Origin of the sequence: Novosphingobium sp. SG754 (assembly GCF_013149315.1) — a bacterium.
In the GTDB taxonomy this organism is placed as follows: domain Bacteria; phylum Pseudomonadota; class Alphaproteobacteria; order Sphingomonadales; family Sphingomonadaceae; genus Novosphingobium; species Novosphingobium capsulatum.
The window spans coordinates 56,138-169,012 of sequence record NZ_JABGCC010000006.1 but is presented as its reverse complement, the minus strand read 5'-3'; the positions used below and the strand labels follow the sequence as shown (position 1 = coordinate 169,012).

Annotated in this window: 108 protein-coding genes and 2 tRNA genes (2 of these 110 only partly in view); 68 read left to right on the top strand and 42 right to left on the bottom strand. The window is 67.5% G+C overall.

The window, feature by feature from the left end; genetic code table 11:
- Positions 1-39: the 3' end of a L,D-transpeptidase family protein gene (locus FHW97_RS16395; protein WP_253941835.1), read on the top strand. 1,449 nt of this gene lie to the left of the window's left edge; only the last 39 of its 1,488 coding nucleotides appear in the window; its start codon lies off the left edge, out of view; it ends in the stop codon at positions 37-39.
- A gap of 83 nt (positions 40-122) precedes the next feature.
- Here FHW97_RS16395 and FHW97_RS16390 read toward each other — a convergent pair whose 3' ends face one another.
- The 3 genes from FHW97_RS16390 to FHW97_RS16380 are packed head-to-tail and all read right to left on the bottom strand — an operon-like array spanning position 123 to position 2,880.
- Positions 123-1,568 carry an SPOR domain-containing protein gene (locus FHW97_RS16390; protein ID WP_168352492.1) on the bottom strand — a complete coding sequence of 482 codons (1,446 nt, stop codon included), beginning with the start codon at positions 1,566-1,568 and terminating at the stop codon, positions 123-125.
- Positions 1,569-1,588: 20 nt separating this feature from the next.
- Positions 1,589-2,119, bottom strand: a complete 531-nt coding sequence (locus tag FHW97_RS16385; protein ID WP_168352491.1) for a hypothetical protein — start codon at positions 2,117-2,119, stop codon at positions 1,589-1,591.
- A 17-nt stretch (positions 2,120-2,136) separates the two neighbouring features.
- Positions 2,137-2,880 carry a ParA family protein gene (locus FHW97_RS16380; protein WP_168352490.1) on the bottom strand — a complete coding sequence of 248 codons (744 nt, stop codon included), beginning with the start codon at positions 2,878-2,880 and terminating at the stop codon, positions 2,137-2,139.
- 252 nt (positions 2,881-3,132) lie between these two features.
- Here FHW97_RS16380 and FHW97_RS16375 point away from each other — a divergent pair, with 252 nt between their 5' ends.
- Both FHW97_RS16375 and FHW97_RS16370 read left to right on the top strand, forming a co-directional pair.
- Positions 3,133-4,305, top strand: a complete 1,173-nt coding sequence (locus FHW97_RS16375; RefSeq protein WP_168352489.1) for an SPOR domain-containing protein — start codon at positions 3,133-3,135, stop codon at positions 4,303-4,305.
- A 45-nt stretch (positions 4,306-4,350) separates the two neighbouring features.
- Positions 4,351-5,631 carry a DUF418 domain-containing protein gene (locus FHW97_RS16370; protein ID WP_168352488.1) on the top strand — a complete coding sequence of 427 codons (1,281 nt, stop codon included), beginning with the start codon at positions 4,351-4,353 and terminating at the stop codon, positions 5,629-5,631.
- Here FHW97_RS16370 and FHW97_RS16365 read toward each other — a convergent pair.
- Positions 5,603-6,250, bottom strand: coding sequence for a TIGR02281 family clan AA aspartic protease (locus tag FHW97_RS16365; protein ID WP_168352487.1), 648 nt, complete (start codon positions 6,248-6,250; stop codon positions 5,603-5,605). The genes FHW97_RS16370 and FHW97_RS16365 overlap by 29 nt on opposite strands.
- A gap of 192 nt (positions 6,251-6,442) precedes the next feature.
- On the opposite strand from FHW97_RS16365, the gene FHW97_RS16360 reads away from it, so the two are divergent.
- Entirely contained in the window at positions 6,443-7,222 is a 780-nt protein-coding gene (locus FHW97_RS16360) for a L,D-transpeptidase family protein (protein ID WP_253941834.1), read from the top strand.
- Positions 7,223-7,756: 534 nt separating this feature from the next.
- Here FHW97_RS16360 and FHW97_RS16355 read toward each other — a convergent pair.
- From FHW97_RS16355 to FHW97_RS16320, 8 genes are all read right to left on the bottom strand, one after another.
- Positions 7,757-8,488 carry a sigma-70 family RNA polymerase sigma factor gene (locus FHW97_RS16355; protein WP_168352486.1) on the bottom strand — a complete coding sequence of 244 codons (732 nt, stop codon included), beginning with the start codon at positions 8,486-8,488 and terminating at the stop codon, positions 7,757-7,759.
- A gap of 54 nt (positions 8,489-8,542) precedes the next feature.
- On the bottom strand, positions 8,543-10,651 hold the full coding sequence (locus FHW97_RS16350; RefSeq protein ID WP_168352485.1) for a flagellar biosynthesis protein FlhA: 2,109 nt from the start codon (positions 10,649-10,651) through the stop codon (positions 8,543-8,545).
- Positions 10,652-10,657: 6 nt separating this feature from the next.
- On the bottom strand, positions 10,658-11,602 hold the full coding sequence (locus tag FHW97_RS16345) for a lytic transglycosylase domain-containing protein (protein ID WP_370525451.1): 945 nt from the start codon (positions 11,600-11,602) through the stop codon (positions 10,658-10,660).
- A gap of 207 nt (positions 11,603-11,809) precedes the next feature.
- A complete protein-coding gene (locus FHW97_RS16340; RefSeq protein ID WP_022677654.1) occupies positions 11,810-12,178 on the bottom strand; it encodes a hypothetical protein in 369 nt (122 codons plus the stop codon).
- On the bottom strand, positions 12,175-12,495 hold the full coding sequence (flgM, locus tag FHW97_RS16335; protein ID WP_168352484.1) for a flagellar biosynthesis anti-sigma factor FlgM: 321 nt from the start codon (positions 12,493-12,495) through the stop codon (positions 12,175-12,177). The genes FHW97_RS16340 and flgM overlap by 4 nt, the downstream gene beginning before the upstream one ends.
- A gap of 120 nt (positions 12,496-12,615) precedes the next feature.
- Complete coding sequence (locus FHW97_RS16330; RefSeq protein ID WP_168352483.1) at positions 12,616-13,173, bottom strand: flagella basal body P-ring formation protein FlgA; 558 nt, start codon at positions 13,171-13,173, stop codon at positions 12,616-12,618.
- Positions 13,174-13,228: 55 nt separating this feature from the next.
- Complete coding sequence (locus tag FHW97_RS16325) at positions 13,229-13,684, bottom strand: hypothetical protein (RefSeq protein ID WP_168352482.1); 456 nt, start codon at positions 13,682-13,684, stop codon at positions 13,229-13,231.
- Positions 13,681-14,424: a MotA/TolQ/ExbB proton channel family protein gene (locus FHW97_RS16320; RefSeq protein WP_168352481.1), complete on the bottom strand. Its 744-nt coding sequence runs from the start codon at positions 14,422-14,424 to the stop codon at positions 13,681-13,683. The genes FHW97_RS16325 and FHW97_RS16320 overlap by 4 nt, the downstream gene beginning before the upstream one ends.
- Before the next feature lie 223 nt (positions 14,425-14,647).
- Here FHW97_RS16320 and flgB point away from each other — a divergent pair, with 223 nt between their 5' ends.
- From flgB to FHW97_RS16255, 13 genes are all read left to right on the top strand, one after another.
- Complete coding sequence (gene flgB / locus FHW97_RS16315) at positions 14,648-15,010, top strand: flagellar basal body rod protein FlgB (protein ID WP_022676873.1); 363 nt, start codon at positions 14,648-14,650, stop codon at positions 15,008-15,010.
- Positions 15,007-15,429: a flagellar basal body rod protein FlgC gene (flgC, locus tag FHW97_RS16310; RefSeq protein WP_370525443.1), complete on the top strand. Its 423-nt coding sequence runs from the start codon at positions 15,007-15,009 to the stop codon at positions 15,427-15,429. Before flgB ends, flgC begins: the two co-directional genes overlap by 4 nt.
- 1 nt (position 15,430) lies before the next feature.
- Positions 15,431-15,838 carry a flagellar hook assembly protein FlgD gene (locus FHW97_RS16305; protein WP_168352479.1) on the top strand — a complete coding sequence of 136 codons (408 nt, stop codon included), beginning with the start codon at positions 15,431-15,433 and terminating at the stop codon, positions 15,836-15,838.
- A gap of 31 nt (positions 15,839-15,869) precedes the next feature.
- On the top strand, positions 15,870-16,682 hold the full coding sequence (locus FHW97_RS16300) for a flagellar hook-basal body protein (protein WP_168352478.1): 813 nt from the start codon (positions 15,870-15,872) through the stop codon (positions 16,680-16,682).
- Between the two features lie 22 nt (positions 16,683-16,704).
- Positions 16,705-17,460: a flagellar basal body rod protein FlgF gene (locus tag FHW97_RS16295; RefSeq protein WP_168352477.1), complete on the top strand. Its 756-nt coding sequence runs from the start codon at positions 16,705-16,707 to the stop codon at positions 17,458-17,460.
- A 25-nt stretch (positions 17,461-17,485) separates the two neighbouring features.
- Positions 17,486-18,274: a flagellar basal-body rod protein FlgG gene (gene flgG, locus FHW97_RS16290; protein WP_168352476.1), complete on the top strand. Its 789-nt coding sequence runs from the start codon at positions 17,486-17,488 to the stop codon at positions 18,272-18,274.
- Positions 18,275-18,296: 22 nt separating this feature from the next.
- Positions 18,297-19,073 carry a flagellar basal body L-ring protein FlgH gene (locus FHW97_RS16285; protein ID WP_253941832.1) on the top strand — a complete coding sequence of 259 codons (777 nt, stop codon included), beginning with the start codon at positions 18,297-18,299 and terminating at the stop codon, positions 19,071-19,073.
- Positions 19,074-19,200: 127 nt separating this feature from the next.
- Entirely contained in the window at positions 19,201-20,286 is a 1,086-nt protein-coding gene (locus FHW97_RS16280) for a flagellar basal body P-ring protein FlgI (protein ID WP_043609634.1), read from the top strand.
- Positions 20,286-20,630 (top strand): rod-binding protein, encoded by a 345-nt coding sequence (locus tag FHW97_RS16275; RefSeq protein ID WP_107717016.1) that lies wholly within the window; start codon positions 20,286-20,288, stop codon positions 20,628-20,630. Before FHW97_RS16280 ends, FHW97_RS16275 begins: the two co-directional genes overlap by 1 nt.
- Positions 20,631-20,635: 5 nt before the next feature.
- Positions 20,636-21,973 carry a flagellar hook-associated protein FlgK gene (gene flgK, locus FHW97_RS16270; RefSeq protein WP_107717017.1) on the top strand — a complete coding sequence of 446 codons (1,338 nt, stop codon included), beginning with the start codon at positions 20,636-20,638 and terminating at the stop codon, positions 21,971-21,973.
- Positions 21,974-21,980: 7 nt separating this feature from the next.
- On the top strand, positions 21,981-22,907 hold the full coding sequence (locus tag FHW97_RS16265; RefSeq protein WP_168352475.1) for a flagellar biosynthesis protein FlgL: 927 nt from the start codon (positions 21,981-21,983) through the stop codon (positions 22,905-22,907).
- 88 nt (positions 22,908-22,995) lie between these two features.
- Positions 22,996-23,859 carry a flagellar motor stator protein MotA gene (gene motA / locus FHW97_RS16260; protein WP_022676884.1) on the top strand — a complete coding sequence of 288 codons (864 nt, stop codon included), beginning with the start codon at positions 22,996-22,998 and terminating at the stop codon, positions 23,857-23,859.
- 15 nt (positions 23,860-23,874) lie between these two features.
- A complete protein-coding gene (locus tag FHW97_RS16255) occupies positions 23,875-24,711 on the top strand; it encodes a flagellar motor protein MotB (RefSeq protein ID WP_054132421.1) in 837 nt (278 codons plus the stop codon).
- 411 nt (positions 24,712-25,122) lie between these two features.
- Here the strand turns inward: FHW97_RS16255 and FHW97_RS16250 are convergent, their stop codons facing one another.
- The 4 genes from FHW97_RS16250 to FHW97_RS16235 all read right to left on the bottom strand — a co-directional run bounded on the left by FHW97_RS16250 (position 25,123) and on the right by FHW97_RS16235 (position 30,306).
- Positions 25,123-25,674 carry a VOC family protein gene (locus FHW97_RS16250; RefSeq protein ID WP_062787648.1) on the bottom strand — a complete coding sequence of 184 codons (552 nt, stop codon included), beginning with the start codon at positions 25,672-25,674 and terminating at the stop codon, positions 25,123-25,125.
- 365 nt (positions 25,675-26,039) lie between these two features.
- Positions 26,040-27,551, bottom strand: coding sequence for a DHA2 family efflux MFS transporter permease subunit (locus tag FHW97_RS16245; protein ID WP_043609628.1), 1,512 nt, complete (start codon positions 27,549-27,551; stop codon positions 26,040-26,042).
- A gap of 1 nt (position 27,552) precedes the next feature.
- A complete protein-coding gene (locus tag FHW97_RS16240) occupies positions 27,553-28,731 on the bottom strand; it encodes an HlyD family efflux transporter periplasmic adaptor subunit (RefSeq protein ID WP_168352473.1) in 1,179 nt (392 codons plus the stop codon).
- Positions 28,732-28,791: 60 nt separating this feature from the next.
- The gene (locus FHW97_RS16235; RefSeq protein WP_370525442.1) at positions 28,792-30,306 is read right to left on the bottom strand and encodes an efflux transporter outer membrane subunit; all 1,515 of its coding nucleotides are present in this window, start codon (positions 30,304-30,306) and stop codon (positions 28,792-28,794) included.
- A gap of 103 nt (positions 30,307-30,409) precedes the next feature.
- Between FHW97_RS16235 and FHW97_RS16230 the strand changes: the two genes are divergently transcribed.
- Entirely contained in the window at positions 30,410-31,057 is a 648-nt protein-coding gene (locus FHW97_RS16230; RefSeq protein ID WP_168352472.1) for a TetR/AcrR family transcriptional regulator, read from the top strand.
- Between the two features lie 78 nt (positions 31,058-31,135).
- Here the strand turns inward: FHW97_RS16230 and FHW97_RS16225 are convergent, their stop codons facing one another.
- Complete coding sequence (locus tag FHW97_RS16225; RefSeq protein WP_022675424.1) at positions 31,136-32,017, bottom strand: flagellin; 882 nt, start codon at positions 32,015-32,017, stop codon at positions 31,136-31,138.
- A gap of 177 nt (positions 32,018-32,194) precedes the next feature.
- Positions 32,195-32,332, bottom strand: a complete 138-nt coding sequence (locus FHW97_RS16220) for a hypothetical protein (RefSeq protein WP_157089018.1) — start codon at positions 32,330-32,332, stop codon at positions 32,195-32,197.
- Between FHW97_RS16220 and FHW97_RS16215 the strand changes: the two genes are divergently transcribed.
- From FHW97_RS16215 to fliS, 18 genes are all read left to right on the top strand, one after another.
- A complete protein-coding gene (locus FHW97_RS16215; RefSeq protein ID WP_168352579.1) occupies positions 32,331-33,539 on the top strand; it encodes a sigma-54-dependent Fis family transcriptional regulator in 1,209 nt (402 codons plus the stop codon). The two genes, FHW97_RS16220 and FHW97_RS16215, sit on opposite strands and share 2 nt — an antisense overlap.
- Positions 33,536-33,898 carry a flagellar hook-basal body complex protein FliE gene (gene fliE / locus FHW97_RS16210; RefSeq protein WP_022675422.1) on the top strand — a complete coding sequence of 121 codons (363 nt, stop codon included), beginning with the start codon at positions 33,536-33,538 and terminating at the stop codon, positions 33,896-33,898. Before FHW97_RS16215 ends, fliE begins: the two co-directional genes overlap by 4 nt.
- 3 nt (positions 33,899-33,901) lie before the next feature.
- On the top strand, positions 33,902-35,671 hold the full coding sequence (gene fliF / locus FHW97_RS16205; RefSeq protein ID WP_168352471.1) for a flagellar basal-body MS-ring/collar protein FliF: 1,770 nt from the start codon (positions 33,902-33,904) through the stop codon (positions 35,669-35,671).
- 1 nt (position 35,672) lies between these two features.
- Complete coding sequence (gene fliG / locus FHW97_RS16200; protein WP_022675420.1) at positions 35,673-36,698, top strand: flagellar motor switch protein FliG; 1,026 nt, start codon at positions 35,673-35,675, stop codon at positions 36,696-36,698.
- Positions 36,685-37,317: a FliH/SctL family protein gene (locus FHW97_RS16195; RefSeq protein WP_233251078.1), complete on the top strand. Its 633-nt coding sequence runs from the start codon at positions 36,685-36,687 to the stop codon at positions 37,315-37,317. The genes fliG and FHW97_RS16195 overlap by 14 nt, the downstream gene beginning before the upstream one ends.
- Complete coding sequence (locus FHW97_RS16190) at positions 37,317-38,681, top strand: FliI/YscN family ATPase (RefSeq protein WP_168352578.1); 1,365 nt, start codon at positions 37,317-37,319, stop codon at positions 38,679-38,681. Before FHW97_RS16195 ends, FHW97_RS16190 begins: the two co-directional genes overlap by 1 nt.
- 7 nt (positions 38,682-38,688) lie before the next feature.
- Positions 38,689-39,168: a hypothetical protein gene (locus FHW97_RS16185; protein ID WP_062787663.1), complete on the top strand. Its 480-nt coding sequence runs from the start codon at positions 38,689-38,691 to the stop codon at positions 39,166-39,168.
- A gap of 38 nt (positions 39,169-39,206) precedes the next feature.
- Positions 39,207-40,970: a hypothetical protein gene (locus tag FHW97_RS16180; RefSeq protein ID WP_168352470.1), complete on the top strand. Its 1,764-nt coding sequence runs from the start codon at positions 39,207-39,209 to the stop codon at positions 40,968-40,970.
- 58 nt (positions 40,971-41,028) lie between these two features.
- Positions 41,029-41,628, top strand: a complete 600-nt coding sequence (locus FHW97_RS16175; protein ID WP_062787667.1) for a flagellar basal body-associated FliL family protein — start codon at positions 41,029-41,031, stop codon at positions 41,626-41,628.
- Positions 41,629-41,681: 53 nt separating this feature from the next.
- Entirely contained in the window at positions 41,682-42,587 is a 906-nt protein-coding gene (locus FHW97_RS16170; RefSeq protein WP_022678604.1) for a FliM/FliN family flagellar motor switch protein, read from the top strand.
- 23 nt (positions 42,588-42,610) lie between these two features.
- Entirely contained in the window at positions 42,611-42,886 is a 276-nt protein-coding gene (gene fliN, locus FHW97_RS16165; protein ID WP_062787670.1) for a flagellar motor switch protein FliN, read from the top strand.
- Positions 42,886-43,158, top strand: coding sequence for a flagellar biosynthetic protein FliO (locus FHW97_RS16160; protein WP_054132429.1), 273 nt, complete (start codon positions 42,886-42,888; stop codon positions 43,156-43,158). The genes fliN and FHW97_RS16160 overlap by 1 nt, the downstream gene beginning before the upstream one ends.
- 107 nt (positions 43,159-43,265) lie before the next feature.
- The gene (gene fliP, locus FHW97_RS16155; protein WP_054132430.1) at positions 43,266-44,027 is read left to right on the top strand and encodes a flagellar type III secretion system pore protein FliP; all 762 of its coding nucleotides are present in this window, start codon (positions 43,266-43,268) and stop codon (positions 44,025-44,027) included.
- A 14-nt stretch (positions 44,028-44,041) separates the two neighbouring features.
- Positions 44,042-44,314 (top strand): flagellar biosynthetic protein FliQ, encoded by a 273-nt coding sequence (locus tag FHW97_RS16150; RefSeq protein ID WP_168352469.1) that lies wholly within the window; start codon positions 44,042-44,044, stop codon positions 44,312-44,314.
- Between the two features lie 2 nt (positions 44,315-44,316).
- Entirely contained in the window at positions 44,317-45,099 is a 783-nt protein-coding gene (gene fliR / locus FHW97_RS16145) for a flagellar biosynthetic protein FliR (RefSeq protein ID WP_168352468.1), read from the top strand.
- Between the two features lie 14 nt (positions 45,100-45,113).
- Positions 45,114-46,268: a flagellar biosynthesis protein FlhB gene (locus FHW97_RS16140; RefSeq protein ID WP_168352467.1), complete on the top strand. Its 1,155-nt coding sequence runs from the start codon at positions 45,114-45,116 to the stop codon at positions 46,266-46,268.
- A 64-nt stretch (positions 46,269-46,332) separates the two neighbouring features.
- A complete protein-coding gene (gene fliD, locus FHW97_RS16135) occupies positions 46,333-47,805 on the top strand; it encodes a flagellar filament capping protein FliD (RefSeq protein ID WP_168352466.1) in 1,473 nt (490 codons plus the stop codon).
- Positions 47,806-47,871: 66 nt separating this feature from the next.
- The gene (fliS, locus tag FHW97_RS16130) at positions 47,872-48,243 is read left to right on the top strand and encodes a flagellar export chaperone FliS (protein WP_107719057.1); all 372 of its coding nucleotides are present in this window, start codon (positions 47,872-47,874) and stop codon (positions 48,241-48,243) included.
- Positions 48,244-48,319: 76 nt separating this feature from the next.
- On the opposite strand, the gene FHW97_RS16125 is transcribed toward fliS, so the two are convergent.
- Complete coding sequence (locus FHW97_RS16125) at positions 48,320-49,360, bottom strand: chemotaxis protein CheB (RefSeq protein ID WP_022678595.1); 1,041 nt, start codon at positions 49,358-49,360, stop codon at positions 48,320-48,322.
- 281 nt (positions 49,361-49,641) lie between these two features.
- Here FHW97_RS16125 and FHW97_RS16120 point away from each other — a divergent pair, with 281 nt between their 5' ends.
- From FHW97_RS16120 to FHW97_RS16080, 9 genes are all read left to right on the top strand, one after another.
- Positions 49,642-49,902, top strand: coding sequence for an STAS domain-containing protein (locus FHW97_RS16120; protein WP_022678594.1), 261 nt, complete (start codon positions 49,642-49,644; stop codon positions 49,900-49,902).
- Positions 49,899-52,184: a chemotaxis protein CheA gene (locus tag FHW97_RS16115; protein WP_171799283.1), complete on the top strand. Its 2,286-nt coding sequence runs from the start codon at positions 49,899-49,901 to the stop codon at positions 52,182-52,184. Before FHW97_RS16120 ends, FHW97_RS16115 begins: the two co-directional genes overlap by 4 nt.
- Positions 52,181-53,050: a protein-glutamate O-methyltransferase CheR gene (locus tag FHW97_RS16110; RefSeq protein WP_022677529.1), complete on the top strand. Its 870-nt coding sequence runs from the start codon at positions 52,181-52,183 to the stop codon at positions 53,048-53,050. Before FHW97_RS16115 ends, FHW97_RS16110 begins: the two co-directional genes overlap by 4 nt.
- Positions 53,047-54,087, top strand: coding sequence for a chemotaxis-specific protein-glutamate methyltransferase CheB (cheB, locus tag FHW97_RS16105; RefSeq protein ID WP_062788791.1), 1,041 nt, complete (start codon positions 53,047-53,049; stop codon positions 54,085-54,087). Before FHW97_RS16110 ends, cheB begins: the two co-directional genes overlap by 4 nt.
- A 3-nt stretch (positions 54,088-54,090) precedes the next feature.
- Positions 54,091-54,645, top strand: coding sequence for a chemotaxis protein CheD (locus FHW97_RS16100; protein ID WP_054132886.1), 555 nt, complete (start codon positions 54,091-54,093; stop codon positions 54,643-54,645).
- A 20-nt stretch (positions 54,646-54,665) separates the two neighbouring features.
- Positions 54,666-55,037, top strand: a complete 372-nt coding sequence (locus tag FHW97_RS16095; protein WP_022677527.1) for a response regulator — start codon at positions 54,666-54,668, stop codon at positions 55,035-55,037.
- A 35-nt stretch (positions 55,038-55,072) separates the two neighbouring features.
- Positions 55,073-55,516, top strand: a complete 444-nt coding sequence (locus FHW97_RS16090) for a chemotaxis protein CheW (protein ID WP_054132887.1) — start codon at positions 55,073-55,075, stop codon at positions 55,514-55,516.
- Between the two features lie 40 nt (positions 55,517-55,556).
- Positions 55,557-56,006 (top strand): hypothetical protein, encoded by a 450-nt coding sequence (locus FHW97_RS22120; RefSeq protein ID WP_231627881.1) that lies wholly within the window; start codon positions 55,557-55,559, stop codon positions 56,004-56,006.
- Between the two features lie 81 nt (positions 56,007-56,087).
- A complete protein-coding gene (locus FHW97_RS16080) occupies positions 56,088-56,759 on the top strand; it encodes a glutathione S-transferase family protein (RefSeq protein ID WP_028658198.1) in 672 nt (223 codons plus the stop codon).
- A gap of 112 nt (positions 56,760-56,871) precedes the next feature.
- Here FHW97_RS16080 and FHW97_RS16075 read toward each other — a convergent pair whose 3' ends face one another.
- Entirely contained in the window at positions 56,872-57,816 is a 945-nt protein-coding gene (locus FHW97_RS16075) for a complex I NDUFA9 subunit family protein (protein WP_168352577.1), read from the bottom strand.
- A gap of 267 nt (positions 57,817-58,083) precedes the next feature.
- Between FHW97_RS16075 and FHW97_RS16070 the strand changes: the two genes are divergently transcribed.
- The 8 genes from FHW97_RS16070 to FHW97_RS16035 all read left to right on the top strand — a co-directional run bounded on the left by FHW97_RS16070 (position 58,084) and on the right by FHW97_RS16035 (position 68,670).
- Positions 58,084-58,170 (top strand) — tRNA-Leu (locus FHW97_RS16070).
- A gap of 323 nt (positions 58,171-58,493) precedes the next feature.
- Positions 58,494-58,925 carry a lysozyme inhibitor LprI family protein gene (locus FHW97_RS16065; protein ID WP_168352464.1) on the top strand — a complete coding sequence of 144 codons (432 nt, stop codon included), beginning with the start codon at positions 58,494-58,496 and terminating at the stop codon, positions 58,923-58,925.
- Positions 58,926-59,262: 337 nt separating this feature from the next.
- Positions 59,263-60,459 (top strand): pyridoxal phosphate-dependent aminotransferase, encoded by a 1,197-nt coding sequence (locus FHW97_RS16060; protein WP_253941831.1) that lies wholly within the window; start codon positions 59,263-59,265, stop codon positions 60,457-60,459.
- 24 nt (positions 60,460-60,483) lie between these two features.
- Positions 60,484-62,241, top strand: coding sequence for a peptidase M61 (locus FHW97_RS16055; RefSeq protein WP_168352463.1), 1,758 nt, complete (start codon positions 60,484-60,486; stop codon positions 62,239-62,241).
- A gap of 28 nt (positions 62,242-62,269) precedes the next feature.
- Positions 62,270-63,778, top strand: coding sequence for a S10 family peptidase (locus FHW97_RS16050; protein ID WP_168352462.1), 1,509 nt, complete (start codon positions 62,270-62,272; stop codon positions 63,776-63,778).
- Complete coding sequence (locus tag FHW97_RS16045; protein WP_168352461.1) at positions 63,775-65,883, top strand: amidohydrolase family protein; 2,109 nt, start codon at positions 63,775-63,777, stop codon at positions 65,881-65,883. Before FHW97_RS16050 ends, FHW97_RS16045 begins: the two co-directional genes overlap by 4 nt.
- Positions 65,873-67,369, top strand: a complete 1,497-nt coding sequence (locus FHW97_RS16040) for a S10 family peptidase (protein WP_168352460.1) — start codon at positions 65,873-65,875, stop codon at positions 67,367-67,369. Before FHW97_RS16045 ends, FHW97_RS16040 begins: the two co-directional genes overlap by 11 nt.
- Entirely contained in the window at positions 67,366-68,670 is a 1,305-nt protein-coding gene (locus tag FHW97_RS16035; protein ID WP_168352459.1) for an APC family permease, read from the top strand. Before FHW97_RS16040 ends, FHW97_RS16035 begins: the two co-directional genes overlap by 4 nt.
- Here FHW97_RS16035 and FHW97_RS16030 read toward each other — a convergent pair.
- Positions 68,601-70,145 (bottom strand): peptidase S10, encoded by a 1,545-nt coding sequence (locus tag FHW97_RS16030; RefSeq protein WP_168352458.1) that lies wholly within the window; start codon positions 70,143-70,145, stop codon positions 68,601-68,603. The genes FHW97_RS16035 and FHW97_RS16030 overlap by 70 nt on opposite strands.
- Positions 70,085-71,623 (bottom strand): hypothetical protein, encoded by a 1,539-nt coding sequence (locus tag FHW97_RS16025; protein WP_168352457.1) that lies wholly within the window; start codon positions 71,621-71,623, stop codon positions 70,085-70,087. The genes FHW97_RS16030 and FHW97_RS16025 overlap by 61 nt, the downstream gene beginning before the upstream one ends.
- Positions 71,624-71,907: 284 nt before the next feature.
- On the opposite strand from FHW97_RS16025, the gene FHW97_RS16020 reads away from it, so the two are divergent.
- Positions 71,908-74,175 (top strand): TonB-dependent receptor, encoded by a 2,268-nt coding sequence (locus FHW97_RS16020; protein ID WP_168352456.1) that lies wholly within the window; start codon positions 71,908-71,910, stop codon positions 74,173-74,175.
- A gap of 119 nt (positions 74,176-74,294) precedes the next feature.
- Here the strand turns inward: FHW97_RS16020 and FHW97_RS16015 are convergent, their stop codons facing one another.
- Positions 74,295-75,266, bottom strand: coding sequence for an ornithine cyclodeaminase family protein (locus FHW97_RS16015; RefSeq protein WP_168352455.1), 972 nt, complete (start codon positions 75,264-75,266; stop codon positions 74,295-74,297).
- On the bottom strand, positions 75,263-76,570 hold the full coding sequence (locus tag FHW97_RS16010; protein ID WP_253941830.1) for an aminotransferase class V-fold PLP-dependent enzyme: 1,308 nt from the start codon (positions 76,568-76,570) through the stop codon (positions 75,263-75,265). The genes FHW97_RS16015 and FHW97_RS16010 overlap by 4 nt, the downstream gene beginning before the upstream one ends.
- Before the next feature lie 181 nt (positions 76,571-76,751).
- Here FHW97_RS16010 and FHW97_RS16005 point away from each other — a divergent pair, with 181 nt between their 5' ends.
- Entirely contained in the window at positions 76,752-77,234 is a 483-nt protein-coding gene (locus tag FHW97_RS16005) for an Lrp/AsnC family transcriptional regulator (RefSeq protein WP_022678075.1), read from the top strand.
- Between the two features lie 51 nt (positions 77,235-77,285).
- Here the strand turns inward: FHW97_RS16005 and FHW97_RS16000 are convergent, their stop codons facing one another.
- The 6 genes from FHW97_RS16000 to FHW97_RS15975 form a co-directional block, all read right to left on the bottom strand.
- Positions 77,286-77,954 carry a glutathione S-transferase family protein gene (locus FHW97_RS16000; protein ID WP_168352454.1) on the bottom strand — a complete coding sequence of 223 codons (669 nt, stop codon included), beginning with the start codon at positions 77,952-77,954 and terminating at the stop codon, positions 77,286-77,288.
- 1 nt (position 77,955) lies between these two features.
- The gene (locus FHW97_RS15995; RefSeq protein ID WP_168352453.1) at positions 77,956-78,384 is read right to left on the bottom strand and encodes a VOC family protein; all 429 of its coding nucleotides are present in this window, start codon (positions 78,382-78,384) and stop codon (positions 77,956-77,958) included.
- 22 nt (positions 78,385-78,406) lie between these two features.
- A complete protein-coding gene (locus FHW97_RS15990) occupies positions 78,407-78,850 on the bottom strand; it encodes an SRPBCC family protein (protein WP_168352452.1) in 444 nt (147 codons plus the stop codon).
- Between the two features lie 54 nt (positions 78,851-78,904).
- Positions 78,905-79,549: a TetR/AcrR family transcriptional regulator gene (locus FHW97_RS15985; protein ID WP_168352451.1), complete on the bottom strand. Its 645-nt coding sequence runs from the start codon at positions 79,547-79,549 to the stop codon at positions 78,905-78,907.
- A 135-nt stretch (positions 79,550-79,684) separates the two neighbouring features.
- Positions 79,685-81,679: an SPFH domain-containing protein gene (locus FHW97_RS15980; RefSeq protein WP_168352450.1), complete on the bottom strand. Its 1,995-nt coding sequence runs from the start codon at positions 81,677-81,679 to the stop codon at positions 79,685-79,687.
- A 417-nt stretch (positions 81,680-82,096) separates the two neighbouring features.
- Positions 82,097-82,747 carry a hypothetical protein gene (locus FHW97_RS15975; RefSeq protein ID WP_062787734.1) on the bottom strand — a complete coding sequence of 217 codons (651 nt, stop codon included), beginning with the start codon at positions 82,745-82,747 and terminating at the stop codon, positions 82,097-82,099.
- Between the two features lie 258 nt (positions 82,748-83,005).
- Between FHW97_RS15975 and FHW97_RS15970 the strand changes: the two genes are divergently transcribed.
- Positions 83,006-86,269 (top strand): DUF3857 domain-containing protein, encoded by a 3,264-nt coding sequence (locus FHW97_RS15970; RefSeq protein WP_370525438.1) that lies wholly within the window; start codon positions 83,006-83,008, stop codon positions 86,267-86,269.
- Positions 86,270-86,531: 262 nt separating this feature from the next.
- On the opposite strand, the gene FHW97_RS15965 is transcribed toward FHW97_RS15970, so the two are convergent.
- Both FHW97_RS15965 and FHW97_RS15960 read right to left on the bottom strand, forming a co-directional pair.
- Positions 86,532-87,074: a pseudouridine synthase gene (locus tag FHW97_RS15965; protein WP_171797017.1), complete on the bottom strand. Its 543-nt coding sequence runs from the start codon at positions 87,072-87,074 to the stop codon at positions 86,532-86,534.
- Between the two features lie 6 nt (positions 87,075-87,080).
- The gene (locus FHW97_RS15960; RefSeq protein WP_168352573.1) at positions 87,081-88,265 is read right to left on the bottom strand and encodes a cupin domain-containing protein; all 1,185 of its coding nucleotides are present in this window, start codon (positions 88,263-88,265) and stop codon (positions 87,081-87,083) included.
- 113 nt (positions 88,266-88,378) lie between these two features.
- On the opposite strand from FHW97_RS15960, the gene FHW97_RS15955 reads away from it, so the two are divergent.
- Entirely contained in the window at positions 88,379-89,050 is a 672-nt protein-coding gene (locus tag FHW97_RS15955) for an XRE family transcriptional regulator (RefSeq protein WP_022675447.1), read from the top strand.
- A gap of 36 nt (positions 89,051-89,086) precedes the next feature.
- Here the strand turns inward: FHW97_RS15955 and FHW97_RS15950 are convergent, their stop codons facing one another.
- Together FHW97_RS15950 and FHW97_RS15945 are read right to left on the bottom strand one after the other, a co-directional pair.
- The gene (locus FHW97_RS15950; protein ID WP_171799282.1) at positions 89,087-89,971 is read right to left on the bottom strand and encodes a homocysteine S-methyltransferase family protein; all 885 of its coding nucleotides are present in this window, start codon (positions 89,969-89,971) and stop codon (positions 89,087-89,089) included.
- A complete protein-coding gene (locus FHW97_RS15945) occupies positions 89,968-92,361 on the bottom strand; it encodes a TonB-dependent receptor (protein WP_210426923.1) in 2,394 nt (797 codons plus the stop codon). The genes FHW97_RS15950 and FHW97_RS15945 overlap by 4 nt, the downstream gene beginning before the upstream one ends.
- Positions 92,362-92,520: 159 nt before the next feature.
- On the opposite strand from FHW97_RS15945, the gene FHW97_RS15940 reads away from it, so the two are divergent.
- The 3 genes from FHW97_RS15940 to FHW97_RS15930 all read left to right on the top strand — a co-directional run bounded on the left by FHW97_RS15940 (position 92,521) and on the right by FHW97_RS15930 (position 95,969).
- Positions 92,521-93,885: an APC family permease gene (locus tag FHW97_RS15940; RefSeq protein ID WP_253941829.1), complete on the top strand. Its 1,365-nt coding sequence runs from the start codon at positions 92,521-92,523 to the stop codon at positions 93,883-93,885.
- 96 nt (positions 93,886-93,981) lie between these two features.
- Positions 93,982-94,878 carry a pirin family protein gene (locus FHW97_RS15935; protein WP_168352394.1) on the top strand — a complete coding sequence of 299 codons (897 nt, stop codon included), beginning with the start codon at positions 93,982-93,984 and terminating at the stop codon, positions 94,876-94,878.
- Between the two features lie 212 nt (positions 94,879-95,090).
- Positions 95,091-95,969 carry a TorF family putative porin gene (locus FHW97_RS15930; protein ID WP_062787745.1) on the top strand — a complete coding sequence of 293 codons (879 nt, stop codon included), beginning with the start codon at positions 95,091-95,093 and terminating at the stop codon, positions 95,967-95,969.
- Between the two features lie 201 nt (positions 95,970-96,170).
- On the opposite strand, the gene FHW97_RS15925 is transcribed toward FHW97_RS15930, so the two are convergent.
- The 7 genes from FHW97_RS15925 to der form a co-directional block, all read right to left on the bottom strand.
- Positions 96,171-97,712 (bottom strand): SulP family inorganic anion transporter, encoded by a 1,542-nt coding sequence (locus tag FHW97_RS15925; RefSeq protein WP_168352393.1) that lies wholly within the window; start codon positions 97,710-97,712, stop codon positions 96,171-96,173.
- A complete protein-coding gene (locus FHW97_RS15920) occupies positions 97,709-98,404 on the bottom strand; it encodes a carbonic anhydrase (RefSeq protein WP_062787749.1) in 696 nt (231 codons plus the stop codon). The genes FHW97_RS15925 and FHW97_RS15920 overlap by 4 nt, the downstream gene beginning before the upstream one ends.
- Positions 98,405-98,511: 107 nt before the next feature.
- The gene (locus FHW97_RS15915; protein WP_107718004.1) at positions 98,512-99,897 is read right to left on the bottom strand and encodes an ATP-binding protein; all 1,386 of its coding nucleotides are present in this window, start codon (positions 99,895-99,897) and stop codon (positions 98,512-98,514) included.
- 13 nt (positions 99,898-99,910) lie between these two features.
- On the bottom strand, positions 99,911-100,648 hold the full coding sequence (locus FHW97_RS15910) for a response regulator transcription factor (RefSeq protein WP_054132086.1): 738 nt from the start codon (positions 100,646-100,648) through the stop codon (positions 99,911-99,913).
- Between the two features lie 54 nt (positions 100,649-100,702).
- The gene (locus FHW97_RS15905; RefSeq protein ID WP_168352392.1) at positions 100,703-101,008 is read right to left on the bottom strand and encodes a hypothetical protein; all 306 of its coding nucleotides are present in this window, start codon (positions 101,006-101,008) and stop codon (positions 100,703-100,705) included.
- A 203-nt stretch (positions 101,009-101,211) separates the two neighbouring features.
- Complete coding sequence (locus tag FHW97_RS15900) at positions 101,212-101,664, bottom strand: DUF983 domain-containing protein (protein ID WP_168352391.1); 453 nt, start codon at positions 101,662-101,664, stop codon at positions 101,212-101,214.
- The gene (gene der / locus FHW97_RS15895) at positions 101,661-103,040 is read right to left on the bottom strand and encodes a ribosome biogenesis GTPase Der (protein ID WP_107718001.1); all 1,380 of its coding nucleotides are present in this window, start codon (positions 103,038-103,040) and stop codon (positions 101,661-101,663) included. The genes FHW97_RS15900 and der overlap by 4 nt, the downstream gene beginning before the upstream one ends.
- A 218-nt stretch (positions 103,041-103,258) precedes the next feature.
- Here der and FHW97_RS15890 point away from each other — a divergent pair, with 218 nt between their 5' ends.
- Entirely contained in the window at positions 103,259-104,107 is an 849-nt protein-coding gene (locus tag FHW97_RS15890; RefSeq protein ID WP_171799281.1) for a CHAP domain-containing protein, read from the top strand.
- Between the two features lie 26 nt (positions 104,108-104,133).
- Here FHW97_RS15890 and FHW97_RS15885 read toward each other — a convergent pair whose 3' ends face one another.
- A complete protein-coding gene (locus FHW97_RS15885) occupies positions 104,134-104,472 on the bottom strand; it encodes a DUF3297 family protein (protein WP_022675621.1) in 339 nt (112 codons plus the stop codon).
- Between the two features lie 112 nt (positions 104,473-104,584).
- Between FHW97_RS15885 and FHW97_RS15880 the strand changes: the two genes are divergently transcribed.
- The 7 genes from FHW97_RS15880 to FHW97_RS15850 all read left to right on the top strand — a co-directional run.
- Positions 104,585-104,659: transfer RNA gene (locus FHW97_RS15880), tRNA-Val, on the top strand.
- Between the two features lie 238 nt (positions 104,660-104,897).
- Complete coding sequence (locus FHW97_RS15875; protein ID WP_168352390.1) at positions 104,898-105,572, top strand: response regulator transcription factor; 675 nt, start codon at positions 104,898-104,900, stop codon at positions 105,570-105,572.
- Positions 105,569-106,933 (top strand): HAMP domain-containing sensor histidine kinase, encoded by a 1,365-nt coding sequence (locus FHW97_RS15870; protein WP_168352389.1) that lies wholly within the window; start codon positions 105,569-105,571, stop codon positions 106,931-106,933. Before FHW97_RS15875 ends, FHW97_RS15870 begins: the two co-directional genes overlap by 4 nt.
- A 56-nt stretch (positions 106,934-106,989) precedes the next feature.
- Complete coding sequence (locus tag FHW97_RS15865) at positions 106,990-108,177, top strand: efflux RND transporter periplasmic adaptor subunit (protein ID WP_168352388.1); 1,188 nt, start codon at positions 106,990-106,992, stop codon at positions 108,175-108,177.
- A gap of 13 nt (positions 108,178-108,190) precedes the next feature.
- Positions 108,191-111,355: an efflux RND transporter permease subunit gene (locus FHW97_RS15860; protein ID WP_168352387.1), complete on the top strand. Its 3,165-nt coding sequence runs from the start codon at positions 108,191-108,193 to the stop codon at positions 111,353-111,355.
- On the top strand, positions 111,352-112,800 hold the full coding sequence (locus tag FHW97_RS15855) for an efflux transporter outer membrane subunit (protein WP_168352386.1): 1,449 nt from the start codon (positions 111,352-111,354) through the stop codon (positions 112,798-112,800). Before FHW97_RS15860 ends, FHW97_RS15855 begins: the two co-directional genes overlap by 4 nt.
- Before the next feature lie 14 nt (positions 112,801-112,814).
- Positions 112,815-112,875, top strand: the 5' portion of a protein-coding gene (locus tag FHW97_RS15850) for an MgtC/SapB family protein (protein ID WP_168352385.1). The gene runs 695 nt beyond the window's last position; 61 of the gene's 756 nt are visible here — the first part of the coding sequence; it begins with the start codon at positions 112,815-112,817; its stop codon lies beyond the right edge, outside the window.

Genomic DNA, 112,875 nt, shown 5'->3' with positions numbered 1-112,875 from the left:
AGCAACGAAGCCGTGATCAAGCTGGACAACCCGCTCTAAGCAGCGGGCAGGCCAGACGGCACCAAACGAAACGGCGGCGAATCATTGCTGATTCGCCGCCGTTTTGCGTGTGTGGGGTGTGATCAGCGGCGGTTGCTGGCAAAGCGGATAGTGGGGGCCATGCCGGGCTGGTTGGCCACGGGATTGGCCAGCACGATGCACACGCCGCCCTTGGCCTTGACCGAGCCGCACAGCGAGCGCGCCGGGCTGGCGCTGGCAAAGCCGGCGGCCTGGGTGCGCCAGAACTGCTTGCCGTTGACGACTGCGGCGGTGATCACCGGGCGATAGCCCTTGAGCGCGGGATTGATCGCCAGGTAATGGCGCCAGGCGCGGTGCGCACCTTCCTGCGTGGAAAAGGCGCCCAGCTGCACCAGGTGGGTGCCAGCCGGCACAGCCGGCGTGCGCGCGGCGAGCGTGGCCACGCGGGCCTGGGCCGCCTTGGCCACCAGGGCAGGCGCACGATCGGCGCGGTCGGCGGGGCGCAGCCGGCCGGTGATGACTGGGGCAGCAGCGTGGGTACGCGGGGCGATGGCCCAGGCTGGAACGTTGGCGCTGGTGACGGCCGTGGCGGAGGCCGACGCAGCCGAGGGCGGCATGTCGATCGCGGCGAGCTTTTCCGCCGTGGGCGCGGCGCTGGCATCGGCGACCTGGGGCTGGGCCGCGCCATTGTCGACCGCCGGCAGTTCCTGCGCGGCAAAGCTGGCGAGCACGGGAGCCTGTGTCGCGGCGGGCGGGCTGGCCGGCGTGGTGCCGATCGCCGCCTGTGCCGTGGCGGCCTGGGCGGCTTGCGCCACGGCCTGTCCGGCGCCGGCAGCGGGGAAATTGGCCAGCGCCAGCGCGGTGGGCTGGCCTTCGTCTTCGATCTGGCCGGGCACGCCGAGCACGCCGGCCACGCGCAGGCGCATGTTGCCCGGATCGTTGAGCTGGGCCCACTGCGCCATGCGTGCGGTGAGCTGATCGGCGGGCACGTCCTGGGCGGCCATGTCACGCGCCTCGCGCCAGTGGCCGGCCATGGCCATGGCATAGGCCAGGTTCTGGCGGGTCTTGGGCGTATCATCGCCGCCGCGCACCGCGCCGGTCAGCACCTCCACCGCCTGATCGGCATGGCCGGCCAGCGCCAGGGCCAGGCCGTAATCGGCCACTGGAATCTGCTGGCGATGGGTGCCGAGCGTATCGACCGCGACATCGGGATGGCCCAGCGCGATATCGGTCAGCGCCAGGCTGAGCGCGACTTTGCCGTCATCCTGGCCCAGTTCCATCGCATCGTCATAGGCCTGGCGCGCCGCCACGAAGCGGCCGGCGCGCAGATAGGCGCTGCCCAGCAGCATGCGATAGCCCGGGTTGCGCGGATCGGCCAGGACCGCCTGCTCGGCCAGGGCCACGGCCTTGACCGCTTCCCCGCCAGTGAGCGCCGATTGCGCGCGGGCGGCGGACTGCCCCGGATGGACCGAGCCCTGGGCACAGCCGGCCACGAGGCCGGCGGCAAGGGCCGTGGTGGCGAGCGAGAGGATCATGCGATGGGACATCATGGGCGTTTCCCGCAAAAGCATCAGCGCGGCCGCCGCAACGGAGCGGCGCGCGTGGAGGGCAAGGGTTCGGATTGAGGCAACTGGGCCAGCACGTCTTCAAGGCCGGGCGTGGCATCGACCAGGCGATCAAGCGCCTCGATCAACAGCGCCTGGGCACTGCGCCGCTCGGCCGTGCAGCAGGCGCGCAGCAGGGCATGGCGGCGCGGATCGAGCCGCAGCGTGAAGGCGACCTTCTTGCCGGGCAATTGTTCAACATCGAGCGCGGCGCGGCGGTTGGCCGCCACCTTGCGGTCAAGCACCGCCGAAAGCTGGGCGATCTGGCGCAGCACTTCGGGGCGGCTGTCATCCTCGCCGGCCTCTTCCAGGGCGATGACTTCGGCCAATGGCAGCGCGGTGGCGAGCGGCTCAGCGTCAGGCACGACGACCGCTTCCGGTTCGATGCCCGCCCAATCGAGCGAGACATGGCTGCGCATCGCCGGGCGTGCGGCGCCCTTGCGCGCCAGCAGCGATCCGGTGAGCGAGGCAAATGGCTTGGTTTCTGGCGTGCCCATGGTTGCGTCTCCCTCGCTCACGAGCCGGCCACGCGGCGCCCGAAGGTGCCGACCGGGCGCGGCGCGGCGCCGCCCAGCGCGCGCACCGGGGCCATGCCGGGCTGGCTCTGCTGCGGCACGGCAAACACGGTGCGGCGGAAATTCTTTTCGAGCCGTTCGGAAATATAGGCCCACAGCTGCGCCACTTCGGCGGCAGAGCGGCCGGTGGGATCAACCTCCATCACCGTGCGCCCATCGATCATCGAGGCGGCAAAATCGGTGCGATGGTGCAGGGTGATCGGCGCGACAGTGCCGTGTTGCGACAATGCGACGATCGCCTCGGCCGTGATGCGCGCCTTGGGCGTGGCGCCGTTGACGGCAAAGATCAGCGGCTTGCCCGCGCGTTCGCACAGGTCGACCGTGGCGCCCACGGCGCGTAGATCATGTGGCGAAGGGCGCGTGGGCACGACGATGAGTTCGGACAGCGCAATGACCGACTGGATCGCCATGGTGATCGCCGGAGGGGTATCGATCACGGCCAGCTTGAAACCCTGCTGGCGCAAGACCTGGAGATCCTGGGCCAGGCGGCCCACGGTGGTCTGGGCAAAGGCGGGAAAATCAGCCTCCCGCTCGTTCCACCAATCGGCCAGACTGCCCTGGGGATCGATATCGATCAGCACGACCGGCCCGGCACCGACGCGTTGCGCCTGCACGGCGAGGTGGCCGGACAAGGTGGTCTTGCCCGATCCCCCCTTTTGCGAAGCCAAGGCCAGTACGCGCAATGTGTCCCCCTGAGGCTGGCGTGCGATCAGGCCTGAGGGATTCGCAGATTGCGCTGAAATTTTGGTTAACACCCCCGGTGTTTCCGGGGCCTGGGGCAGCGCCCGGCCATGGTGTTGGCAAAATACCACGCAAGCGCGCGCGGGCGCATCGAGGCGATGACGGCGGGGGAAAACTTGTTTACCATTTTCCGCGCAAGAGGCCTGAGGGAAAGCCCGCAGACGACCTGCCCTGGCAAGAGATTCGCGTTCAACATGATCACGCCGCGCCCCAAGACCGCATCGCTTCGCGCCATGGCCACGCTGGCTGCCGTGGCCGCCCTGTTTCCCACGCTGGCCCAGGCCGATGTGCGCGACGGGGTAAACGCCTGGTCGCGCGGGGATTATGCCGGGGCGGTGCGGCAGTGGCAGGGGCCGGCCGCCAAGGGCGATGCAGATGCGCAGTTCAACATGGGCCAGGCGGCCAAGCTGGGCCGCGGCATGCCCAAGGACATGGCCAAGGCCGAGGACTGGTTCCACAAGGCCGCGCGCCAGGGCCATGCCCGCGCCGCCGACAACTATGGCATCCTGCTGTTCCAGACCGGCCGGCAGAGCGAGGCGCTGCCCTGGCTCACCGCCTCGGCCGATCGCGGCGAGCCGCGCGCGATGTATGTGCTGGGCGTGGCGGCGTTCAACGGCGATTTCCAGCCCAAGGACTGGGTGCGCGCCTATGCCCTGATGACGCGGGCGGCAGCCGTGGGGCTGCCCCAGGCGATCGAAAGCCTCAAGACGATGAACCAGGTGATCCCGCTGGAACAGCGCCAGATGGGTGCATCGCTGGCGAGCGACCTGGAAACCCGCACCAGCGACCAGCGCTCGCGCGAATTGGCCGCCGCCGAACTGGGCGTGAGCGCTCAAGCCACCGATGGCGCCCCCGCCGGCACGATGGCCGCTGCTGCGCCGGTGCCCGCCCGCGCCGCGCCCGCCGCGCTGACCCCGGTTGACCTGCCGCCGGCGCAGACCGGCGATGGCACCATGACGACAGCGCCCGGCCGCGTGATGGCCGGCGCCAGCTATGCCAATCCGGTAGAGGTGCCGCGCGCCGCGGTTGCCGCCCCCCCTGCGCCCCGGCCCAAGCCGGCGGCGGCGGCCGAACCAAAACCCGCGCCAAAGCCGGCACCAAAGCCGGCTGGCGCGCCACGGCCCACCGTTGCCGCCACCGGCGCCTGGCGCATCCAGCTGGGGGCCTTTTCGCAAAAGAGCAATGCCGATGGCCTGTGGGCGCGCGTGCGTGGCCGGGCCGAACTGGCCGGGCACCCGCGCATCGACCTGGCCGAGGGCAAGGTTACGCGGGTTCTGGCCGGCGGCTTTGCCAGCCAGGCCGAAGCCGCGCATGCCTGCGCCGCGCTGAAAGGCGCGGGCGTGGATTGCATCACCTTGAAGCCCTGACGGTTTGGTCTTTCCGGCAGGCCGCGCGCGGTGCATGGGCGCGGCATGACCACGCCTGATCCAGCTCCCTTGGCGCCCCTACCCCGCATCGCCGCGCTTGATTTTCTGCGCGGCTGCGCCGTGCTGGGTATCCTGGCGATCAACATCACCGGATTTTGGGGGCCGCAACTCGCCAGCCTGAGCCCCGCGCTCCCCCAACTGGATGGGCCGCGCCTGGATAGACCGGGCCTGATCTGGTTCGTGATCAGCTACCTGCTGTTCGATGGCAAGATGCGCGGCCTGTTCACCCTGCTGTTCGGGGCGAGCATGGTGCTGTTTGCGCAAAGCGTGGAGCGGCGCGGGTTGTCGCCCGATACCATGCAGGTACGCCGCCTGCTGTGGCTGCTGGTGTTTGGCTATCTGCACTATGCCCTGCTGTGGTGGGGCGATATCCTGTTTGCCTATGCGCTGTGCGGCATGCTGGCGCTGGCGCTGCGGCGGCTCGATCCGCTGCCGCTGCTGGCGATCGGCGTGCCGGTGCTGGTCTTGGCCCATGCGTTTGATGCGCTGGCCGCCCTGCCCGCGATTGCCGGGGAACAGCGCGTGCTCTCAGGGATCGGCACCCCGGCAGACCGCGCCGCCATGGCCGACATCGCCGCGCGCGTGGCGCAGTCGCTGGCGGCCGACGCGCGCGTGCTCCATGCCGGCTGGATCGAGAGCGTGGGCTTGCGCACCCTGGTAACGCCAGCCTTTCCGATCACCGCCACGCTCAACACTTTCAGCGAGACCTTTCCGCTGATGCTGATCGGCATGGCATTGTTCAAAAGCGGCTTTTTCACCGCGCGCTGGCCGCGCGCAGCGATGCTGGGCCTGGCCCTTGGCGGCGTGGTGCTGGGCGGCGCAGCCACCGTGGCGCTGGCGCTGTGGGCCGATCGCAGCGGCTGGCCAGCGCAGCTGACCTTTGCCGTGACCACCGACATGGCCGCCCTGCCCCGGCTGGCGATGACGCTGGGCTATGCCGCAGCGCTGCTGATGGTCTGGCCAGTGCTGGCGCGACGGGCGCCGGGTCGGGCGCTGGCGGCAGCGGGGCGCTGCGCCTTTACCAATTACCTCGGCACCAGCCTGATCATGAGCGCGCTGTTCTGCGGCTGGGGCGCGGGGCTGGGTTGGGGCAATGCCAATGCCGTGCCGCGCGGCAGCCTGCCGCTGTTCGTGATCCTGGGCTGGGCGATCATGCTGGCCTGGCCGCAAGCCTGGCTGGCCCGCTTTGGTCAGGGGCCGCTGGAGCGGCTGTGGCGCCGCCTGACCTTTGCCGGCGTTACACCGTCTGCGGATGGCGCGGGGTAAGGATCAGCACGCCTTCTTCCACCCGCCAGCCTTTGAGGCGGTTGAGGAAATTCATGCCCAGCACGTTGAGGCCACCGGTCGTCTCGCTGACAATCACGTCCATGTCGCGCGCGACGATCGAGCCGAACTTGAGGGTTTCCAGCCGCGCCGTCTGTGCCTCCACATCGCCGTTGGCGGTGTGCATCACCACCGGCAAGCGCAGGGGATCGGCCGTAATGCCCGCCTCGCTGGCGCCTTCGGCCGACAGCGTGGTGATCGTGGCGCCGGTATCGACCATGAAGCGGGTGCGGGTGCCGTTGACGTTGGCCTCGATCCAGTAGTGCCCGTCGGCCGCCAGCGGCACGCGCACTTCGCCGCCGGAAACCTGCGCTTCGGGCAGGCCGATGCTGGGCATGAAATGGGCGAACGAGGGATCGAGGTGAACGAAGCGCAGGCACGCAACCGCAAACACGCCCAACAGCACGAGATTGCCGAAAAAGCGCATGAGCCGCGCCAGGCCACCGCCGCCCAGCCCCGCCAGGGTGACCAGCACCATCGCCACCAGCGCTGCGGCAAGCAGCGGCGGCGGGCTGATAAGCCAGGGCGGCAGGGCGCCAAGCATGTGGCCGGGATCGATCATCACCCGCCTTTTGCCACGGCCAACCTTGCCCCAAGCTGAAAACGCATGCGCGCGGCCGCCATGCCGTAACGCTTGGGAAACCACGGTGATTTACGATAGAACCAAGGCTTGTCCCTGGGCGGGACAGGCAGCCCGGCGCGCTGGCCTTGATCGGCGTGAACGCTATTGTCCGGGGCGAAAGGAAAATCTGGCATGGCTGGCAAGCCGGCGTGGTGGCGCAAAGCGCTGTGGCCGAACGGAAAAGACGGGTTGAAGACGAGGCAGGGCCGCCAGGCCGCATGGCGGCGCCTGGCGGTGCTGGGCGCGGGCGCCTGTGCCACTGGCCTGGCTATGCTCCTGGCGTTTCACGTCGGCCAGGATCTGGCCCGCAGCCTGGCCGGCGGGGATGACGATGCGCCCCAAGCCCTGCCAACCGCGCTGGCCGAGGCGGCCCCTGCCCCGGCCGCGCAAGCCGCTACTCCGCCCGCCGTGGCGGCGCCCGCCGTGCAGACCCCGGCAGCCGACACGCCCTTCGTGGTCAAGTCCGTGCTCAAGATCGATGGGCCGATCCGCTTTGGCCAGTTCTATTGGGATGAAAGCCAAAGCCAGGCCGGCCCGGTGGTGATCACCGTGGACCTGACCGCCCGCGTGCTTTCGGTGTTCCGCGATGGCCACGAGATCGGCGCGACCGCGATCCTCAAGGGCTATGGCGACAAGCCCACCCCGCTCGGCGTGTTTCCGATCACCCAGAAGGACGCAACGCACGTGTCCAACCTCTATGACGCGCCGATGCCCTGGATGCTGCGCCTGACCAACGATGGCGTCTCGATCCACGGATCAAAGGTGGAAAAGGGCTATGCCACCAACGGCTGCGTGGGCGTGCCCGACGAATTCGCCAAGCGCCTGTTCAAGGTGGCGAGCCTGGGTGACAAGGTGATCATCACCGACGGCAAGCGCCTGGGCCTGGGCGGGTCGATCAATCCTGGAGCGTAGGCGCGGTGGGTTCGGTTGCGGACGTTTTCGCGCTAAGCACAACCATAGCAGCTGGACCCCGGATCAAGTCCGGGGTCCAGCTTGATAACGCGCGCCATGGCTTTCGTCACCGCGCAACGGCAACTTTCCACCGACTTGCATTCCATTCCATCGTCATTCCCGCGCAGGCGGGAATCCAGTGGCGACGCCGCGAGATGGATTCCCGCCTGCGCGGGAATGACGAAGTGGGAGGGAGCACCGGCAGCTTGCCATCCATGCAGGCTGCGCCATTTGCGCTTGGTTGGCTCAACCGCGCGCGCTGGTCCTTCTCCATGAAATCCACACGAAGGCACGAAGACACGAAGGAGGGATGAAAGCGTCTTTCTTCGTGTCTTCGTGGCTTCGTGTGAAATCATCTTGGTACCAGGTCGCGATTTGGCGGCAGCGTAAGGCTTGAAGAAGAAGCTGGACCCCGGATCAAGTCCGGGTTGACGAGGAATAGGACGGTCGTTTGTGGAATGACCGTCACTGGTGATCCCCCTGGCGGGGAGGCGATCACAGCACGTCGAACCCGCTGCCCAGGCCAGCGCGCAGTTTGTCGAGGGCCTGGGCCTTGAGCTGGTGCACGCGCGGGACGGATACTTCCAGCACCTGGGCGATTTCCGCGAGGTTAAGTTCCTCCACGAAGTAGAGCTGGATCACCAGTTGCAGCCGCTCGGGCAGTGCGGCGATGGCCTTGGCCACGAGTTGGCGGCTTTCACTGTCGGCCAGCTGGGCAAAGGCATCGGGGCGATCGTCGGCAAAGGCGCTGTCGCTGTCGGAATAGGCGTCGTCGATCGCCTCGATCCGTACCGGCTCGCTCGCCGCGCGCAGGTCGGCCAGTTCGGTGTCGGTCAGCCCCAGGGCGCGGGCCAGTTCGGGCTCGCTGGGCATGCGGCCCAGTTCCGTGGTCAGCTGGTTGGTCTTTTCGCGCAAGGTGCGCCGCCGATCGGACGAGGTGCGCGAAAGCGGCATGGTGCGCCGCACCAGATCCACCATCGCCCCGCGCACCCGCAGCTTGGCATAGGCGGCAAAGCCATCTTCAGTGGGGCCGGAATGCTTTTGCGCGCATTCGGTCAGCGCCACCAGGCCCGCCTGGACCAGATCATCGACATCCACCCCGGAATGGCCAGACCCGTGCACGTGCCAGGCCAGGCGGCGCACCATCGGCAGGAACCGGCGAATGCGATCGGCGGTGTCGTCACGATAGGCACGCGAGGCGGCAAAGCTGCGGTGATCGTGTTTCATGGAGTCTCGTTTTCTTTTTTGAAGACCAGGAAGAGGCAGGAACGGGCGCCGCGATCACGCCGCCAGGGCGGGTTGGAGCGGCGGCGGCAGCTGCGGCGGCCCGGTCGGCGTCTCCTCGCCGATCACGGCCACCACCTCGATCGGCTGGGTGGGTGGCAGTTCCGCGATCGACAGCACCACGCAACCCGGCGCCCGCTGGCGCATCAGCGCGGCCAGCGCCCGCCGCGCGCGCGGCTGCACGATCAGCGCCGGCGCAATCGCGCCGGGGCCGCGCTGGGTGACAATGGCGTTGACCCGTTCGCCGATAGTGCGCGCGAGGTCTGGCTCGATCACCGGCTGGCCGGTGACCGGATCGTGCATCCCGCCCACGATCATCCCTTCAAGCTGGCCCGAGAGGGTGAGCACGGGCAGCCGTTCGGTGGGGCCACAGACGCGCGCCACGATCAGCCCGCCCAGCTCGGCCCTCAGCAGATCGACCAGCTTGTCGTGATCGGTGGTCTGCAGCACCGCCTGGCTCAGCGCGGCCAGGATCGGCATGGGATGGGCGATGGTCACCCCGTCTTCGAGCAGGGCATGGAACAGGCGGGTGAGCGCGGCGAGCGAGAGCGGCTGCGGATGCAGCGTTTCGATAAGGCCAGGCGCGCGATCGCGCACCGCGTCGAGAATGGCGCGCACTTCATCGGGGCCGAGCAGCAGTTGTGGCCGTTCACCCAGCAACTGGTTGAGATGGGTGGCAATCACCGTGCTGGCGTCCACCGTGAGGAAGCCTTCGGCGATGGCCTGATCGCGCAAGTGGTTCTCGATCCACAGCGCCGGGCAGCCAAAGCTGGGGTCGCGCGTCGCCTCGCCAATGAGGCCATGATCGCCGCGCGCCTCGCCGGCATCGATCGCCAGCACGCGATCGGCGCGCACCGTGGCCCCGCCCAGCGGCACCCCGCCCAGCATGATGCGATAATCGTTGGGGCCAAGGTCCAGGCTGTCGCGCACGCGGAACTGCGGCACGACAAAGCCGAACGCCTGGCTCAACTGCTTGCGCACGCCGGTGATGCGGGTGACCAGCGGCGAACCGCGCCGCTCGTCCACCAGGTGGACCAGGCCATAGCCCAGCTCGATTGTGACCAGCGTGTGGTCGCTGACCTCTTCCAGGGTGATGCGGGCCGGATCGCTGGGCGGCGCTTCGGGTTCGAGCACGGGTTCGGGGCGGCGGGCACGCTGGCGCAGGGCCCACCACAGCCAGCCGGCACCGGCCGCAGCGGGCAGGAACACCGATTGCGGCATGGCGGGAATGGCGCCGATCGCGCCCAGGATCACCGCCACCGGCAGCCAGGTGGCGGGATTGGCGAACTGGTGGCCGATCTGGCCGGCCAGATCGCGCGTATCGGCCACGCGGGTGACGATCACTGCCGCCGCGATCGACAGCAGCAGCGAGGGCACCTGCGCCACCAGCGCATCGCCCACCGCCAGGGTAATATAGCGCTGCGCCGCCTCGCCAGCGCTCAACCCGTGGGTGATCATCCCCAGGCAGAAGCCGGCGATGATATTGACGCCCAGGATCAGCAGCGCGGCAATGGCATCGCCTTTGACGAACTTGCTGGCGCCGTCCATCGCGCCATAGAAATCGGCCTCGGTCGCCACTTCGCGGCGGCGGGACTTGGCTTCATCGGCGCTCATCAGCCCGGCGGCAAGATCGGCATCGATCGCCATCTGCTTGCCCGGCAAGGCATCGAGGGTGAAGCGCGCCGACACTTCTGACACACGGCCCGCGCCCTTGGTCACCACCACCAGGTTGATGATCATCAGGATCATGAACACGAACAGGCCAACGGCGAAATTGCCGCCGACCAGGAACGCGCCGAAGGCCTCGATCACGTGGCCAGCGGCGGCCTCGCCCTCGTGGCCGCGCACCAGCACGATGCGGGTGGACGCAACGTTGAGCGCCAGGCGCAGCAGCGTGGCAAACAGCAGGACCGAGGGGAACGAGCTGAAATCGAGGGGCTTTTCGGCATTCATCGCGGCCATCAGGATCGCCACCGACAGCGCGATGTTGACCACGAAAAACACGTCGAGCAGCACCGAAGGGAGCGGCACGATCATCAGCACGATAAGCATGAGGATGCCGGCCGGAAGGGCCATGGCACCGGGCGAGCCAAAACGCTTAAACATGATCGGTTAGAGCCCCATCGCCTTGAGCCGGCCATAGGCACGGGCCACATGATCGCCGCCCGCGCTGCCCGGCGAAGCCAGGGCAAAGGTATCGCGCAGGGTATCGGCCATCGAGGCGCGCGGCGTGGCCGCCTGCCCGCCGGGGCCGCCGGCATTGGCCGCCACCTGCTGAAATTCCTGCGCCATGGGGCCACCGGTTGGCGCCGGCTGCGAGACCGGCGCGCCGGGCAGATCGAGCGCGGAGGGATCGCCATAGGGCATGGCCGCCATCGCCCACGGTCCCGAAAGCGGCGGCAGCGCGCTGCCGCTACCGGCAGCCTCGAGCCGGCTGCGCAAAAGGTCCATCACGCCCGAAAGCGAGCGCGGCGCGCCGCTGGCGGAAAAGAAGATCGCGCGGTTGGCCGCTGCCGCCTTGGGCAGCAGGGCGGCCGCGCTGGCATCGGGATCGGCCGCCAGGCCCGCCAGGAAGCGCCCGGCGCCATCGGCACCAAGGAAATGAGCAAGATAGAGTTCGGCATTGTCGGGATCGCGGCCCAGCGTGGTGGAGAGCGCCACTCGGTTGTCGTTGGCCAGGTCTCCGGCCAGCAGGGCAGACAGCTGGGGGTCATGGCGCATGGCCAAGAGGCGGCTGCGCAGCGCGGGATCGCTGGCGGCACTGCCCACGGCATCGCCGGCCCAATCCAGCCCATGATCGGCGCCGTGGCGCGCCAGGGTACCGAGCCAGGTCTGCCCGGTAAACTGGTACAGCCCGGTCGCGCTGGAGGTGCGGGCGCGGGCATGGGGATCAAGCCCGGATTCGAGCCGCGCCTGCGCGAGCAGATAGCCAAAGTCCACGCCGGTGGCATTGGCGGCCCGCGCGATCGCCGCGTGCACCGCACCGCCCTGGGTGGCGCTGCCGCCCATGATCGCGCCGGTTGCCGGATCGGCAATGCTGCCGGCAGAGTTTTGCACTGAACTCAAGGCCCACATCCTTGTGCTTGCAGCGAAAGCCAGACGATGGCGCGCCGCGACAAGGAGAGTTCAGCAAGGGTTGTGCCATTTTTCGAAATTCTGAAAAAGGATGCCGGATTCAGCGCTTTGCTGCGCACAAAAAAGCGCTGCGGGCCGGCCCGGCAAGGGCAGCGGCACGCAGCGCCAGACAAAATTTGCCGGTGGGGATCAGCGCACGCGCGCGGTGCGGGCGTGGTGCGCGCGCACCTGGCCGGCATGGGCGCGATAGAGCGCGGGGGTTCCGGTCAGCGCATCGAGCCGTGCAGCAACATTGGCGGCGATCAGGTTGCGCACACGGCGGTTGGCTTCGTTGAGGCGGCGCGCGGCATCTACCATGCCCCGGCATTCCTCGTCGATCGCCTCGCTCGCCACCGTTTCCAGGCGGCTGCACAAATCCGCCTTGTCGACCGCGCACCCCATGATCGCATCCATGTCGAGGCCGGCCAATGCCTGGCGTTCTTCATTGAGCACGGCAATCATCTGGCCCAGCGCGCGGGCGAGATCGGTGGGATGGCAAATCGGTGCGTCAGCAGTCATTGGGGGGTCCTCAGCAGCATGCCGGCGGCAATCATGGCATCGGCGATCCGGGCGGGAATCACCGGGTAATGGCCCTCCGCGATGGCGCGGCGAATCTGGGCGACGCGATCGGCGCTCACCGGCACCTCGCCGGCGCGGGTGGCATCGCTGGTGGCAACAGTGGCAGCGGCGGTGGCCGCGCTGGCCTGGGCAGCAGGCGCGGCCTGGGCCACGGCTGCCGCCGTGGGGTCGGTCGCCTGGGGCGGCACATCGGATGCGGCAATCTTGACCTGGACCGCACCAACCGGCCGCGACGGTCCGATTTCGATGTTGGACATGGTCGAGCTCCTCGGGGGTGATGCCGGGAAGAACGGCATCGCGCCGCAGAGTTTAAGACCATGCGGCGGATTTTTGCCGGGTCAATCTGCCTTAGGGAAATTGCAGTGGTGCGCGCCGGTTCACTCGACCGGCACTTCGACCACGCCGGGGCGCACGATGCGCCCGCGCAGGGCATCGGCCTTGGCCCCGGTGCGCACGCGGATCCAGCCGCCCACCGGGCCAGGATCGAGCGCCTCGCCGGCCTGCTCCACCGAAAAGCCATCGCCCACCATGGCGATGGTCACGCCATCGCCGCGCAGCACCGCCGGCGCTGCGGCCGGGCCAGCCGGCGCTTCGGCAACCGTGGCCACTACCGGCACGAACAGGCGCCAGCCGCCGGCATCGGGGCAGCGCACCAGGATGCTGTCATGCGCCCCGGCGCGCCAGCCCAGGGCCAGCGGCGCCGTGCAAGCCACCAGGCGCAAGCGCCGATCGACCGGCTGCGCCGCGCCGCCGGGCACCCCGATCGACCGGCCGGTGAACTGCGCGACGGCCTGATCGATCGCGGTCATATCGGCAAAGCGCGTGGCCGGCGCCTGCGCCACCTGCGCCTGGGCCGCAGGGCCAGTGGCCAGCAGGGCGGCAAGCGCACCGGCAAAGCGGGCGGCAAAAATGGGCCGGGTGAAAGCAGCGAACATGGCAATTTCCTGAAGCGGGAGGCGTCTCTCCCGGTTTCAGCAAGAGCCATGCCATTCAACGCTCTTCGTCATAACCCAGCGTGACGCTGGCGCCTGGCAGCGCGCCAGGTTCCACCACCAGCCGCGCGCTGGCGGCACGTTGACCAGCGCTACGGGCCAGGCTGGCGGCCTGGTCCAAGGCTGCCTCTCGCCCGCCAGGCCCGGCGGCATAGCGCACCACGATCGACAGGCGCAGGCGCGGATCGGCCGCCTGTTCGGCCAACCATTGCGCCAGCGGCGGGGCGCCGGGCCCATCGCGCCACACGCCCACTGGCTCTGCCTGCAGCGACGGGGCAACGGGCTGAACCGCAGGCGGCGGCGGGGGGGCGCGCAGCGGGGCCGCCTGCGCCCTGATTGCGGGTGGGGCCGGCCCTTCGGCCACGGACAGGGCAGAGGCGCAGATCATGAACAGGATCAGCGCGAGATCGGCCAGGATGGTCTGCCATCCGGTCTGCCCGGGCCGGGTGATCATGCCGTTTCGCGCGGATCGAGGGGCCGCAGCCCCGTATCTGCCGCCATGCCATCGGCGTTTGCCGCCCTGCGTGGCAGGGTGACGCCGTGCGGTGACAGCGGCGTGGCGCGCTGGCGATCCGGGCAGGCCGGCCCCACCTGCTGGGTCAGCCAGGTCATCACGTCGGCGCGGGCTTCCTCTTCGGCCTGCGAGGCGCGCTCTACCGCGCGGCCCAGCGGCCCCATGACGATGTGGGCCAGCAGCAGGCCATAGAGCGTGGTCAGGACCGACATGGCAATGGCGCCGATGAAATTGCCATGGGCCAGGCTTTCCACCTTGAGCTGGCTGAGCGCGACGAGCGTGCCCGCCAGGCCGAACACCGGCGACAGATCGGCCGCCTGCGCCAGGGTGCGTGCGGCGGTGGTGGCGCGGCGCAGGCGCGCGCGGCGCCAGGTTTCATGCTGTTCGACCAGCCCGTCGAGCGAGCGAGTACGCACCAGCGCGCTGGTGGCGGAATCAAATTCGCGATCGGCCAGGCGGCGCGGGTTGGCCCGGATCACCCCATCGCGGCGGATCAGCGCCACCTCGTGCGCGAGTTCGGAACGCATCGCCGCGGCATTGAAGCCAGGGCGCAGCAGCCCCGCCACCGCGCGCACCGCTACAAGGCTGTCATGCCAACCACAGCGCAGCACGGTGCCGACCAGCGTGCCGCCAACAACGATCACGGCCGATTGGGCATCCAGCAGGTGGGTTAAATCCATGGGCCTTGGTCTTTCGCGAAATCCTGGCACGAAGAACGGCAGCGCGCGCGCGGGTTTCAGGGGGGCGGCAGCCCGGCTTGCCGCCTTTCGGCAAAGCCTTGCCGTGCCTGGCGGGGTGGCCTGCAACCGTGGTGCCAGATTCCGGGGCAACGGCGCACTTGGCACGTCCCTTGCTGAACCATCGGCATCATTCGTCTGCCCAAGGAAAGCGAGAGCACCGCCGATGAGCCAGAGTGCATCATCCGACAGCCTGTTCGGCATCCATGGCGCCGCGCTGGAACTGCGCGCCACGCGCCTGGGGCTGCTGTCCTCCAACATCGCCAATGCCGCAACGCCCGGCTACAAGGCGCGCGACATCGATTTCGGGGCCGCGCTCAAGGCGCGCCTGGCCGGTGCCAGCGAAAGCCAGGCCGAAGCCGGCGCGGCGCTCTATCGGGTGCCGGTGATGCCCAGCCTGGATGGCAATACGGTGGAAATGGCCACCGAACAGACCGCCTTTGCCGAAAACGCGGTGGGCTATTCCGCCACGCTGGAATTCATCCGCGGCCGCGTGGGCGAAGTGACCCGCGCGCTCAAGGGCGAATGACCATGGCGGGCAACGGCAACACCCCCCTCACCCTGTTTGGCGTGACCGGCCGCGCGATGTCGGCCCAGCTGGTGCGGATGAACGCAGCGGCATCGAACCTGGCCAATGCCGGCAACGTCGCCGGCAGCGAGGCGCAGGCCTATCGCCCACTGCGCCCGGTCTTTGCCGAGGAACTCGATGCGCGGTCCGGCCTCGCCACGGTCAAGGTCCAGGGGGTCTATCGCACCGATACCACCGCCGTGCGCACCCACGATCCCGACAATCCCCTGGCCAATGCCAATGGCGATGTCTGGGCCGCCCCGGTCGATGAAAATGCCGAGATGGTCGAGATGATGGAAGCCAGCCGCCAATACCAGAACGTGGTGGAGGCGATGCAGACCGCCAAGCAGCTGATGCTCGATACGATGAGGATGAAGTGACATGACCACCGTTACCTCCCAAAGCACCACGGGCACCAGCGCCACGGGCACCGCAGCGGCCCCGGCCAAGACCGGCTGGGCCAGCCTTGGCGCCACCGATTTCCTCAAGATGCTGACCGCGCAGCTGCAGAACCAGGACCCGACCTCGCCGGTGGACAACACCCAGATGGTCGCCCAGCTGGCGCAGTTTTCGTCGCTGTCGAACTCCACCGAGATGAACTCAACGCTGAGCGCCATTTCCGACAAGCTCGACAAGCTGAACACAGCCAGCGCGTCAAACGCCGATGTAGCCGCCACGCTCAAGACCATTTCGCAGCAGCTGGCCGCGATCAGCGCGGCCCAGGCCGCCGCCGGCACCACCGGCACCGGCACGGCGACGGCCACCACCGCCGCCACCACTGCCGCCTGATCCCTTTCCCCAACCGACAGGAAAACACGCCATGTCGTTCTATACCTCGCTCAACGGCATCAAGAATGCGCAGACCGATCTCAACGTGGTCAGCAACAACATCGCCAACTCGGAAACCAACGGCTTCAAGAAAAGCACGGTAAGCTTTGCCGACGTGGTTGCCGGCACGGCATTCACCAACCCGCGCCTGATCGAGGGCATTGGCGCCAAGGTCGAGGCGATCACCCAGAACTTCAAGCAGGGCGCGCTCGATTCCACCGGCTCCTCGCTGGATGTGGCGGTGAGCGGCGACGGGTTCTTCACCGTCAAGTCTCCCACCACCGGGCAGACGATGTACACCCGCAATGGCGCCTTCCAGATGGATGCCGGCGGTTATGTCACCGACGCGCAGGGCAACCGCGTGCAGATGTATCCCACCGACGCCACGGGCACTGCCACCAGCACGACGCTGCAGGACACGCTGGTGCCGATCACCAATGCCGCCGGATCGGAATTTGCCGGGATGACAGTTTCGGAAAACGGCAATGTCGCGGCGAGCTATGCCGACGGGTCCAACACCGTGATCGGCAAGATCGGCCTGGCCACGTTCCTCAATCCGCAGGGCCTGCGCCAGCAGGGCTCGGCCGATTGGACCGCCACCAACCTGTCGGGCACGGCCAACTATGGCGAGCCGACCAATGGCCAGTACGGCAAGCTGATGTCGGGCTATCTCGAACGCTCCAACGTCGAGGTGTCGGACGAGCTGGTGGGCCTGATCGTCGCCCAGCGCGCCTACCAGGCCAATGCCAAGGCGATCGATACCGCCACCCAGGCCACCCAGGCCATTCTCAACCTGCGCAGCTAAGGCTTAAGGGAGGCAAGCGGCCATGGACCGGCTGATCTATACCGCCTATTCCGGCATGACCGGATCGATGGTGCGCGAGCGCGTGATCGCCAGCAACATGGCCAATGCGCAGACCGTGGGCTTTCGCCAGGAAATGCTCAGCGCCACGCCGGTCACGCTCAAAGGCCCCGCGCTGGAAGCCCGCGCGATGACGCAGGGGTATGTCCAAGGTTCCAGCATGAAGCAGGGCGCCACCATGGCGACCAACAACCCGCTCGACGTGGCGTTGAGCGGGGACACCATGCTGGCCGTGCAGGCGCAGGATGGCAGCGAAGCCTATACCCGGCGCGGCGACCTGACGATCACCACCGATGGCGTGCTGCAGAACGGCGACGGGCGGCCGGTGATCGGCGATGGCGGGCCGATCACCGTGCCGACCGGCACGATCGTGACCATCGCGCCTGATGGCACCGTGCTGGCGGGCGATCCGCAGAACCCGTCCACCCCGCCCCAGGCGGTGGCGCGGATCAAGCTGGTTTCCACCCAGGGCAGCCAGATGGGCAAGGGGCTGGACGGGCTGTTCCGCGTGACGGGGCCGAACAACACCATCGGCACCCTGCCGCAGGACGAAGAGGCCCGCCTGACTCCCGGCGCGCTGGAGCAATCCAACGTCGATCCCACGCAAGTGCTGGTCGAAATGGTGGAGGCGCAGCGCCTGTTCGACATGCGCACCAAGGTCGCCTCCACCGCGCGCGAGGTCGACGAGAAATCCGCCTCGCTGATGCGCCTCAACACCTGACAATCCCTTTCGGAGAGATCCTGCCATGCCCAGTTCCGCCCTTCACGTTGCCCGCACCGGCCTGGAAGCCCAGGACACACGGATGCGGGTGATCGCCAACAACCTGGCGAACGTGAGCACCACCGGCTTCAAGCGCGACCGCGCCAACTTTTCCACGCTGGCCTATCAGGACACGCGCGTGGCCGGGCAGCAGTCTTCCAACGAGACCGCCTATGCCACCGGGCTCAACCTGGGCACCGGCGTGGCGCTGCAGGGCACCGCGCGGATGGAAAGCCAGGGCCAGCTGCAAAGCACCGGCAATGCGCTTGACCTGGCGCTCGACGGTGATGGTTTTTTCCAGGTGACGCTGCCGGGCGGCCAGCTCGCTTATACCCGCGCCGGCAATTTCAGCCGCTCGGCCGAAGGCACCCTGGTGACCTCGCAAGGCTATCCGCTGCAACCGGCGATCACCGTGCCCGAAGGCGCCAACGCGATCACCGTGGCGCAGGACGGCACCGTGACCGCCACCCTTCCCGGCGCGACCGAGGCCACCACGCTCGGCCAGATCACCATTGCCAGCTTTGCCAATCCGCAGGGCCTCAAGGCGATGGGCGACAACTTCCTGGTGGAAACCGGCGCCAGCGGCGCAGCGCAAGTGGGCAATGCCGGCGACGCCGGGCGCGGCCATATCCAGCAGGGTTACCTGGAAGCGTCCAACGTCAACGTGGTGGAAGAGCTGGTCGACATGATCGAGTGCCAGCGCGCCTACGAGATCAATTCCAAGATGATCTCGGCGATCGACGAGATGCTCAAGAACGCCAACCAGACGCTGTAAGGCCGGAAAGACGCTAAAGCCCATGGACTCTCCGTTCGATCCCCTGTTCGACAAGGCGCTGCATGCCGAGCGCGGGCGTGGGCTTGCCCCGCGCCATGGGCTTGCCCCGCGCCAGGGCCTGGGCCTGCGCCTGATGGCCATGCTGATGGTGCCGGCGATGATTACCGCCGGCATGCTGGTGGCGGCCCAGCCGGCCAAGGCGCGCAACCGCCCGGCGGCGGGGTTTGACCCGGCGCTGCCGGCCGAAAGCCCGGCCAAGCCCGCCGATGGCAGCATCCTCAACCTGGCCAATGGCTATGCCGGGCTGGTCGAGGGTGCGCGCGCCCATGCGGTGGGGGACAGCCTGGTGATCGTGCTGGCCGAACAGCTGACCACGTCGAAATCGGCGGCGAGCAAGACCGCCAAGTCATCCTCGTTCACGTTCACCCCGCCCAACAAGGGGCCGCTGTCGATCCTGTCGCAGAACGGCATCAACAATTCGGGCGCCAGCGCCTTTTCCGGCCAGGGCAATGCCTCGCAGACCAGCACGCTGGGTGGCGAGGTTTCGGTGACGATCGCCCAGGTACGGCCCAATGGCACCGCGCTGGTCAAAGGCGAAAAGCGCCTGACGCTGAGCCAGGGCCAGGAATGGGTGCAGCTTTCGGGCATCGTGCGCCTGGCTGATATCGACACGACCAACCGCATCCAATCGGGCCAGGTGGCCGATGCGCGGATCACCTATGCCGGCAACGGCGATGTCAGCCGCGCTGCCCACCAGGGCTGGCTGACCAAGTTCTTCAACCTTGTCAGCCCGTTCTAGGGAACCCTTGATGTCTATCGCTTCTCCCATCGCGTTCGATCTGGCCGCTGCGGCGCTGGCCGGGCTGGCCCTGCGCCCGCTGTGGCGGCGCGGCCTGCTGGCAGTGCGCCCCGGCCTGTGGCTGGTGATGGTGGCCGCAGCGCTGGCCGCGCTGCCGGTGTTGGGCACCGCCGCCCATGCCGAACGGGTGCGCGATCTGGGCGAGTTCCAGGGCGTGCGCTCGAACCAGCTGACCGGCTATGGCATCGTGGTGGGCCTGCCCGGCACGGGTGACGACAACCTGGAATACCTGACCCAGGCGATGCGCGGGGTTTCGGGCCGGCTGGGCGTGCAATTGCCCGCCGGCGTGGCGCCGGGCCTGAAGAATGCAGCGGCGGTGATGATTACGGCCGATCTGCCGGCCTTTTCCAAGCCCGGCCAGCGCATCGACGTGACCGTATCGACGATCGGCAAGGCCAAGTCCTTGCGCGGCGGGGCGCTGGTCTTGGCGCCGCTCTATGGTGCCGATGGGCAGATCTATGCCATGGCGCAGGGCAACCTTGCCGTCGGCGGCCTGGGCATTACCGCCAAGGATGGATCGCAGCTGACCGTCAACGTGCCCACGGTGGGCCGCATTGCCGAAGGCGCCACGGTGGAGCGCGCGGTCGATACCGGGTTTGATCGCAACGAGGTGTTGCGCTGGAACCTGTTCGACGCCGATTTCCTCAACGCCGCCCGCGTGCGCGATGCGATCAACACGCGTTTTCCCGGCACCGCCAGCGTGGAAGACGGCGTGACCGTGGCGCTGCGCCTGCCCAATGGCAGCGATGCCCGCGCCAGCGCCATGGCCGCGATCGAGGCGATCGAGGTGAGCCCGGCCGAGGCCGCCGCCAAGGTGATCGTCAACAGCCGCACCGGCACGGTGGTGATCAACAGCGCGGTGCGCCTGTCTCCCGCCGCGATCAGCCACGGCAAGCTGGTGATCAAGGTTGATGAAAAACCGCGCGTATCGCAGCCCGGCCCCTTTTCCAACGGCCAGACCGCCGTGGTGCCGAGCAGCCAGATCAGCGTGGAGGAACAGGGCAACCACGTGGCGCTGTTCAAGCCCGGTGCCTCGCTCTCTTCGCTGGTCAATGCCCTTAACAAATTGGGGGTTTCGCCGTCCGATCTGGTGGCGATCCTGGAAGCGCTCAAGCAGGCCGGCGCCCTCAAGGCCGAAATGGTGGTGATCTGATGACTTCTGCATCGACAAGCACCGGCGCCGTTTCGGGCGCCGCCGCAGCCGCCACGTCCCCGGCCAGCGGCCCCGATCGCGCCGCGCTGCGCAAGGCCGCGCAGGGTTTCGAGGCGATGTTCCTGCGCCAGATGTTGAGCACCGCGCGCAGCACCGACTTGGGCGGCGACGATCTGTTCGGCAAGAAGCAGGACGATACCTTTACCCAGATGCGCGACGAACGCTTTGCCGAGATCGCCGCCAAGGCCGGCACGCTGGGCCTGGCCACGCGGCTGGAAAGCCAGTTGGCCAGTGCGGCTGCCCAGGCCACTGGCGCCAAGCCTAAAACCGGTGGGGGAGCCTGAGCGCCATGACCACCGACCTGCTCTCGATCGCGCGCAGCGCCACCCGCGCCGCCCGCACCCAGTTGGACGTGACCGCCCAGAACATCGCCAATGCCGGCACCGATGGTTATGTGCGCCGCACGGTATCCACCGAAGAGGTGATGACGCCCGGCTATGTTGCCGGGAACCGCGACGTGTCGCTGTCGGGCGTGCGGGTGACCGGGGTTATCCGCAATGCCGATGCCTTTCGCCAGGCCGAGGTGCGGCGCACCGGCGCCGATACCGCGCGCGCCGATACCGAAGTGGGCGGCCTTACCGATATCCAGTCCGCGCTTGAGGCGCCGGGCGTCTATTCGGCGATCACCGGCTTTGAAACCGCCCTCACGCAACTGGCGCAAAGCCCCACCGACACGCCGTTGCGCGCCTCGGTGATCGCGGCGGCGCAGACCCTGTCCAACAGTTTCAACATCGCGTCAAACCAGCTCGATGCCGTGGCCAAGGGCCAGCAGGGCGGCGCCAGCGATGGCGTGAACCAGATCAACACGATGTCGGCCGAACTGGCCAAGGTCAACGGCCGGCTGGCGCGCATGGCCGATGCCAGCAGCGATCGCACCGGCCTGCTCGACCAGCGCGACATGCTGCTCGAAAAGCTGGCGGGCTATGCCGATATCGCCACCAGCTTTGCCAGCAATGGCGCGGTTGATGTGACGCTGGGCGGCGCATCGGGCGCGCCGCTGGTGACCGGTGCCACGGCGCAAGCGCTGGCGGTTACCACCGCTACCGATGGCACGATCGGCTTTACCGTCAACGGCGGCGCGGTCACTCTGTCGGGCGGCTCGCTGGCGGGGCAGCAACAAGTACTGGCCAACCTGGCCGATGTGCATGGCCAGCTCGACACCCTGGCCAAGAGCGTGATCGACACGGTCAACACCGTGCAGGGCAATGGCGCCGCGCTTGATGGATCGACCGGCCCTGCACTGTTTTCCGGCACGGGCGCGGGCAGCATGGCGCTTGCCACCACCCAGGGCAGCGCGATCGCCACGGCGGCCGCAGGCGCCGCCGCCGGCAGCCGCGATACCACCAACCTCACCGCGCTGCGCAATGCGCTGACCAGCGCCGATCCGGCCGGCACGATGGATACCCTGATCTACCAGGCCTCTGCCACGGTGCAGGCGCGCACCACCACGCGCGATGCGCTCAAGACCATTTCCGATGCGGCCAAGACCGCGCTTTCCGCCCAGGCCGGGGTCGATCTCGACACCGAAGCCATCAACCTGACCCGGTTTCAGCAGGCGTTCCAAGCCTCGGGCCGGGTGATGCAGGTTGCCGGCAACCTGTTCGACACCATCCTCTCGATCAAGTAGGTCGCCCATGTCATCCAGCGTCTCGACCACTACGTCCGCGTTCTACGATCGCTCCGCGCTCGATCTCAACGGCTTGCGCACCCAGATGGAGCAGGTGCAGACGCAGATTTCCAGCGGCAACCGGCTGACCGCCTCGTCAGACGATCCGCTCACCGCCTCGCGCCTGCGCAACCTGCAACGCCAGGATGCCATCGCCAAGGTCGATGCCGGCGCGGCCAACCGCGCCACGGCCGATCTCAACCTGACCGATTCGGCGATGACCGAGATGATCAACACGCTGCAGCGCACGCGCCAGCTGGCCAACCAGGCCGCTACCGGCACGCTGTCGAACGAGCAGCGCACCAGCATTGGCCAGGAACTGGCCGAATTGCGCAACAACCTGGTCTCGCTCGCCAATTCGCGTGACAGCGCGGGCAATGCGCTGTTCGGCGGCGATGCGGCGGGCGCGGCCTATAGCGTGGATGCCACCACCGGCGTGGTCAGCTATGTCGGCAGCGGCAGCGCCGGCACGCTGGAGCTAGGCGACGGGCAGAGCGTGAAGCGCAGCCTGACCGGGCCGGAGTTTCTCAATTTCTCGTCCGGCGGCACCAGCAGCGATGTATTTGCCGCGCTCAAGAGCCTGACCGACGCGATCAGCGCGGGCGGCAGCGGCGCGCAGTCTGCCGCCAACAGTGCGCTCACCACGCTCGATGATGCCATGACGGCGGTCTCCACCGGGCAGACCGTGGTGGGCGCGCGCCTGTCGTGGATCGATCTCAACACCGAGCGGCAGACCACGATGGGCGAGGCGCGCAGCCAGGACCAGAGCACGCTGGGCGCCACCGACATCCCCACTGCCTATACCCGGTTGCAGGAACTGGCCACGGTGCTGCAGGCCAGCCAGGCCAGCTTCACCAAGATCTCGGGCCTTTCGCTCTTTACCATGATGTCCTGAAAGTGCGCGCGCCCGTGCCGTTCTGCATTGCAGCAACGGCCGGGTGATAGCGCCGGCTTTCACGGTTTATCGACAGGGTCACCGCTTCATGTTTGCTGGTATCGGCATCGTCGTCCTGCTCGCCATGGTCTTTGGCGGCTTCATCATCACCGGTGGCGCAATCGGCCCGGTGGCCGAAGCCATACCCCACGAAATGCTCATCATCGGCGGCGCGGCGCTGGGCGCCACGATCACCGGCAATTCCATGCACGAACTGAAGGGCATCGGCGCGGGCCTAGGCAAAGTGTTCAAGGGCCCCAAGCACAACAAGCAGGACCATGTCGATGCCATCGTGCTGTGTGCCAAGCTGATGAAGATCCTGCGCAGCGATGGCCCGGTGGCGCTGGAAAGCCATGTGGCCGATCCCAAGAGTTCGGCCCTGTTTGCCGAATATCCGCGCATCCTGGCCCATACCGCGCTGGTCTCGCTGATCTGCGATACGCTGACCCTGATCGTCGTGTCTTCCGGCACGCTGGAAGTGCATGCCGTGGAAGACGTGATGGACCACGCGATGAAAACCCATTTCCACGAGCAGGAAGAGGCGCAGCATGCCCTGCAGGGCCTGGCCGATGCCCTGCCCGCGCTGGGCATCGTGGCCGCCGTGCTGGGCGTGGTCAAGACCATGGGCTCGATCGACAAGCCACCCACGGTGCTGGGCGCGATGATCGGTTCGGCCCTGGTCGGCACGTTCATGGGGGTGCTGCTGGCCTATGGCATCGTCGCGCCGCTGGCTGGCCGGCTCAAGCAGGTGCTCGATCAGGATGCGATGATCTACCAGGCGGTCAAGCAGGTGATCGTGTCATCGCTGCATGGCTGGCCGCAGCCGCTGGTGGTGGAAAGCGCGCGTTCGGGCTTGGGCCATGCGTTCCGTCCCGGCCTGTCGGAACTGCTCGACGCGCTGCGCGGCCGCTAAGCGAAAGGGATCGCCATGGCCAAGCCACCCAAAGGCAAGGACGCGCCCAAGCCGATCATCGTCAAGAAGATCACCGTGGTGGCCGGCGGCCATCACGGCGGGGCCTGGAAAGTGGCCTATGCCGATTTCGTGACCGCGATGATGGCGTTCTTCCTGCTGATGTGGCTGCTGGGCGCAACCACCGAAAAACAGCGCAAGGGCATCGCCGACTATTTTACCCCCACCCTGGTCAAGACGCGCAAGGGCAGCGCCGGGTCTGACGGGCTGCTGGGCGGCTCGTCGCTGACCGATGCCGACAACTATCCCCACCGCGCCGGGCAGACCGGCACGCGCACGATGACCATTCCGCGCGATGCCACCGGCGGCCCCAAGGATGGCGGATCGAAGATGAAGCGCACCCAGGTGATGCAGCAGCGGCTGAAGGAAAAGCTGGATGCCAATGAGAAGCTGCGCCAGCTGGCCAAGCAGGTGCACATGACGATGACGCCGGAGGGCATCCGCATCGACATGCTGGACGACGCGCACTTCTCGATGTTCCGCCTGGGCACCACGATCCTCACGCCCGATGCGCTGGAACTGATCCGGGCGATCGGCCAGGCCATCGCGCCCGAACCCGGCGGCCTGACCGTACGCGGCCATACCGACGCGCTGCAGTGGAAGCCTGGCGACCCGGCCAACAACTGGTCGCTATCGGCCGGCCGCGCCGAAGCCACGCGCCAGGCCCTGATGCGCAACGGCGTGGGCGAGGCCCGCTTCCAACGGATCGAGGGCGTGGCCGACCGCGAGCCCCTGGTGCCCGACAGCCCCAACGACCCGAGCAACCGCCGCATGTCGATCCTGCTGCTGGATTGAGCCGGTTGCGGTGCCAAGCACGAGACCGGGCGTGGTGCCTTGTCATGGAGTCACACGAAGCCACGAAGACACGAAGGAAAGACCCTTCTTCGTGTCTTCGTAGCTTCGTGTGGGATTTTCAGGCAGAGCGGTTGGGATCGCAGACTGACCGATCCGGATAGCCCGATGTCGAATGGCTGATGGTAGTGAAGAGTTGCCTTTGCCGCCTCCGACTTCGTCACTCCTGCGCAGGCCGGAATCCAGTGGCTTCCGGGCGATTGAGACCACGCCTAAACTGGATTCCCGCCTGCGCGGGAATGACGAAGAAATGGATTAAAAGTCGGTGGAAACGGACAGGCAGCTTTCGAAGGGCGCGGGCGATAGCTGCCTTCCCAAAAACGATTGTGGAACGGGAAACTTCGGCAGGCTACATCAGCGGGCTGGTGGCTGCATAAGCTCTATCGTGATATGATCAGGGCCTGAAACATAGGTCACCAAAGTTCCCTTGCGGGGACCACCTGCGATTGGCAGCGGGCTACCCTTCGCCTTCCATCCTGCTGCCTCGACGCGGGCCATGGCGGCATGGATATCCTTCACGGTCAGAGCTAGGTGCGCCGCACCGATCGCCCCCGCGCTATCGGGCACCGCCCCGTTCTGGCGTCCCTTTGAATATTGCAACAGTTCGACCACGTAACCGTTTGGCGCCCTGACGATCGCCGTTTTCACACTCGGATCATCGACACCTGTGACTTGATGCAGGAAGTCGCCCCCCATCTCGGCTTGTCGCTCAAGTGTGAAACCGAGCGCTTCCGTCCAAAACCGAATGGCTTCGTCCAAAGACGATACAGCAAAGCCCGTGTGGTCCACGGCGATCACGTTTGTTGCGTCGTTCATTGTTGCACTCTCACCGGGCCGCGCCTGCGCTGTCTGGGCCTGCGCCCCGGCGGCAACTGATGCCAACAGCATGACGAATATGATCCTCATAATGACGCCTTAACGCGTCGGCCTCCTCCCGAGAAGGAACCTTTTTTGAGAGATCGGTGCCCTCCCACGTTCGGGTTGGAAGCCGTTCGGTGCATTCGCTTTCCCAAAATATGTTCCCGATTCCTCTTTTCCAAATGTGCGTCTCAGGCATGAGAAATCGGGACTGATCCGGGCCAACAATCGGCAACTTTCGGGATCGCGAGTTCAAGACCTGATCGACGGGGATTGGGCGATTTCCGCCATTGCCGGGTATGCACATCCCCATCAAACCAGCTCGTGCAGAGGCCACTCTCTTCGCCTCTGCGCGAAATTTCATCATGCGCTCACAATGCCGGGTAATTTCCAGTCGAGCGGCTTGCGCAACGCTACCCCTTTTTCCGCCCCGGCTTGGGGGCCAGCCAGATCATCCCGGCCGAGACGAACAGGACGATGGTGCACACCATGAAGACCTGGCGCGTGGCGAGCGTTACCGCCTCGGTCTGCACCAGTTGGCTCAACATCATGCTCGCCTGCGCGGCCGGCAGGCCGGTGTGCGTGGGCGGATGGATCAGCCCGACCAGTTCGGCGCGGTTGTACTTGGTGAAATGTTCCCACAGCGTGGTGGACATCGAGGTGGCAAAGGCGCCGGCCATCGTGCGCATGAAGTTCTGGATGCCCGCGCCCGATGCGGTCTGGTCGGGCCGCACCGAAGCCATCGCCAGCGCGGTGGAGCCGACGAAGAAGAACGGCATGCCCAGCCCCTGGAGCATCTGCGGAAAGGCGATGGTCCAATAGCCCATGTCGGTTACCCAGCGCGTGCGCAGCCAGGCGACTACGGCCAGCCACAGGATGCCGAACGAGATCAGCCCGCGCGTATCGACCTTGCCCACGAACCGCGCCACGATCGGCGAAAAGACCACGGCCAGGACACCGACCCAGCCCACCGCCAGACCTGCCCAGGTGGCGGTGTAGTTGAGGTTGGTTTGCAGGAAGAGCGGGATCAGCACGATGAACGAGAAGAACGCCGCGTAGGCCACGCACTGCGTCACCACGGCCACGGTAAACCCGCGGTTGCGGAACACCGACAGGTCAATGATCGGGTGGTCTTCGGTCAATTCCCAGATCAGGAACGAGATGAAGCCAATGATCGCGACCACGGTGAGCGTGATGATGAAGCCACTGGAAAACCAGTCTTCCTCGCGCCCTTTGTCGAGCATGATCTGCAGCGAACCAACCCAAATCACCAACAGCGCAAGACCGACGAAATCGATCGGCGATTTCTGCGTGGGAGTTTCGTACGGCCGCACCAGCCGCCAGGCGACGATCAGCGAGAATGCGGCGAGCGGAATGTTGATGAAGAACAGCCAGTGCCACGACCAGTTGTCGGAAATGAACCCACCGCAGATCGGCCCGGCAATCGGCGCGACCACCACGGTCATCGCCCACAGGCCCAGCGCGGCGCCGCCCTTGTCCTTGGGGAATATGCGCAGCAGCAAGGTCTGCGTCATCGGCATGATCGGGCCGCCGCACAGCCCCTGGCACACGCGGAACGCGATCAGCAGGCTCAGGCTGCCGGCCATGCCGCACAGCATCGAAAACAGGCCAAAGCCCAGCAGCGCCATGATGAACACCCGCACTGCACCAAACGTGCGCGCGAGCCAGCCGGTCAACGGCACGCAGATCGCCTCGGCCACGGCATAGGACGTGAGCACCCAGGTGCCCTGCGTGGGCGACACCGCCAGGCTGCCGGCGATATGCGGCACCGACACGTTGGCGATGGTGATATCGAGCAGCACGACGAAGTTCGACAGCGCCAGCGCAAAGCCGCCCAGCGCCAGCTTGGCGCCCTTGAGCGGCGCCGGCCCATCGCCAAAGCCCATCGGCGGTCCGCCGGCCATGTCAGTTCTGCCCGGTCTGCGACCGGTCCTTTTCAGGGCGCGTATCGATCGTGGCATCCATCGACAGGCCGATGCGCAGCGGGTGCGCACCCAGTTCGTGCGGATCGAGCGCGACGCGCACCGGCAGGCGCTGCACCACCTTGATCCAGTTGCCCGTGGCATTCTGCGCCGGGATCACGGCCAGCGCCGAACCGGTGCCACCGGAAAAGCCCACGACGCGCCCGTGATAGACCACATCATCGCCATAGAGATCCGATGTCAGCGTCACCGGCTGGCCGGGACGCACATGGGCCAACTGGCTTTCCTTGTAATTGGCATCGACATAGGCCTGGCTGATCGGCACGATGGTCATCATCGGGCTGCCCACCGCCACGCTTTGCCCCACCTGCACCGTGCGCTGGGTGACAACGCCGCTGACCGGGGCCCGGATCACCGTGCGATCGAGATTGATGCGCGCCTGGTCAAGCCTGGCCTTGGCCGCCAGCACCTGCGGATTGGTTTCCGGCGTGGTGCCAGTGACCAATGCGGCATTGGCCGCCTGCTGGCCATTGGCGGTGCCACGCGCGGCCTGGGCGGCGGCCAGGTTGGCGCGAGCGGCAGCAAGCTGGCCTTGCGCAGAAGCATAGGCATTGCGTGCGGTGGTCAGTTCCTCGCCCGACACCGCCCCGTCGCCCACCAGCGACTGGCGCCGCTTGAGGTCAATCTCGGCGCGTTGGACATCGGCCATGGCCACCTGCACTTGCGCGGTCATGCGGGCGATATCGGCCTGCTTCTCGCCCACCTGGGCCGACAGCGCCGTGCCGGTGGCGATGGTCTGGCGCACCTTGCGCAGCGCGTCGGCATAGTCCGCCTCGGCCGCGGCCAGGGCGATTTTGGCGTCGGTGGGATCAAGCTCTACCAGCACGTCGCCCTTGCGGACGACTTGCGTGTTGTTGACCGCCACGCGCCGCACCGGGCCGGCGACCAGCGGCGTCACCTGTGCCACTTCGGCCGCGACATAGGCGTTGTCGGTTTCGACATAACGCCCGCCTTCGATCCATTCGTAGATGCCGACGCCGGCCGCGACCAGCGCCACGACACCGGCAAAGATCAGGAAACCACGCTTGCGCGCGGCCTTGCGCGCATCGGCCTTGCTGGAGGCCTGGTCCGTATCGGGAAAGTTGGGTTCAATGTCAGCCATGGGCGGGTCTCGGCATCAGAAAGAAGAACAGGGATCAGGCAAACGGCAGCGCGTCGGCGGTCAGCCGGCGCGGAAGCCGCCGCCCAGGGCGCGCACCAGCGCCACGTGGGCAGACAGGGTGCGCGCCTGCAGATCGGCAAGCAGGCGCCGGTTGGCGAGCAGGGCATCCTGCGCCGACAGCACCGACAGATAGGTGGACAGGCCGGCTTCGTAACGGCGGCGGGCAATGCGATAGGCATCGTCAGAGGCGGCCACCGCCTGTTGCAACTGGGCACGCTGGGCATCGATCGATTGCCGGGAGGCAGCGGCATCGGCCACATCGCGCAGCGCCTTGAGCAGGGTATCGTCGTAGCTCGCTACGGCTTCGTCATAGCTGGCGCGCGCCTGGCGATAGCCACCGGCGATGCGCCCGCCCGAAAACAGCGGCAGGCTGATCGCCGGGCCGATCGATCCGGCATCGGAACCGCTCGCCGTCAGGTTGCTGAGGCCAAGCGCCTGCACGCCGATGAAGCCCATCAGGTTGACGTTGGGATAGAACGCGGCATGCGCCACCTGCACCCGCGCCGCGGCAGCCTCTGCCCGCGCGCGGGCGGCGGCGACATCGGCACGGCGGCCGACCAGATCGAGCGCCAGGTTGGTGGGCAGGCCCTGCGGCGCCAGCGTGGCAAGCTGTGGCAGGGCAATCGCATCGCCGCGTGCGGGCGGCGCGCCGATCAGCACGGCCAGGGCATGGCGGGCCAGGGCAATCGCCTCGTCCGCCGCCACCAGATCGGCGCGGGCAACCGGAATGCCAGCCTCGGCCTGGCGCTGTTCGGCGCGGGTATCGAGGCCGTTGACCACGCGCTGGCGCACCAGCTTGGCGGTATCCTCGCGCAGTTGCAGCGCCTGGGCCCGCACATCCCGCGCGGCTGCGGCGCGGGCCAGGGTGGCATAGGCATCGGCAACGCCTGTGGCGATGGCGAGGCGGGCGGCCTGCACCTCATATTCGGCGGCCTGCGCCTCTGACGTGGCGGCGCGCAGGGCGGCGCGGTTCTTGCCAAAGAAATCGAGTTCGTAGCTGAGGCTGAGCGAGGCCGCGCCGGTATCGTTCCAGCCCTGCGGCACGAAGGCGGGGGGAATGCCGTTGTTGTAGCTCTGCTTGGCTTCGGCCGCGTTGGCGCTGGCGGAAATGCCGGGCAGCAAAGCCGCCCCGCTCTCCTGGGCGAGACCGCGCGCGGCGCGCAGGCGGGCATCGGCCTGGGCCAGCGTGGGAGAATTGGCCACGCCTTCCGCGATCAGCGCGGACAGCTGCGGATCGCGCAGCGCCTGCCACCAATCGGCCGCAGGCCAATCGGCCGGCGTCACCGCCTGCGCCGGCTCTGCCGCCGGCAGCGCCAGATCGCTGGCGGTTGCCTGGCGCAGCGCCGGTTTCTGGCCAAGATCGGGAACAGGGGCGCAGCCGGCCAGCAGGCCCGCCATGGCCAAGCCATTCACCAGCGGCGCGCGCCAGAACGGCCGAATCGCGGCGGCGGGAGACACCATGGCGGAAAACAGGGCTGACGCGCGGTTGGAAAGACCGGCGGGGGAGGCAATCATGCAAGGCCTTTGCGCAATCGGGAATGGGACGACCGTGTACGGATCGGTCACTAAACTGCAACTGCGCCCTTGCACTGCGCCTGTCAACAGCTATGTGTACGGAATGGTCACTAACCCGTCCAATTGCAGACTCAAACGCTGTTCGCCCGATGAGCGGCGGGAAAACATCCTGTCCGTGGCCACGCAAGTGTTCACGCAGACGGGCTATGGCGCCACCTCGATGTCAGCCATCGCGGCCGAGCTGGGCGGTTCCAAGGCCACGCTTTACAAGTATTTCCCGTCGAAGGAGCAGTTGTTTGAAGCGGTGCTGATGCGCGGCTGCGGCGCGGTCATGGCCTCGCTTCAGGAACTGGCGGAAACCGAATCGGATGACCTTGAGGGCATTCTTACCGATTTCGGCACGCGCTTCCTGTCCGGGCTGTGCAGCCAGCGCTCGATCGATGTCTATCGCATGGTCCATGCCGACGGGGTGCAATTCCACGAAGCGGCAGAGATGTTCTTTCGCTGCGGGCCGGAAATTGCCGGCACGACCCTGGCGGCCGTGCTGCAACGCGTGGCCGGCCAGCGCGGCCTGGCCCTGCCCGATCCGCGTTTGGCAGCAGACCAGTTCCTGGGCATGGTGCGGGGCAAGCTGCACATGCGCGTGGCGGTGGGCGTGATGCCGGCGCCCGACGCGGAAACGATTCGCTGCCACGCCGCGCACGCCGCGCGCATCTTTGCCCACGGGCTGTTGCACCAGCCGAAGACCTGATCCCCCAACAACGACGATGGCCGGCGATCCCCAGGGGAATCGCCGGCACCGTGGAGAACCGGGTATTGGCAGCAGGGATCAGCGCAGCAGCGTCAGCACGTTCTGCTGGTTCTGGTTGGCCTGCGAGATCATCGCGGTCGACGCCTGGGCCAGGATCTGCGCCTTGGCCATCTGGGTGGTTTCGGCCGAGTAGTCGGTATCCTGAATACGCGAACGGGCATCCGACAGGTTGGTGATGTTGTCGTTCAGGTTGTTGACCACCGAGCTGAGGCGGTTCTGGCCGGCACCGAGCGTGGCGCGCGTGGCGTTCACTTCCTTGAGCGCGGCATCGACGTTGTCCATCGTGGTCGACGCCTTGCCGGTGTCGGACACGTCGAGCGCCTGGGTGGTCGAGGTGGCGCTGTAGGACGTGTCGGTGCCGCCGAACAGGTTGACGCCCGAGAACGCCTTGCTGACGAGGTCGACCGTGTCGGTGGTGTTGGCACCGGTCTGGATCGAGCTTTTCACGTCATCGCTGCCGTCGGTGGCCGCCGTGCCGCCAGCAACCTTGAACACCTTGTTGCCGTTGAACTCGGTGTTGTTGAGCACGTCGGAAATCTGGGCATTCAGGTTCGAGACTTCCGACTGCATCGCGTCGCGGTCAGACTGCTGATAGGTGTCCGACTTCGACTGCACGGCCAGTTCGCGCACGCGCTGCAGCATGTTGGTCACTTCGCTGAGCGCGCCTTCGGCCGTCTGCGCCATCGAGATGCCGTCGTTGGCGTTGCGCACGCCCTGCGACATGCCGGTGATCTGCGCGGTCATGGTCGTGGAAATGGCCAGGCCCGCGGCATCGTCCTTGGCACTGTTGATTCGCTTGCCGGTCGACAGCCGTTCCATCGCGGTTGCAGCCAGCTTGCTTGCCGAGTTGGAAGCGTTGGCCGCCTTGATGGCGCTGACGTTGGTGTTGATTACCGCCATGATGTTTCTCCGATTTTCGGGACAGACCCCAATCGCTGCCAGTCCAGGGATTGACCGGCTGCACGGCAAAGACCGGCAGGATGGGCGGCAATTTAAGGGCAAAATCTTGCCGGTCAGCGGTTTTGCGGCGGCGCCGTATACGTGTTTCCCCTTAGCACGGTCGCTGATCTTAAAGTTTCACACCATTTGACGGTTTCGCGCGAAAAACAGCGTCGTGGATATGGTTAAGACGGGGGTCAAAGTGATGAACAGCGATTGCGGCGACAGATTGCCGATAAGCGGGCAGGCGCAGGCGCGCCACGGCGCGCTGATCATGCGCGCTGCAGCGGTGCTCAATACGCCGGGCATGGGCCCCCTGCCCGTGCTGGCCGATTCAACCGATGTGGGCGCGCTCGATCCGCGCCGCCCGGCGGTGGTGCTGGAACGCGGGGCGCAGCCGGCGCTGGCGCGCATGGCCAATGGCAAGCGCCACGTGGTGCGCTATGCCGATCCGCTGTCGGAAAGCGCGCTGGCCGCGATCATCGCCTGCGCCACCGCGCCCGGCATGCCGATTGCCGCCGATCCCGAAACCCTATCGATCCTGGCGCTGGCCGAGCGTCTGGCCGTCAGCGACATCCCCGTGCTGATCAACGGCCCTACCGGCACCGGCAAGGAAGTGTTGAGCCGGTTCATCCACGCCGCCAGCCCCCGCCACGACAAGCCGTTCATCGGCGTCAACTGCGCCGCCATGCCCGAAACCATGCTGGAAGCGCTGCTGTTCGGCCATCAGAAGGGCGCGTTCACCGGCGCCAGCGCGGCCGGCGAAGGCTTTTTCCGCGCGGCCCATGGCGGCACGCTGCTGCTGGATGAAATCGCCGAAATGCCGCTCTCGCTGCAAGCCAAGCTGCTGCGCGCGCTGCAGGAAGGCGAAGTGGTGCCACTGGGCGCAACCCAGCCGGTCAAGGTGGACGTGCGCATCATCGCCTGCGCCAACCGCGATCTGCCATCCGAAGTGGAAGAGGGGCGGTTCCGCGCCGATCTCTATTACCGGCTCAACGTCTTCCCGCTGACGCTGCGCGCGCTGGCCGAGCGGCCCGACGATATCGCGCCCTTGGCCTTTGCCCTGATGATGCGTCACGCGCCGGCCGATCGGCCGCTGCCCTGGCTGTCGGACGCGGCGCTGGCCATGCTGGGCTGTCACGGCTGGCCGGGCAACGTGCGCGAGCTGGAAAACGTGGTGCGCCGCGCCCTGCTGCTGGCCGGCGACCAGGCCGAGATCGGGCCGGAGCATATCGTGTTCGATCGCCCCGCGCGCAGCCCCGCCAGCGACGCAGCCCTGGCCGAAGTGCGCGCGCCCCAGGCAGGCAAGCTGTCCAACATTGTCCAGCTTTCCGAAGCGCGCGCGATCCTGGCGACGCTGGAAGCCTGCGGCGGCAGCCGCGTGGAAGCGGCGCGCCAGCTGGGCATTTCCGAACGCACCCTGCGCTATCGCCTGGCCAGCTTCCGTGAAGCCGGCATTGCCGTGGCAGGAGGCCGGCGATGAGCGCGATCAACGGCATAGGCGCCGGGGGCGGAATCCAGCAGATCATGGCCATGCGCCAGCAGATCATCGATCGCTCGCACCTGCTGCAACAGATCCGCACGCCCGAAAGCGGGTTACCGGCCGAAACCAATTCGCCGACCGGTGGCTTTACCGACGCGCTCAAGTCGGCGCTCGACACGGTCAATGCCAGCCAGACCAAGGCCGACGGCATCAGCGCTGCCTATGAAAAGGGCGAGACGGTCGATGTCGCCAAGGTGATGCTGGCGCGCCAGGAAGCCGGCGTTGCCTTTGAAGCCACGCTGCAGGTGCGCAACAAGCTGTTGACCGCCTACCAGGACATCATGCGGATGGGGGTCTGATAGATGGCCGATCTGGTTCCCGTGGGGGCCGGTGGCAGCCCGCCACCCTCGCTTCTGGCGCCCTTGACCGATCCCGCCGGCGGTGCCCTGCCCGCCCGGATGGGGGCGTTCCTGCGCCAGCCGCCGCTGCGCCGCATGCTGCCCTGGTTCGGCGGGATTACCGCCGCCGGGCTGACCGGGCTGCTGTGGCTGACCATGGCGCCCGCGCCGCAGCGCATGCTCTATTCCGATCTGTCGGATGCAGAGCGCGCGCAGGTGACGGCCGCGCTCGACAAGGCGGCGATCGCCTATCACATCGACAATTCCACCGGCGCGATCACCGTGGGGGAAAACGACCTCTACAAGGCGCGCATGGTGGCGGCATCCGATGGCGCGGTGGCCACACCCGAAACCGGCGAGCAGATGATCGACAAGCTGCCGATGGGGGCCAGCCGCACCCTGGAAGGGCAGCGGCTGCAAGCCGCGCGCGAGCGCGAGCTGGAACTGACCATCATGCAGATCGACGGGGTGGAGGCGGTGCGTGTGCACCTGGCCCAGCCGGAAAAATCGGTCTTCGTGCGCGATACCGCCGCGCCCTCTGCCTCGGTCATGGTGCGCCTGGCCAAGGGGCGGCAACTGGCCACCAGCCAGGTTTCGGCGATCGTCAACCTGGTGGCCGGATCGGTGCCGGAACTCTCGGTCGATGCGGTCAAGGTGATCGACCAGCACGGGCGCCTTCTGTCGGCCGACAAGCCGGGCGATGCTGATCGCCTGGAAATCCAGGGCCGGCTGGAAGACAAACTGCGCGAGCAGATTTCCCAGCTGCTGACCCCGATGCTGGGCGAAGGCAACTTTTCCAGCGAGGTGCAGGTCGATCTGGACATGGACCAGGTGACCTCGGCCCGCGAAAGCTATGACAAGCAGGGCGCGGTGCGCACCGAGCAGCAATCGGCCTCGCAGACCAGCGGGCCGGGCGCGGTGGGGGTGCCGGGTGTCTTGTCCAACACCCCGCCCGCGCCCACCACCGCCGCGGTTGGCGCGCCGCAGGGCACGCCCTCGCCCAGCCCATCGGGCGCGGCGCCCAGCAATGGCGAAAGCTCGTCCTCGAAAACCTATGAACTGGGCCGCGAAGTGGCGGTGACCAACAATACGCCGGGCAAGATCCGCCGCCTCACCGTGGCGGTGGCGCTGTCTTCGGCGGTGCTGGCCAAGGCCAAGCCCGCCGAGATCGACCAGATCAAGCAGCTGGTGAGCGCGGCCGTGGGCGCCGATCCCACGCGCGGGGACCAGGTGGCCGTGGCGGTGCGCGCGTTCAACCCGGCCGACATCACCCCGCCCAAGTTCTATGAACAGCCCTGGTTTGCCATGGCGGTGCGCAACGGCGTGGCGCTGGTGGCGGTGCTTTTGACGCTGCTGCTGGGCGTGCGCCCGCTGATCAAGGCGCTGCGCCGCGATGGCGGTGCATCGGCCAAGGGCAAGGACGCCCGCAAGAAGGGCAAGGCCGCCGCCAGCGAAGACGACGACGAGGACGCAGAGGAGGCCAACGCCGCACGCGCCGAGGGCGCTGCCGATCCCAACGCCCCGCGCCCCAGCCGCGAGATCGGCCCTGGGCCCACCACCGGCATGATCAAGCCGATGCTGGCGCCAGCGCAGGATGAAACCGGCGCGATCGATACCGAACTGCTCAGCCGCCAGGTGGGCCTGGCCCAGCGCCTGGTCCAGGAAAAGCCCGACAGCGCCGTGGCCGTGCTGCGCCAGATGCTGAAGGAACCGAGCGAAGAAGGCGCCTCATAACATGGACAGCGACATGGCAGAGGGTTTGGGCAGCATGACCGATCCCGAACTGGCCGCCGTCATGGTCATGCTGCTGGAAGACCAGCAGGCGGCCGATCTGCTGGCGCAGCTCGATCCCAAGGAACTGCGTCTGCTGGGCGAAAAGATGTGCGCGCTGGGCGAGATCGGCCCGGTGGCCATCGCCCAGTCGATCACCGGCTTTGTCGAGCGGACCGAGCGCCTGGGCCTGACCGCGCACGATCGCGTGGGCCAGGTGCGCGATCTGATGACGCGCGCGGTGGGCGAGGTGAAGGCCGTCAACCTGATGCACCGCATCGCGCCCGAAGCGGCGCAGGATACCTCGGCCCTGGAACTGGCACGCTGGCTCAACCCCGAAGTGCTGATCCCGCTGGTGCGCGGCGAGCACCCCCAGGCAATTGCCGTGCTGCTGGTGCAGATCGACCCGGAAGTGGCCGCCGCCGTGCTGCACGGCCTGCCCGAAACGATCCAGACCCAGGTGGTCCACCGCATTGCCACGCTGGGCAAGGTCTCGGCCGAGGCGCTGCGTATGCTGGAAGAGGTGCTGACCCGCCGCATCGTGGCGATCCACAGCCGCTCTGCCCTGACCATGGGTGGCCCGCGCGAGGCGGCCGAGATCATCAACGCGGCGGCCAAGGCGGTGGAGAAGCGGGTCATGCCCGAACTCACCAAGATGGACAAAGCCCTCGCCAAGGAAATCGAGAACGAGATGTTCAAGTTCGAGCATCTCTATGTGCTGGATGCGCAATCGATGGGCGCCATGCTGCGCGAGGTGGACAGCGACACGCTGATCGCCGCGCTCAAGGGCATCGAGGAACCGCAGCGCGAGGTGTTCTTCCGCGCCATGTCGAGCCGCGCCGCCGATGGCGTGCGCGACGAGATCGCCGCGCGCGGACGCCTCAAGCGCGCCGAAGTGACCGAGGCGCAAAAGGCCATGATTACCGCCGCTCGCCGCCTTTCGGCCGAAGGGGTGATCGTGTTCGGCTCGGGTGACGATGACTATGTCTGACCTGCTGCGCATTCCCGAACCCGGGCGCACCTTGCGCGCCTGGGGCGCGGTGCCGGCGCAATCGCAGGGCTTCACGCTCGACCCGCGCTTTGCCCGCATCCCCGTGGCGCCCCCGGCCGAATTTGCCGCGATGCCCGAGCCCGAACGCGAAGACCCGATCGAGCGCGCCCGCGCCGATGGTTTTGCCGCCGGCCAAGCCGCCGCACTGGCCCAGGCACAGGCCGATGCCGCCACCCAGGACGCCGCGCGCCACCGCATCGAAAGCGCCTTGCGCGCCATGGACGCCGCGCAGATCGATGCGCTGGAGCAGCGCCTGCGCCAGACGGTGCTGGCCCTGTGCGAGGCGGTGTTGGCCGATGCCGCGATCGATCCCGCCGCGCTGGAGCAGCGCGTGCGCCGCGCCGCGCAGATGCTCGCCCGCGCCGAAGATGCCCGCGTGATCCGCCTGCATCCCGAAGACCTGGCGCTGGTGGGCCAGCACTTGCCCGAAGACTGGCACTGCGAGCCCGATTCCAGCCTGGAACGCGGCGCGGTGCGCGTCGATGGCGCGCTGGGCGGGGTGGAAGATGGCCCGCTGCAATGGCGCCGCGCGGTGGAAGAGGCGCTGCGGCAATGCTGATGCCGCCAGCCGATGGCGGCAGCCTTGATCGCACCACCGGCGGCCTGCATCCCGCGCTGCCATTGCTGGCGCGCCTGGCCGGTGCCCATCCCGATCTTGCCCCGCGCCGCTATGGCCGGCTCAGCGCCTGCGATGGCGGGCTGCTGGAAGTGTCGGGCCTGTCGGTGCCGATCGGCACGCAATGCCGCATCGCCCACGGGCGCGGCGATCTGGCGGCCGAAGTGATCGGCTTTCGCAATGGCCGCAGCCTGATGATGCTGCTGGGCGATCCGGTGCTGTTGCGCCCGGGCGCCTATGTGCGGCCCGAAGGGCGGCCTGGCATGGTGCCGGTGGGCGAGGCGTTCCTGGGCCGCGCGGTGGATGGCGAAGGCCACCCCATCGATGGCGGACCGCCGCTCGCCACCCATGCCGAATGGCCGGCCGGCGGCGTGCGCGCCGGCGCGCTCGATCGCAGCCCGGTGCGGCAATCGTTCGATACCGGGGTGCGCGCGCTCAACGCCCTGACCACGTTCGGCGTGGGCCAGCGCATCGGCATCATGGCCGGATCGGGCGTGGGCAAATCGGTGCTGCTCGACATGGTCGCCCATGGCGCCCAGGCCGAAATCGTCATCGTTGGCCTGATCGGCGAGCGCGCGCGCGAAGTGTCGGACTTTGTCGAGCGGCACATGGCCGGCAACAAGCGCGCGCACAGCGCGGTGATCGCCGTGCCGGCCGACCATGCGCCCAACCTGCGCATTCGTGGGGCGATGATGGCCACGGCGCTGGCCGAATACTTCCGCGCCCAGGGGCGGCGCGTGCTGCTGATCATGGACAGCCTGACGCGCGTGGCCCACGCCGGGCGCGAAATCGCGCTGCTGCTGGGCGAACCCGGCGCGGCGCGCGGCTATCCCCCATCGGCGCTGGCGACGATCACCAAGCTGGTGGAGCGCGCCGGCAATTCGGCGGCCAGCGGCGGCTCGATCACCGGGCTCTACACCGTGCTGGCCGATGGCGACAACCAGGACGATCCGGTGGTCGATACCGCCCGCTCGATCCTGGATGGGCACATCGTGCTCTCGCGCGATCTGGCGCAGCGCGGGCACTATCCCGCGATCGACATTCCCGCCTCGCTCAGCCGTGTGATGACCGACATCACCAGCCCGCAGCACCAAGCCCTGGCCCGGCAGTTTCGCGCGCTGATCGCCGCCTATGAGGCCAACCGCGATCTGGTGCTGATGGGGGCCTATCGCCAGGGGGCCGACCCGCAGCTGGACCAGGCGATTGCCATGCACGGCGCGCTGGCCGATTTCCTGATGCAACCCGCGCAGGACATAGTGCCACTGGACAGCTGCATTAACCAATTGACCCAGTTGCTGGGCGGCTGAGCGCGCCATGACGATCAAGGCCCGCAACCAGCGGCTGGTGCGGCTGCGCCGGCTGGAAAAGCTGCGCGAGATCGGCCATCGCCAGGCGATGCTGGCCGCCGGTCAGGCCGAAAGCACGCTGACCCAGTTGCAACATCTGGCCGAGCGCACCGGCACCCTGGCAGACAGCTATGCCGCGCGCACCGATGCCGATGATGGTGCGGCATTGGCCCACCTTGGCGCATTTCGCGCGGGTCTCGAACGCATTGCCCGCAGCACTGCCGGCGAAATCGACACCGCCCGCCGCATTGCCGATGCCCGCGCCGCCGAAGTGGCCGCGGCCGAGCGCCGCCGCGCTGCCGTGGCCGATCGCATCGCGGCAGAGGCGCAGGCCCTGGCCCGAGTCCGCGCCCAGGCCGGCACCCCGCTGGGCGCCGCACGCAACCGCGAAGACCCCGCATCCGAAACCATCCCTATGCCGCATTCGCGCGATTGGCACGGCTCTTGAATTAACCGTGGGCATACCGCCCAGGAGCTTGTACCGCGATGGTATCGATTGCCACCCCCACTGCCGCTTCATCCGCCCCCGCCATCATGGCGGGCGTGACGGCAGCGATTGTCGTCGGACCGGCGCAACCGGGCGAAACCACCGGATTTGCTGCGCTTCTCGACACGGCAGAGACCCTGCCAGCGGCCCTGCCCGCCACCGCCGCCATTCCGGCCGAGCTGAGCGCGCCTGCCACCCCGGTGGAACTGCCGCTACCGGCCACGGCAAGCCTGCTGGCCGAAACCGGCAAGATCTTGCCGGCAAACGGCAAGGCCGCCACGCCTAAAGCGCCCGCTCCTGTCGCAGCTGTGGCTGTGGCGGCGGCTCCCGCCGTGGCGCCGAGCCCTGCGCCGGTTGTGGTCGCACCGGTTGCTGGGCCAGTTGTGGTCCCGCCGATAGCCGCCGCACCGATTGCCACCACGCCGGCGACAAGCCAGCCTGTCACCGGCACCGCGCCTGCACTTGCGCCAGCACTGGCGCCAGCACCGGCGCACGGCGCCGCACCGGCCGTCACGCCGGATCAGGCGCCCGCTGTGCCAGAGGCAACGCCGCCGGCCGCCATGCCGGTGGTGACGCATCGCGCCATGGCCAGCCTGCTGGCCCTGCGCCACGCCGCCAACGCTGATGCCGATGCCGATGCCGATGATCTGGCGGTAGACGAAACCGCCGCACCCGCGGCCCCGGCAACACCCGGTGATGCAACGCCCACTGCCCCTGCGCCAGCCCCGGCCGCAGCCAGCCTGGCCCTGGCCAGCATCCCCGCGCCGATCATGCTGCCTGCCGCCCCGGCGACGCCCGCGCCAGAGCAGGCCATCGCGCATGCCCCGGCACCGGCGCGAGCGATGCAGCCAGCGCTTGCGCAACCAACCGCGCCCGGGCCGATGGCCGTGCCCCAGGCTGGCCAGCCTCGCCCGGAAACGCCGACGAACCCCATGATGCCGGCCGGGCTGGCGACACCGCTGCCGCTTGCGCCAGCCGATAGCACCACGCCCGCCGCTACCGTGGCTGAACCGCTGGCACTGGTGCCGCAAGCCGCAGCGGCTGCCCCGGCGCCTGCCCCGGTCGCCACCACGATCGCGCACGCCCCCGCGCCCGCTGTGCCCACTGCGCCGATTGCGACGCAACAGGTGCTGGCGGCGCGCCAGCCGCAGCAGCCAGTTTCTGCAGAGCCAGCGTCACCGGCCGAAGCCGAACCGGCCGCAACGCCCCTGGCACCAGCCAGCGCCACTGCCGTGGCGCCGCTGCCCCTTTCCGCCCTCGCCGTGGCCGCGCCCCAGCCAGTGGCTACGCCAGCCATCACTGGTCCGGCGCCTGCCGCCACTATCCCCGGCGCGCAGGTTGCCGCGCTGGTCGATGCCGTGGCCCGTGCCCGCCAGGATGGCCAGGGCGCCACGGTGGCTGCCACGCTGGCCCACGGCACGTTCGGGCGGATCGATCTGCAGTTCCGGCAAAAGGACGATGGCCTGACCGTGACCATGGCCAGCGCCGATCCCGGCTTTGCCCCCGCTGTGCTGGCCGCCAGCCGTACAGACGCCGGCACTGCCGGAAACCAAAACTCGGCGAGCCAGAACACTTCGGGCCAGAACGGCGCGGGCCAGGCGTTTGCCGGCCAGTCGCAATCACAAACCCCTTCACAGGGCCAGGGTGGCGATCCGCGCCAGCCGCAACGCGCCGCGGCGCCGGACAGCGCGGGCCTTGCCGCCCGCCGCGGGCCGGACCGGGGCGAAGAGCCCGACACGGCCCAGGGCGGCGTCTACGCGTGAATCCCGCGCGTAAATCGACGCCTCAATCCCCTGGCCATCTGACGATCAAGGAACCGGCATGAGCGACAAGAAGGAAAAGGACAAGGACGCGCCCAAGAAGAAAAAGGGCGGTCTTGTGGTGCTCATCGGCGTGGTCGTGGCCACGCTGGTGATGGGTGGCGGCGGGGTCTATGCCCTGTTTGCCATGCACATCCTGGGTGGGCCGCAAGTGGTCATCCATGAAGACAACAAGCCCAAGCTGATCCGCAAGGGCGAGGAAGACCCCTATGCCCCCGTCGCCAAGGAAGGCGGCGAAGGCGAAGGCGGGGCCAAGGAAGTGGAAGGCGAAGGCGGCAGCGAATACCGCACCGTCTACTATTCGTTTTCCGACGATTTCACCTCGAACCTCAAGGACAGCGATCGCCTGGTCCAGGCCTCGATCGCGGCATCGACGCGCCGCGATTATCGCGTGGTGATGTGGATGAAGAAGCACGAGCTGGCGATCCGTTCGGCCCTGCTCACCGTCTTGGCCGATACGCCCGATACCGACGTGGAAACCACCCAGGGCAAGCAGCGCCTGCAGCAGCGCATGACCGCCGCGATCAACAAGGTGCTGACCGACACCGAAGGCTTTGGCGGGGTGGATGCGGTCTATTTCAAGCAATTCATCGTGCAGTGAGCCGCAGGTTTGCGGATTGACGGGCATTTTACGGGCAATGGGGAAGCAAGACGATGAAGCCTGAACGGGAATTCGTGGCAGAGCGGGTAGTGGCAAGCCACTGCCCGCAACTGCTGCGCCCCGGAGCGAGCCAGGCAGACCTGGTCACGGCGCTCAGCCGCACGGCCGAAAAGCTGGCGCGCGAATTGGGCAGCGCCCTGGCCGGGTTGCTGGGCGGCGATGAACCCCTGGTGGAATGCAGCCGTCCCGAACGCACCGTCTATTCCGATTATGCCACGATGCAGGTGATGGGCCACCGCAACCTGGGCGCCTATACCCTGTTTGGCGCGGGCGCGGCCAATGACCGCATCCTGGGCATGGTGGCGGGCGAAGTGGTGCTGCGGCTGGTCGACCGCGCGTTTGGCGGCGCCGGCGTGGCGCCCCAGCAATTGCCGCGCGAACTGCCGCTGTCGGCCGAACTGATGGTGCACCGCCTGGAAGCCATGCTGGCCGGCTGCCTGGCCAGCGCGCTGGGCGCCGAAACTGCCGACGTGATCCGCCCGCTGCGTCGCGAAGGCAACATCGATCACCTGGCGCCGTTCGGCAACGACGAGCATATCGTCGCGCTGGTCTTTTCGATTACCGAGCCCGGCCGCCCGGCCTGGGCGATCGAGATGGCCTTTCCCTATGACACGCTGGCCGCGCTGTTCGCCAATGGCGAGCGCCCGCCCGTCAGCGCCGAGCATGCCCCGGCCGATCCGCGCGCCGCGCCCTTTGCCGATGTGCCGCTGCCGCTCAGCGCCGTGCTGGTCGACATGCGCGTGCCGCTGGCGGCGATCTCCGCGCTGGAAGTGGGGCAGATCCTGCCCGTGCCGGTGGCGCGGGCGGTGCCCTTGCGCGTGGCTGGGCAGACCATCGGCCATGGCACGGTGGGCGCGGTGGACGATCGCCTGGCCGTGCAGCTTTCGCAGATTTTCTAAGATTTCAATTGGGGGGTTTCACAATGTCGTTTCAACCGCGCGGTTTCGATTTCCTCAAGGATGTCGATGTGCGCCTCACCGTCGAACTGGGCCGCACCGAGATGAAGCTCAAGGACGTGCTGGCACTGACCGAGGAAAGCGTGGTCATGCTCGACCGGCTGACCGATGAACTGCTCGACGTGATGGTCAACGGCAAGCTGATCGCGCGCGGCGAAGTGGTTGCCCAGGGCGATCGCTTTGGCCTGCGCATCGTCGAACTGGCCGGCAGCGAAAACGCCCCGCGCAAGGATGCGGCGTGATGCTGTGGTACATTCTCAAGCTGATGGTCGTGCTGCCGCTGATTGCCGGCATGGCCTGGGGCTCGCTGCGCCTGGCCAAGCGGTTTGAAGGCAAGTTCGGCACCTCTACCGGCAGCCGCGCGGTCAAGATCGTGGAAACGCAGATGCTTTCGCCCACGCTGCGCCTGGCGGTGATCGAATTCCACGATCGCGAGATCCTGGTGTCCACCTCGAAGAACGGCCTGGTGCGCCTGGCCGAAGCGCCGGCGCGCAAGCGGGAGGATGTGGCGTGAGGGGCAATGTTGTGGGCGGCATCCACCACCCCCCAACCCCCTCCTCTGAAGAGGAGGGGGCTTATCGGCCCTCTCTCCCCCTCCTCTTCAGAGGAGGGGGCCGGGGGGTGGTGGGCTACCTTGCACTGACACTGCTGCTGCTCCCCACTACAGCCCTCGCCCAGAGCGCGCCGGGCCAGACGGCCATTCCCGGCGCGCTGGACCGTGCGTTCAGCCAGATCGCCGGGGCGCAGTCGCAGGGCAGCCTGTCGCTGTCGTTGCAGCTCCTGCTCATCATGGGGCTGCTCACGATCCTGCCTTCGCTGATCCTGATGATGACCAGCTTTACCCGCATTCTGGTCGTGCTCTCGATCCTGCGCACGGCATTGGGCCTGCAGCAATCGCCGCCCAACCAGATCCTGATCGGGCTGTCGCTGTTTCTCTCGCTGTTCGTGATGGCGCCCACGCTCGACAAGGTGAATGCCAACGCGATCCAGCCCTATTCGACCGGGCAGATTAACGCCGAGCAGGCGATCGGCACGGCGGGCATGGAATTTCACGCCTTCATGGTGCGGCAGACGCGCCAGCGTGACCTGCTGATGTTCACTGACATGGCCAAGGCGCCGCATTACCAGGCGACGCGCGACATTCCCTTTTCGATCCTGCTGCCCGCGTTCGTGACCAGCGAGCTGAAAACGGCGTTCCAGATCGGCTTCATGCTGTTCCTGCCGTTCCTGGTGATCGACCTGGTGGTTTCCTCGGTGCTGATGAGCCTGGGCATGATGATGATGTCACCCACGGTGGTATCGCTGCCGTTCAAGATCCTGTTGTTCGTGCTGGTCGATGGCTGGGCGCTGCTGATGGGCAGCCTGGCGTCGAGCTTCGGCTAGGGGCGGGCACGATCATGGACGACATGTCTTCCCTGCTCGCGCTTGCCGATCGCATGCTGTGGACCACGGCGCTGGTGGCCGCGCCGGTGTTGCTTGCCAGCCTGGCGGTTGGCCTGGTGGTGGGCATCATCCAGGCGGCCACCTCGGTCAACGAACAGACCCTCACCTTCGTACCCAAGCTGGCAGTGACCGCGCTGATCCTGGTGCTGTTGGGCGGGGCGATGCTGGGCCTGATCGCCGATTTCATGACCGACGTGTTCGCCCAGATCGCGGCGACGGGGCAGTAACGATGATCGCGATGAATTTCGGGTTCGGCGCGCTGGAGACCGAATTCTGGCGGATGCTCTTCCTGATGACGCGGTGCGGCGCGGCGCTGTTTGCCGTGCCGCTGTTCGGCAGCCAGCAGGTGCCGATGCAGGTGCGCGTGGTGCTGGCCGGCGGCCTGGCGGTAATGCTGTGCAACTGGACCACGATCCCCGCACCTGCCGCGCTGTTTTCGCTGCCCGGCCTGCTGGCCACGGCGGGCGAGGTGGTGATCGGGCTGGCGCTGGGCTTCGTGCTGCAATTCGCCTTTGCCGCGCCGATGATCGCCGCCGAAATGATCGGGGCGAGCATGGGCATGAGCATTGCCACCGCCGCCGATCCGGTGTCGGGCGCGCATTCACCGGCGCTGGGGCAGTATTTCTCGGTGCTGCTCACGGTGATCTTCCTGGGCCTGGGCGCGCACCTGCAATGGTTTTCGCTGCTGGTGGAAAGCTATCGCGCGTTTCCGCCCGGTGGCGGTTGGTTCACGCCCGATCGCGTGGGGCTGATCGTGGGGTTCGGCACGCAGATGTTCGTGTCTGCCCTGGCCATCGCGCTGCCGGTAGTGCTGCTGCTCTTGCTGGTGCAGTTGACCTTTGGCGTGCTGGCGCGATCGGCGCCCAGCCTCAATATCTTTGCCCTGGGCCTGCCGATGGGCGTGCTCGGCGGCATTGCCGCGCTGATCGCCTCGGCCCCGCTGCTCGATGATGCGCTGACCGATCTGGTCGCCCTGGGCCTGGGCCAGGCCCAGGCGCTGCTGGTGAAATAGGGAGCGCAGCGGCCATGGCAGAGAGCGAAGGCAGCGGCGAAAAGACATTCGCCCCTACCGAAAAGCGCAAACGCGATGCCGCACAAAATGGCGACGTGCTGCGCTCGCGCGAGTTGGGCACGGCGGCGGGGATCTTTACCGGGATTGCCTGGCTATGGCTGGCCGGGCCCTGGCTGCTGGGCCAGTTGGGCCAGATAACGCGCAGCGGCTTTTCCTGGGATCGTGACAGCCTGGATCATTTCGATCCGGGCCAGCGCCTGGCGCGCGCGCTGCTCGATGTGCTGCCGCCGGTGCTGGTGCTCGGCGTGGGGCTGATTGCGGTGGCGCTGGTGTCGCAGCTGGCGTTTTCGTCTGGCCGGTGGAACGCGGGCAACCTGGCGCCCAAGGGGTCGCGCCTCGATCCGGCCAAGGGGCTGGCGCGCATGTTCGGCATCCAGGGGCTGATCGAGCTGGGTAAGGGCCTGGCCAAGGTGACGCTGCTGGGCACCATGGCCTATGTCTGGATGCGCGGGCGGGTGATGGCGCTGGTTGGCCTGGGCGGCGGACAGATCACCCCGGGCGCGCTGGCCGGGCAGCTGGGCTATGCCTGGGATGCCATGCTCTCGCTGCTGGTCTTGCTGGCCTCGGGGCTGGTGGTGATCGCGCTGATCGATTTTCCGGTGCAGTTCGTGCGCCGTTTCATGCGCCTGCGCATGAGCCTTCAGGACATCCGCGACGAAACCAAGGAAAGCGAAGGCTCGCCCGAAAAGAAAGCGGCGATCCGCGGCCGCCAGCGCCAGATCGCCATGGCCGGCGTCAACAAGGCCATGCGCGAGGCGCAGTTCGTGATCACCAATCCCACCCACTTTGCCGTGGCGCTGGCCTATGATCCCGCTCTGGCGCCCGCGCCGATCGTGCTGGCCAAGGGGCGCGGGGAAAAGGCGCTGGCCATGCGCGAACTGGCGGCCGAACTGGCCCTGCCCACGCTGGAATACCCCGCGTTGGCCCGCTCGGTCTATTACACCACGCGCGAGCGGCAGGTGATCCGCGAGGAACTCTATGGCCCGATCGCGGCGATCCTGGCGTTCGTTATGTCACTGAAGCGCGGCGATACCCCGCCCGCGCCGATGGTGAATGTGCCCGTCGCGCTGCGCTTCGACGCCGATGGCCGGCCCGAAGCGCTGGTCTGACGGCACGCGTGCCGCGCGGGTGAAGCGCCCTTAATCTCCTCAACCGCCGGACGTTCTTGAACGTATGACCACGACCTCATCGACATCGTCGACTTCGGCGTCGACCAGCACCTCGACCACTTCGTCGTCTTCGGCAACGGCCAAGCTGCTGGCCTCGCTCGGCGCCAGCACGATCGACAGCTCGGGCCTGGCCGACCAGCTTTCCGCCGCGCAATATGCCGCGCGGATTGATGCGGTCAACGCCAAGCAGAGCAAGGTCGCCACGCAGATTTCCGATGCCTCGACGCTCAAGTCGATGATCAGCTCGCTCGCGAGTTCGCTGGGCGACCGGGTGCGCACCGGCGATCTGGCGGTCACGCCCACGATCACCAACAGCACCGTGGCCACTGTCAGCAAGGGCACGCTCACCGGCAGCGGCACCTCCACGCTGGAAGTCACGCAGCTGGCCAAGGGGCAGACGCTGGTCAGCCCGGCCATGGCATCGACCGCCAGCGCGGTGGGAACGGGCACGTTCACGCTGCGCTTTGGCACCGTGGCAGGCGGCGCGTTCTCCGCCGATTCCAGCCGGTCGCAGGTCGATATCACGCTGACCAGCAGCGATACGCTGTCCACCCTGGCGCAGAAGATCAACGCCACAGGCGCGGGGGTTTCGGCCTATGTCGCCACCGGGGCGAGCGGCGCGCAGCTGGTGATCAAGGGTGCCGATGGCGCGGCCAACGGCTTTCAGATCGAAACCACGCCGGCCGCCGGCGATACCACGCTGGCTGGCCTGGCGTGGACGCCGGCGGGCGATGCCACGCGGCTCAAGTCCACCGCCACCGATGCGGCCTATACGCTCGATGGCGTGGCGCGCACCGCCACGTCGAACACCATCACCGATGCGGCGCCGGGCCTTACCCTCAAGCTGACCGGCACCAACACCGGATCGCCGACCACCATCACCTTTTCCGATCCGTCGAGCGCGATCCAGACGGCGATGACCGATCTGGTCGATGCGCTGAACCAGGTGGTCAGCACGCTGACATCGGATACCGATCCCACCAACGGTTCGCTCAACAACAATCCCGGCGCGCGATCGCTGCGCCAGACGCTGACCACGCTGGCCAGCAAGGTGGTGATGCCCAATGCCGCCAGCGGCCAGCCCAGCACGCTCAGCGACCTGGGCCTCAAGATCAACCGCGATGGCACGTTCAGCCTCGATACCACGGTGCTCGGCAATTCGCTGAGCAAGAACCCCGATGGCGTTGCGGCCATGTTCACCAATGGCCTCTACGGCGTCTATGCCACGTTCGATTCGATCTCGCGCTCAGTAGCATCGACCACCGATCCCGGCTCGCTGGGCGGGGTGATCACCTCGCTGGGCACCAAGCAGGCGACGCTGACCACGCAATTGACCGATCTGCAGAACCAGCAGGCCACGCTGCGCAGCCAGTTGCTCACGCGCTATGCCGCCCTGGCGACCAAGGTTTCGGATTCGCAATCGACGCTGACGTTCCTGACCAACCAGATCTCGGCGTGGAACAACAAGAGCGGCTGATGCCGGACGCGATCGTGACCGACCACACCAGCAGCGTGAATTACCAGAGGGGCAACGGGTTCTGACATGCGCTATAACCGCGATCCGGGTGAAGCCTATCGCCGCGTCGATTTCGAGGCGCGGGTGCACGGCGCCAACCCGCGCCAATTGGTCGACCTGTGCCTGGAACAGGTGGCCGGCTCGCTCGGCCGGGCGATCTATGCCGAAAAGACCGGCGACAATGCCGCCAAGAGCGCCGCGCTTACCCGCGCGGTCTCGGCGCTGACCGCGCTGCAGATGGGCGTGGACAGCCAGACGCCCACCGGCCCGGCGCTGATCCAGCTCTACCAGTCAGCCCGGCGCACTGTGCTCGACAGCGCGCTGCGCTTCGACGGGGCCAAGATGGACACCATCCGCAAGGATTTCCTGGAAATCCGCCAGGCCATGATGGGCCACTGATCAAGCGTTTGCCGCACAGCCACAAGGCCCGGTGACACCATAGCGTCGCCGGGCCTTGCCGTTTGTGGTCCCTGGCTCAGCTCTGGTTGCACAGGCCGATCACCGCCGCGCCCAGATCATCGAGCGCGATCTGGCGGCCGGCGGCGCCGATCTCGATCGCGGCGCTTGGCGCCTCGCTGACCAGGGCGCTCTTGGGGTCTTGCACGATGGTGTCCATGCCGCTGTCGTGCAGCAGCTTCAGACCCTTGGCGCCATCGTTGCCCATGCCGGTGAGCAGCGCACCCACGGCCGGAATGCCGGCGCGCGCGATCGAGCCATAGAGCAGGTTGGCCGAAGGGCGCGAGCCCTCCACCGGCTCGCGCTCCATCAGGCGGATCTTGGGCGGCTGGCCCGGCTCGATCACCACGTGGCGATCGGGATCGGCGGCGATGTGGATCGTGCCCTGGGCGAGGGCAGCGCCATCGCGGGCGATCTTCACGCTGCAACCCAGGTCCGTATCGAGACGCTTGATAAAGGTTTCGGCCAGCATCGGTTCGGCCTGAAGGCAGATCACCGTGGGCGGGCATTCATCGGGCCATTCGGCCAGGATCGTGGTCAGCGCGTCGATCCCGCCCATCGAGGCACTGAACGCCACGAAGCGCCCGTTCCAGGTGAACTTGGCCGCTTCAGCCGCCGCCGCCTCGCGCTTGGCCTGCTGCTTTGACCGATCACGCACGTTGGAATTGGCCGCGGCCAGCACGATCTTGCCCAGCTTGCCAACGGTCTTGGCAAACTGTTCGGGCGTGGCCTTGAGCGGCTTGGGAAAGCATTCCACCGCGCCCAGCTCGAACGCCTTGAGCGAGGTTTCGGTGCCCGCCTGGGTAAGGCTGGAGAGCATCACCACCGGCAGCGGGTTGCTGCCCATGATCTCTTCCAGGAACTCGATCCCGCTCATCCCCGGCATTTCCACGTCGAGCGTGATCACGTTGGGTTTGAGATCCGCAATGCGTTCGCGCGCGTCTGCCGCATTGGCGGCAGCGCCGACGACGACAACATTCTTGGTCTGGTCGAGGATGTCCGAAAACAGCGCGCGCATCGCCGCCGAATCGTCCACCACAAGAACGCGAGCTTCGTGCATGGATCATGAAACCTTCGTCTGGGCGCCACTGTCACGGCGCCATCTGCAAGCCCATCCATAGCCAGCGAGCCCGGTGCAAATTCCATCCGCGCCCCTAGGTATCTCACCCTAAGAGCGCGGAAAGCGCGCCTTTCCCCATTCCCGCTAAGCCTGTGTCGACCACCCGCCACCGTGTTGCCCACGGCCCGCGCCAAACCCTTGGCAACGGCCGATTCGCCCCACGCAGCGGCCGCCAGAAAGCTGACTTCACGTCATTGCGCTATCGAGGGGAAACCGACGCGATGCCCACGATCACTCTGCCACCCCGCTGCGACCGGGCGGCTGCCGAGGTGCTGCTGCCCGAACTGGTGGCGGCGCTGGGCACCGGCCCCCTGCAGATCGATGGCACGGCCTGCACCCATGTGGGCCAGGCGATGTTCCAGGTTCTGGTGAGCGCGCGGCGCAGCGGCGATGGTGCGGTGATCGAACCCTCGCCCGCCCTGCGCGAAGCCGCCCGCCAGATCGGGCTGGAAACCGAACTCTTTGACGGAGCGCACGCATGAACGCGGAAGAAATCCAGGCGATCTTCTTTGCCGAATGCGAGGAATCGCTGGCTGCGGCCGAACAGGGCCTGGCCGCGTGCAAGGAAGGCACCCAGGACGCCGATACCGTCAATGCCGTGTTCCGCGGCGTCCACTCGATCAAGGGTGGCGCCGGTGCCTTTGGCTTCATCGCGTTGCAGGCCTATACCCACACGTTCGAGACGCTGCTGTCAGATGTGCGCGATGGCACCGTGGCGATCACCGAGCCGCTGATCGATCTGCTGCTGCGCGCGCTCGATACGCTGAGCGACCATGTCATGGCCGCGCGCGGCCAGGGCGACACGCCCGACGATGCCGCGCTCCAGGCTGAAATGACCGCCGCGATGGCTGCCAATGCTGGCGCCGCGCCGGCAGCGGCGCATGAACCGGCGCCCGCGCCAGAAGCGGCACCGGCACCGGCCAGCAGCAGCAGCGACGACGCCGCGTTCGATGACATGGGCCTGGATTTCGATTCGATGCTCGACAGCATTGCCGGCGCCATGGCGGCCAGCGACAAGGTGGAAAACGCCACCGAGGGCGAAGATGCACCGGGCGGATGGATCGTCAAGATCCGGCCGCATGCCGGCGCCATGCGCAACGGCAGCGAGCCGATGCTGATGCTGCGCGAGGTACTGGAGCTGGGCGGCACCTGCGTCGATTGCGAGGTTGGCGCAGTGCCGCACCTCGACGTGCTCGATCCCGGCATGGGCTATCTGGGCTGGACGTTCCGCATGCCCGGCAGCGTTGACGAAGCGAGCGTGCGGGACATTTTCGATTTCGTGGGTGACGATTGCGAAATCGCCATCGGCAGCGAAGCCGTAATGCCGGCGGTGCGCCTGCCGGCAGCCCCCCCGCCTGCCGTGCCCGCCGCCGCCGCGCCGCCACCGGTGTCGGTGCCGGCCCCCGCGCCCGCGCCGCAGCCGGCCGCCGCGCAACCCGCGCCGCCCGCAGCCGCAGACCCTGCCGCCACGCCAAGCGCGCCGCCGGCACCGGTTGCACCGCCGGCCGCGCCGGCCGCCGTGGCTGCAGCGGCCACGCCGCCAGCCCCGCCCGCGCCCGGCCAATCGATCCGTATCGAGCTGTCCAAGCTCGACAAGCTGATCGACGCCGTGGGCGAGCTGGTCATCGCCCAGGCGATGATGGCCCAGCGCCTGTCAAGCGAAGGCCTGGCCGCGAGCGAGGAAATCGCCGTGCTCGATGGCCTGACGCGCGATATCCAGGAAAGCGCCATGGCGATCCGTGCTCAGCCGATCGGCTCGGTGTTCAGCCGCGTGCCGCGCATCATGCGCGAACTTTCCGCCAGCACCGGCAAGCACGTGCGCCTGGAAGTTTCGGGCGAGAGCACCGAACTGGACAAGACCGTGATCGAGCGGCTGGGTGAACCGCTGACTCACCTGATCCGCAACGCGGTGGACCATGGCATCGAAAAGCCCGAGGAGCGGCTCGCCGCCGGCAAGAGCGCCGAAGGCACGCTGACCCTGTCGGCCGAGCACCGCTCGGGTCGCATCCTGATCCGCATTGGCGACGATGGACGCGGCATCAACCGCGACCGCGTGCTGGCCAAGGCCATCGAAAAGGGCCTGGTTGCACCCGATGCCCAGCTCTCGAAGGAAGAGATCGACCTGCTGATCTTTGCGCCGGGCTTTTCCACCGCGCAGACCGTGTCCAATATTTCCGGGCGCGGTGTGGGCATGGATGTGGTGCGCCAGAACGTGAAGGACCTGGGCGGGCGCATCACCATCGAATCCGAACAGGGCGTGGGCACCACGTTCACGCTCACCCTGCCGCTCACCCTCGCCATTTCCGACGGCATGGTGGTCAATGTCGGCGACCAGACGCTGGTCGTCCCGCTGGCCAACGTCGTCGAATCGCTGCGTCCGGCGGTGGAAGACGTCAAAGGCCTGGGCTCCAACCGCGCGATGATGAACGTGCGCGGCCGCTTTATCCCGGTGGTGCCGCTGCACGTGGCGGTGGGCGCCTATGGCGCGGTGGAAGCGCCGCAGGATGGTGTGCTGATCGTGGTGGAGACCGAAGGCGCCGGCCGCGCCGCGCTGCTGGTGGACTCGATCGTCGATCAGCGCCAGGTGGTGATCAAGAGCCTGGATACCCACTACCGCTCGGTAGAGGGCGTGGCCGGCGCCACCATCCTGGGCGATGGACGCGTGGCGTTGATCGTCGATGTCGACGGCCTGGTCGCGCGCAGCATGGCCGAACATGGCCAGATGGACCTGTCGCACCCGCAAGGGCTGGCGGAAGCCGCATGAGCGTTCACGCCGCCTTCGACGTCAGCCTGCCCGGCGTCAGCCCGGGGGTTTATGACGCCGCCGATTTCCAGGCGGTGAGCGAGATCGCCCATCGCGAGGCGGGGATCGTGCTGCCCCCGGGCAAGGCCATGCTGGTCTATTCGCGCCTGGCGCCGCTGGTGCGCGATTCGGGCTGCCAGACATTCGGCGCCTATGTTTTGCGCATTCGCGAGGATGCGGCCGAACGCACCAAGGCGATCTGCGCGCTGACCACCAACCACACGTTCTTCTATCGCGAGGCGCATCATTTCGAGCATTTCGCCCAGGTCGTGCGGCCCCACCTGATCGAACAGCTCGATCGCGGCGGCAAAGTGCGCATCTGGTCGGCCGGCTGTTCCAGTGGCGAGGAAATCTGGTCGCTGGTGATGACCCTGCTTGGCCCGGATCGCAGCGAAGGGCTCAAGCTGGCGCGGCGCGATATCCGCATCCTGGCCAGCGACATTGCCACCCACGCGATCACCAAGGCCCAGGCCGCGCGCTATCGCCAGGAAGACCTCAAGCCCGTGCCCGAGGCGCTGCGCCGCGCCTGGACCGTGCCCGATGGCCAGGATGCCACGATCGCGCCCGAGGCGCAGGCGCTGCTGCGCTTCCGCCACCTCAACCTTCTGGGCGATTGGCCGATGGCCGGCGCCTTTGACGTAATCTTTTGCCGCAACGTGATGATCTATTTCGACAATCCAACCAAGGAACGGCTGGTGGCGCGCTTTGCCGAAAAGCTCGTGCGCGGCGGCCACCTCTATATCGGCCACAGCGAGCGGGTCACCGGCCCGGCTCTGGAAGAACTGGCGAACATGGGACCAACGATCTATTCGAGGAGGGCGGCATGACGATCCGCGTGGTGATTGTCGAGGATTCGCCCACGATGCGGGCCATCCTCATGAACCGGCTGTCGAAAGAGCCGGATATCGAAGTGGTGGCCGCCGCCGCCAATGCCGCCGAAGGGCGCCAGATGATCCGCGAGCTGGATCCCGACGTGGTCACGCTCGACGTGGAAATGCCGGGTATGAACGGCCTGGATTTCCTGGAAAAGATCATGCAGCTGCGCCCGACGCCGGTGATCATCGTGTCGGGCGCCACCCAGCAGGGCAACGATACCACGGCCCGCGCGCTCGCGCTGGGGGCGGTCGATTGCTACGCCAAGAGCGAGATGGGCCAAGGCATGACGCTGGAAGACAGCGGCCGCCTGGCGAACATGATCCGCAGCGCGTCCAAAGTGCGCTTTGCCCCGCGCGGCGCGCCGGCCCCGGCCGTGCCGACCAGCCGCATCGCCAGCCAGGCGCGGCTGTCGATCGCCGATCGCCCGCGCCTCATCGCCATCGGCTCGTCCACCGGCGGGGTAGAAGCCCTGCAGATCCTGCTGTCGGATTTCCCGGCCGATTGCCCGCCCACACTGATCGTGCAGCACATCAACGAACGCTTTGCCCCGGCCGTGGCGCGCACGCTCGACCAGAACTGCCCGCCGCGCATCCAGCTGGCCGAGCCCGACATGCCGCTGCGCGAGGGCAACGTCTATCTGGCACCGGGCGATGATCGCCACCTGGGCATCGGCGGCACCACCAGCCTGCACGCCAAGCTGCGCCGGGGCGAGGCGGTTTCGGGCCACCTGCCTTCGGTCGACGTGCTGTTTTCCTCTGTCGCCGAAGTGGTCGGCGCCCAGGCCGTGGGCATCCTGTTGACGGGCATGGGGTCTGACGGGGCCAAGGGCCTTCTCGCCATGGCCCAGAAGGGCGCGCGCACCATTGCCCAGGACGAGGCGACCTGCACCGTCTTTGGCATGCCGCGCGCCGCCATCTCGCTGGGCGCGGCCAAGGTGGTGGCGCCGATCGGGCACATCGCCCGCCACGCCTTCAGCAAGGCGGCCTGAGCCATGTTTCACAAACCCATCCTACCCAACCCCAGCGGCCTGGAGCGGATCACCGTGATGCAGGGCCAGGCCCTGGCCAGCGCCGACAAGAGCCTGGAATATTCGACCGTGCTGGGCAGTTGCGTGGCCACTTGCCTGTTCGATCCCGATGCCCGCGTGGGCGGCATGAACCACTTCCTGCTGGCAGAGCCGCCCGCCGGCTATGACACTGCAGTGGACGAACACTACGGCCTCTATCTGATGGAACTGCTGGTCAACGAGATGCTGGCCAAGGGCGCGCGCAAGTCAAAGCTCAAGGCGCACCTTTATGGCGGGGCCAACGTCAACCGCAACATGATGAAGATCGGCTCGGTCAATGCCGAGTTCGCGCGCAAGTTCCTGGCCAACGAAGGCATCGCGCTGCTGCGCGAAGACCTTGGCGGGACCCAGGCGCGGCGTGTCGATTTCCGCCCGGCATCGGGCCAGGTCCGCCTCCGTACGGTGGAAGACCGGCTTGCGCCACCTGTGCAACCCACTGCGCGTCCAGCCAAATCGCTGGGCGATGTCGAACTGTTCTGAATGGAAAAGCGAGTCCAGGCATGACCACTACCACCCGGATCCTGACCGTAGACGACAGCCCGTCGATGCGGGCCCTGCTCAACCACGCACTCACCTCGCAAGGCTTCGATGTCTCGCAGGCCGAGGACGGCATCGCCGCGCTCGACTGGCTGGCCCTCAACGAAGTCGATGTGGTGATCACCGACATCAACATGCCAAGGCTGGATGGCTTTGGCCTGATCGAGCGCCTGCGCGAGGGCAGCCGCCACCGCGATCGCCCGATCCTGGTGCTGACCACCGAAAGCTCGGAAGAAAAGAAGGCCCGCGCCCGCGCCGCCGGGGCGACCGGCTGGATCGTCAAGCCGTTCGACCCGGCCAAGCTGGTCGCGGCCGTGCGCCGCGTGTCGCACTAGGCCATGGCCATCGCAGTCCTGAAGGGAGACAAGCAATGATCCGCGAACTGATCACCTTCGAAGTGGAAGGCCAGGTTTTTGGCCTGGATATCATGGCCATCCGCGAAATCCGCGCCTGGACGCCAACCACGCGGCTGCCGCGCGTGCCGCACTATGTGGCCGGCGTGGTCAACCTGCGCGGCACCGTGCTGCCGGTGGTGGACCTGGCGGCGCGGCTGGGCTGGCGCGCCACCGAGCCGACCCCGCGCCATGCCATCATCGTTACCCAGCTGGGCAGCCAGATCGGCGGCTGGATCGTCGATTCGGTCAGCGACATCGTGACCGTGCCCGATGAAGCGATGCAGCCCCCGCCGCCGGCCTCGGGCAGCGATACGGTGGTGCCGTTCCTCGATGGCCTGGCCGCGATCGAAGACAAGATGGTCATGGTGCTGAATCTGGCAGCGCTGGCCGACAGCGATTCGATGGCCGAAGCGGCCTGAGCCAAGACCACCTGACGCGACGCTGCGGAGAGCCTTTGCGATGCCTATCGACACGACCGACCTTTGGCCCGAGCCCGACCCCGCCCCCCGCGCGGCCGGCACCACGGCCCGCGCCGAGGCCACGCAAACGGTCGAGAATGAAGGCTTCGTGCCTTTCGATGCCCCGCCCCTGCCCACCCCCATGTCCACGTCGTCGCCGGTGGCCAGCCCGACCCACGCCGCGCCTGACCCAGCCAGCCTGCGCGATGCCACGCACCAGCGCATCGCCGTGGTGCTGGAGGAACTGGCGCTCGAAGTGGAAGACCTCGGCGGGCGCCTGTGCACCGACATGGACGTGGCCGCGCGGCACATGGACGTGCTCCAGGCGATCGACCTGATCGCACAGAAGCAGCGCTCGCTGGCCAGGCTGCTAGAGGCCGATTGCCCGATCACGGCGATCGAGCAGATCGGGCTGGACGTGCTGCGCGACCGCATGCGCATGTTTCATTAGCACGGCTGCGGAGCAAAAATTGCGCCCATGCATTACGGCGGTGCTGGACTTGGGCCATGGCCCTCGTCCATGGAGCATGGCATGTGGCAGCTTTATCAGTTTCCCCTTTGCCCGTTCAGCCGCAAGGTTCGGCTGCTCATGGCGGAAAAGGGCATCCCTTATGAATTGGTTCGCGAAAATCCCTGGGACTATCGCGAGGAATTCCAGAAGCTGAATCCCGCCGTGCGCACCCCGGTGCTGCGCGACGAAGGACGCGGCATCACCCTGGTCGATAGCCGGGCGATCTGCGAATATCTGGAAGAGACCAACGACAAGAACCCGATGATCAACGGCACGGCCACCAACCGCGCCGAGATCCGCCGGCTGGTGGCGCTGTTCGACGAGAACTTCTTTGCCGACGTGACCATGCCTTTGCTCGAAGAGCGGATGAAGAAGCGGCTGGTCTATCGCCAGTCACCCGATTCGCGCATGCTGCGCGAGGCGCTGCGCCTGGCGCACGATCACCTCTATTACATCGATCACCTGATCGATAATCGCCCCTGGCTGGCCGGATCGACCATGAGCCTGGCTGACCTTGCCGCCGCGGCGCAGCTTTCCGTGGCCGATTACCTCGGCGGGATCGACTGGAACGGCCACGAGCAGGCGCGCGACTGGTATGCCGTGTTCAAGAGCCGGCCCAGCTTTCGCCCACTACTGTCCGAACGGATGGACGTGATCCAGCCGCCGGCCCACTATGCGGACGTGAACGCCTAGGGTCTGTAGAGGGCTTCGACAGGCTCAGCCCGAACGGGTCGGAAAGACCTCCACCCCCGTTCGCCCTGAGCCTGTCGAAGGGCCTGTCCTGAGCCTGCCGCCCCCGTGGCAATTACCCCAGGCTCTTGACGCCAAACCGCCCCGCCTTGCGATAGCGCAGCATCCAGCGATCGAGGAACAGGCCCAGCGGCCGCGCGCGCAGGCCAAGCTCGGCCAGCCCCGGCAGCGTGCCGCTTGCCACGCTACCGGCCTTGAGCAGGGCCAGCTGATCGCGCGACAGCGGGGTGCCCGGCAGGCTGGCAAACAGGCCGGCCATGGCATCGCCCACCGGCACCAGCACGGGCTTGCGCCCCTGCGCCTTGGCGATGCGCTGGTTGATATCCATCATCGTCAGCACTTCGGGGCCGGCCAGTTCGAACGTCTTGCCGGCCTGGGCGGGGAAATCGCCCAGGATCGTGGCGATGGCGCAGGCCGCATCATCGACGAAAATCGGCTGCAGGCGCCCTTCGGGACCGAACACCGGCACCACCGGGAACTGGCTGATCACCTTTCCGAACAGGTTGAGGAACGTGTCGTCGGCCCCGAACATCACCGAGGGGCGCACGACCACCGCGCCGGGGAACGCCGCCGCCACGGCCGCTTCGCCTTCGGCCTTGGTGCGGGCATAGGCGACAGGCGAGCCGGCATCGGCGCCGATGGCCGAGACATGGACGAACGCCTGCGCGCCGGCATCCTTGGCCAGCGCCGCCACGCGGCCCGCGCCGCGGCCCTGCACGGCATCGAGATCACCCTTGAACGCGCCGACCAGGTTGACCACCGCATCGGCGCCCAGGAACGCGGCCGCCAGCGAGCGTTCGTTCTGCACATTCACGCGCAGGAACTGCACCTGGCCCAGATTGCCCAGCGCCTTGATCGCATAGCCGCGTTCGACATGCCGGCTGCACACGCGCAGACGCGCGCCACGCTCCAGCAATTCCTGCGCAAGATGGCTGCCGAAAAAGCCGCTGCCACCCACCAGCACCACCAGCTTGTCTTCCAGATCGCGCACGTTGCCCATAGCCTTGCCTGTTCCACCTTGGTCGGTTTGCGAGAAGAAGCGGCGCGCCGGCCGCTCCACACCATGTTTCATCGCGCCTTGGCACAGCCAGGGCCAGCCGTTCAATGCCCCGGATCAACCACAGTGCCCGGCCAAGCGGAAAATTGCCGGCTGTGGAAAAAAAGATGCCATGAAAATGACAAAACCCGTGTTGACACCCCCCGGCCTCACCCGTATTGGCCCCTCCACCGACGGCGAGTGCCCAACAGCACGCACCGAAGAGAAAGTGCCCAGGTGGCGGAATTGGTAGACGCACCGTCTTCAGGTGGCGGCGCTCGAAAGGGCGTGGAGGTTCGAGTCCTCTCCTGGGCACCACTTTCTCTCTTGCAAATCTCCCTGCACATGCGCCGAATGGCTGGCATCAGCCAGTTTCTCCGCGATGTTCGCGCAGCGCAATTCTGGCGCGTTCGGTACCAATCGAAAGCCACACAGGTATCCTGATGGGTATCGGCCTCTGCCATTAGGCGGGGTGACGTGCGCTTGATCACCCTCTTTGCGATTGCGAAGACCAACAGCCGGCGGGCAAGCAGGTCTGGAACGGTTTACACTCCCTATCGCGTTCGAACCGCAGCAAATGCCTCGATCAGTGGGCATCTGCAAAGCTAGAGGTTAGGCCGCAATCGAGAGGAGAGGCCTTGATGGAGATTCGCCAGATCGCGCACCTGGCTGCTTTCGTTGCCACATCATACGCTGCCCCTGCCCACGCCGTGGAGCGCGCGGACAAGACCGACACCGAGCTGCGGCGCTGCCTGGATGGCGCGAGCAACGCATCCACGGCCGGCCAGGTCGGCTGCGAGGTCGCTGCCCGCGACGCGTACGACAAGCGCATGGGCGCGGCCTACCGCGCGCTGTTGCGCGCCTTGCCCAACGACGCGGCCGGAAAACTGCGCGAGGCGCAGCGCGCCTGGCTGCGCTTTCGTGACGCGCATATCCAGGCAAGCAACGCACTGTTTGCGACGCGACAGGGCACGATGTACGTGCCGATGCAGGCCGCCGACCACACGGCGATCGTCAGGCAACGCGCGATCGAACTGGAAGCGCAACTGCGCATTTTCAGGATCGACGAGTAGCCCATAAACGCGGTGATCATGCCGCCCGCGAGGTGGCAGAGAAAAATGGCGGCTACAAAGGCCGCGCCTAACGCGAACAGCCCCATCGTTCGGCATCGAGCAGCAACGTTTCGCGATCACCCAGCAGCCCGGCGTCGCGCCGTTTCGCCTGGCGCCAGGTGAGCGCGCGCTTCTGCCGCGCTCCATCTTGGCCAGCGCCACGCCTGCCGCACGCGGCACTTGCATTGGCGGCATTGACCGGCTTTGACGCCCTCGCAACAAGGATTATGCGCTGGCGCCCGCGCGGCGGGCACAGATCGCATAACAAGCGCAACGCCTGCCCGATAGGATCGGCGCAATGACCTGCACCGCCCTGCCTGCTGCCACGCCCGATCTGGCCACCCCGCCCGTCGCCCCCGCGCCGATGGCTTATGCCCAATGGGTTGCCGCCGCCGTGGCGCTGGCACGCCAGGCGCCGCGCCCGATCGTGAGCCTGTTCGAAAGCGCGGTGCCCGAACCGCGCGCCTTGCTGCGCCAGGCCGTTCTGGCCACGGTCGAACCCGATTTTTCACCGCGCTATGTCAGCGCCTTTGGTGATGGCAACCCGTTCGTGCGCGCGATGCTGGCGCAAAGCCATGGCGTCGATATCGACCAGGTGCTGTGCACCACCGGCGCCACGGGCGGCCTCGCCCTGCTCTATCGCGCGCTGCTCCGGCCTGGTGACCGCGTGCTGGTGGAAGTGCCGGGTTTCGATCTGTTTGCCGGCGCAGCGCAAGTGCAGGGGATTGGCGTGGATACGTTCACGCGCCCCGCCCCGCATTTCGGCATCGACGTGGAGCAGGTTGCCGCCGCGCTTCGCCCGGAAACGCGGCTGATCGTGGTGTCTGACCTGCACAATCCCTCGGGCATGGGCATCCCGCGCGATACCCTGGTCGCGCTTGCCCACTTGGCACAGGCACGCGGCGTGCTGCTGGTGGTGGACGAAGTCTATGGCGACTATGCCGACAAGGCCAGCCGCCCCGGCCCGGCCTGCGCGCTTTCGCCGGCGGTGATCAGCCTGTCGAGCCTGACCAAGATTTTCGGCCTGGGCGTGTTGCGCTGTGGCTGGATCGTGGGTGCGCCCGGCGTGATGGCCACCCTGCGCGACTATGCCGCGCGCGCCGAATTCGGGGTTTCGACCCTGTCGCACGCGATCGCCGCCGAAGTGATGCTGCGCGCCGACGCCTTTGCCGATCACTGGCGCAGCCATGTGGCGCGCGCGCGGCCCCGCTTTGCCGCGTGGTTTGCCCGCATGGTGGATGCCGGACTGATGGCGGGTGAATTGCCCGATGCGGGCTGCATCTGCTTTCCCGCTTTGCCCGGCATTGCCGATACCCGCGCCTTTTCCGAAATGCTGATCGCGCAAAGCGGGGTGATCGTGGCGCCGGGCGAATTCTTTGGCCAGCCCGGACACATCCGTATCGGCTTCTGCCTGCCCGATGCCGAACTTGACGCCGGCCTTGCCGCGCTGGAAGCGGCCCTGCGCCAGGCAGCAGGCAACCGCTTGGCAATCTGACCACGCAACAGGGGATTTCTGCCAATGCTGCGATTGCCCCATTCCCTGGCCGCGTTGCTGGCCGCAGCCGTGCTGCTGCCTGCACCGGCTCGCGCCACTCCGCCCGCGTTGACGGTCACCTTTGCCCCGCGCGCCGATGTGGCCGACCGAGACCGCGTGGGCACGGTGGAGATTACGCTGCGCCTGTCCGGCCTGACCGCCAAGGCTGGTGCGCCGGTGTTGCAATTGCCGCTGGTGGCCAGCAATGTGGATACCGTGGCCAGCCTGCTTGGCCCGCTGCACGCACGCGATGCGGCCGGGCCGCTGCTCTTGCATCCACGCGATGCGGTGCTGGCCGACAGCGCCGATAGCGATGCGGTGAGCGGCGGCCCCGGGCGGGAATGGCTGGCGCCGCGCGCGGTTCGGGGCACGCTCGTCGTCTCGTACCGCGTGCCCGCCCAGGCCAGCCTGCCACCGCGCGGCCCCGCCCCGCCCTTTGCGTTCAGCGCCGATGGTGGCGCGGTTTCCGCCGCCGGGCAGGTTTTCCTGCTGCTGCCCCCCGGCACCACGCGCTGGCGCGCCACGTTCGGCTTTGATCTGTCGGGCGCGCCCAAGGGCAGCCGCGGCGTCAGCTCGCTGGGCGCAGGAACGGTCACGGCGGCAGAGCCGCTCGACGCCAGCGCCCTGCGGCAAAGCTTCTTCATGGCCGGTCCGATCGGCACCTGGCCGACGGGTCACGCGCAAGATGGCTTTTTCGGCGCCTGGCAAGGCCGCCCGGCCTTCGATGCCGGCGCCCTGCTGGCGTGGACCGGTGCGCTCCATGGCCATTACCGGCAGATGTTCGGGCAGACCCGGCCCGCGCCCTATGGCGTGTTCCTGCGCTACAACCCGATCAACGCGGGCGGCGGGGTGGGCCTCCACCATGCGTTCGTCACCACGTTCGGCACGGGGCGCGGCGCGGACCTGGCCAGCATCCGCATCACGCTGGCGCACGAAATGTTCCACACGTTCCAGCCCTATGTCACCCGGCCCGGCGGCCTTGAATCCGCGTGGTTCGGCGAAGGACTGGCCACGTTCTACCAGGCGCGCCTGCCGTTCCGCTTTGGCATGATCGATGCCGATGCGTTCCTGCACGATCTGAACTGGACGGCCGCGCGCTATTACACCAGCGCCATGGCCAGCGTGCCCAACGCGCAAGTGCCGGCACGGTTCTGGGCCGATACCCGCATCCGCACCCTGCCCTATGACCGCGGCATGCTCTATTTCGCCACGGTGGACCACGCCCTGCGCCAGAAGAGCGGCGGACGCGAGAATCTCGACACGCTCGTCCTTGCCCTGCTGGCCCGGCAAAAGGCCGGCGCGACCCTCGCCAACGCTGATTGGGAAGACCAGTTGGCCCAGCACCTGGGGCCGCAAGGCGTGGCCGATTTTCGCGCGTTCCTGGATGGCGCCGTGCCGCTGCCGGCGTCCGACGCCTTTGGCCCGTGCTTTGCCCGCACCACCACCCGCCTGCGCCGCTATGAGCTGGGCTTTGCAACGGACGTTCTCGCCGAGCGCAAGCGGGTGGTGCGAGGCCTGGTGACCGGCTCTGCCGCTGCGCTGGCCGGTGTGCGCGATGGCGACGAGATCGTCGATCCGGTGCCGCAGGACGGCATCCAGGGCGAGCAGACGCAGGAGTTGACCCTGCGCCTGCGCCGCGATGGTCGTGTCTTTACCGTTACTTACCTGCCACGCGGCGAAACCGTCGATGCCTGGCAGTGGCGGCGCGTGCCGGTTTCACCCGGCACGGCCTGTGCTCTTTGAGATGCGCCCTTTGCGAAAGGTTGTCCTGATGCGCGCCCTGCTGCTTCCCCTCGTCCTGGCAAGCGCCGCTGCGCCGTTGCACGCCCAGCCGGCTTCACCGGCGCCCGCGCAAACCGCCCAGCACGCGCTGGCAGCGCCGGTGATCACCCACCACAAGGGCACGTTCGGCGGGCAGACCCTGGCCTATACCGCGCAGGTGGAGGCGACCGGGGTGAAGACCGTGGATGGCGCGGCCCGCCTTGTCAGCTTCGCCTATCTGCGCGATGGCGCCAACCCTGCCACGCGGCCCGTGCTGTTCGCGTTCAACGGCGGGCCGATCGTGGCCTCGGCCTATGTCCACGTCGGCGGCCTTGGCCCCCGCCGCGCCGCTTTCCCCGATGACATCGCCGCCGATCCGGCCAAAGTCACCCTGGCAGACAATCCCGCTTCGCCGCTCGACGCCGCAGACCTGGTCTTCGTCGATCCCGCGTCCACCGGGTTCAGCACCGTGGTGCCGGGTACCGATCCCCATGCGTTCTGGTCGGTGCGCGCCGATGCTGCGCAAGTTGCCGCATTCATCCGCGCCTGGCTGGCCGCCCACGGGCGAACCGGCGCGCCGGTCTATGTGCTGGGCGAAAGCTATGGCACCAACCGCGCCTGCGAAATCGCGCGGCAATTGGCGCAGGGCCCCGATCCGCTGCCGCTGGCCGGCGTAGTGCTCTATGGCCAAGCGGCCAACATCATCGAATATGCCCAGCGCCCCGCCAATGTCACCAGCTATGTCGCCTCGCTGCCCACCCTGGCAGCGATCGCGTGGTATCATGGCCGGGCCGATCGGATGGGTATGGACCTGCCCGCTTTCCTCGCCGCCGCGCGCGCCTTTGCCAAGGGCGATTACCTGACCGTGCTCTATCAGGGCAGCGGCGCGCCCCTTGCCGATCGCGCCCGCGTCGCCGCGCGCCTGGCCGCGTTCACCGGCATCCCGGCCGCCTGGTATCTGTCGCACGACTTGCGCATATCCAAGGAACGCTATCGCGTCGAACTGCTCAAGGACAAGGGCCTCGTGCTGGGCCGCATGGACGCGCGCTATACCATGGCCGCGCCCGCGCAGGGCGGCGCCCCCGATGCGTCGGAAGCGATTACCGATACCCTGGCCCGCCTGTTCGAGCGCTACCGCCACGACGAACTCAAGGTGGCAGACACGCAGCCCTATGTCCTGTCCGCTCCCGTCGAAGGGTTTGACCAGTGGGGCTGGGGATCGGGCACCAGTCCCTTTGCCGATTGGCCCTATTACCAGGGCATCACCGCGATGATGGCAGCCAACCCGCGCTTTCAGGTCCTGGTCGCCAACGGCTATTACGATACCCAGACCACGATGGGCGGGGCCGAGCTGCTCGCCACGCAATCGGGCTGGGACCCGCAGCGCGTGACCTTGCGCTATTACGACGGGGGCCACACCGGCTATTCGGTGGCCGCCACGGCCCAGGCCCTGGGGAACGACATCCGCATGCTGATCACCAAGACTGCTCCTGCTCAAACCGGGCAGGCGCCGCGATGAGCCGCGCCCTGCTCCCGCTCGTCCTCGCTCTCGCCGCAGCGCCACCGGCAGCGCAGGCGGCGGACGAAAGCCTCGTCATCGTCTCCAACGGCGAAACCGTCGGCTCGCTCAAGATCCACACCCAGGGCAACCGCGTGGCCGTGGATTACCGCGTGGACGACAATGGCCGCGGGCCCAAGCATCACGAGGATCTGGTGCTCGATCCCTCGGGCGTGCCGACCAGCTGGACGATCCATGGCACCTCGCTGATGGGCGGCACGGTGGATGAAAGCTATGCCTATGCCGGGCAGGAGGCGCGCTGGAAAAGCCAGGCCGACGCCGGCAGCCAGGCCTTTGCCCGCCCGCCGCTGTACATCGCCAACGATGACAGCCCCTATGCCCTGGCGCTCTATGCCCGCGCGGCGATGGGGCGGCCAGACCATTGCCTGGCCGTGCTGCCCTCGGGCCGGGTCTGCGCGCAGGCGGGGCGCACGTTCGCGCTGGGCAGTGGCAAGGCTGCCCTGCCGGTCACCGCCTGGCGCATCACCGGGGTGCAGCTCAACCCCGGCTATGTCCTGCTCGACACGACCGGCCGGCTGGCGGGCGTGTTCGGCCCCGGCGCCGATGGCACCACGATCCGCGCCGGCTATGAGGCGCAAGTGCCGATGCTCGCCAAGCTGGCGACCGAGCTGGAAACGGCGCGCGCGCTGGCCCTGCAACAGCAACTGGCGCACCGCTTTGCCACGCCGCTGCGCATCCGCAACGTCCACGTGTTCGATCCGGTCAGCGGCACCCGCTCTGCCCTGTCGACCGTGGTGGTGATGCGCGACACGATCACCCAGGTCTTGCCCGAAGACCCCGCCGCGCCCGATCCGGCCGACGAGACGGTGATCGATGGCCAGGGCGGCACGGTCTATCCGGGGCTGCACGACATGCATTCGCACGCCACGCTGCCCTCCGGCCTGCTCTATCTGGCCGCTGGCGTTACCGCCACGCGCGACATGGGCAACGACAATGCCTTCCTGCAAGACCTGATCACCCGCGTCGATGCCGGGCAGGTGGCCTGGCCGCGCATCGTGCCCAATGGCTTTATCGAGGGGCGCAGCCCCTATTCGGCGCGCTTCGGCTTCATTCCCGTCAGCGTGGACGAAGCACTCAAGGACGTGCGTTGGTACGCGGCGCGCGGCTATGCCGAAATCAAGATCTACAACTCGATGAACCCCGATTGGGTGGCGCCGATCGCGGCCGAGGCACACCGCCTCGGCCTGAAAGTGACCGGCCATGTCCCCGCGTTCGACACGCCCGATCGGGTGATTGCCGATGGCTATGATTCCATCGCCCACATCAATCAGTTGATGCTGGGGTGGATCTTGCAGCCGGGCGAAGACAGCCGCACGCCCCTGCGCCTGACAGCCATGGCCCGCGCCGGCAGCCTCGATCTTGCCGCGCCCGCCGTGCAGCACACCGTGGGGCTGATGCAGCAGCATCACGTCGCGCTCGATACCACGGCCTCGATCCTCGAACAGTTGATGCTCAGCCGCGCCGGGCACGTGCCGCCGGGGCAGGAGGATTTCCTCGGCCACATGCCGATCGGCTTCCAGCGCTACCGCAAGCGTTCGTTCGTCACCCTGCCCGATGCCGCCGCCGATGCGGCCTATCACAGTGGATTTGCCAAAGTGCTGGAAACCATCGGCATGTTGCACCGCGCCGGGATCGTCCTGTTGCCTGGGACCGATGAAGCGACCGGCTTTGCCGTGCAGCGCGAGCTGGAGCTTTATGTGCAGGCCGGCCTTACCCCGGCGCAGGCGCTGCGCACGGGCACGCTGGATGCCGAGCGCTTTTTCGGACGCGAGGGGCAACTGGGCACGATCGCGCGGGGCAAGCTGGCCGATCTGGTGCTGGTGCCGGGCAATCCGGTGGAAGACATCGCCGCCATCCGCCGCCCGCGCCTGGTGCTGCGCGGCGGGGTCGCCTATTTCCCCAGCGAGATCTACACCGCGCTGGGCATTGCCCCGTTCACCACGCCACCGCCGCTTCACCCCGCCAAGGAAGCCCTGGCCAGCCAGGATGCCGGCCTGACCGCCCGGTCCGCCTTTGGATACGAGATTGCCGACCATGCCGATTGATCGCCTGATCCTGGCCGCTGCCCTGGCGCTCGCCCCGCTCGCCGCCCCGCTGCCCGCGCACGCTCAGGACGCCGGCCCACGCGCTTTCATCACCAAGGGCCAGGGCACGTTCGGCACCACGCGCATGGCCTATGACGCGGCTGAAGAGGAATTCATCCTGCGCAGCCCCGATGGCAAGGCGGCCGCCAGCGTCTTTGCCACCAGCTATCTGAAAGCCGGCGGGAAGACCGCGAAACCCGATGCCAGCCGGCCCGTGCTGTTCGTGTTCAACGGCGGGCCTGGCTCGGCTTCGCTGTGGTTGCACATGGGCATGCTTGGCCCGCAGCGCATCGATTTCGACGATCCCGATCATCCCCAGACCACTGCTCCGTTCCACACCGTGGCCAATGCCGACAGCCCGCTCGACGTGGCAGACCTGGTGCTGATCGATCCGCCCGGCACCGGTTACAGCCGCATCCTGGCCGATGGCACCCCGGCCATGTTCTATGGCGTGGAGCAGGATGCGGTGGCCACGGTGCAGGTGATGGAACAGTGGCTGGCCCGCCATAGCCGGATGAACGCGCCCAAATACATCCTGTCGGAAAGCTATGGCACGGTGCGTGCGGCGGTGGTGGCACGGCTCTTGGCCGGCGGCCCCACCCAGACCGGGCAGATGGACGGCATCAGCTTGAATGGCGTGATCCTGCTGGGCCAGGCGATGGACATGGCCCATGGCGCGGCGGGCGACGATCGCGGCTATCTTGGCATCCTGCCCAGCTTGGCGGCCACGGCATGCCATTTCCACAAGGTGGCGCCAGATTGCACCCCGCAGGGCCAGGTCGATGCGGCGCAGGCCTTTGTCGATGACACCTATCTCGGCGCGCTGCATGCCGGGTCGCGCCTCGATCCCGCGCGCCGCGCTGCCGTGGCACAAGCCATGGCGCGCCTTGTCGGCCTGCCCGCGGAAACGATCCTGGCCAACGACCTGCGCCTGTCGGGCGCGGCCTTTGCCCGCCTGCTGCTGGCGGCCGAGGGACGGCGCACCGGGCTCTATGATGCGCGTTTCACCCTGCCGCTGGCCGCCGCCGGGCCAGACCCGGTGGCCGATGACCCGGCCATGGCGCAATATGTGCCGGGCTTTGTCGCCGCGTGGGACGCCTATGCCCGCGACACGCTCAAGATCGACCTGCCCCAGCCCTACAAGGCGATTGCCTTTCGCGATGTGAACGGGGCGTGGGATTATGGGCCATCGCCCAGCAACTATGCCACCGATCTTGCCACGGCGATGAACCGCAACCCGGCGCTGCGCGTCCTGGTCGGCACCGGGCTCTATGATCTTGTCACGCCACTGGGGACGGCAAGCGATACCATGGCCCATTCGGGTGCGCCGGCAGACCGCGTCGCTTTCCGCACCTATCCCGCCGGGCACATGGCCTATCTGGGCCGCGAGGCTCGGCAGGCGCTGGCTGCAGACTTGCGCGCCTTCATCACGGGCAGCCTGCGATGAGCGCACCCGAAGCGCCGATCCAGCTCGGCAAATCGGTGGGCCTGGTCGGTGTCGTCACGTTTGGCGCGGGCACCGCGATCGGGGTCTCGATCTTCACGATCCTGGGGCCGACCGCGCAAGTCGCCGGGGCGGGCCTGTTGCCGGCGATCGGCCTGGCCGCGTTGCCGATGCTGATCTTTGCCCTGGCTTATGCCTATCTCGGTTCGGCCCTGCCGGTATCGGGCGCATCGTATGAATGGCCGCGCCGCTTCATCCATCCGGCGGTGGGCTTTCTCATCGCCTGGATGCGCATCGTGGCCAACGTCGGCGCCATGGCGATCCTGAGCCAGGTACTGGTCGGCTATCTCGGCATGGTCGTGCCGCTGCCGCCCCTGCCCGCCATGGCGGCACTGATCACGCTGGTCTTTGCGCTCAACTATCGCGGCGTTGCCCTTGCCGCCAAGGCGCAGACCGCGCTCATGGCCCTGCTGCTGGTGGTGCTGGCGCTGCTGGTCGCGCTTGGCCTGCCGCATGTGCACGTGGCCACGATGGGCGCGCCGCTCTCGGTGCCGCTGCCCCAGGTGCTTGCTGCCGTGCCGCTGATGATCAGCCTGTTCCTGGGCATCGAAAGCGCGGTGGAAATCGGCGAAGAAGTGCGCAATCCCGCCCGCACCATGCCCTTGGGCATCGCGCTGGCGATTGCGCTGACGGCGCTGGTCTATGGCGCCGTGGCGGCCACGGCGCTGGGCTTGGTCGGCCCGGCCGGATTGGCCGCCAGCAAGGCGCCGCTGCTCGACGCCGCGCGCGTGGTAATGGGCAGCCCGGCCGCCACGATACTGATCGTGGGCGCCGCCACGCTCTCCATCGTCAAGTCGATGAACGCGCTGGCGCTGACCTTTTCGCGCAGCCTCTTTGCTATGGGGCGCAGCGGCGCGCTGCCCACCGCACTTGGCCGCGTCCACCCGCGCTTTGCCACGCCGCACGTGGCCGTGCTGCTGGCCTGGGCCTGCGCCATGGCCGGCATGCTCCTGCCGCAAAGCCTGGTGTTCCTGCTGCTCGCGGTCAATCTGCCGACCATGCTCAAATACGCGGCCTGTTCGTGGTCGGCCACGGTGGTTGCCCGCCATCACCCCGAAATCCATGCCCGCGCGGCGCTGGGCATGGCGCCGGCCACGGTCACGCTGATCGGCCTGGCCGGCGTGGTGGCGGCGCTGGCCATTGCGGCGTTTGGCGTGGAAGCCGATCCGCGCCCCTATCTGCTGGTGGGCGGCTGGCTGGTCTTGGGGCTGGCCTGGTGGTTCGCGTTCGCGCGCAAGAGCTGATCGATCATCGCGCGCATGGCCCGACGGCCGGGGGCATCGGCAAAGACCGAATGCCCTGCCGGCAAGGCCACCAGCCGCGCCAGTGAGCGTGGCAGCCAGGCATGGCGCAGCGCGTCGCGCGTCGCCATCAGCGGCACGGCCATATCGTAATAGCCCCCCACCAGCGTCACCTCGAGGGCAGGATGGTCGGTCATGGCCTGGGCCAGGTTGCCCAGCAGATCGGGGCGGCGATCGGCCTCATCGCCGTCCGCCCCCTCCATGCGCGGCCAGCGCCACTGGAAATTGACGTCCAGCGTGAGCGAGACATAGTCGCGCGTGGTGTGCACACCCAGTTCGCGGCGCAGGTAATCGCCCAGCGCGGCAGACACGATCACATTGCTCGCGCCCAGCCCCAGCGCGGGATCGCTGGCCGCCGACGGCCGCCCAGCCACCTGCGCCGGGCGCGGCGCGGCGATGCGGCTGTCGAGCCGGCCCACCACCTGGCCCTTGCCGGCCAGCAGCGCGGCGCGAAACATCTCCACGTCCACCCGCAGGCGTGCAGCGCGGATCGCGGCCGGTGGCAGGCCGATCAGCCGCGCCATCTGCATCGCCACGCGGGCCTCCTCTGCCGGGGCCAGGGCGCTGCCCGCCAGCAGGGCGCGGGCATAGGGGCCAGCGGCAAAGGCAGCCGCGCGCGCTTCCACGCGCGCTGCGGGCAGGCCGGCAAGCGCCCCCTTGCCATGGGCCGCTGCGGCCACGGCCATGGCCGGCAGTGCCTCGACCAGTTCGCTGTCCCCCTGCGGCCCGATCGCCAGGGCGGGAGACAGCAGGACCAGCCCCGCCAGGTTCACGCCCTTGAGCAAGGGCAGCATCGCCGCAGCACGGGTACCGCCATAGCTTTCCCCCACCACGATGACCGGCGCACCCGCGCGGCCATGCGCGGCAAGCCAGCCGGTGATCGCCTGGGCCATGGCGCGCGCATCACCGGCCACGCTCCAGAACGGGGCACCGCCGCCAGGCGTGAGCGGGCGGCTGAACCCGGTGCCTACCGGATCGACGAATACCAGGTCGGCCCGATCGAGCGGGGTCTCGGCGTTGTCGACCAGGCCAGCGCCATCGCGCCGGCGCGGCCCCATGGCGTCGATATGCAACGGAGAGGAGGAAGCACCTGGCCCGCCGTTGAACGCAAAGATCACCGGCCGCATGGCATCGGCCGTGCCGCTGCGCAGATAGGCAATCGTGGAAATCGTGGCCGCCGGTTGCCCATCCGGCCCACGCAGCACCTGCTGCTCAAACACGGCGTCATAGTCCAGCCGCCCGGCGGGCGTGGCCAAGGCGTGATGGCTCGTCGCCGGGGCAATCGGGCCATCCTGTGCGGGCGCAAGTGCGGGCGCAGCGGCCAGCAAAAGCGGCGCCAGCGTCAGGGCCGCGACGTTCACCGGCATGCCCCGGCAGGCGCCGCCGCCCGGTGCCCCGCTGGCGCAGCCCGTTGCCATTGCCAGCCATCGACACGCCCATGGGGCGTATCCCACTGCGTCGCCACGCGGGCAAAGCAGGGGCCAAAGGCATCGGACAGCGGATCGAGCGTGTCCGTGCCGTCCAGGATCAGGCGCTTGAAGCGATCGCGCTCGCCCTCGTCGCCCAGCTCGCGCACGATCGCCGCCAGCCAGGCCTCGGTATCGAACCGCACGCCCTGCTCGCGCAACAGGAACAGCGGGAACAGCACGCTTTCGAGCGTGCGCTGGCCCTGGCTATGGGCACGGATGCGCGCGTCCAGATCGTGGAAATACATCGCCGCGCGATAATAGACGATGTGGCGCACCTCTTCATCGCCAAAGCCGATCTTGACCACATCGGCCGCCGCCATGTTGCGCGCCTTGCTGATGAAGTAGCGCCGCGCCAGGCGATTGACCGCCGCGAGATAGGCATCGGCGCTTTCAAAGCCGCCGCGCCATTGCAGATCGTCTTCGTAATAGGTGGTCAGCCCTTCGGAGAACCAGCTGGAAATGCCGCTGGGTGCGTCGATCTGACCGGTCCACTGGTGGATCATCTCGTGAAAGAACAGGGAACTGGGCATTTCGCTCTGTTCACCCGGCGCCAGCGGCCCGCGCGAGAGCATGAACGACTGATCCAGCGCAGTGCCACCGCCATAGGGCGCCGCGTCGCGGAACTGCACGAAGATGCGATAGGCACGCTGGCCTTTCAGGTGGGGGAAATACCCTTGCAGATAGCGGTGCGCCGCCCCGGCCCGCGCCAGCGCCGTGGGCACATCGAACACCGGCTGACCCAGCCAGGTCCCGGCAAAGCCGTCGCGCGTGCCGGTCGCCGGCCAGTGGCCCAGCGGCCCGGCCATGAACCAGCTATCGGCCAGCGCCTGCGCGCCACCGGGCACCACCACATCGCCCGCGCCATAGGAGATCGCCGCGCTCGCGCCCCTGGCCATGGCCGAAAGATCCCAGTGCAATCGCGCGGGTAGCGCATCGCGGTTTTCCGGCAGCAGCAGGAACCCGCCGCCCGATGCAGCGAGGCCCCCGCCCACCGCGCGCAGGCCAAAGGCCGGCCCGCCGGGCCCACCCGCCGGCATCACGGCGGCGCGATAGCGGATTGCCACTTGCCCCTGCACCGTACGGGTGGCGCGCCAGTGCCGATACCATGGGAATCCGCCTTTGACCGGCGCATCCTCGCTCACGGCCAAGGGCACTGGCCCCCGCGCGTCGGTAACAGCCAGGCCGCTGAGCCGGTCGGCCACGCCCGGCGCACCGGGATAGACCACCGGCGCTGCCAGCAAGAGCGTGCCGTCTGCCGGCGCGGGCAAGTCCATCGCCACGGCCACCCCCGCCACCGCGCCATCGGCCATGTCGGGCCGCAGCGTGACGGCAAGCTGGTCTGGCTGGCGCGGCGCCGTGCCCATGGTCAGGGCAGCAGCCAGGGGCAGCAGGGCCCGGATGGAAAGCACGGTTTGAAACTGGGGCATCGCGGCGCTCGCTATGATGATGCTGCGCAGCCTAGCGTAGCGGCCCGGGCAGTGCGTGTCTTTCGCGCGCCCATCCTGGACGTGGGCGACATAGATTATGCGGCAAGTGCCAGCGATGCAGGTGAATCGCGCCAGAGGCCAGGGCACGGCTCACACCCCGCAAGCACGCTTTCACGCATAAATATAATCGGCAGCCGGTCAGCCCACGCCATATCCAAATAAAAATTCCCGCTCCGTTGTGGTGTTCTTGCCGATAACGAACCAACCAGAACATGAGGGCATCCATGCAGACCAACACCACCGGCGCGTTCCGCCGTCGATCCGCCCTGGCCCTGACCCTGGCGCCGATTCTGTCCGGCGGCCTGGCCGTGGGTGCCCATGCGCAGACCGCCACGCCGGTCGCGCCGCAGGCCAGCACAGAAGAGCCGGGCGATACGATCATCGTCACCGCGCTCAAGACCAGCCAGCGCCTGATCGATGTGCCTGCCCCGGTTACCGCGCTGTCGGCCAACACGCTCACCGAGCAGAATCTGACCAACATCAGGGACTACTTCAACCGCATCCCCGGCCTGCAGTATTCCGGCCAGGCCGTGCACAGCCTGTCGCTGCGCGGCATTACCACCGGCGGGGCCACCAATCCCACGCTGGCCGTGCTGGTTGACGATGTGCCCTTCGGTTCGGCCACCGCCAACGGCGATACCGACATTCCCGATTTCGACCCGGCGATCCTTTCGCGCATCGAAGTGCTGCGCGGCCCCCAGGGCACGCTCTATGGTGCGGCCAGCCTGGGCGGCATCATCAAGTACGTGACGCAAGACCCCAGCACCACGCAATTTACCGGGCGGGTGGAAGCAGGCGTTTCCACCGTGGCCCATGGCGGCCAGGGCAATTCGCTGCGTGGCTCGCTCAACGTGCCGCTGATCAAGGACCGCGTCGCGCTGGCGGTCAGCGGCTTCTATCGCCGCGATCCGGCCTGGGTGGACAACACCGACAGCAACACCGGGCAATTCCTGGCCAATGCCAACCACCAGCGCCAATGGGGCGGCCGCGCCGCGCTGCTGCTGCGCCCGGTGGATAACCTGACGATCACGCTCAGCGCCATTCGCCAGCGCCTGCGCACCGAGAACAGCGGGTTGGTCGATTTCAAGTCCGACACCGATTTCAACAGCGTCAACGCCGATCCCTATTCGGTCACCCGCGTGCTGGGCCAGCCCAGCCGTAGCCAGTTCGATGTCTATTCGGCGCGCGCCGTGCTCGATCTGGGCAAAGTCCAGGTCACCTCGGTCACCGGCTGGAACGTCAACGAATCCGTGCCCTACCAGGATCTCACCAGCATCTTCGGCGGTTTGCTCGGCCGCTATTACCCCGGCCTGTCGTCGGTGTTCCTGACCAATTCGCACCGCGCCACCCGCTTCTCGCAAGAACTGCGCCTCTCGGGCAACAGCACGGCACTCGACTGGATGCTCGGCGGGTTCTATTCGGTCGAGCACGCCAATATTTCGCAAACCATGCTGCTGATGAACGCCAGTGGCAGCCTGATCGACACGCCGTATGTCGGCGCCGGGCCTTCGACCTATCGTGAACTGGCGGCGTTCGGCACGGTGACCGGGCACCTTGCGCCCGGCCTCGATCTGCAAGTGGGCGGCCGCTATGCCCACAACAAGCAGGACAACCTTTCCACCGTCGCCACCACGGGCGTCGCGCAATACATCTTCGGCTTTTCCAGCAGCGAAGAACACCGCACCTCGGAAAGCCCGTTCACCTGGCTGGTTTCGCCCAGCTGGCACATCACGCGCGACGTGATGGTCTATGCGCGCGTTGCCAATGGCTATCGCCCCGGCGGCACCAATACCCTGGCCGATGGCGTACCTGGCACCTATCGCTCTGACCGCGTGGTCAACTATGAAGCGGGCGCCAAGGGTTCGGTGCTGGAGGGCAAGCTCGATTTCGACCTGTCGGTGTTCCAGATCGACTGGAGCCGCATCCAGTTGCAGAACACCTCGGCCAACGAGCTGACGTTCACCACCAACGGCGCCAAGGCGCGCAGCCGGGGCGTGGAACTGGCCGGAACGGTGCGGCCTTGGACCGGCGGCGCGATCAGCGGCAACGCCACGTTTACCGATGCCGTGCTGACCCAGGCGCTGCCGGCGGCCACCGATGGCGGTTCCGCGCTGGTTGGCGCCAAGGGCGATCGCCTGCCCAACTCGGCGCGGTTCACTGCCAATATCGGGCTCGATCAGAAAGTGCGCCTGGGTGAAGGCGTCAGCGGCTCGCTGGGCGTGAACTATGCCTGGACGGGCAAGCGGCCGGGCGATTTCCTCAACAGCCTCGCCGCGGCCGGGCGCGAACGCCAGATGCTGCCCAGCTATGGCCAGCTCGACGTGCGCGCCGGTGCCGCGCTCGACGCTGGGTGGAGCGTCAACATCTTTGCGCGCAACCTGACCGACGAACGCGCCGTGCTCTATGCGATCAACCGCAACGGCACCACCGCGCCCTATGGCCGCTACATCCCGCCCCGCACGGTCGGCGTGCAGTTTGCCGGTTCCTTCTGAACGGCCAATCCCCCGAACCATTCGGGTCGCAACGGTCCGCTGCCTCCATTCCACGGAGGCAGCGGATTTGCCGTTTCAGGAAGACTGACTTTCCCCGCCCGCATGCACGCGGGCACCCCCTACCCCGCCCGCACGCGCTCCAGCAGCAACTGCGCGGCGGCGATATCCTGCACGGCGTGGCCGAGCGACTTGTAGAGCGTGATATCACGCGCATCGCGGCGTCCGGGTACCTGGCCGAGCAGCACCTCGCCGATCTCGGCCACGATATGGGCGTCGTTCACCACGCCGGCGGCGCGGGCGACCAGGAATTCGGCAGCAGCCTCTCGCGCGTTGGCCTTGCTGTCGGCGATATAGCGCGCGGCCGCGACAAGGGCGGTGTCGGCTTCCACCGGGCCTGGCGCGCTCGATCCCACCAGATTGACGTGCGTGCCGGGCCGCACCCATTGCCCCAGCAGGATCGGCTGGGCAGCGCCGCTCACGGTGCAGATCACATCGGCCTGCGCCACTGCCGCTTGCGCGTCTGGTGCCACGGCCACGGGCAAGCGGTCCTGCCATTGCTGCACCACAGCCGCCGCGCGGGCAGGATCGCGGCCCCAGATCAGGATGCGCTCAAAACGATGGACCAGCGGCAGCGCGGCCAGGTGGGTATGGGCCTGCCCGCCGGTGCCCATGATCAGCAGCGCGCGGGCATCGGCGCGGGCCAGGGCGCGCGTGGCCACGGCCGTCGCCGCGGCGGTACGGATGTGAGTCACCGCCTCGGCATCGACCACGGCCACGGGATGGCCTTGTGCCGGCTCGAACAGGGTGATCACGCCGCGATGGCTGCGCTGGCCCGGCCGGGCCGGATCGGCGAACACGCTGATTAACTTGGCCCCGAACATGCCGTCGTCTGCCAGGCTCGCGGTCATCTGGGCAAAGGTGCGCCCCTCGCCCATGTGGATCATGGTGCGCGGCAATTGTCGCGTGGCGCCGCCCGAAAGCGCGCGCATCGCCGCCTCAATGGCCGCGATGCAGGCAGGATAATCGAGCAGGCGATGCACGCGCTCGCCATCGATGAACACCAGGTCTTGCGCCATCTTGGCCTCTTTCATGCGCGCGGCAGGGCCGCCAGGAATCGGTCTATGTCGGCATCGTCGTTCTGCACCGAAGGCGTCAGGCGAAAACGGTTGGCCGACAGTGTCAGCTTGACCCCCGCCGCCGCCATTGCCGGGCCAATCCTGGCGCGGGCATCGGCGCAGATCGCGGTCACGATCGGGGCGCGGCATTCGGGCGGGGTCATCACCGCATAGCCGCGGCCGGGCAATTCGGCTTTCAGCCGGGCTACCAGCCCTTGCGCATGGGCCTGGATGCGCGCCACGCCCGTGGCCATGATCCAGTCGAGCGAATGGTGCAGTTGCGCGATCACCGCGTGGCTGTGGGTGCCCAGGGCAAAGCGGCCGGTGGCATTGTCGGCAAACGCGTAGTCGGCCACCGCCTGCCCCGGCGGATCGAGCGGATAGATATGCGGCTGGAACGTATCGATGCCGTAATACCCATAGGCACAGCGCTTGAGGCGCGGCCATACATCGCGCCGCACATAGAGGAACCCCAGCCCGAAATCGCCCATCAGCCATTTGTACGATGCGCAGGCGGCGAAATCGACGCCGCTGGCTTTCACGTCCACCGGCACGCAGCCGGCGGCATGAATCATGTCGGCATAGACCAGCGCGCCATGGGCATGGGCCAAGTCGCACACCGCTTTGAGGTCATGCTCGAACCCATTGATCGTCGACACTTGCGAAAGTGCCACGAGCCGCGCCCCACCGGCAAGCGCCCTGGCCATATCCTCCATGCGGATGCGGCCATCCACCGCCTGCACCCAGGTGACGTTCACCCCCTGGCGCGCCATTTCTTCGTAAAGCGGGATGGAGCCGAAGAAATGGAGCGTGTCGGTCACCACGCGCGCACCGCCGTTACCCGGCAGGTCCAGGGCGCGCAGCACCATCTGCTCGGCCGCCGTGGTGCTTTGCACATAGGTCACTTCATCGACATCGGCGTTGATCAGCCGGGCAAACTTGGCCAGCAGGCCGGCCTCGTCCAGATCATAGCCTTGTGCCGCCGGGTCCAGCCGCCGCTTGGCGAGATATGCCTCAATTGCCGCCTGGCCGCCCAGGCTCAGCGGGTGCTGCGATCCGTTGTCGAGGTAGGCCAGGCTGGTGGGCGCAAAGGCAGCGCGGGCCGGCAGCGTGGTGGCGATTGGCGCGATGACGGTTGGTGCAGTTGCCGCCGCCCCGGCGTGCGCAGCCTGCGGTCCCACTGCCATGCCGGCAGCCACGCCCGCGCCGAGCCCCTGCATCGCCTGGCGCCGCGTCAGCCCCGCGCCCACCATCGCCTCTTTGCCCTGCCGATATGCCATGGTGTCCTGCATAGCCGCGCGCCGCTGCCAATTCATGCCGTTTCGCAGCGTGTTTGCGCATAACCATGCCGGGTAGGAACACAACGCGGCGTTCATGCAAGCTGACCATGCATTTCGTCGATTTAATCTTGTGTTGACCCAAAACCCGGATAGCGATTGCGCAAATTGCAGGAATTTTCGCATGGCCGAACCGCTCAGCCCGATCGATCTCAAGATTCTCGACCAGATCCAGCAGGATGCCAGCCTTTCCACCACCGAACTCGCTGAAAAGGTGGGCCTTTCGCAATCGCCGTGCTGGCGGCGGCTGCAACGGCTGCGCGAGGAAGGCTATATCAAGGGCCAGGTCGCCCTGCTCGATCGCAAGCAATTGGGCGATGCGATCATTGTTTTCGCCACCCTCAAGATGGCCGCGCTGTCGGACAAGCAGCGTGAGGATTTTCTGCGCAAGATCGAAATCACGCCTGAAATCCTGGAGTGCCACACCATTTTCGGCGAGCGCGACATCCTGATCAAGGTCATCGCGCAATCGCTGGAATGGTATCAGAAATTCATATTCAAGGTGGTGCTCAAGCTGCCCGGCGTGATCGACATCGTGTCCACCGTCACGCTGTCGGAACTCAAGCACACCACAGCCATTCCTGTGCGCGGTTTTGCCAGCGTGTGACGATCCCGGCGTGGTGCCGTGCCCGCGATCCTGCGTTCGAACGGAGAGGGGTCATCGCCGCGCCTGCTGGAACACGGCCATCTGCGCTGCCAATGCCGCCTGGAAAGCAGGGCGCGCCCTGCCGCGTTCGACATAGGCGGCCAGGTTGGGGTGGGCTGCCACGAGGCCGGGTTCTGGAACATTGCGCAGCACGTCGATCATCAGCAAGTCACCGATCGTGAAGCGATCCTCCAGCCAGTCGCGATCCCCCATCTCCCGTGCCAGTTGCGCCAGCCGCATGACGGCCAAGGGGCGCACCGCGGCCTTGGCTTCGCCTTGCCACGGTTTTCCATCGGCGAAGAAGCGCAGGATGGTCAGCGTGCCGAGAAACGGCTCGATACTGTTGAGCGCCGCGAACGCCCAGCCGATCGCCCGCGCCCGCCCGGCGGGGTCGCGGGGCAGCAGCCGTTCGTCCTTTTCGCCGATGTGGATCAGGATCGCCCCGGATTCAAACAGGGTCAGGCCGTTCTCGCGATAGACCGGAACTTGGCCAAAGGGCTGCTCGGCAAGGTGCTCTGCGGATTTTTCGGTGCCCGCCCCGCCGACAAGACGGACGCGATAGGGCAGGCCGATTTCCTCCAGTGCCCATCGCACCCGCAGATCCTTGACCCGTCCGCGCGCCATGTCGGGCACCCAGTCATAGGCGGTGATTTCGATGGCGGCTTGCGGATCGATCGGCATGTCAGGCTGCCCCTTGCTGCATGGCTGCCGACGCAGCGGCCATGTCCATCCACATCACTTCCCAGATATGGCCATCAGGATCTTCAAAGCTGCGCCCGAACATGAAGCCGAAATCCTGTGTCGGCGTCGGGTCAGCCTTTCCGCCGTTGGCCTTGGCCTGCTCGACGTAGGCATTCACCGCGTCCTTGCTGTCGGCAGACAGGCACAGCAGCACCTGCGCGCTGGCATGGGCATCCACGATCGGCTTCGTCGTGAAGTGCCGCCACTTGTCGTGGGTCAGCAGCATGACATGGATAGTCTCGCTCATGACCATGCAGGCGGCGGTCTCGTCGGTAAACTGCGGATTGTTGGTCGCCCCGATGGCGGCGTAAAATGCCATCGACCGGTTCAGGTCGGTTACCGGCAGGTTGATGAAAATCATCTTGGACATGGCTGGTTTCCTCTGAACGCGATTACTGGCTGATTTCAGGGGTGACGAGGCGCGCAAGCTTGTCCAGCGAGTCCTGCCAGCCAAGATAGCACATCTCCGTTGGGATGGCGTCGGGAATGCCGGCCTGTTCGATGCTCAGCGCCGTTCCGCACAATACCGGCGTGAAGTCGACCGTGACGACGATCTCGCCGGGCAGGTTGGGATCGTCGAAGCGGTCGGTATAACGCAGCCGTTTTCCAGACACGAATTCCAGAAATTCGCCGCCGAAACCATGCGATCCGCCGGTGGTGAAATTCGTGAACACCATGCGAAAGCGGCCGCCCTCGCGCGCATCAAAATGTTCGATGCCGGCCGTAAAACCATAAGGGGGCAACCATGCCGCCAACGCCTGTGCCTCGGTAAAGGCACGGAAGACCTTGTCGGGTTTGACAGGCAAAACGCGGTGAAGATGGACGGTTCCGGGCATGTCAGGCTCTCCTCTTGGTTTGGCCTCTTCATTGGGCCTCTTCATTGTGTCGCTTCATTGAGGCAGGGGCACCTCGCACAGCGGGGGCACCTCGCACAGCATGGCGACATAGGCTTTGAGATGCGCGACGCTGGCCTTGGCATGCGCCGGGTCGCCGCTGGCTTTCGACAGGATAAACCCGCCCTGCAGAACCGCCTGGAAATGCAGCGCCAGGTCGATCGGTTGAACGCCGTGGACATTATGCGCCGCCAATGCTGCGGCGATATCGGGCACCAGGCTTTGCGCGTGGCCGAAGATGCTCGCTTCGCAGGCCTGGCGGATGGCGGGGCTGGTGCCGTGCACCTCCTGCACCATGGTGCCGACCAGACAGGTGAACGCGGCAATCTCGTCCGACACCAGGTCACGCCGGAAATCGAGATAGGCAAATACGCGGTCGAGCGGATCGGCAGGCAGGTGATAGGGAGCGCCGGCAAACAGGGCGGAGGTCGTTTCCGCCCAGTTGTTTGCCGCAGCCACGCCGAGCGCTTCCTTCGAGGCGAAATGGTGGAAGAACGCCCCTTTGGTCACACCCGCTGCCGCGCACAGTTCATCGACGCTGGTCGCCGTGAAGCCCTTTTCGCGGATCAGCTTTGTCGCCGCGTCGAGCAGGCGCGCCCGCGCATTGCGCTTGTTGGGAGATGAGGCTGCTCGACTCGACATGGGCAAAACATACCAACCGGTTGGTATGTCGTCAAACGCGCGGTTACGCGCATGTGCACAGCGCCTACTCCGAGCTACCCCGAAAAATGAAACGGCCCCGTTCCGTTTCGTTGGAGCGGGGCCGTGCGGGATGCGTCAGTGAGTCTGCACGGGCTCTGCCGCCGCGTCGCTGGCCAGCATGTCCCGGCCCTTTTCGCCCAGCATCATGCCGATCAGCGCGGCCAATGGCCCACCGGCAGCGCCGCTGGCGTCGCCGCCAGTGCTGATCTGGATACGGGGCACGATGTCCACGCCCGACTTTTCCAGTGCGTCGGCCAGCCGCTCCACGATCTGGCGCGTGAGCTGGTTCTGCGCCCCGCCCGATGCCTCGGCCTGGCGGGCAATGGTTTCGGCGGTGGCAAGGCCGGTCTTGGTGATGCGTTCGGCATCGGCCGCGGCCAGGGCGATCATCCGCGCGGCCTCGCCCTCGCCGATGATGCGCACGCGCTCGCTTTCGGCCTTGGCCAGGGTGCGGGTCTGTTCGGCCTGCTGCGTGGCCTGGCGCAGGGCCGCCTTGCCCTCGTTTTCGCGCACGATGATCGAGAGTTCCGACTGGGTGATCGCGGTCTGCTGGTTGGCCCGCGCCTCGGCCTCGCGCAGCGCCTTTTCACCTTCGGCGGCGATGCGCTGTTTTTCATAGGTCGTCACGCGCTCTTCAGCCACCTGGCGTTCGCGCAGCTGTTGCAGCACTTTCTCGATCTGGTCGTTGCCGGCGCTGGCGCGCGGGGTGCCGATCAGCACTTCCTGCATTTCCAGGTTGTAGGTGGCAAACTTGGCGCGCATTTCGGCGCCGGCCTGTTCCTGGATGTCGCTGCGTTCCTGCAACAGTTCGATCAGCGTACGCTTCTGGGCGATGTTCTTGAAATAGGCCGAGACCATCGGATCGAGCGTCTGTTCGACCAGCTTCTTGATATCACCAAAGCGCTGCACCACCAGCGGCGCCTTGCGGTAATCGATATGCACCACCACCGAGAGCGGCAGTGTGGGTTCGAACGCGTCGCGCGTGATCAGCGAAACTTCCGAGAGGTTTTCGTCGAACTTGTGCTGGCCGATCGTGTCGCTTTCCCACTTCAGGATGAAGTTGGTGGTGGGCACGATCAGGATCTTGCCGGCATAGGTGTTGAACGCATATTTGCCCGGCAGCAGCGGATCGCTCCACACCCCGCGTGACCCGCGCGCGACCAGCTCGCCATGGCGATAATCATCGCCCGAGGTATCGGCCGTGTCATTGCCGGTATAGCTGATCACGACGCCGACATGGCCCACTTCGATCACCGTCTTGGCAACCATTTCCACCGTGGCGAACAGGCGGTTGATATAATAGCTGCCTTCGACCAGCACCTGCAGCTGGCGCCCGCGCCGGCCACCGGCGGCGATGAACTTTTCCGGGTCCTGGAACGAGTTGTGGAATGTGGCGGCATCGCCCTGCTGCGTGCCCACTTCGGGCGCGATGATGTGATCGGCGCTGAGCGCGGGGCCATCGTGCACGGTGACAATGCCGATCTGGTCGGCCGAATCCTTGATTACCACGGCTTCGAACCCGCCGCGCCCGGCGATCAGCGTCTGCATCTGGCCGAACAGATCACCATCATTGGCATTGAGCATCAGGCCATGGATGCGATCACGCGTGATGATCACGAACTGCGCGGTGTTGATGGCATAAGTGCCCTCGCGCAGGATCGTGCGCTGCGGCCCCTTTTGCCCACCGGCCGACAGGAACGCGCGCACATCGAGGAAATCAGCGGTCTGGGCATTGCTCGCCAGGGTCTGCGTGGGGCCAAGCGGCGCGCCATCGCGGGCGAAGACATAGCCGACCTGCCCCTGCGGAATGGTCACCAGCGACTGGCTATGGATGCGGTACTGGAACGGGAAGAAGAAGTGATAGCCGCCGCGCAGCACATCGGGCTGGAACCCGGCTTCGCCGCGCAGAGCGATCAGCCCGTCGGTGATCGAACCGGCGCCGCTCCACAGCTTTTCGACAATCGCCACGCGATTGTTGCCGACATAGCGCACGCAGCGCGACGCCACGAACAGCACGAAGACGAACACGACGAGCACGGCAGCAGTGCCGAGCATGATGGGATCAAGCATGGATGACATCCTGTGGAGTCTGGATCAGGGGAAACAGCAACCGGGGTGACGCAACCCTCACAGCAGGCCGCACGCATGCCTGCCAACTGCGCCGGCTATCCGGCCCGGCTAGGGCAAGCATGGCGCCCGGCATGGCATACCGGCGTGCGGGAATGGTGCGGATGGGGTGGTGCGGTTGCGCATGGGCGCGCGGCCACGGTCAGGCGTGGTTGATGCCTGGCGCGGACTGTGCGCCGTTAAGGCCGCAAGCGGCCTGGGCTTTCAAACCTGTGCTTGGTGAAAGTGAGCCGGGCGATGCGCCGGGCCGAAGGGAAGAATTGCACACCCATGGGTGCTGTTGCCCTGTTAAAAGCCGCTCGATGCGGCCACCGACTCATCTAGGCCGTTTTCACAGCGAAATCCACAACAATCGCAATGTCACACAGTATCCTGCCCGTCAGAACCGGGCCGATACTTGAGGTCGATATACCGCGCCATGACGCGCGCCTGGTCCTGTGCTGCGCCTGATCTTTGGCGCACGTCCTGCTCCAGGGCATCGGCCAAGATTGCCAGGGCCTGGGCCGTGCCTTGCTGCACTCCGGGATCGGATGCGGGCGCGGCGCTGCTGGCGGCGAGCAGGCGGATGATATCCTGGGCGATCGGGCCGGCCTCGGTGGGCGCGGCCAGGCTGGCGATGCGTGCCAGTTGCGCATCAGCCGCCGCGCCAAAGCGGCCCTGCGCTGCGGCCAGGGCCGGGGCCAACGACACTGCCGGCGGTGCCGCCACCGCGCGCTGGCGCCGATCGGCCAGCGCCGCCACGCCGCTTGCCACCACGGCCGCGGCGCCATAGGCGGCCAGGAACCAGCCGCCCAGATGCAGGGCATGGGGCAACCAGGCCGCCCACGCATGCGGGGCATGGCCCAGCGCGGCATCGGTCACCAGCACCAGGCCATAACCGGGCGCCAGGAAATGCAGGGCAATGCCCGCCACCAGCCGTCCGCGCCGGATCGGGCGACCGGCCGAACGGGCAGGCACGCCGAGCACGGCCGACTGATCAGCGAGGTAAACCGGCGGTCTGTCTGCGGTCATCGTGCGTCGATCCAGGCACCGCGCGCTGCGGCATGGCCCATCTGCCCCGCTTCCCGCGAAACTTGAAGCAATTTCGCGCCAACCCTGGCTGGACGGTTCCCGGCGCAGGCGATAGCAATGGCAACAAAGACAAATCTGCCGTTACCATGCGGCACAAAGGTGGGGGCATTCTTGGGGGTTTTTCGTGCAGCCGCGGCGCTGGCCGCCGCTTCTTCGCGGCCATGTGCAGCGCTCGCCCTGCTCGGTCTGGGGTTGGGCGTGGCACCCATCAGCGCCCACGCCGCGCCCGAGGGCAAGGCCAGCGCGGCCAGCGCGGCGCTGGCCCGCCCGGCCATTGCCCCGCCCGAACCGTGGGTCTTGCCGCCCGGCGCCGCGATCACGCCCACCGGCGCCGGCGCGCAAGGTGCTGCCACGATCGACCTGCTGATCGATGAGCAGGCGCGCCTGATCGATGGCGGCAGCAGCGTCTATCGCGCCAACCGCTTTCGCATTGCCACCACCCAGGGATTGGACGATGCCGCCCTGCAATTGAGCTGGGACCCCAGCCTCGAAACGCTGACGCTGCACCGCTATCGCATCCTGCGCGGCGATAGCGTGATCGACCTGCTGGGCGATGGCAGCGCCCTTTCCGTGGTGCGCCGCGAAAAGAACCTCGAAGATGCGATGCTCGATGGCAAGCTGACCGCCACGCTCCAGCCCGATGACCTGCGCGTCGGCGATGTGATCGATGTTGCCTATACCCGCACGCGCCGCGATCCGGCGATCGGCGGCCGCGCCGAACTGGTGATGGGCCCGGCAGACGGTTTCCCGCTGGGCCACTATCGCCTGAGGATGACCTGGCCGGTGGGCCGCGCGGTGCAATGGCGCGCCTGGCCCGGCGTGGTGCAGCCCAAGCTGACGCGGCAGGGTGACACGATGGAACTGCTCGCCGAACGCAGCGACTTTTCCACCGAGCGGGCGCCCAGCGGCGCGCCCGCGCGCTTTGGTCTGGTCAACCTGGTGGAGCTGACCGAATTTGCCGATTGGCCCAGCGTCTCGCGCACCGGACACGCGCTGTTCGAGACGGCCGAAACGCTCAAACCCGATAGCCCGCTCAAGGCCGAGATCGCGCGCATTGCCGCCGCCAGCTCCGATCCGGTGCGCCGCGCCGAACTGGCCCTGGCCCTGGTGCAGGAACAGGTGCGCTATCTGTTCATCGGCATGAACGATGGCGGTTTCGTGCCCGCCCCGGCAGACCTGACGTGGCAGCGCCGCTTTGGCGATTGCAAGGGCAAGACCGCACTGCTGGTGGCACTGCTCAAGGGACTGGGCATCGCGGCACGGCCGGTCTTTGTCGATACCGACAGCGGCGATGCCGTGGCCGCGCGGCTGCCGGCGATGAACCTGTTCGATCACGTGCTGGTCGAGGCGCAGATCGGCGGGCGCAGCTATTGGCTGGACGGCACGCGCCAGGGCGATAGCCGGCTCGACCGGCTGGAAGTGCCGAATTACACCAGTGGCCTGCCCACCACGGCGCAAGGCAGCGGCTTGGTGGCGATGGTGCCGCCCGCGCCCAGCGCGCCGCAGGCGGTGACCAGCCTTGCGCTCGATGCCTCGGCCGGGGTGGAGGTGCCCGCCCCGGCGCGGGCGGAAATGCGCGCGCGCGGCGATACGGCGGCGCGCTGGCGGATGAAATATGCCGGCCTGGCCACGGCCGAGCGCGAACGCCAGCTGCGCAAGCTGTGGCGCGATGTCTATGATTTCGTTACCCCGCAAACCGTGACGGCCACTCTGGACGAGGCCAGCGGCGATTATGTGCTGGGCATGACCGGCACCGCCAAGATGGAGTGGACATCGAGCGGATCGATGCGCTGGTACGAACTCGATCGCGCGCGCGTAGGGTGGAAACCCGATGTGCAGCGCGAGGGCACCTTGCTGGCCGATGCGCCCTTTGCGTTTGATTATCCCGATTGGTGGGCCAACCACGAAACCGTGCGCCTGCCGCGTGGCGGCAAGGACTTTGCCCTGCAAGCGAGCGACGTGGATGAAACCGTGGGCGGCCTCTATGCCTTTCACCGTCGTGTGACGCTGAATGGCGACACGGTGACGATGGACAACGACACCCGCGCTCTCAAGGCCGAATTGCCCGCCGCCGATGCCGCCAAGGTGCGCGACCGCATGGCTGAGCTGGGCAACCATGGCCAGTTCATCCGCCTGCCCGCGATGTATGAAGCGACCGATGCCGACATGGCCGCCCTGGCCACTGACAAGCCGGCACTGGCCCATGCCTGGCTGGTGCGCGGCGCGGCGGCGTTTGACCGGGGCGACATGCCCGGCGCCATCGCCGGCCTGAATGCGACGCTGGCGGTCGATGCCAAGCAGCCGATCGCGCAAGGGCTGCTGGCCTTTGCCTATGCCAGCCAGGGCGATGCCCGCGCCACCGCGACGGCCGATGCCGCACTGGCGCTGGACGACAAATACGACATGGCCTGGGCGGCCAAGGGGCTGGTCGCGCTCAAGGCGCAGAAGATGGCCGATGCCATCGCTGCCTATGACCGCGCCATCGCGATCGATCCGCGCAACCCGCGCACTCTGGCCGGGCGAGCCAGCGCGCACCTGGCGATGGGCCAATATGGCCCGGCCCTGGCCGATACCGACGCCGCGCTTGTCCTCGCGCCCGATCTGCCGCTGCAGCCCGTGCGCGTGGTCGCGCTTTCGATGCTGGGCCGCACGACCGAGGCACTGGAGGGAGCCGACGCGCTGCTGGCCAAGAACCCCGACGCGCGCGACATGCGCCGCCTGCGCGCCGCCCTGCGCGCACAGGAGGGCGACCGCACCGGTGCCCTGGCCGATGCCGACTGGCTGGTGGCGCATGACGGCACGACGGCCGACCTGCTCACTCACGCTTCGATGCGGCCGGTGAGCGACAATGCCGGGCGCATGACCGACGTGACCGCCGCATTGAAGCGCGATCCCGACAATATCGATGCCCTGCTGCAACGCGCCGCCTTGGAGCGGGACGCTGCCGCCACCGCGGCGATGACCGCCGATATCACCCACGCGGCCAAGCTCGCTCCCACCTCGCTCAAGGTGGCAGCCGCGCAGATGGACATGATGGCAGCGCAAGGCCGCAGCGCCGCCGCGCTGCAACTGGCCGGCACCACGCTGGCCGGCCATGCCCAAGACCCGGAGGCGCACAACCTGGTGTGCTGGTTCAAGGCCACGCACAACCTGGCGCTCGACAGTGCCGGCGGTGATTGCGACAACGCCCTGCGCCTCGCGCCGGGCCGCCCCGATTTCATCGACAGCCGGGGTTTCCTGCGGCTGCGCCAGGGTGACAACAAGGGCGCGATTGCCGACTACGACACCGCGCTGCGCATGGCGCCGACCCTGATCGCCTCGCTCTATGGGCGCGGGCTGGCCTATGCCCGCCTGGGCGAGCGTGACCGCGCGCTGGCCGATCTGTCCCGCGCGCGCAGCCTGTCACCGGGGGTGGACAAGACCTGGGCCGAATATGGCATGCAACTGCCGCCAGGATTCTGAGCGCCGCGCGCGCCATGTGCGGTGCGGACGAGGCCCAAGGCTGGTGACGCGCCGGTTGCGGACGGTCTGGCAGGACGGGCCACCAGAAAAGCGGGACCCCGGGTCAAGCCCGGGGTGACGAAGAAGGTGTTGTTTTCTAAAACCTTACGTCACCCCGGGCTTGACCCGGTGTCCCGCTCAATGATTTGCGCCATGGCAATCAACCACCAATCCTTGCTCCCAACCCACACAATGGATCGACGCAGCGCGGATTGGCAGCGGCCTAATCCACCTGGCGCCACTCTCCGGGCGCGAGGCCATCGAGCGTCCAGGCGCCGATGGCCCAGCGGACCAGGCGCAGGGTGGGGTGGCCCACGGCCGCCGTCATGCGCCGCACCTGGCGGTTGCGCCCTTCGCGCAGGGTCAGCTCCAGCCAGCAATCGGGCACGCTCTTGCGAAACCGTACCGGCGGCACGCGCGGCCACAGCGCGGGGGGATCGATGCGGCGCGCGCCAGCGGGCAGGGTCATCCCGTCCTTGAGCCGCACCCCGCGCCGCAGGGCAGCGAGCGCCGCCTCGTCCGGCTCTCCCTCCACCTGCACCAGATAGGTCTTGGGCGCCTTGAACCGGGGATCGGCAATCCGCGCCTGCAAGCGGCCATCGTCGGTCAAAAGCAGCAGCCCCTCGCTATCGAGATCCAGCCGTCCGGCCGGATAGACGTCCGGCATGGTGATGTGATCGGCCAGGGTGGGCCGCGCCGGGCCGGTGCTCTCGTTGGTGAACTGGCACAGCACGCCATAGGGCTTGTTGAACGCGATCAGGGCCATGGGTGCTCAATCCGCCCAATCGCCGTCTTCGTCGTCCTCGCCATCATCGAAAGCGAGCGTGCCCTGGTCGATCAGCGCGGTCACCAGCGCGGCGGTGCCCGGCGCGCCGGCCAGGCCCGGATCGAGCAGCACCAGCGCCCCGCCGCACAATGCCTGGGCCAGGGCCACGTCGGCGCAGGGCCAGGCCAGGCCATCGGCAAACAGCAGCGTGCCGGCCCCCTCGCGGATATAGGCCAGGCGGTGGGCCGGGTTGCGGCGCAGCGCCACACCCTGCGCCAGCAGCGCGGCGACATCGGCCGGGTCTGCCGCCGTATCGGGGCGCCAGTCGGTATTGGCGTATTTGGCCTGGGTGTTCATCTGGCCAAACCAGCGGGCAAAGGCGACGCGATCGCCCAGCGCTTCCAGCGTCATGGCGTGCAGCCGGTCGAGCGCGGCCGGGGTGATCTCTCCGGGGTGATCCTGCAGGACGAGATCGGGATCGGCATAGCGATCGGCCTCGTGATCGGCCGCCGCTTCCAGTTGGTCGGCGACGTGGGCGCCCCAGCCCTCCACCAGTTCGGCGCGCGAGGGGGCGCGAAACCCGATCGAATAGGTCATGCAATCATCGCCCAGCGCCACGCCATCGTGGGCAAAGCCGGGCGGGACATAGAGAATGTCGCCCGGTTCCAGCACCCAATCGCCAGTGGCGGCAAAATCCGCGATCAGGGCCAGATCGGCGTGCTGCTGGCGCGGCGTGGCGGCATCGCAGCGCGCACCCACGCGCCAGCGCCGCCGGCCCAGCCCCTGGATCAGGAACACGTCGTACTGGTCGAAATGCGGCCCCACCCCGCCGCCGTCGGTGGCATAGCTGATCATCACGTCATCGATCCGCCAATCGGGCACGAAGCGGAACGGCGCGATCAGATCGGCCACCTGCGGCACCTGCTGGTCCACCGCCTGGACCAGCAGCGTCCAGGGATCGGCGCCCAGGCTGGCAAAGCGGTCTTCAGCCAATGGCCCGTGTTCCAGCACTGGCCCGCCCGCGCCGCGCACGATCAGGCGCGATTCCACCCCGGCCTCGCAGGCCAGGCCGGCCAGTTCGTCGGGATCGAGCGGATTGTGCCATGCCCCCCAAGGATTGCGGATCAGCATGGGCTGCTTTTGCCAGGCAGTGGCGAGGAACCGGGCGATGTCGAAGTGGGCAAAGTGCATGGCGTCGCTCATGCGCCGATGCACCGCCCCTTGTCAAAAGGTGGCCCGTCACCCGGGCCGCCAAGCTTGAATTTGCCGTGCCGCCGTTCCATGCAGGGCCAGCAGGAGACGATATGGCCAAGCGCGCAAAAGCCGAACAGGCAGAGCCTTCAGAAGCAGTTATCGAACAATTGACCACCGGATCGGGCGCCCCCAGCAACGATCCGCGCGCGCTGGAAAAGGCGCTGGGCCTGCGTGTGCGCCAGTTGCGCCGCCAGCAGGATCTGTCGGTGGCCGATCTGGCCACCGCCGCCGGGCTTTCCACCGGCATGCTCTCCAAGATCGAGAACGGGCAGATTTCGGCCTCGCTCACTTCGATCCACTCGCTTGCCCAGGCACTGAGCGCGCCGATCTCGTCGCTGTTCGCCCTGGCCGAAGAGCGGCAGGACTGCTCTTTCGTGGCGGCAGGCGAAGGCGTGAAGATCGATCGGCGCGGCACCAAATCGGGCCACGTCTATCAATTGCTGGGCCACCTGATGCGCGGCGACCTGGTGATCGAACCCTATCTGATCACGCTGTCTGACCGGGCCAGCCCCTATACCAGCTTTTCCCACGCCGGGACGGAGCTGATTCACGTGCTGGAGGGCGAACTGTCGTATCGCCATGGCGACCGGCGCTATGACCTCAAGCCCGGCGACACGCTGCTGTTCGACAGCCAGGCCCAGCATGGTCCGGAAACCATGGGGCCGGGCACGATCCGCTATCTGTCGATCATCGCCTATCCGCGCGGGCAGGCGGGGGCCTGACGCGCCCTCGCCCTGCTGGGATAACCGCCGGGCGGTTCAGCCCAGTTCGCTGCGCAATACGGCGATGTGTTCGGGCCCGATGCCGCAGCATCCGCCCAGGATCGTGGCGCCCTCGGCCGCCCAGGCACGGGCAAAGGCGGCGTAGCCCTGGGGCGTGAGATCGGCGCGGATCGGGCTCAGGCCATTGTTCGCCTCGGCATCGGCGCCCTGCGGGGGGAAGGCATTGGCATAGACGCCGATCGCCACCCCGCTGCCGGCCAAGGCGGCCTTGGCCTGGGCCACGGCCGCGGCCATCACTTCGGGCTGGCTGCAATTGAACAGCAGCGCCTGGGCGCCCAGCCGCAGGGCAGCGGCCGCAGCGGCTTCAACGCTTTCGCCCGAGCGCAGCTGCGGGGCTGCGGCCGGGTCTTCATCGGCCAGGGTGAACGAGAGCCACAGCGGCTTGCCCCTGGGCGCGATCAGATCGGCGACCAGTTCCGCCTCGGCAATCGCCGAAAGGGTTTCGGCCTGCCAGTGATCGATATGCGGCGCCAGCGCCGCCACCAGGACCGACAGCACCGCGCGGCTGCGCTCCAGATCGATCAGGTCGGGGCGGTAAGACCCCGAGACCGGCGGCAGCGATCCGGCCACCTTCACGCCACGCGCCGCGGCATCGGCCACCTCGCGCGCCAGGCGCCCGGCCAGTGCCGCCCACTGCGCGCCATGGGCATCGAAGCGGTCCTGCCCGATGTGAAACGGCACCACGGCATAGCTGTTGGTGGTGATCACATCGGCCCCGGCATCGACATAGCGCTGATGCACCTGGGTCACGAACTCAGGCGCCTCGATCAGCGCCAGGGCCGACCATTCGGGCTGGCGGAACGGCGCGCCGCAGCGCGCCAGCTCGCGGCCCGTGCCGCCATCAAGGATCACCAGGCTCACAGGTTCACCGTCAGGCGCAGGTAATACGATCCGCCGTTGATGCCATAGGGCGCAACGTGGGAATAGCGATCATAGTTGAGCGCCTGGCCGATCGCGGTGGGGATCATGCGCGGGTGCACGTCGAACAGGTTGTTCGCGCCCACGCCCACGCGCACCTGCGGCGTGACGCGATAGCCGATGTCGAGATCGGTGATCACGCGCGCGCCGGTATCGATGATGTAATAGGGCTCGGCATAGCCCTGCGCCTGGCGCGCATTGCTGTAGAACGTGTTCCGCAGCGTAAGATCCAACGGACCGCTGCTCCATGCCGCGGCCAGCGAGGCTTTCCACGAAGGCGTGGCGGTGGTGAGATTGGTGCGCTGCACGGCATCGACCAGCGACAGCCCGGCATTGGCGAGGACGGCGGGCGCGGCATGCACGCGGCGGATCGTGGTATCCACGTAAGCCAGCCCCGCATCCCAGCGGATCCTGCCCAGCGCGCCGGCCGGCATCATCCAGCTGGCGGTCATGTCCACGCCCTGCGTGCGGGTATCGACGCCATTGGTGAAGAACACTGCGCTGACATTGCCCGGATCGAGCCCGGCGGGGATCGTGGTGCCGTTGGCGGCGATCGCGGCCTGGGCCAGATCGCCATAGAGATAGGCGCTTTCGATGATCCGGTTCTTCACATCGATGCGATAGGCATCGACCGTGATCGACAGGCCGTGCACCGGCTCTGCCACAAAGCCCAGGCTGGCGCTGGTGGAGGTTTCCGGCTTGAGCGCGGGCGCGCCCAGCAGATTGGCGCCGGGCGAGCCGAGCGGCAGCTGGATCGAGGCATAGCCGGTGGTGACGGTGGTGGCCGAATAGTTCTGCTGCGCCAGGGTTGGCGCGTGGAACCCGGTGCTGACGCTGCCGCGCAGGGCAAAGCGGTCGGTCACGTCATAGCGACTGGCGAGCTTGCCGTTGAGGCGGCTGCCCACGCCGTTGTAATGCTCCCAGCGCAAGGCGCCCGAAAGCTCCCACGCCTTGACCGGGCGCAGCGTCAGGTCGGCATAGCCAGCGACGCTGTTGCGGTGCACGTTGGCCGCGTCGCTGGGGCGGAAGCCCGGAAACGCCTGAGGCCCGCCGCTGTAATACGACGTCGGCTCGCCGGCGCGGATCTCATAGGTTTCATAGCGGTTTTCCGCGCCGAACGCGAACGTCGCCGGACCGGCCAGGCCCAGGTCGAACTGGTGCTTCACATCGAGGTTGCTGGTCCATTCCGACGCGGCAAAGCCACCGACGTTGAAATCGGTCTGGGCATTGCCGGTGTCGGCCAGCAGATCGGGATTGATCGTGCTGATATTGCGCAGCTTGACCGTGTCGCGGCCATAGGTGGACGAAAGGTCCACCGCCCAGTCGCCGTGGCTCTTGATGCCGCCGGTAACGCTGAAATCGTGTTCGTTCAGCGTTTCCTGCGGGGTGAAGCCCTGGGGATAGAGCGCATCGACCGCATCGGAAAACCAGCCGGGCTGGCGCGGGTTTTCATTGGCCCGCGCCTTGCGCCAGGCATAGGTGCCAAAGCTGTAGAAATCGAGGGTTTCACCCAGCGGCCGGGTATAGTCATAGCCGCCGCTGACCACCACCGAGCGCGGCATGCCCTGCACCTTGGCCGGCTGCACGCCGCCGCTGTCGCCGCTGCGGTTGGTGAAATCCTGATAGCGATAGCCGGCCGACAGATGCAGCACGCCGCCATCCTTGAGGGCGACGCCCTTGTCGGCATTGGCCTGGATCGAGGTGCCATCGCCGGCATAATACTTGCCGCCCTGCACCGAAACGCCGCCCGAATTGGCATCGTCCTTGAGGATGACGTTGATCACCCCGGCAATCGCGTCAGAACCATATTGCGCCGCCGCGCCATCGCGCAGCACTTCCACCCGGCCCACCGCGGCCAGCGGGATCATATCGAGATCGACGACATTCGACCCTTGCGAGGGATCGCTGTCGGCATAGATGCTCGACGAGAGGTGCCGCCGCTTGCCGTTGACCAGGATCAGCGTCTGGCTGGGAGACAGGCCGCGCAGCGCGAAGGTGCGCGCCAGGGCGCCCACGTCATAGCCCACGGCCGGGGCATTGAATGAGGGCAGCACGCTGCGCAGCGAATCGACGAGGTTGGACTGGCCCGTGGCCGTCAGGGTATCGGCCTTGACCACGTCGATCGGGGTGGCGCTCTGCCGGGCCAGGCGGCCGCTTTCGCGCGTGCCGGTGACGATGATGGCATCGCCGCTGGTGCCGATGTCGGCAGCCGGCGCATCGGTGGCTGGTGCCGGTGCCTGGGGCGCGGCCAGCGCCATGCTGCTGGCCGAGAGGCCAAGGGAAACCAGCGCCAAACGCAGCGGCGCGCGATAGGAAACGACGGAAAGTGCCACGAAAACCCCGGATCGGTTGGACGTCGGAAAAATCCACCTAATGACTTGAGTATTATTCGGTCAAATGAGCAGTTCAAAACATGCCAATCCTTGCACGGACTGTGGCAATCGCGCACTAGGTGCGCTGCTCGTGGCCCCCAGCCTGCGGAAAGTGCCTGCTTGACCGATCTGCCCCCTTCCAGCCCTGCCTCTTCCGGGCACCGATCCTCAGGCCCGCGCGCCCATCTCCACGTCGGCCACGCCATGCTGGTGGCACTGGGGATGGTCATGTCGACCGACAGCCTCAAGACCGCGCCCACCGTGGCGGCCAATGCGCCGGGCGGACATGTGCTGCTGCTGTGGGTAGCCGGCGCGCTGGTCACCATGGTGGGTGCGCTGTGTTACGTCGAAATGGCGGCGGCCTTTCCGGATTCGGGCGGCGAATACAGTTTCCTGCGCCGGGCCTGGGGCGGCCGCGTGGCCGCGCTCTATGCCTGGTCGCGCTTTGCCATCATGCACACCGGCTGGATCGCGCTGATGGCACACCTGTTGGCCGACTATGCCAGCGCGCTGTGGCCGCTGGGCCATGCCGGGCGCACCGTGCTGGCGCTGGCGATCGTGGCGGCACTCACCGCGCTCAACCTCGTCCATGTCAGGCTTGGCTTTCTGACCCAGGCGCTGCTGGTGGCACTGGTGGCGGCGGGCTTTGCCTGTGTTACTGCGGCCGGCCTGCTCGTGCCCGCGCCCGCCGCCGGCGCGCCGCTGGCTGGTGGCGGCAGCGTGGGCGTGGCGCTGATCTATGTGTTCCTGGCCTATGGCGGGTGGAGCGACATGGCGACGCTGTCGGGCGAGGTGCGCGGCGGGCGGCGGGCCATGCTGGTGGTGGTGATCGGCGCGCTCGCCCTGCTGATGCTGATCTACTGCGCGATGAACTGGGCACTACTGCGGGGCCTGGGCCCGGCCGGCCTGGCCGCGAGCACCGCGCCCGGCGCCGATCTGGCGCGCACCGCGTTCGGCCCGGCCGGCGCGTGGCTGACCGTGGGGATCGTGGCGATCTCGGCGATCAGCAGCATCAATTCCACGCTGATCGTGTGTTCGCGCGTCACCGCTTCTGCCGCGGCAGACCTGCCGGCACTGTCCGCGCTGGGCAACTGGCACGATGCGCGCGGCACGCCGGCGCGCGCCACGCTGGCGGTGGGCGGGTTTTCCCTGCTGCTGACGGCAGTATCGGGCCTGTCGCAAAGCGGCTTTGGCGCCATGGTTGATTACATGACGCCGGTCTATTGGCTGTTCGTGATCCTGGGCATGGCCGCGCTGATCCGCCTGCGCCGCACCATGAAGGCGCACGACTGGCCGGTGCGAACGCCGCTGTTCCCGCTGTTTCCGCTGGCCTTCATGGCGCTGTCGGCCGCCATGCTGTGGTCTTCGCTCACCCAGCTGGGGCCGGGTGCCTTGGCCGGGGCCGCCGTTCTGCTGCTGGGCCTGGTGCTGGGCCAACTGGTGCAGCGGCGCGGGAGGACTGCCCAAGCCGTCCAACAAAGCTGAACAATTCGACCAGCCTTATCGGTATTTCCTTGAATAGCTGCGCGCTTTAAACCGGCCTCACAGCCCGTCACGGGCGCCAGCTTTGGGAACACCGCCATGACCATCCGCACCCCCGATGTGCCGGGCATCGAATTTGCCCTCCTGCCCCCGGTTCGCGATCTGGGCGAAGGCTTCAAGGTCCGCCGCGCGCTGCCTTCGGCCCACCGTCGCATGGTCGGGCCGTTCATCTTCTTTGACCAGATGGGCCCGGCCGCCTTTGCCGGTGGCGAAGGGCTCGACGTGCGCCCGCACCCGCATATCGGCCTCGCCACGGTGACCTATCTGGTGGAAGGCGAAATCCTGCACCGCGATTCGCTCGGCTCGGTCCAGGCGATCCGTCCCGGCGAGGTCAACTGGATGACCGCCGGGCGCGGCATCACCCATTCCGAACGCACCGGCCCGGAAATGCGCAGCAGCGGCGGCCCGCTGTTCGGCCTGCAGGCCTGGGTTGCCCTGCCCACCCATGCCGAGGAAACCGATCCCGCCTTTGCCCACCACAAGGCGGATGAAATCCCCACAGGCGAGGTCGATGGCACCCGCCTGACGCTGATCGCCGGGCAGGTTGATGGCCTAACCTCGCCGGTCAAGACCCTGTCGGATCTGGTCTATGCCGAACTGGTGATCGCGCCGGGCGGACGCTATCGCGTCGCGGCCGATCACGTGGAGCGGGCGCTCTATGTCGTGAGTGGCGAAATCAGCGTGGGCGGCCAGACCGGCGGCTTCGCCACCAGCGAGCTGATCGTGCTCAAGCCCGGCGCCGAAGTGGTGATCACCAGCACGACCGGCGCGCGGGTGATGCTGATGGGTGGCGAACCGTTTCCCGAAAAGCGCCACATCTTCTGGAACTTCGTCTCATCGCGGCCCGATCGCCTGGAACAGGCCAAGGCAGACTGGAAGGAAGACCGCTTTGCCCATGTTCCCGAAGAGCACGAGTTCATTCCGCTGCCCGAATAAGCGGCTGTGACGCAAAAGCCACAGCAGAAACACAGCAACACTTCGTTGCATGAGGGAAAAGGAACAGACAGCATCGCAGCCTAACCCCGGTCATCTCGGCGCAACCTGCTGCCGGAGATGGCCGGGCTTTCCCTTGCCATCGTCCGAGACGGGCAGGCGCCGAGACGCAGGCGGAACCGTTTCTCGATGACCGTGAGGGAAGGACAGTTCCGATGATTCAACGCTCTGCACGCCGCCGGGCCGGCCGTATCGCTTTGGCCGCCACGCTGGCCGGCGCATCCATGGCCCTGGCCAGCGCGGCCAAGGCGGAAGACACCGCGCCGCCTTCGGCCATCACCATTTCCGGCAGCGCCGCCGTGGTGACCGACTATCGCCTGCGCGGCGTGTCGCAATCCAACAATGGTTTTGCCCTGCAGGCCGGCGTCACCATCGCCCATGAAAGCGGCTTCTACGTCGGCACCTGGGGCTCCAACCTCGCCGGCTGGGGCACGTTCGGTGGCCCCAACCTGGAACTCGACGCGATCGGCGGCTTCAAAAAGTCGTTCGGCCCGGCCACGCTCGACGTTGGCCTGACCTGGTATATGTATCCGGGCGGCGCGGCCAAGACCGACTTTGCCGAACCCTTCGTCAAGCTGTCGGGCACTGTCGGCCCGGTCTCGGCACTGGCCGGCGTGGCCTATGCGCCCAAGCAGCAGGCGCTGGGCCAGTGGTATGATTCGGGCGCCAGCTATGTCGCCGGCACGCCCGAACATCCCGGTGCCAAGAATGACAACCTCTATGTTTGGGGCGATGTCAGCGGCGCAATCCCGACTACCCCGGTCACGCTCAAGGCCCACCTCGGCTATTCCAAGGGCAATCCCGGCCTCGGCCCCAACGGCACCAGCGTGGCGCCGACCGGTTCCTATGCCGACTGGCTGCTGGGCGCCGACCTGGCGCTGGGCAAGGTGGTGCTGGGCATTGCCTATATCGACACCAACATCAGCGATGCCGATGCCGCCTATTTGCGGCCCAACTTCACCAAGTACCAGGTTCAGGACGGCGCCTCGATCTCGTCCTCGCGCGTGGTGCTCTCGGCCACGGTCAACTTCTAACCCGCCCTTTCCACCAGGTACGCACGACTGTCCCTCGCCAGCCCCCAAGCTGGCGGGGGACTTTTTATGTGCCGTTGTCGGCCGGTTCCCTCAACGAAACTGCCCCCACAGGCCAGAGGCCGTGGGGGCAGCGGCGCGTGGTGCGCCATCCATGAGCCGGGATGGGGGTGGGCTCAGGAGTTCGACAGGGCCTTTGCGCGATCAGGCGGCGTGAGGCACCGCGCGCAGGATCGGCTCGGGGCCCGAGACGGTTACCGCGTTGCCCTGCTGGCGGCGGCGGGCGAGCCATTCGCGCAGGGTTTCGGCAGTGGTATGGTCGATCGCCTTGACCCGGCCGAGATCGAGGTGGACACGGCGGTCGGCCGGCAGGTCTTCAAGCACGGCGTTGAGCTTGGTCAGCCGCAGGAACGTGGCCGCGCCCTTGAGTTCAACGTTGGTGGCGTCACCATGGTCGTGGGCATGAACACCCAGGTTGAGGTGCTTCACGTGCGGCAGCAGCTCCACCAGCGACAGCGCCATGCCCACCAGCACGCCGGTCAACAGGTCGGTCGTCACGACCAGGGCAAAGGTCACCGCCCAGATCGCCGCGGGCAGCGGACCATAGTGGGTGAACAGGTGCTTCACATGCTTGAGGCTGACCAGCTTCCAGCCCGTCACCACCAGCACGCCGCCGAGCGCCGCCATCGGCACTTCGCGCAGCAGCCAGGGCAGCAGCGCGACAAAGCCGAGGATCCACGCGCCATGCAGCACGGCCGACCAGCGGGTTTGCGCGCCGGCCTGGACGTTAGCCGAAGAGCGCACGATCACGCCGGTCATCGGCAGGGCGCCAACCATGCCGCACAGCAGGTTGCCAATGCCCTGCGCGCGCAGTTCCTTGTTGTAATCCGTGCGCACGCCATTGTGCATGCGATCGACCGCGGCGGCTGACAACAGCGTTTCGGCGCTGGCAATAAACGCGATGGCCACGGCCGAAACCAGCAGCGCCGGCTTGGCCAGCAACGGATCGAGGAACGCCCCGCCCGGCGCGGCAAACGCGGCGCTGAGCGAATCCGGCACGGCAATGCGCGCCACCGGCAGGCCCAGCACGGCGGCAAGCACGGTGGCAGCGACCACACCGATCAGGGCGCCCGGCACCAGGGACAGCGCCTTGGGCTTGAGCTTGTCCCAGCCCAGCATGCCCGCGATCGTCACCAGGCCCAGGACCAGCGCCATTTCGCTGGCGCGCCAATCGAACGGCGAAAGGCCCAGCACGCGCGCCGGGATCATCGACAGGTTAGCGAGGCCATTGGACATCGGCTTGGCATCGAACAGGATGTGGAACTGGCCCACCACGATCAAGGCGCCGATGCCGGCCAGCATGCCGTGCACCACCGCCGGAGAAATGGCGCGGAACACGCCGCCCAGGCGGGCCACGCCGGCCACCAACTGGATCAGCCCGGCCACGAGCAACACCGGGCCAAGCGCGGACAGGCCATTGTCGCGCACGAATTCGAACACGATCACGGCCAGGCCCGCCGCCGGGCCGGAAACCTGCAAGGGCGAGCCGGCCAGCAGGCCGACGACGATGCCGCCGATAATGCCGGTCACCAGGCCCTTTTCCGGTGGCACACCCGAGGCGATGGCAATGCCCATGCACAGCGGCATGGCCACCAGGAACACCACGATCGACGCGGTGAAATCGCGAACGAGGCCACCCCTTGTGGGGGCAGCCTCGGGCGATGCAGCGATTGCTGCCTGGCTCATTCGGCCGCCTCCGCCAGGGCCGGTTCACGCGCAAAGCGCGGTGCGGCTGCCAGGGCCACAGGCAGCGGGCGATCTTCGCGCAGCGGCACGAATTCGCCAGTATCGCCATCCAGGCCCAGCACCTGGCCGGCGCTGATATCCACGAACCAGCCATGCAGCGACATTTCGCCGCGCGCGATCGCCGCCGAAACCGAAGGATGGGTGCGCAGATGATCGATCTGGGCGATGATGTTCTGCAGGCTGACCGCGCGCACGCGCTCACTGCCGTGCAGGTGCGGCGAACAGCTCGACACGACATGCTCGGCCGCGGCACCATGGCGCAGCCAGGCCACCACGTTGGGCATGCCCTGCGGCGGCTCGGGCGCGGCCAGCGCCTTCATCGCACCACAGTCAGAGTGGCCGCACACGATGATGTCACGCACGCCCAGCGCCACCACGGCATATTCCACCGTGGACGAGACGCCGCCGTTCATCGTCGAATAGGCCGGCACCATGTTGCCAGCATTGCGGCATACGAACAGGTCGCCAGGCTGGGCCTGCATGATCTGCTCGGGCACGATGCGCGAATCCGCGCAGGACACCATCAGCGCCTTGGGCGCCTGGCCGTGGGCAGAAAGCTGGCCATAAAGCTCGCTGCTCTGCGGAAAGACGGTCTTTTCGAAACGGAAAACCCGGCCGATAAGTTCGTTCATGGGGAGGTACCTCCTCTTGAATATCTGATGCGCGGGGCGAATGCCGTTGCGCTTGATGCAAGAGGTACGCGGATGTCTTTGCCCGCAGCCGTCGCAACTGTAAGGAACTATTTCCCTGGCTTGGCAGCGGGGTAGCCGGCCTTGCGCGGCAGACGAACCGTGGCGACCAGGCCGCTGACCGGCCCGGCCTCGCCCGGTTCGGGACGGCGATTGGCGAGAATCAGCGTGCCGCCTTCGGCCCGGATCGCGCGCTTGACGATGGCCAGGCCCAGCCCCATGCCCGGCGTATCGCGCCCGCGCGCCGCATCCAGGCGCACGAACGGCTGGGTCACTTCATCCAGCCGGTCCACCGGAATGCCCGGCCCGCGATCGGCCACCACCACTTCGGCCCAATCGCCATCGGCGCGCACGATCACTTCCACATGCCCGGCATAGTGCAGCGCGTTTTCCACCAGATTGCCCAGTGCGCGGCGCAGCGACACCGCGCGCGCCTGGATCACCAGCCGGTCTGGCCCGTCATAGGTGGCATCGCCCCCCTGGTCATAGGCGTTGTCCACCAGCGTCATCGCCATGGCCGCCAGGTCCACCGGCTCTGCCGGGATCTGCCGCCCTTCCCCTTCGACATAGGCTTGCAGCGAGGCGAGCAGGTGCATCATCTCGTCAATGTCGTGGACCATGTCGGCCTGGGTTTCGCGGTCGATGCCGGCATCGTCCAGCCGCAGCCGCAGCCGCGCAAGGGGTGTGCGCAAGTCATGACCGATCGCCAGCATCGACTGCGTGCGATCGAGCATCTGGCGATAGATGCGGCTTTGCATGCGGTTGAACGCGCGGATCAGGCGGCGCACTTCGTCCGGGCCGCGCTCGGTCAGCGGTTCGGGCGGGCCGGCGCCAACCCGCCCGGTGGCGGATACCAGCGCCTTGAGCGGGCGGATCGTGGCGCGAAACAGCACCCAGGCCAGAACCACCAGCAAGGGCGTTGGCACCAGCAGCACCGCCAGCCGTCCGGCATTGAGCGTCCAAGCCTCGCTTGCCTGGGTGCGGAACACCACGCCCGAGCCATCCTTGAGCAGCATCGCCCCGTTTACCGATCCGGGCGAGGCGAGCGATTTCAGCGAAAAGCGCGGATCGCCCGAGGCCAATTCGGGCGCGGCATCGAGCACCTGCGCGCGCAGCCGGTCGAGCGAAAGGGCATCGTCGCCGTGGGCCAGGCGCGGTTTCCACGCCAGGGAAAAGCGCGGTGAAGACAATCGCTCGGCCAGCGCCGGGCGGTCGGCGGGCTCTTCTGCTTCCAGCGCGCGGCTGGCGATTACCAGGTTTTCGGCAATGCGCGCCGCATCATCGCTGCGCAGGGCAAAGTTGCTGGCGCGATCGAACAGCACGGCGTTGGAGCCGAAATCGATCGCCGCCATCAGCACCAGAATGGCCAAAAGCCGCTCCGGCAAACCGAAGCGGCGCATGGCCCGGCGCAGCGACAGCCGGCGCCGGGAAATCATGAGCGGCGCTGCATCACGTGCGGGTGACTTGCGCCTTGAACATGTAGCCAACCCCGCGCACCGTCGCGATCGGGGCTTCGCCCCCGGCCGCCGTCAACTTGCGGCGCAGGCGCGACACCAGCACGTCGATGCTGCGGTCTGAACTGTCACCCAGGCGGGTGCGCGACAGCTCGATCAGGCGTTCGCGGCCCAGCACGCGCTGCGGCTGCGCCACGAACGTGGCGAGCAGATCGAACTCCGCCCCGGTCAGGTCCACCATCACACCATCGGGGGCATGCAGTTCGCGGCGGGCGAGCGAGAGCGTCCAGCCATCAAAGCGGATTTCGCTGGCGCGCTCACCCGGCTCGGCCGCCGCCAGGCCATCGCCGCCCTGCCCGCCACGGCGCAGCACGGCGCCGACGCGGGCGACCAGTTCGCGCGTGCCGAATGGCTTGGCGAGATAGTCATCGGCGCCGAGTTCCAGGCCAAGCACGCGGTCTTCCTCGCTGCCACGGGCGGAAATGAAGATGATCGGCACGTCGCTCAACCGCCGCAGCTTGCGGAACAGCTCGATCCCGTTGGTGCCGGGCAGCATGATATCGAGCACGACAAGGTCGGCCGGCGCGCTATCGAGCAGCACCCACATTTCCGCGCCGGTGGCGGCCGGGCGCACTTCATAACCATGCTCGCGCAGGGCGCGGGCGGTCAGCGTGCGCAGGGGGCCATCGTCTTCGACAAGCACGATGGAGGGGGCAAGACGGGTGGCCAGCATGGCTGTGCTACGCAATGGCGCTCCTTTGGTTCCAGGCTCGATCATACCGCCGCCTCAGCGCGCATCCTCGCGCACCACGGCGTTCTGGGCAAGGGCAGCATCAGTGCCGATGGCGGTGCGGCGGAAACAGCCACGGTTCTTGCCCGGATCGGGATGGCAGGCCACCACGGCGACACGGCCAGCGGCTGCATCGGTGCGCTCCGCCACCGGCGCGGCGACGGCAGCCGGGCGGCACAGCGCGGGACGGCCAGGCGCGCCCTGGCACACCGGGGCCGGGTGAGCAGCGGCAGTGGGAGTGGCCAGCAGCGGGGCAGCCGGAGCCGAAAGCGTCGCCAGGGCGAGGAAGGAAGCGAGGATCATGAGGGGGACACTCCGCAAGTAATTGGTCGTGAAATTGGTCGTGTCCGGGGTAACACCATGCCTTTTGCGCGATGGGTGCGGCTTCGTGAAGAAGTGTTGCTGCGCAAGAAAAGATTGCGCCTTCATGTCCACCCTGCGCGCCATGCCGCAGCAAAGTGCCGGTGCGGCATGGCGCCGGCATAGGGACGAAGCTGTTAAAGCAATTACGTTTCGTTGCGCGGGCGTGTCTCGATCGCGGCGCTTTCGCGCGTCGACGCAGCGCCTGGCGCCAGGGCCTTGCCCGGCGCTGCGGCAAAACCATGCAGCCCCAGCCACCATTGCAGCGCGATCACCGCGCCCTTGGCCGGTTGCAACAGGCCCAGCACCATCGTCACCGTCATGGTCAGGCACACGCCCATCATCACCGGCCATGACAGCGTGGTGTGCAGGCCCAGCGCGATGATCACCGGCGCCATGACATGGCCGGTGATCAGGATCGCCACATAAGGCGGAAAATCGTCGGCGCTATGGCCGCGCCAGTCCTGCGCGCAGGCCGGGCACTGTGCCACCGGGCGCAGCCAGGCGGCAAACAGGCGCGCGCCGTCACAGCGCGGGCAATGCCCCCGCGCCCCGCGCCACAGGGCATCTGCCAGGCGGCGCGGGGGATTGCGGGTCATTTCTTGGCGAACGGATTGGTAGGGCTGCGCAGCGTCAGCCGGATCGGCACCGCTTCGAACCCCAGCGAGCGGCGGATGCCGTTGACCAGATAGCGGCGATAGCTTTCGGGCAGCTGATCCAGCCGCGTGCCGAACATCACGAAGCTGGGCGGGCGCGTCTTGGCCTGGGTGATATAGCGCAGCTTGATGCGGCGGCCGCCTGGCGCGGGCGGCGGGTTGGCCGCCAGCGCATCATCGAACCAGCGGTTGAGCGCAGCGGTCGGCACGCGCTTGCTCCAGGCATCGCGCAGCGTAAAGGCGGCCGACAGCAGCGTGTCCAGCCCCTTACCGGTGCGGGCCGAAACCGCCACCAGCGGCACGCCGCGCACCTGCGCCAGGCCATCGTCGAGCGCCTGGCGCACGCCGTTGAACAGGCCGCTGGCATCTTCGGCCACGTCCCACTTGTTGATGGCAATCAGCAGGGCGCGCCCTTCTTCCAGCACCATCGAGGCGATCTTGAGATCCTGGTGCTCCAGCCCGCGCGTGGCATCGAGCAGCAGCACGACTACTTCGGCAAAATCGATCGCGCGGCGGGCATCGGCCACCGACAGCTTTTCCAGCTTGTCGACCACCTGGGCCTTCTTGCGCATGCCGGCCGTGTCGATCAGCCGAATCGGGCGTTCCTCGCCGTCCTTGGGATCGGTCCAGTTCCAGTCGATGGCGATCGAATCGCGGGTGATGCCCGCTTCCGGCCCGGTAAGCAGGCGGTCTTCACCGAGGAAACGGTTGATCAGCGTGGACTTGCCGGCATTGGGGCGGCCAACGATGGCCAGCTTGAGCACGGCCTTGGGATCGTACTCGGCCTCCTCGTCGGTGGCTTCTGCCTCGTCTTCGGCTTCCTGCTCGGCAAAATGGGGCAGCAATGCCTCGAACAGGTCGCCCAAGCCTTCGCCGTGCTCGGCCGAAACGCCCACGGGATCGCCAAAACCCAGCGAGAACGCCTCGAACAGGCCATGATCGCCGGCGCGGCCCTCGGCCTTGTTGGCCAGCAGGATCACCGGAATATCGTGCCCGCGCAGATAGCGGCCGATTTCCTCGTCCAGCGGGGTGATGCCGGCACGGGCATCAATCACGAACAGCGCCACGTCGGCGCCTTCGAGCGATGCTTCGGTCTGCATCCGCATCCGGCCGGGCAGGCTGGAGGGATCTTCGTCTTCCCACCCGGCGGTGTCGACGATGGTGAATTCAAGGCCCAGCAGCGACGCATCGCCAAAGCGACGGTCACGGGTGACGCCGGGCTGGTCGTCGACCAGCGCCAGCTTCTTGCCGACAAGCCGGTTGAACAGAGTGGACTTGCCCACGTTGGGCCGTCCGATGATGATAACCTGGGGACGCATAGCCCCCGTTGGCCCGGCTTGGCGCCAAAGGCAAGCGGGCGTTGCATACCAGGCCCGGTTGGTCGCGATTCGTAAAACCGCCATTAACCAAGCCGGTCAGGCGGGCATTGACCATTTGCCGGCACAACAGCGCCATGGTGTGGTGGACAAGAACAGGGCCGTTGGGCCTGGCCGCGGGGGCGGCACTGATCGCCGGGATGATCGCTCCAGGGGCTGCCATGGCCGCCCCGATCGCCCTGATTCCCGGCCCGGATCAATCCGATGGCGCACCGGCCGATACCGCCGGCGCGCTGCCTTACCTGCAATGCGTGCCCTATGCCCGGCAGGTTTCGGGCATCCAGCTGTTCGGCGATGCGCATACCTGGTGGGACCAGGCCGAGGGCCGCTATGAACGCGGTTTCACGCCCAAGCCCGGCGCGGTGATGAGCTTCCATCCCTATGGCGCAATGCGCCTGGGCCATGTCGCCATGGTCAGCCGGGTGATCGATTCGCGCACCGTGCTGCTACGCCATGCCAACTGGTCACCGATCAACGGCACGCGCGGGCAAAAGGAAAACGATGTACGCGCGGTCGATGTGTCCGACGCCAACGACTGGAGCGCGGTGCGCGTGTGGTATGCGCCGATCCAGGGCCTGGGCACCACGCATTGGCCGGTCGACGGCTTTATCTACAATCGCCCGCCAGCACGCCACCTCGGCACCGCCACGCCGCTGCGCCTGGCGAGTGCGAGCGCTGCGCCGCGCAGCATGATGCAGCCGGCCGTGCAGCGCCAGGTGTTGATGGCCACGCGCGCGACGGCCCCGGCGCGCAGCCCGATCGATAGGGATTTCCTGAGTGGCGTTGCGGTGGAAACGGCAGTGCCGAAACCGGCCGCGCCCGTGCGCACCACGGCGCGGATCAGGATGGCGCAGGCCACTATAGCGGCCAGTGCCGCACTGCCGGCTCCGGCGCGGCGCGATCAGGCCAGCCTAGCGCGCGACGATGATCCCATCGGCCGCATCATTGCCAGCCGCACCGGCGGCGCCGGGGTGGGCAGCGCCGGCATGGGGATCGGGCGCCTGCGCTAAACGCCGACACCCGAACAACCCAAAGATCAGGCCTTGGCCACCGGGGCGTCTTCGCCCAGGTCTTCATACCATGCCTCGACCGGGCCGGAGAGCTTGAGCGTCAGCGGGTTGCCCTTGCGGTCCATGGTCTTGCCGGCCTGCACGCGCACCCAGCCTTCGGAAATGCAATATTCCTCGACATTGTTGCGCACAGTGCCCTTGAAGCGGATGCCCACGCCACGGCCCAACTTGTCTGCGTCAAAGAACGCGCTGCGCGGGTTGATCGCCAGGCGATCGGGCGGCACATCGGCGCCGGACGTGGCAGGTGCGGTGGAAGGAGCGGCGACGGCGTCCGCGTTTTCGGGCGTTTCGATTGGATCGGTCATGGGGAGCGAAATATCTTCACGTGCCCACTTGTCAACGTTGCGCAACGCCGTTAGAGGCCGCCTCCACACCCCGGGGCCGACACGATCGACCACCGCGGGACGCCATTTCGGCGGGCGCGTAGCTCAGCGGTAGAGCACACCCTTCACACGGGTGGGGTCACAGGTTCAATCCCTGTCGCGCCCACCATAAAATCCCAACAGATCCGGATTTTATGGTCAAGGCAGGTAATGTCGTGCATCACGCTGGGTCGCCTTCTCGCACGCCAGCCGGCGACCGCCCAATTCATACCAATCTGGATGCATCGCGCAGGGATTTGCGGCGCCCTGCGTTTGGCACAGGTACAAGCGCGCGCCTGATGCGGCAGCGGCGGCGCAGGGCCGGGCGGGCTGTCCGTTGTTGTGGCCAGACATCACCGGGTTCCTGCATGCGCATACTGCTTGTCGAAGACGATGCCCCCCTCGCCCGTGCGCTGGCAGCGTGCCTGGCCGGTGCCGGGCTGACTGTCGACCATGCTGCCAGCAGCGAGGAGGCGGAGCTGTACCTGGCCGCCAATACCTATGCCGCGCTGGTGCTCGATCGGGGATTACCCGATGGCGACGGGTTGGCCCTGCTCGCCCGGTTGCGCCGCGCCGGGCATGGCCTTGCGGTTGTCGTGCTCACCGCGCGGGGCGAGGTGCAGGCGCGCATCGCCGGACTGGACGCAGGCGCCGACGATTACATGGCCAAGCCCTTTTCGCCCGACGAACTGCTCGCCCGCCTGCGCGCCGTACTGCGCCGCAACGGCACGTTCCAGGGCCGTGAAATCGCCTGCGCCAACCTGGTCTTCGATCTCGACAATCTCTCGCTCAGGGTCGGGGGGCGCGTTGTGGCGCTTTCGGCGCGCGAAGCCGGGCTGCTCGGCCTTCTGCTGCGCCGCGAAGGACAGGTGGTGACCAAGCGCCTTGCTGAAGACCAGCTGTTCGGCGCCAACGATCCGCTCGGCTCCAACGCGATCGAGGTCTATGTCCATCGCCTGCGCCAGAAACTCGATGCCGCGCAGGGCGAGGCGGAGATCGTGACGGTGCGCGGCGTGGGCTATATCATCAAGCCGCGCGCATGAAGCGGCTGGTCCGCCGCGCGGCGACTTCGCTGCTCACGCGCATCCTGCTGGTGGAGGGCATCACCATTGTGGTGGCGAGCCTTGCCATGCCCTTTGCCGCGCGCACCGTGCTGGAAAGCAGCGTCCGCGCGATCGAGCGCGACACCTTGCGCCAACAGGCCGAACTGGTGGCGCAGCATGTCATTCCCGCACCAGGCGGCCATTGGCAGGTGGCCCTGCCGCGCGAGGAGATGGCGATCTATGCCACCGGCTATGACGGGCGCGCCTTTGCCGTGATCGATGCGCGCGGGCAGGTTCTGGCCCACAGCCCGTTCTTCCTGCCCGATATCTGGCCGCAGCCGCCCCGGGCCTGGCACGAACAAGCCCTGACCAGCGGGCCGCTGGTTGGCCTGAGCGTGCCGAGGGCATTTGCCGATCAGAACGTGCGCATCCTCGTGACCCAGGACCAGACCCGCCCTGGCGCCGTGGTCGACGATGTGGTGCGCAGCTTCCTGGCGCATTACCTGGTCTGGCTGGTGGGACTGCTGCTGCTGATGCCGCTGGCCAATATCACCATGCTGTGGCCACTGCTGCGGCGGATGCGCCACACGGCGCGGGCCGCCACGCAGTTGGCGCCGCAGAACCCGGGCGCCCGGCTCGATGCGGCGGGCCTGCCGGCCGAGGCGACCGCCATGGTCAGCGCGATCAACGGCCTGCTCGACCGGGTGGAGGCAGCCCTGGCGCTGCAACAGGAATTTGCCGGCAACGTGGCCCACGAACTGCGCACCCCGCTTGCCACCCTGCGGCTGGAAGTGGGGCGCATGGCCGCGGAGCCGGCGCGCGACGAGGCGCTGGCGCAGATCGCGCGGATGGCCCACGTGCTCGACCAGTTGCGCGATCTGGCCAGCCTGGAGCACGATGCCGCGCCCGCGTTCGAGCGTTTCGACCTGGCCGGGCTGGCCGTGGCGGTCGTGGCCGATCGCACGCCCGATGTGCTGGCGGGCGGGCGCAGCATCGCGCTGTTCGGCGCTGAAGAGACGGTAATGACCCACGGCAACCCCGGCCTGGTGGCCATGGCCATTGCCAACCTGCTCGACAACGCGCGGCTGCACACCCCGCCGGGCACGGCGATCGAAGTCAGCGTTGCCCGCCCGGCGCAGATCAGCGTTGCCGACAATGGCCCCGGCGTGACCGAGGAAGACGCCACGCGCCTGGCGCGGCGGTTCTGGCGGGCCGACCATCGCCGTAGCGACGGCGCCGGGCTGGGCCTGTCGATCGTGCAGCGCATCGCCCATGTCCATCATGGCCGCCTGGTGATTTCCCGCGCCGCCAGCGGCGGGGCGTGCTTCACTCTGTCGCTGGCAGAATACGCTTTGCCGTAAGGTTGATGTAAGCGAGCCTGCCTAGGCCCGGCCTGATTTCAAGATCGAGGCCTGCCATGATGGATCATCTTCCCGCCGACGAGCCGGAACGGCCCGTGCCGGTTCTGTCGCGCCGCGTGCAATGGCGATTGGCCGCTGCGCTGGTCGTGCTGGTCGCTGCCGGGGGCTGGCTGGCGCCGCGCATGTTCGGGCTGGATGGCGACCCTGCCCCCGCGCCGCCCCCGGCCACCAGCGACGGCAGCTTTTCCGCCACGCAGGCGCAGTGGGATACATTGCGCTTTGCCACGGTGCAGACCAGGCCGTTGGGCGATGCGACGCAAAGCGATGGCAAGATCGCGGTCGACGATGACCTGACCACGCCGGTCTTTTCGCCGTTCACCGGGCAGGTCACGCGCGTGTTTGCCAAGGCAGGAGACCGCGTGCGCGCCGGCCAACCGCTGTTTGCCGTGGCCGCCAACGAAGCCGCGCAGAGCGAGGCCGACATCATGACCGCCGCCGCCGCGGTCAAGGTGGCGCAGGCCAATGCCGCCCGCCTGCACGATCTGGCCGCCAACAAGGGCGCCGCGCTCAAGGATGCGCAGCAGGCCGATGCCGATCTTGCCGCCGCGCAAGGCAATCTGCTGGCCGCCCAGGGCCGCCGCCGCGCACTGGGCAGCATCAGCCATGGCGAAGGGATTGTCCGCGCGCCAGTGGGCGGCGTGGTCACCCAGCGGTTGATCGGCATGGGCCAGAACGTGGCCAGTGCCACCGGCGGCGCGGCCACCCAGGCTTTCACCATTTCCGATTTCTCGCGCGTGTGGCTGGTCGGCAACCTGCGCGAGGAAGACGCCGGGCTGGCCCGCCTGGGCCAGATGGCGCTGGTGCGCCTGCCCGATGGCACCACCTTGCGCGCGCCGCTGACCTATGTGGCGCCGATGATCGATCCGGCCACACGCCGGCTGACCGTGCGCGCGCAGATCGCCAATCCTGACGAACGGCTCAAGCCCGAAACCTATGTCAGCTTTGCGCTGGAAACGGGCGGCGCACGCCAGGGGCTGATCGTGCCGGAAGAGGCGGTGATCTTCGAAGGGGACACTGCGCGCGTCTGGGTGGCCGACATGCGCCGCCACAGCCTGGCGCTGCGCCCGATCGGCACGGGCCAGGTGGGCGGCGGCATTGTGGAGGTGACGAGCGGGCTCAAGCCGGGCGAAACGGTGGTGACGGCAGGCAGCCTGTTCATCGACCGTGGCGCCAAGGCGGATTGAGGGAGCGCGAGGCATGAACCCTGTCGTTGCCCTGGCCCTGCGCCATCGCGTGCTTGTGCTCATCCTGCTGGCGCTGTTCCTGGTGGGCGGGGGCATTGCCTTTCGCCTGCTCAATATTGAGGCCTATCCCGATCCCGTGCCGCCGATGGTGGAGGTGGTGACGCAGAACCCCGGCCAGTCCGCCGGCGAGATCGAACGCACCGTCACCATGCCGATCGAGATCCAGCTGGCGGGGATCAAGAACGTCAAGAAGGTGGAGACGATCTCGCTGTTCGGCCTGTCGGACGTGCGCGTGCAGTTCACGTTCGATTATGACTATGACCAGGCCAAGCAGCAGGTCATCAATGCCCTGTCGCAAGTGCCGCCCCTGCCCGGCGGGGCGCAGCCGGGCATTTCGCCCACCAGCCCGATCGGCGAAATCTATCGCTATCGTATCGTCGGGCCCAAAAACTATTCCGTCACCGATCTCAAGACCATCCAGGACTGGATCCTGCAGCGCCGGTTCAAGGCGGTGCCCGGAGTAATCGACGTCAACGGCTGGGCCGGCAAGAGCAAGACCTATGAGGTTACGATCGATCAGCGCAAGCTGGTTGCCTATGGCCTGTCGCTGGGACAGGTGCTCAATGCCATCAACAATGCCAACGGCAACGTCGGCGGCCAGACGATCAACCTGGGCCCGCAATCGGCCGTGGTGCGCGGCGTGGGCCTGATCCATTCGATGGATGACATCCGCGACACGCTGGTGGCTACCCCGGCGGCGGGCAAGCCGGTGCAGGTCAAGGACATTGCCACGGTAGAGGTGGGCAACCAGCCGCGCCTGGGTATCGTCGGCCAGGACAACGATGACGACATCGTCCAGGGCATCATCCTGATGCGCCGCGGCGAGCAGAGCTTGCCCACGCTCAAGGCGGTGGAGGCCGAGGTCGACAAGATCAACACCGAGGGCATCCTGCCGCCCGGCGTCCATCTCGAAAAGATCTATGACCGCACCGACCTGATCGACGTGACGACGCATACCGTGCTGGAAAACATGGTGTTCGGCATCGCGCTGATCTTTGCCGTGCAGTGGATCTTCCTGGGCACGTTCCGCAGCGCGCTGGTGGTGGCGGCCACGATTCCCTTTGCCCTGGCGTTCTCGATCCTGATCATGGTGCTGCGCGGGGAATCGGCCAACCTGCTGTCGGTCGGCGCGATCGATTTCGGGCTGATCGTCGATGCCACGGTGATCATGGTGGAAAACATCTTCCGCCATTTGGCCCAGCCACCGCGCGCGCGCTTTGCCGCCACTGGCGCGCTCGATCACCAGGGGGGCATCGCCAGCTTCTTTGGCAAGCTGGGCATCATCGAAATGTCGGCCACCGAGGTCAACCGCGCGATCTTCTTTGCCGCGGCGATCATCATCGCCGGCTTCCTGCCGCTGTTCACGCTGACCGGGGTGGAAGGGCACATCTTCGGACCCATGGCCAAGACTTATGCCTATGCCATCATCGGCGGGTTAATCGCCACATTCACCGTGGCGCCGGTGCTTTCGGCCTTCCTGCTCAAGGACGAGGAGGAAGAGCGCGAGACGCCGATCGTGCGCGCGATGCGCCGCGTCTATGATCCGGCGCTGCGCTTTGCCCTGGCCAATCGGGTGGTGGCGCTGGGCACCATGGCGGCGCTGCTGCTGGCAGCGGGCATCGCCATGCATGGGCTGGGCCTGGAATTCCTGCCCAAGCTGGAAGAGGGCAATTTCTGGATTCGCGCCACCCTGCCGCCCTCGATCAGCTTGGAAGAGGCGCAGGGCCAGGTGAACCGCATGCGGCACATGCTGATGAAGTATCCCGAGGTGAAGACCGTCATCAGCCAGCTTGGCCGCCCCGACGACGGCACCGATACCACCGGCTTCTTCAATGCCGAATTCTACGTACCGCTCAAGCCGGCCAGCCAATGGCCCAAGGGCTTGACCAAGGAAGCGCTGACCCGCCAGGTGAATGCCGAACTCGCCGCCCCCTTCCCCGGCGTGGAGTTCAATTTCAGCCAGAACATCGAGGACAATGTCGAGGAAGCCGCGAGCGGGGTGAAGGGCGCCAATTCGATCAAGCTCTATGGCAATGATCTGCAGGCGCTGGAAAAAACTGCCTATCAGATCAAGGCCATCATGGCCAAGATCCCCGGCATTACCGACCTGTCGGTGTTCGATGCGCTGGGCCAGCCCACGCTGAACATCAAGATCGATCGCGACAAGGCCGCGCACTATGGCCTTGCGCCTGGGGACATCAACGCCGTGGTCCAGGCCGCGATCGGCGGGCAGGCGGCGGGCAACCTCTATGAATATGGCTCTGACCGCAATTTCCCAATCGTGATCCGCCTGGCGCCGCAGTTCCGCCAGGATCTGGCCGCGATCCGCGCCATCCCAGTGGCGGTGCCCAATGCCACCGGCGGGGTCAGCCAGATTCCGCTTTCGACCGTGGCCGATGTCAGCCTCGTCTCGGGCTATTCCTTCATCTATCGCGAAAACCAGTCGCGCTACATCCCGATCAAGTTCTCGGTGCGCGGGCGCGATCTGGGCAGCGCCGTCCTGGAAGCGCAGCACAAGATCGCGGCCGAAGTGAAACTGCCGCCCGGCAGCCGCATCGAGTGGGTGGGCGAATTCGGCGATCTCCAGGCCGCGCTTGCCCGGCTGGAAGTGGTCGTGCCGATCAGCCTGGCGCTGATCGTGATGCTGCTGTTCCTCAACTTCGGTTCGGTGCGCGATACCGCCCTGGCGGCCAGCGTGATGCCCATGGCGCTGGTCGGTGGCGTGCTGATCCTGGCGCTGACCGGAACGCCGTTCAGCGTGTCGGCGGCGATCGGGTTCATTGGCCTGTTCGGCATTTCGGTGATGGAGGGCATTCTCGTGCTGGCCTATTTCAACCAGTTGATCGGCAATGGCATGGACCGGGCGCAGGCCGTGCTGCATGCCGCGCGCACCCGCTTCCGCCCGGTGATGATGACCTGCATCGCGGCCTGTGTCGGCTTGCTGCCGGCGGCGGTATCGACCGGCATCGGCAGCCAGGTGCAGCGCCCGCTGGCGATGGTGGTGGTCGGCGGCATCCTGCTGGCGCCGGTGCTGATCCTGATCGTGTTGCCGGTGATGATCGATCTGTTTTCCAACCGCCCGGTTCGCCCGGCACAAGCGCCGGAGCAGGCGGCATGAGCGCGCGGCGTTTGATCACGGCGGCGGCCTGCACGCTGGCCAGCGGGTGTGCCGTCGGCCCCGATTTCCACGCTCCCGCGCGCCCTGCGCAAACCGCCTATGCCCCGGCCACGCCCAGCGCGATCACCGCGCCCGATGGCGTTGCCGGCGGTACGCAGGTGCTGTCAGCGGGCGCGGTGGCGGGCGAATGGTGGCACGCCTTCGGCTCGCCCGCGCTCGATGCGCTGATCGACCGGGCGCTGGCAGCCAATACCGATCTGGCCGCCACGCGCGCCGGGCTGAGACAAGCGCGCGAGCTGTGGCTGGCGCAGCGCGGGGTGCTGTTTCCCACGGTCGATGCCGGGGCCACCACCAACCGCGTCAAGGGATCGCAATACCTGGCCCCGGTGCCCAACAATTCAAGCTTCACCTACAGCCTCCAGACCGCGCAGGTGAACGTGGGCTACACACTCGATCTGTTCGGCGGCAACCGCCGCAGCGTGGAGCAAGCGCGCGCGCAATACGATGCCCAGGCCTATCAGGCGCAGGCCGCGCGGATCACTCTGATCAACACCGTGGCGGCCACCGCGTTTCAGCGCGCCGCCCTGCAGGAACAGGTCGATCAGCAGCGCCAGGTGATCGCCCTGCAACAGGAACTGCTGGCGATCACCCGCCACCAGCTGGCCGTGGGCCAGGCCGCCGGCGTCGACCTGATGGCGCAGCAGGCGCAACTGGCGCAGGCGCAAGGCGCGCTGCCGCCACTCGAACATGCCCTGGCGCAAAGCCAAGACCTGCTCGCCTATCTCACCGGACAGGGCGCGGCCGATGGACCGCTGGCCCCGGTTGCATTGTCGCAGGTAACGTTGCCGCGCGAACTGCCGCTCAGCCTGCCGGCGCAGCTCGTGCGCAACCGGCCCGATATCCGCGCGGCCGAAGCCAACCTGCACGCCGCCAGCGCCGGGGTGGGCATCGCCACCGCCAACCGCCTGCCGCAGATCACCATCGGCGCCAGCGCGGGCGGCAATTCCGGGGGCTGGTCCAGCCTGCTGTCAGCAGCCAATGCGTTCTGGTCGGCCGGGGCAGGCCTGACCCAGCCGATCTTTGCCGGCGGCGCCCTGCTCCACCGCCAACGCGCGGCGCGCGCCGCCTATGACCAGGCAGACGCGCAATACCGCTCCACCGTGCTCGCCGCCTTTCAGAACGTCGCCGATACGCTAGCCGCGCTTGCAGCCGATGCGGCGGGCCTCGCCGCCGCGCAAGACGCGCGCCGGGCGGCACGCGATACCCTGGAAACCACCGCACGCCAGGCCCGCGATGGCGCCGTGGCGCCCACGGCCGAACTGCAGGCCCGCATCGCCCTGCTTCAGGCCGACCAGGCCCTGGCCCAGGCGCAGGCCGCGCGGCTGACCGATACCGCCGCCTTCTATGAGGCGCTGGGCGGCGGGTGGCATTCTCCGGCCGGCTGATCTAGGTGCCGGTCATGTCCGTTACCTCCCAGACCCTGCCCGATCCGGCCTCGATCGCCGCGCTGTTCGATGTCG

Coding starts and splice junctions, on each gene's coding strand:
- fliF (WP_168352471.1), top strand. CDS start 33,902: ATGGCCGATCTGGTTCCCGTGGGGGCCGGTGGCAGCCCGCCACCCTCG.
- FHW97_RS16325 (WP_168352482.1), bottom strand. CDS start 13,684: ATGATCACCCGGCCCGGGCAGACCGGATGGCAGACCATCCTGGCCGAT.
- FHW97_RS15995 (WP_168352453.1), bottom strand. CDS start 78,384: ATGTCCAAGATGATTTTCATCAACCTGCCGGTAACCGACCTGAACCGG.
- FHW97_RS15905 (WP_168352392.1), bottom strand. CDS start 101,008: ATGATCCTCGCTTCCTTCCTCGCCCTGGCGACGCTTTCGGCTCCGGCT.
- motA (WP_022676884.1), top strand. CDS start 22,996: ATGTTTGCTGGTATCGGCATCGTCGTCCTGCTCGCCATGGTCTTTGGC.
- FHW97_RS15930 (WP_062787745.1), top strand. CDS start 95,091: ATGATTCAACGCTCTGCACGCCGCCGGGCCGGCCGTATCGCTTTGGCC.
- der (WP_107718001.1), bottom strand. CDS start 103,040: ATGCGTCCCCAGGTTATCATCATCGGACGGCCCAACGTGGGCAAGTCC.
- flgC (WP_370525443.1), top strand. CDS start 15,007: ATGACCATGGCGGGCAACGGCAACACCCCCCTCACCCTGTTTGGCGTG.
- FHW97_RS16045 (WP_168352461.1), top strand. CDS start 63,775: ATGAGCCGCGCCCTGCTCCCGCTCGTCCTCGCTCTCGCCGCAGCGCCA.
- FHW97_RS16190 (WP_168352578.1), top strand. CDS start 37,317: ATGCCGCCAGCCGATGGCGGCAGCCTTGATCGCACCACCGGCGGCCTG.
- flgK (WP_107717017.1), top strand. CDS start 20,636: ATGACCACCGACCTGCTCTCGATCGCGCGCAGCGCCACCCGCGCCGCC.
- FHW97_RS16280 (WP_043609634.1), top strand. CDS start 19,201: ATGGTGGCCGCAGCGCTGGCCGCGCTGCCGGTGTTGGGCACCGCCGCC.
- FHW97_RS16000 (WP_168352454.1), bottom strand. CDS start 77,954: ATGCCGATCGATCCGCAAGCCGCCATCGAAATCACCGCCTATGACTGG.
- FHW97_RS15860 (WP_168352387.1), top strand. CDS start 108,191: ATGAACCCTGTCGTTGCCCTGGCCCTGCGCCATCGCGTGCTTGTGCTC.
- FHW97_RS16215 (WP_168352579.1), top strand. CDS start 32,331: ATGCGCGCTGCAGCGGTGCTCAATACGCCGGGCATGGGCCCCCTGCCC.
- fliG (WP_022675420.1), top strand. CDS start 35,673: ATGGACAGCGACATGGCAGAGGGTTTGGGCAGCATGACCGATCCCGAA.
- FHW97_RS15960 (WP_168352573.1), bottom strand. CDS start 88,265: ATGCACTTTGCCCACTTCGACATCGCCCGGTTCCTCGCCACTGCCTGG.
- FHW97_RS16385 (WP_168352491.1), bottom strand. CDS start 2,119: ATGGGCACGCCAGAAACCAAGCCATTTGCCTCGCTCACCGGATCGCTG.
- FHW97_RS16330 (WP_168352483.1), bottom strand. CDS start 13,173: ATGTTCGCTGCTTTCACCCGGCCCATTTTTGCCGCCCGCTTTGCCGGT.
- FHW97_RS16110 (WP_022677529.1), top strand. CDS start 52,181: ATGAGCGTTCACGCCGCCTTCGACGTCAGCCTGCCCGGCGTCAGCCCG.
- fliD (WP_168352466.1), top strand. CDS start 46,333: ATGACCACGACCTCATCGACATCGTCGACTTCGGCGTCGACCAGCACC.
- FHW97_RS16340 (WP_022677654.1), bottom strand. CDS start 12,178: ATGACTGCTGACGCACCGATTTGCCATCCCACCGATCTCGCCCGCGCG.
- FHW97_RS15965 (WP_171797017.1), bottom strand. CDS start 87,074: ATGGCCCTGATCGCGTTCAACAAGCCCTATGGCGTGCTGTGCCAGTTC.
- fliE (WP_022675422.1), top strand. CDS start 33,536: ATGAGCGCGATCAACGGCATAGGCGCCGGGGGCGGAATCCAGCAGATC.
- FHW97_RS16350 (WP_168352485.1), bottom strand. CDS start 10,651: ATGTTTAAGCGTTTTGGCTCGCCCGGTGCCATGGCCCTTCCGGCCGGC.
- FHW97_RS16095 (WP_022677527.1), top strand. CDS start 54,666: ATGACCACTACCACCCGGATCCTGACCGTAGACGACAGCCCGTCGATG.
- FHW97_RS16355 (WP_168352486.1), bottom strand. CDS start 8,488: ATGAAACACGATCACCGCAGCTTTGCCGCCTCGCGTGCCTATCGTGAC.
- FHW97_RS16060 (WP_253941831.1), top strand. CDS start 59,263: ATGACCTGCACCGCCCTGCCTGCTGCCACGCCCGATCTGGCCACCCCG.
- FHW97_RS16150 (WP_168352469.1), top strand. CDS start 44,042: ATGGACGACATGTCTTCCCTGCTCGCGCTTGCCGATCGCATGCTGTGG.
- FHW97_RS16120 (WP_022678594.1), top strand. CDS start 49,642: ATGCCCACGATCACTCTGCCACCCCGCTGCGACCGGGCGGCTGCCGAG.
- FHW97_RS16375 (WP_168352489.1), top strand. CDS start 3,133: ATGATCACGCCGCGCCCCAAGACCGCATCGCTTCGCGCCATGGCCACG.
- FHW97_RS16065 (WP_168352464.1), top strand. CDS start 58,494: ATGGAGATTCGCCAGATCGCGCACCTGGCTGCTTTCGTTGCCACATCA.
- FHW97_RS15955 (WP_022675447.1), top strand. CDS start 88,379: ATGGCCAAGCGCGCAAAAGCCGAACAGGCAGAGCCTTCAGAAGCAGTT.
- FHW97_RS16275 (WP_107717016.1), top strand. CDS start 20,286: ATGACTTCTGCATCGACAAGCACCGGCGCCGTTTCGGGCGCCGCCGCA.
- FHW97_RS15990 (WP_168352452.1), bottom strand. CDS start 78,850: ATGCCCGGAACCGTCCATCTTCACCGCGTTTTGCCTGTCAAACCCGAC.
- FHW97_RS15910 (WP_054132086.1), bottom strand. CDS start 100,648: ATGCTGGCCACCCGTCTTGCCCCCTCCATCGTGCTTGTCGAAGACGAT.
- FHW97_RS16180 (WP_168352470.1), top strand. CDS start 39,207: ATGGTATCGATTGCCACCCCCACTGCCGCTTCATCCGCCCCCGCCATC.
- FHW97_RS16010 (WP_253941830.1), bottom strand. CDS start 76,570: ATGGCATATCGGCAGGGCAAAGAGGCGATGGTGGGCGCGGGGCTGACG.
- fliS (WP_107719057.1), top strand. CDS start 47,872: ATGCGCTATAACCGCGATCCGGGTGAAGCCTATCGCCGCGTCGATTTC.
- FHW97_RS16030 (WP_168352458.1), bottom strand. CDS start 70,145: ATGGCAACGGGCTGCGCCAGCGGGGCACCGGGCGGCGGCGCCTGCCGG.
- FHW97_RS16230 (WP_168352472.1), top strand. CDS start 30,410: ATGGTCACTAACCCGTCCAATTGCAGACTCAAACGCTGTTCGCCCGAT.
- FHW97_RS15915 (WP_107718004.1), bottom strand. CDS start 99,897: ATGATTTCCCGGCGCCGGCTGTCGCTGCGCCGGGCCATGCGCCGCTTC.
- FHW97_RS16240 (WP_168352473.1), bottom strand. CDS start 28,731: ATGGCTGACATTGAACCCAACTTTCCCGATACGGACCAGGCCTCCAGC.
- FHW97_RS16320 (WP_168352481.1), bottom strand. CDS start 14,424: ATGGATTTAACCCACCTGCTGGATGCCCAATCGGCCGTGATCGTTGTT.
- FHW97_RS16220 (WP_157089018.1), bottom strand. CDS start 32,332: ATGATCAGCGCGCCGTGGCGCGCCTGCGCCTGCCCGCTTATCGGCAAT.
- FHW97_RS16050 (WP_168352462.1), top strand. CDS start 62,270: ATGCGCGCCCTGCTGCTTCCCCTCGTCCTGGCAAGCGCCGCTGCGCCG.
- FHW97_RS16195 (WP_233251078.1), top strand. CDS start 36,685: ATGACTATGTCTGACCTGCTGCGCATTCCCGAACCCGGGCGCACCTTG.
- FHW97_RS22120 (WP_231627881.1), top strand. CDS start 55,557: ATGCCTATCGACACGACCGACCTTTGGCCCGAGCCCGACCCCGCCCCC.
- FHW97_RS15875 (WP_168352390.1), top strand. CDS start 104,898: ATGCGCATACTGCTTGTCGAAGACGATGCCCCCCTCGCCCGTGCGCTG.
- FHW97_RS16055 (WP_168352463.1), top strand. CDS start 60,484: ATGCTGCGATTGCCCCATTCCCTGGCCGCGTTGCTGGCCGCAGCCGTG.
- FHW97_RS16245 (WP_043609628.1), bottom strand. CDS start 27,551: ATGGCCGGCGGACCGCCGATGGGCTTTGGCGATGGGCCGGCGCCGCTC.
- FHW97_RS16160 (WP_054132429.1), top strand. CDS start 42,886: ATGCTGTGGTACATTCTCAAGCTGATGGTCGTGCTGCCGCTGATTGCC.
- FHW97_RS16015 (WP_168352455.1), bottom strand. CDS start 75,266: ATGAAAGAGGCCAAGATGGCGCAAGACCTGGTGTTCATCGATGGCGAG.
- FHW97_RS15975 (WP_062787734.1), bottom strand. CDS start 82,747: ATGACCGCAGACAGACCGCCGGTTTACCTCGCTGATCAGTCGGCCGTG.
- FHW97_RS16295 (WP_168352477.1), top strand. CDS start 16,705: ATGGACCGGCTGATCTATACCGCCTATTCCGGCATGACCGGATCGATG.
- FHW97_RS16225 (WP_022675424.1), bottom strand. CDS start 32,017: ATGGCGGTAATCAACACCAACGTCAGCGCCATCAAGGCGGCCAACGCT.
- FHW97_RS16040 (WP_168352460.1), top strand. CDS start 65,873: ATGCCGATTGATCGCCTGATCCTGGCCGCTGCCCTGGCGCTCGCCCCG.
- FHW97_RS16035 (WP_168352459.1), top strand. CDS start 67,366: ATGAGCGCACCCGAAGCGCCGATCCAGCTCGGCAAATCGGTGGGCCTG.
- FHW97_RS15885 (WP_022675621.1), bottom strand. CDS start 104,472: ATGACCGATCCAATCGAAACGCCCGAAAACGCGGACGCCGTCGCCGCT.
- FHW97_RS16185 (WP_062787663.1), top strand. CDS start 38,689: ATGACGATCAAGGCCCGCAACCAGCGGCTGGTGCGGCTGCGCCGGCTG.
- FHW97_RS15890 (WP_171799281.1), top strand. CDS start 103,259: ATGGCCGCCCCGATCGCCCTGATTCCCGGCCCGGATCAATCCGATGGC.
- FHW97_RS16235 (WP_370525442.1), bottom strand. CDS start 30,306: ATGATTGCCTCCCCCGCCGGTCTTTCCAACCGCGCGTCAGCCCTGTTT.
- FHW97_RS16170 (WP_022678604.1), top strand. CDS start 41,682: ATGAAGCCTGAACGGGAATTCGTGGCAGAGCGGGTAGTGGCAAGCCAC.
- FHW97_RS16255 (WP_054132421.1), top strand. CDS start 23,875: ATGGCCAAGCCACCCAAAGGCAAGGACGCGCCCAAGCCGATCATCGTC.
- FHW97_RS16140 (WP_168352467.1), top strand. CDS start 45,114: ATGGCAGAGAGCGAAGGCAGCGGCGAAAAGACATTCGCCCCTACCGAA.
- FHW97_RS15935 (WP_168352394.1), top strand. CDS start 93,982: ATGACCATCCGCACCCCCGATGTGCCGGGCATCGAATTTGCCCTCCTG.
- flgB (WP_022676873.1), top strand. CDS start 14,648: ATGAGCCAGAGTGCATCATCCGACAGCCTGTTCGGCATCCATGGCGCC.
- FHW97_RS16265 (WP_168352475.1), top strand. CDS start 21,981: ATGTCATCCAGCGTCTCGACCACTACGTCCGCGTTCTACGATCGCTCC.
- FHW97_RS15900 (WP_168352391.1), bottom strand. CDS start 101,664: ATGACCCGCAATCCCCCGCGCCGCCTGGCAGATGCCCTGTGGCGCGGG.
- FHW97_RS15855 (WP_168352386.1), top strand. CDS start 111,352: ATGAGCGCGCGGCGTTTGATCACGGCGGCGGCCTGCACGCTGGCCAGC.
- FHW97_RS16300 (WP_168352478.1), top strand. CDS start 15,870: ATGTCGTTCTATACCTCGCTCAACGGCATCAAGAATGCGCAGACCGAT.
- FHW97_RS15920 (WP_062787749.1), bottom strand. CDS start 98,404: ATGAACGAACTTATCGGCCGGGTTTTCCGTTTCGAAAAGACCGTCTTT.
- FHW97_RS15980 (WP_168352450.1), bottom strand. CDS start 81,679: ATGCTTGATCCCATCATGCTCGGCACTGCTGCCGTGCTCGTCGTGTTC.
- FHW97_RS16080 (WP_028658198.1), top strand. CDS start 56,088: ATGTGGCAGCTTTATCAGTTTCCCCTTTGCCCGTTCAGCCGCAAGGTT.
- FHW97_RS15985 (WP_168352451.1), bottom strand. CDS start 79,549: ATGTCGAGTCGAGCAGCCTCATCTCCCAACAAGCGCAATGCGCGGGCG.
- FHW97_RS16305 (WP_168352479.1), top strand. CDS start 15,431: ATGACCACCGTTACCTCCCAAAGCACCACGGGCACCAGCGCCACGGGC.
- FHW97_RS16125 (WP_022678595.1), bottom strand. CDS start 49,360: ATGCACGAAGCTCGCGTTCTTGTGGTGGACGATTCGGCGGCGATGCGC.
- FHW97_RS16175 (WP_062787667.1), top strand. CDS start 41,029: ATGAGCGACAAGAAGGAAAAGGACAAGGACGCGCCCAAGAAGAAAAAG.
- FHW97_RS16025 (WP_168352457.1), bottom strand. CDS start 71,623: ATGCCCCAGTTTCAAACCGTGCTTTCCATCCGGGCCCTGCTGCCCCTG.
- cheB (WP_062788791.1), top strand. CDS start 53,047: ATGACGATCCGCGTGGTGATTGTCGAGGATTCGCCCACGATGCGGGCC.
- FHW97_RS16390 (WP_168352492.1), bottom strand. CDS start 1,568: ATGATGTCCCATCGCATGATCCTCTCGCTCGCCACCACGGCCCTTGCC.
- flgM (WP_168352484.1), bottom strand. CDS start 12,495: ATGTCCAACATCGAAATCGGACCGTCGCGGCCGGTTGGTGCGGTCCAG.
- FHW97_RS15925 (WP_168352393.1), bottom strand. CDS start 97,712: ATGAGCCAGGCAGCAATCGCTGCATCGCCCGAGGCTGCCCCCACAAGG.
- FHW97_RS16370 (WP_168352488.1), top strand. CDS start 4,351: ATGACCACGCCTGATCCAGCTCCCTTGGCGCCCCTACCCCGCATCGCC.
- FHW97_RS16005 (WP_022678075.1), top strand. CDS start 76,752: ATGGCCGAACCGCTCAGCCCGATCGATCTCAAGATTCTCGACCAGATC.
- FHW97_RS15870 (WP_168352389.1), top strand. CDS start 105,569: ATGAAGCGGCTGGTCCGCCGCGCGGCGACTTCGCTGCTCACGCGCATC.
- FHW97_RS16100 (WP_054132886.1), top strand. CDS start 54,091: ATGTTTCACAAACCCATCCTACCCAACCCCAGCGGCCTGGAGCGGATC.
- FHW97_RS16115 (WP_171799283.1), top strand. CDS start 49,899: ATGAACGCGGAAGAAATCCAGGCGATCTTCTTTGCCGAATGCGAGGAA.
- fliR (WP_168352468.1), top strand. CDS start 44,317: ATGATCGCGATGAATTTCGGGTTCGGCGCGCTGGAGACCGAATTCTGG.
- fliN (WP_062787670.1), top strand. CDS start 42,611: ATGTCGTTTCAACCGCGCGGTTTCGATTTCCTCAAGGATGTCGATGTG.
- FHW97_RS16075 (WP_168352577.1), bottom strand. CDS start 57,816: ATGGGCAACGTGCGCGATCTGGAAGACAAGCTGGTGGTGCTGGTGGGT.
- FHW97_RS16360 (WP_253941834.1), top strand. CDS start 6,443: ATGGCTGGCAAGCCGGCGTGGTGGCGCAAAGCGCTGTGGCCGAACGGA.
- flgG (WP_168352476.1), top strand. CDS start 17,486: ATGCCCAGTTCCGCCCTTCACGTTGCCCGCACCGGCCTGGAAGCCCAG.
- FHW97_RS15865 (WP_168352388.1), top strand. CDS start 106,990: ATGATGGATCATCTTCCCGCCGACGAGCCGGAACGGCCCGTGCCGGTT.
- FHW97_RS16090 (WP_054132887.1), top strand. CDS start 55,073: ATGATCCGCGAACTGATCACCTTCGAAGTGGAAGGCCAGGTTTTTGGC.
- FHW97_RS16250 (WP_062787648.1), bottom strand. CDS start 25,674: ATGAGGATCATATTCGTCATGCTGTTGGCATCAGTTGCCGCCGGGGCG.
- FHW97_RS16365 (WP_168352487.1), bottom strand. CDS start 6,250: ATGATCGATCCCGGCCACATGCTTGGCGCCCTGCCGCCCTGGCTTATC.
- FHW97_RS16020 (WP_168352456.1), top strand. CDS start 71,908: ATGCAGACCAACACCACCGGCGCGTTCCGCCGTCGATCCGCCCTGGCC.
- FHW97_RS16285 (WP_253941832.1), top strand. CDS start 18,297: ATGGACTCTCCGTTCGATCCCCTGTTCGACAAGGCGCTGCATGCCGAG.